Here is a 113,749-nt window from a genome sequence, read left to right as displayed (position 1 = left end):
CTGCTGCGCGCGATCCGCACGCTGTTCGGCTGGAAGGCCGGCTCGGTGCGCGACGATCTCCAGGTCGTGCTCGACGCGTCGACGCCCGACGACACCGGCTTCTCCGCGGTCGAGCGCACCATGCTGCGCAACATCCTCGGCCTGCACGAGCGCCGCATCGCCGACGTCATGGTGCATCGCGCCGACATCATCGCGGTGAAGCGCGACATCCCGCTCGGCGAGTTGATGGACCGCTTCGAGAGCGCCGGTCATTCGCGGCTCGTGGTCTACAACGAGACGCTCGACGATCCCGTCGGCATCGTCCACATCCGCGATCTGCTTGCCTTCATGACCGCGCGGGCGCGCGTGTCGGAGGCCACCAAGACCAAGCGCAAGAAGCCGCTGCCGGCCGGGCTCGATCTGAAGGCCGTGGACCTCGCGCTGCCGCTGCAGGATGCGCGCATCATCCGCAAGCTGCTCTATGTGCCGCCGTCGATGCGGGCGATCGACCTGCTCGCGCAGATGCAGGCGACGCGCATTCATCTGGCGCTGGTCGTCGACGAATATGGCGGCAGCGACGGCCTTGTTTCGCTCGAGGACATCGTCGAGCAGATCGTCGGCGAGATCGACGACGAGCATGACAGCGACGAGCCGCCGTCGATCGTGCGGCTGCCCGACAACGCCTTCATTGCCGATGCCCGTGCCAGCCTCGACGACGTCCGTACCGTGATCGGCGGGGATTTCGTCACCGGCGAAGCCGGCGAGGAAGTGGAGACGCTCGGCGGTTATCTCGTCAGCTTCGTCGGTCGCCTGCCGGTGCGCGGCGAGGTGATCTCGGGCCCCGGCCATTACGAGGTCGAGGTGCTCGATGCCGATCCGCGCCGCGTCAAGCGGCTGCGCATCTCGACGCGGAAGGAGCGGCCTGCGCCGCGCACCCAGCGCGAGAGCCGCCGCCGCGAGGCTGCGCCGGAGAGCGGTCAGCCGCCGTCGAGTGACACGCCGACCCCGCCGCCGAGCGACGGAACCGGCCCGCAGTGAGTTTGTTCCAGCGATTTAAGCAGATTGCGCTTGCCATCATCCTTACCTGGGACTGGAAGCGCGCGCTCCTCGCCATGGCGTGCGGCGCGCTGTCGGTGCTCGCGCTGGCGCCGTTCAACATCTTTCCGGTGCTGTTCATCACCCTGCCCGTGATGGTCTGGCTGATCGACGGCGCCGGCGCCGGACGCTATGGCGGCGTCCCCGCCGCGGCGCTGACCGGCTACTGCTTCGGGCTCGGCTATTTCGTCCCCGGCCTCTACTGGATCGGCTACGCCTTCTTCGTCGACGCCGATATCTTCGCCTGGCTGACACCGTTCGCCGTGCTGGGCCTGCCGGCCTATCTCTCCATCTTCACGGCAATGGGCTTTGCGCTGGCCCGCCTGCTCTGGACCAAGAACGCCACCCGCATCCTCGCGCTCGCCGCGAGCCTCACCATCGCCGAATGGCTGCGCGGTCACGCGCTGACCGGCTTTCCCTGGAACGCGTTCGGCTATGCGCTGTCCGAGCCGCTGCCGCTGGCGCAGACGGCGTCGCTGATCGGCCTATGGGGCATGACGTTCCTCAGCATTGCGATCTTCGCGAGCCCCGCCACGCTCATCGACCGCACGCCCGATCGCCGCCCGGCATGGCGCGCGCCGGCCGCCGCGGTCGCGCTCCTGATCGTCATGGCCATCTTCGGCGCGATCCGCCTGTCGCTGCATCCGACCACGATGGTCGCGGGCACCAAGCTGCGCCTGATGCAGCCGGACCTGCAGCAGGACGCCAAGTTCAACTACTCCGCGAAGACGGAGGTGATGAAGAAATACCTCGCGCTGTCGGATCGCGCCTCCGGGCCGCAATCGACCGGCGTGAGCGATGCCACCATCCTGATCTGGCCGGAATCCGCGTTTCCGTTCTTCCTCACCCGCGAAGCCGACGCGATGGCGCAGATCGCCGAGCTGCTGCCGAAGGGCACGGTGCTGATCACGGGCTCGGTCCGCGCGCCCGATCTGCCGCGGGGAACGCCGATCACGCGCGCCTATAATTCGATCTACGTGATCGATCACGACGGCAGCGTGCTCGCTGTGTACGACAAGCTGCATTTGGTCCCGTTCGGCGAATTTCTTCCGTACCAGGACCTGATGGAGAAGCTCGGCTTCGAGCAGCTGACGCGCGTGCGCGGCGGCTTCATTGCCGGAACCGTGCGGCACGCACTGACCGTGCCGGGCGCGCCAAGCGCACTGCCGCTGATCTGCTATGAGGCCATCTTTCCCGGTGAGGTTGCCGGACGCAACGAGCGTCCGGGCTGGATCGTGAACCTTACCAATGACGGCTGGTTCGGTATTTCGACAGGCCCCTACCAGCATCTCGAGCAGGCGCGGATGCGCGCGATCGAGCTCGGATTGCCGCTGGTCCGCTCCGCCAATACCGGCGTCTCCGCAGTGATCGATCCGGTGGGACGCACCGTCGCCAGCCTCGGTCTCGGGGTCGAAGGCATTTTGGACGCAAGCCTGCCCGCTGCGATCCCGCCGACTGTCTATGCGCGGGTTGGCGACGTGCCTGCAGCCATGCTCGTCGCGCTGGCCGTGTTTCTCGCGGTCCGCCGACGTGTTGCCAAACGGCATCCCTGATCACGCGGTCGCTGGCGGATTTCGGTCGCGGTGGCGGAATCCTTTGACAACCGTAGTCCCACGGTTGACAGATTGCACGCGGGTTCCTCATTCTGCACCCGCTGCGAAAGACGGTGGGCGTTGCTAAATTTCTCCGCAATGTTTCCCAATAAGAGGGTTTGATTTTTACGATGCTGGCACCTGAGGCATTCTTTCGATTGCGCTGAAGGTGGTGTTTGGAGGCTGAGGAAATGTCGAAAGCGCCCAACCCTGTTGACAAATATGTCGGCAGCCGCGTGCGCATGCGCCGCATCATGTTGGGCATGAGCCAGGAGAAGCTCGGTGAAGCTTTGGGCCTGACTTTCCAGCAGATCCAGAAATACGAGAAGGGCACCAATAGGGTCGGCGCAAGCCGCATCCAGCAGATCGCCGAGATCCTGCAGGTGCCGGTCTCGTTCCTGTTCGAGGGCGGCCCGAGCGGCGTCGCCGGGCCCGATGGCTTCGCCGAAGGCGCTTCGCCTTCTTATGTCTCGGACTTCCTCGCGACCTCCGAAGGTCTCGCTTTGACCAAGGCGTTCACGCGAATCACCGATTCGAAGATGCGCCGCTCGATCGTCGATCTCGTCGAGCAGATCGCAGCGCGCGAAGGTCCCGACAAACGCTGACGCCACCTCTCAATCCGATTTGAGACTGCGTCAAATCTGGCCTATGTCGTCATTTGCGGCTGCGTCTTGATGCGCGCCGAGTGAGATGATGCGGTTCAAAGGCATAGATGCGTCCATGGCGAACTCAAACTGGTTCGATACTCAAACTATTCTCGACGGCATCCGGCGCTGGGTGGAGATCGAGACGCCGACAGAGGCCCCTGAACAAGTCAACAAGCTGGTGTCGCTGGTCGCGGATCAGTATCGCGGCCTGCCCGTCACGCTTGAACGCATCGACGGCGTCGACGGCCGTGGCGATCATCTGCTCGTCCGCTCGACCTGGGGCCAGGAGCAGCCGGGCATCCTGGTGCTGAGCCACCTCGATACCGTTCATCCCCTCGGCTTCATCGAGCGGCTGCCGTTCAAGGTCGAAGGCGACAGCGCGTTCGGTCCCGGCATCTACGACATGAAGGGCGGCGCCTACATCGCCCATCATGCATTTCACGCGCTCTGCGCCGACGGCAATCGCTCCCCGCTCGGCATCACCCACATGTTCACCTCCGACGAGGAGATCGGCAGCCCCACTTCGCGTGCGTTGATCGAGAAGGAAGGGCGCAAGGCCAAATACGTGCTGGTGACGGAGCCGGCGCGCGACGGCGGCAAGATCGTCACCGGACGCAAAGGTGTCGGACGCTTCCAGGTGTTCATCAAGGGCGTGCCCGCGCATGCGGGCTCGCGGCCCGAAGACGGTCGCAGCGCCGTTCGCGAGCTTGCCAACGTCATCCAGGCGCTGGAGGGGATGAACGATCTGGCGCGCGGCGTCACCGTCAATGTCGGCGTGGTGCGCGGCGGCACGCGTCCCAACGTGACGCCGGAAGAAGCCTATGCCGAAATCGATCTGCGCGTGCCGAGCTTCAAGGATGCGGACGAATTCGTCGGCAAGATTCTCGGACTGAAATCGAAGACGGACGGCGTCACCGTCACGGTCACTGGCGAGCTCAACCGTCCGCCTTACGAGAAGGGCAATGCCGGCGCCTCGCTGTACGAGCACGCCAAAGCGCTCGCCTCGGAGATCGGATTCGAGCTGATCGACACCTATACCGGCGGCGGCTCCGACGGCAATTTCACTGCCCCTTATACCGGCACACTCGACGGCCTCGGCGTCGACGGCAAGGGCGCGCACACCCATTATGAGCAGCTCTATGTCTCGTCGCTCGCACCGCGCGCGCGGCTGCTCTATCGCCTGTACCAAACGCTGCGATGAGCGAGCGCAAATCAGATCCCGAACGCGATGACAGCGAGCGCGCCTTCTTCGGGCGCCGCAAGGGCCATAAGCTCAGGCAGCACCAGGGCGAGCTGATCAATCATCTGCTGCCGCATCTTGCGCTCGACATCGAGGGCGAGAAACCGACGAACGCCAACGAGATCTTCGATCCCGTAGCGGAAGATGTACGACTCGAGATCGGCTTTGGCGGCGGCGAGCATCTTGCGGCGGAAGCGCAGAACTTCGCCAGGACCGGCTTCATCGGCTGCGAGCCCTATGTCAACGGCATGGCAAAGATCCTCGCGCAGATCGAGGCCGCCAATATCGCCAACATCCGCCTGTTCGCGGGCGATGCCGCCGAGTTGCTGGCCTGGCTGCCGCCGGCCTCGCTGTCGCGGATCGACCTGATCCATCCCGATCCCTGGCCGAAGCGGCGGCACTGGAAGCGGCGCTTCGTCCAGGACAGGACGATCGCCGCGATGGCGCGCGTGCTCAAGCCGGCCGGCGAATTCCGCTTCGTCTGCGACATCGACGATTATTGCGCCTGGACGCTGTCGCATCTCGCGCGCTCGCCGGATTTCAAATGGCTCGCCGAGCGCGCCGATGATTTCCGCCAGCCATGGGACGGCTACACCATGACGCGCTACGGCCGGAAGGCCACGCGCGAAGGGCGCAAGACGACGTATCTGAGATTTCAAAGGGGCAGCTAATCGTCATTGCGAGGAGCGCAGCGACGAAGCAATCCAGAGTACTCCTGCAGAGGCAGTCTGGATTGCTTCGCGGAGCCTGTCATCGGGCCGCGCTACGCGCGGACCCGTTGGCTCGCAATGACGGAGCGCGAGTCTAGATCGTCTGGCGATTGCGCCAGAACTTCACGACACGCTCGGCCGTCGATGGCATCAGGCGCGTGAAGTTCATGCGGGCGGACTCGATGTCGGCATCGGCGGGCATGCGATGCGGCCCGTACCAGAGCAGGATCAGCGAGCGCACCGTGGGCCAGCCGAGATTCAGCATCCGCCCCACGATCAGAATCGGATCGTAACGGTCGCCCGAGACCAGGCGGTCGAGGATCGAGAGCCTGATGCCGGCCATCGCCGAGAGCGAGGCGATCGACTCCTCGTATTTGTGCGCCTTGGCAAAGCCGAGCAGCGCGCTTTCGCCGAGATGACCTTCGCGATGCAAGGTGAGCACCGTGCGCTGCGCCGCGGAGAAATCGCGCCGCGGTCCCGGCGGCAGCGTGGCTTCCTCGATCGACGCCATCGCGCGCTTGATCTCGACCTGCCGCACCGGATTTACGACGAGGGACAGGCGACGGCGGATGACGTCGAGCGTGCCGTTGAGGAGCTCTTTCAGATGATCGCCGGAGAGATCGGTGCGCTGGCCGATCTTCAGCGTGAGCACGCCGTCCTGCGCCGCGCGCTTGACCAGCTCGGAATAGCTGCCGGGTGAGAACACCGCGCCGGCATTGCCGGCGGCGCGACGCACCACGTCGCGATCGCCGCGCTCGACCAGCACATCGGTGATGACGGCCGACAAAGCGGGACGCTCCGTCATCGCCAGCAGATGGCCCTGCCCTTTCAGCCGCGCGATCTCGACGAGGGCGGCGTCATCGAGCACGGGCGAGCGGCGCAGCACCGGGCCCGCCACCATGATCTCGTTTTCGCGCGCGAGCTGGTTCACGAGATGCCGCGGCGCGTTGTTCAGGCGTGAGAAGCGTTCGGCGAGATCGACCCGCGAGGTCAGCTCGGCATGCGGGACGAGATCGATCAGGAGATCGTCGAAGAGATCGATCAGTTCGGGACGGAGTCTGGCGGGATCCTGGAAGAACAATTCGGCGATGGCGCGCGCGATCTCGCCGCGACGCCGGGGATCGCCGCGTTTGACGATATCGTCCAATCCTGGGATGAGCGACGTGGCAACGGTCATGAAAACGCAAACTCGTACAGGGCACGCCGCGGGTGCGCCCTTGGTCCAAGCCGCCCCACAATCAGCGAATTTAGGCCTCGGAGGTGAAGGAAGCGTTGCGCGGGGGGCCGCGAATCGGGCGCAAAAAGCCTGATCCGGCCTGCGATGGGTCTTGTCCGGGAGGGCGGAAAGGGCTATATCAGCGCCAATTCATCTTCTCATACGATCCGCGTAGTGAGAGTGGGCCCGAAAGGACCCGCTCTTTTTTATTACCTGAACGCGGCTTGGTGGAAGATGCGGCCCGACAAGCCGTCGGGAAAGTTCCGAAGCGGGCTTTGACGTTTTAACCAAGCCTTAACCATCGAGACCATCGAGCGCCTTGACCCCTGATATGACCGAACCGAACACTGGTTCCACCGATGCCGAGTTGCTGGCCGAGCCGAGGCTCGTGGTCGAGCCGGGCGCGGCGGCGCGAGTGTCTGCGGTCGCGGCCCCGGTGCTCGAGGGCATGGGCTACCGCCTGGTGCGAATCCGCATCTCCGGCGAGGCCGGCTGCACCGTGCAGATCATGGCCGAGCGGCCGGACGGCTCGATGCAGCTCGAGGATTGCGAGGCGATCTCGCGCGCGCTGTCGCCCGTGCTCGATGTCGCCGACCCCATCGACCGCGCCTATCGGCTGGAGATCTCCTCGCCGGGGATCGACCGTCCGCTGGTGCGCCGTTCCGATTTCGAGCGCTATTCCGGCCACCTGGTGAAGGTCGAGATGGCCGTCGCCCATGAAGGGCGCAAGCGGTTCCGCGGCACGCTCGGCGCTGTCGAAGGCGACCGCGTGCATCTGCATCGCGACGACGTCAAGGCCGGCGACGATGCCGACGTTCTCCTGACCATGGAGGATATCGGCGAGGCCCGTTTGGTGCTGACCGACGAGCTGATCGCCGAATCCATGCGCCGCGGCAAGGCCGAGGAGCGCCAGATGCGCCGCGATCTCGGCATCGCGCCGCCGCAGGCCCCGCACGCGAAAATCAGCGAAAAGACCACCAAGAACACCAAGCCGCAGAAAAAGAAGCCGGCCCCGACCAATACCAAGAAACATCGCCTTGCCGCCGAACGCGCGCGGCGCGGCGAGATCGAGCCTGACCAAGGAGACTAGCCATGGCAGTCAGCGCCAATCGACTTGAATTGCTTCAGATCGCCGATGCCGTTGCACGCGAGAAATCGATCGACCGCGGCATCGTCATCGCCGCGATGGAGGACGCCATCGCCAAGGCCGCTCGGGCCCGTTACGGCAGCGAGACTGACGTTCACGCCGAGATCGACCCCAAGAAGGGCGAACTGCGGCTGTCGCGCCACATGCTGGTCGTCGAGAAGGTCGAGAACCACTCCAACCAGATTTCGCTGGTCGATGCGCAGCGCGCCAATCCCGGTGCCCAGGTCGGTGACACCATCGCCGACACCCTGCCGCCGCTGGAATATGGCCGCATCGCCGCGCAGTCGGCCAAGCAGGTCATCGTTCAGAAGGTGCGCGAGGCCGAGCGTGACCGGCAGTATCAGGAATTCAAGGACCGCATCGGCGACATCGTCAACGGCGTCGTCAAGCGCGTCGAATATGGCAGCGTGATCGTCGATCTCGGCCGTGGTGAAGCCATCATCCGCCGTGACGAGATGCTGCCGCGCGAAGTGTTCCGCAACGGCGACCGCGTCCGCGCCTACATCTTCGACGTCCGCCGCGAGACCCGCGGCCCGCAGATCTTCCTCTCCCGCACCCATCCGCAGTTCATGGCAAAACTGTTCGCGCAGGAAGTGCCGGAAATCTATGACGGCATCGTCGAGATCAAGGCGGTGGCCCGCGATCCGGGCTCGCGCGCGAAAATCGGCGTGATTTCCCGCGATTCCTCGGTCGATCCGGTCGGCGCCTGCGTCGGTATGCGCGGCTCGCGCGTGCAGGCCGTGGTGAACGAGCTGCAGGGCGAGAAGATCGACATCATTCCGTGGTCGCCCGACATCGCGACCTTCGTGGTCAACGCGCTGGCGCCGGCGGAAGTCTCCAAGGTCGTCATCGACGAAGACCGCGAGCGCATCGAGGTCGTGGTGCCCGACACCAACAACCAGCTCTCGTTGGCGATCGGCCGCCGCGGCCAGAACGTGCGTCTGGCCTCGCAGCTCACCGGCTGGGACATCGACATCCTGACCGAGCAGGAGGAATCGGAGCGCCGCCAGGCCGACTTCGAGAATTCCACCCGCGTCTTCATGGAGTCGCTCAACGTCGACGAAGTGGTCGGCCAGCTGCTGGCGTCCGAAGGCTTCACCTCGGTCGAGGAACTCGCCATGGTGGACCTCAAGGAACTCGCCGGCATCGAAGGCTTCGACGAGGAGACCGCGCAGGAGCTGCAGAACCGTGCCCGCGAATATCTCGAGCAGCAGGAAGCCGAGATCGAGGCCCGCCGCAAGGAGCTGGGTGTCGAGGACGCCGTCAAGGACGTGCCCGGCGTCACCTCGAAGATGCTGGTGAAGTTCGGCGAGAACGACATCAAGACGGTCGACGACCTTGCCGGCTGCGCCACCGACGATCTGGTCGGCTGGACCGAGCGCAAGGAAGGCGGCGAGCAGACCAAGCATCCCGGCGCGCTCGACGGTATCGACATCTCCCGTGACGATGCAGAGGCGATGATCATGCAGGCCCGCGTCAAGGCCGGCTGGATCACCGAGGCCGATCTTGCCAAGCCTGCCGAAGAGGCTGAGGCGACTGAAGATCAGCCGGCTTAAGGACGAAGGAGAATGTCGCCCGGATGCTCGCAGATACTGTTCCCGAACTTGACCATGGACCGCGGACCGAAAGGTCCGCGACCATGCGCATGTGCGCGGTCAGTCGCGAGGTCCGGCCGATCGACGAGCTGATCCGCTTCGTCATTTCGCCCCAGGGCGACATAGTTCCCGATCTCAAACGCAAGCTGCCCGGACGCGGCATGTGGGTGACCGCCTCGCGCGAGGTGGTTGCGGAAGCCGTGCGGCGTCACCAATTTAGCAAAGCCTTCAAGCGCGAGCTGCGCATTCCCCAGACGCTTCCTGCCGACATCGAGGCGCTCCTGGTCCGGAGCGTGACGGAAGCCCTTGGGATTGCCGCCAAGGCGGGCCAGATCGTGGCCGGCTTCGGCAAGGTCGAGAGCGCCCTTCGGGAGGGCACGGTCGAGGTCCTGATCCACGCCAGCGACGGGGCCGCGGACGGAATCCGCAAATTGGACATGCTGGCGCGTCAAAATGCCGGAAATGGCGGCGCCAGGCCGCAGATTCCCGTCGTCACCGCACTTAAATCGTTAGAATTGGATTTGGCACTGACCCGGTCAAATGTGATACATGCTGCCCTGCTCGCGGGCCCGGCGAGCAAGTCATTCCTGTCACGTAGCCAGATGCTGGTCCGATACCGGATGGCGGACGTTGACAAGACTGCCGAAAAGCCCGGCCAGGATTTCTGAGAGACACGACGACCCGATAGGACGGTGCGGCAACGCACAACACTGATAAATCAGGATTAGGACTGCTGAATGGTTGATACCAAGACCCCTGACGACAAGAAGCTGAGCGTTCCGAGCAAGACGCTATCGCTCAAGCCGCGCGTCGAAACGGGCACTGTGCGCCAGAGCTTCAGCCATGGCCGCAGCAAGCAGGTCGTGGTCGAGAAGCGCGGCAAGCGCCGTATCGACGGCAGCCCTGAGCCGCAGGCACCCACGGTGGTTGCAAAGCCAGCTGCACCTGCGCCCACGCCGTCGCGCCCGTCGGCCCCGCCGCGCAACGCCGGATCCGGCGTGGTGCTGCGCACGCTGACCGAGGACGAACGTTCCGCCCGCGCCAGCGCGCTGGCCGATGCCAAGGTGCGCGAAGTCGAAGAGCGCCGCCAGGCCGAGGAAGAGGCGCAGCGCCGCGCTGTTCGCGAGGCCGCCGAGCGCGCCGAGCGCGAAGCCGCCGAATCCCGCCGCAAGGCCGAGGAAGAGCGTCACCGTCACGAGGACGAAGCCAAGCGGAAGGCCGAGACCGAAGCCAAGAAGCGTTTCGGCGAAGGCGAGCAGCCGGCAGCGGCGCGCCCTGCAGCCGCAGCGGCGGCTCCGGCCGCTCCCGCGCCGCGTCCCGGTGCGCCCGCAGCGCGTCCGGGTGCCCCCACGACCACGGCACGCCCGGGAACAACGACCGCACGCCCCGGTACGACCACGCAGCGGCCGGCCGGCGGTGGCCCGCTGGGTCGCGCTCCGGCAGTCGCAGCCGGACCGGACGAGGAGGATGGTCCGCGCCAGATCCGTCGCGGTCCCGGCGGCGCCGCGCGTCCTGTGGTGCCCCCCAAGACCACCCACAAGCCCGGCCCGCAGAAAGAGCGCGGCCGCCTGACCGTCGTCACGGCGCTGAATGCCGACGAAGTGCGTGAGCGCTCGATCGCCTCGTTCCGTCGCCGCACCCAGCGCCTGAAGGGTCATGCCTCGAACGAGCCGAAGGAAAAGCTCATCCGCGAGGTGGTCATTCCGGAAGCGATCACGATCCAGGAACTCGCCAACCGCATGTCCGAACGCGCGGTCGACGTCATCCGCATGCTGATGAAGCAGGGCGCGATGCACAAGATCACCGACGTGATCGACGCCGACACCGCGCAGCTGATCGCCGAAGAGCTCGGCCACACCGTCAAGCGCGTGGCGGCTTCCGACGTCGAGGAAGGCCTGTTCGACGTCGTCGACGATTCCACCGACACCGAGACGCGTTCGCCCGTGGTGACGGTGATGGGTCACGTCGACCACGGCAAGACCTCGCTGCTCGATGCGCTCCGTCATGCCAACGTGGTCTCCGGCGAAGCCGGCGGCATCACCCAGCATATCGGCGCCTATCAGGTGACCTCGCCCGAAACCGGCAAGAAGATCACCTTCATCGACACGCCCGGCCACGCCGCGTTCACCGCGATGCGCGCCCGCGGCGCCAAGGTCACCGACATCGTCGTGCTGGTGGTCGCGGCCGATGACGGCGTGATGCCGCAGACGGTCGAAGCCATCAATCACGCCAAGGCGGCAGGCGTGCCGATCATCGTTGCCATCAACAAGATCGACAAGCCCGATGCCAAGCCCGAGCGCGTGCGCACCGAGCTGCTCCAGCACGAGGTGCAGGTGGAATCCTTCGGCGGCGAAGTCGTCGACGTCGAGGTGTCCGCCAAGAACAAGACCAATCTCGACAGGCTGCTCGAGATGATCGCGCTGCAGGCCGAAATCCTCGACCTGAAGACCAACTCGGAACGTCCAGCCGAAGGCACCGTGATCGAAGCCAAGCTCGATCGCGGCCGTGGTCCGGTTGCCACCGTGCTGGTCCAGCGCGGCACGCTCCGTGTCGGCGACATCATCGTCGCCGGCGCCGAGATGGGCCGCGTCCGCGCGCTGATCTCGGATCAGGGCGAGACCGTGCAGGAGGCAGGTCCCTCGGTTCCGGTCGAGGTGCTCGGCTTCAACGGTCCGCCGGAAGCCGGCGATCGTCTCGCCGTGGTCGAGAACGAAGCCCGCGCCCGCCAGATCACCAGCTACCGCGCGCACCAGAAGCGCGAGAACGCGGCGGCCTCGATCTCCGGCATGCGCGGCTCGCTCGAGCAGATGATGTCGCAATTGAAGACGGCGGGCCGCAAGGAATTCCCGCTGATCGTCAAGGCCGACGTGCAGGGCTCGCTGGAAGCGATCCTCGGCTCGCTGGAAAAGCTCGGCACCGACGAAGTCGCCGCCCGCATCCTGCATGCCGGCGTCGGCGGTATCTCGGAGTCCGACGTGACGCTCGCGGAAGGCTTCAACGCCGCGATCATCGGCTTCTCGGTTCGTGCCAACAAGGAGGCCGCTGCGGCCGCCAAGCGCAACGGCATCGAGATCCGCTACTACAACATCATCTACGACCTCGTGGACGACGTGAAGAAGGCGATGAGCGGTCTGCTCGCGCCGACCTTGCGCGAAACCATGCTGGGCAATGCCGAGATCCTGGAGATCTTCAACATCTCCAAGGTCGGCAAGGTTGCCGGCTGCCGCGTCACCGACGGCACCGTGGAACGCGGTGCCAATGTGCGCCTGATCCGCGACAACGTCGTCGTGCACGAAGGCAAGCTGTCGACGCTGAAGCGCTTCAAGGACGAAGTGAAGGAAGTCCAGTCCGGTCAGGAATGCGGCATGGCCTTCGAGAACTATCACGACATGCGTGCCGGTGACGTGATCGAGTGTTACCGCGTGGAGACGATCCAGCGCTCCCTGTAAGTCCAAATCTTACCGAAGCGCCCGGATCTTTTTGAGCTGAAATTGCGAAAGTGCGATGGCCGGATTATTCCGGCCATCGCGCCGCATTCGTTTCAACAGGACAAATGACAATGCTCGTGTCCCAAACGCGGGCACGACGAGGTGATTTTCGACCATGCCACGGCATCATCAGAAGAAGAGTTCCGCGCCCGGCGGCTCGCAACGCCAGTTGCGCGTCGGCGAGCAGGTTCGCCACGCGATGGCCGAGATTCTGGCGCAAGGCAATGTGCATGATGCCGACCTTGAAGGTCACATCATCACCGTGCCGGAGGTGCGGATGTCGCCTGATTTGAAGCTCGCAACAGTTTACGTGATGCCGCTCGGTGGCCGCGACACCGAGATCGTCATTGCTGCGCTCGAGCGCAACAAGAAATTCCTGCGCGGCGAGGTCGCGCGGCGCGTTAACCTGAAATTTGCACCTGACATTCGCTTCCGCGTCGACGAACGATTCGACGAAGCGGAACGGATCGAGAAGCTTTTGCGAACACCTGCGGTGCAGAAGGACCTTGAACAGGATCCGGATTCGGATCGGGAAGAAGAGCAATGACGATGGACCCCGTACACGGCACGATCGGCGGCAACGATGTCGATCAGCGCGACGTGACGAAGAATAATTTTGCGGATCTCGGCGGCAATTCCCAGCCGCATCAGGGGCCGCGCCACGTCAACAACGATCCGCGCGCCAAGCAGCAGAAGGGCAACCAGCCGCGCCGCGACCGGCGCGACGTCCATGGCTGGGTCGTGCTCGACAAGCCGATCGGCATGACCTCGACGCAGGCCGTCGCCGTGCTCAAGCGCCTGTTCAACGCCAAGCGCGCGGGCCACGCCGGCACCCTCGATCCACTCGCGTCCGGCGGCCTGCCGATTGCGCTCGGCGAAGCGACCAAGACGGTGCCGTTCGTGATGGACGGCCGCAAGCGCTACCAGTTCACCGTGTGCTGGGGGGAGGAGCGCGACACCGACGACATCGAGGGCCGGGTCACCGCCACCTCCGACCAGCGCCCGACCCGGGAGGCCATCCTGGCCCTGCTGCCCCGCTTCACCGGGGTGATCGAGCAGATCCCGCCGCGCTATTCCGCGATCAAGGTCCAGGGTGAGCGCGCCTATGACCTCGCCCGCGACGGCGAGGTCGTGGAGCTGGCCGCCCGTCCGGTCGAGATTCACCATTTAACCCTTGTAGATCAACCAGATAACGACCGGGCCGTGTTCGAGGCCGAGTGCGGCAAGGGCACCTATGTCCGGGCGCTGGCCCGCGATATGGGCCGGATTCTCGGCACTTTCGGCCATATTTGCGCGCTCCGGCGCACCCTGGTCGGCCCATTTGGCGAAAACGACATGATTCCGCTGGATCAGTTGGAGGCTTTATGCGATAGAGCCGCGTCCGGCGAGGGTAGCCTCGCGGACGCGCTTATGCCCGTTGAGACCGCGCTGGACGACATCCCGGCACTGGCCGTCACTCGGGCTGATGCGGCAAGGCTCCATCGGGGCCAAGCCGTTTTGTTGCGCGGACGGGATGCGCCCACAAGTAGCGGCACAGTCTATGTCACGGTGGCAGGCCGTCTTTTGGCGCTTGCTGAAGTTGGCAATGGCGAAATCATCCCCAAGCGTGTGTTCAACCTGACCGGCTTGACTGCCTCAACCGGTCGCAACGAGAGATATTGACGATGTCGATTGCCGCAGAACGCAAAGCGGAAGTCATCAAGACGAATGCCAACAAGGTTGGCGACACCGGCTCGCCCGAGGTTCAGGTCGCGATCCTTTCGGAACGCATCAACAACCTGACCAACCATTTCAAGACCCACGTGAAGGACAACCATTCGCGTCGTGGCCTCTTGAAGCTGGTTTCGACCCGCCGCTCGCTCCTCGACTACCTGAAGAAGCGGGACGAGGCGCGTTACAAGGCGCTGCTCGAGAAGCACAACATTCGTCGTTAAGAGTTCCTGCGCGCGCCACTGGCGCGCGTTTTCGCGCATGGTTTCGAACGAAAGCGCTTATTTAAAGGTTTTTGATCGAGGCTGCGTGCACGTCGGATGCGGGCCGTTGACGGCGAGCATCCGGGCATGATGAGCGAAGACCGAGGTTCGGTGTTCGCGTTCGTGCCGACTGACAGTCCAGCAGCAATCCGGCGGCTGGGCACAACGGGCAAGGCGCCCGTATGACCCGAAAGGATGGACGCCATCCGAAATCCAAAAACCATGGCAGGATCGCAGGACGCTGATCATTCGCTCCGATCAGCGCCCCGCAATCTTGCGCATGGTTTTTGTTTTTCGAGCCGTCCTTCTTTCGAGAACCCATGAAAGAAGACATCTATGTTCAATAAGCATTCGGTCGAGATCGACTGGGGTGGACGTACTCTCAAGCTGGAAACCGGCAAGATCGCACGCCAGGCCGACGGCGCCGTGGTCGCCACCTATGGCGAGACCGTGGTGCTCGCCACCGTCGTCGCGGCGAAGGCGCCGCGCGAAGGCGTCGACTTCCTGCCGCTGACCGTCGACTACCAGGAGAAGACCTACGCCGCGGGCCGCATTCCCGGCGGCTATTTCAAGCGCGAGGGTCGTCCGACCGAGAAGGAGACGCTGGTCTCCCGCCTGATCGACCGCCCGATCCGTCCGCTGTTCGTCGACGGCTGGCGCAACGAGACCCAGGTGATCGCCACCGTGCTGTCGCACGACATGGAGAACGATCCCGATATCGTCGCGCTGGTGGCATCGTCGGCTGCGCTGACCCTGTCGGGCGCTCCGTTCAAGGGCCCGATCGGTGCCGCGCGCGTCGGCTTCGCCAATGACGAGTTCATCCTCAACCCGACGCTCGACGAGATGGTCGAGACCCAGCTCGATCTCGTGGTCGCCGGCACCGCCGACGCCGTGCTGATGGTGGAATCGGAAGCCAAGGAACTGAACGAAGACATCATGCTCGGCGCCGTGATGTTCGGTCACCGCCACTTCCAGCCGGTGATCAACGCGATCATCGAGCTCGCTGAGAAGGCCGCCAAGGAGCCGCGCGAAGTCACCGTCATCGACAATTCGGCGCTCGAGAAGGAAATGCTCGGCCTCGTCGAGCAGGAGCTGCGCGCCGCCTACGCCATTCCGGTCAAGCAGGATCGCTACGCCGCGGTCGGCAAGGTCAAGGAAAAGGTGATCGCCCATTACTTCCCCGAAGGGCAGGAGCCGAAATACGACAAGCTGCGCGTCGCCGGCGTGTTCAAGGAGCTCGAGGCCAAGATCGTTCGCTGGAACATCCTGGACACCGGCAAGCGCATCGACGGCCGCGACTCCAAGACGGTCCGCAACATCGTCGCCGAAGTCGGCGTGCTGCCCCGCGCCCACGGCTCGGCGCTGTTCACCCGCGGCGAGACCCAGGCGATGGTCGTGACCACGCTCGGCACCGGCGAGGACGAGCAGTACATCGACGCGCTGTCGGGAACGTACAAAGAGACGTTCCTGCTGCACTACAACTTCCCTCCCTACTCGGTCGGTGAGACCGGCCGTCTCGGCGGCACCAAGCGCCGCGAGATCGGCCACGGCAAGCTCGCCTGGCGCGCGATCCACCCGGTGCTGCCGCCGCACCACGAGTTCCCCTACACCACGCGCGTGGTGTCGGAGATCACCGAGTCGAACGGCTCGTCCTCGATGGCCTCGGTCTGCGGCGCCTCGCTCGCGCTGATGGATGCCGGCGTGCCGTTGAAGCGGCCGACCGCGGGCATCGCGATGGGCCTGATCCTCGAAGACAAGCGCTACGCGGTTCTCTCGGACATCCTCGGTGACGAAGACCATCTCGGCGACATGGACTTCAAGGTCGCGGGTACCGAGCAGGGCATCACCTCGCTCCAGATGGACATCAAGATCGAGGGCATCACCGAGGAGATCATGAAGGTCGCCCTCGGCCAGGCCAAGGATGGGCGTATCCACATCCTCGGCGAGATGTCCAAGGCGCTCACCGCTGCGCGCGCCGAGCTCGGCGAATACGCGCCGCGCATCGAGACCTTCAAGATCGCCACCGACAAGATCCGCGAAGTGATCGGCACCGGCGGCAAGGTGATCCGCGAGATCGTCGAGAAGACCGGCGCCAAGGTCAACATCGAGGACGACGGCACCGTGAAGGTCGCCTCCAGCGACGGCGAGGCGATGAAGGCTGCGATCAAGTGGATCAAGTCGATCGCGTCGGATCCGGAAGTCGGCCAGATCTACGACGGCACCGTCGTCAAGGTGATGGAGTTCGGCGCCTTCGTGAACTTCTTCGGCTCCAAGGACGGTCTCGTCCACATCAGCCAGCTCGCTTCGGCGCGCGTGCAGAAGACCACCGACGTCGTCAAGGAAGGCGACAAGGTCAAGGTCAAGCTGCTCGGCTTCGACGATCGCGGCAAGACCCGCCTGTCGATGAAGGTCGTCGACCAGACCACCGGCGAAGACCTCGAAGGCAAGGACAAGGGCGGCGAGGGCGAGAAGGCCCCGCGCGAAGCGGCCGGCGAGTAATCGCTCCGCAACCATTGCCAGAAACACGAAGGGCGGCCGAAAGGCCGCCCTTTTTGTTTGTGCCGTTTCGTTGATCAGTCCGTAGCCCGCATGAAGCGAAGCGGAATGCGGGACCGGCGTCCCGGATTACGCTACGCTCCATCCGGGCTACAGGAGGCACCTCTCCCGCAAGCAGGAGAGGTGCAACATACTCTCAAGCCGTGAGGTCGAACCGGTCGAGGTTCATCACCTTGGTCCAGGCCTTGGCGAAGTCCTTCACGAACTTCTCCTTGGAGTCCGAGGTCGCATAGACCTCGGCGAAGGCGCGGAGCTGCGAGTGCGCGCCGAAGATGAGATCGGCACGGGTGCCGGTCCACTTCACCGCATTGGTCTTGCGGTCGCGTGCCTCGTAGGTGCCGTCGGCCACCGGCGTCCACTGCGCGCTCATGTCGAGCAGGTTGACGAAGAAGTCGTTGGAGAGCGTTCCCACCTTCGCGGTGAGCACGCCGTGCTTCGACCCGTTCGCATTGGCACCGAGCACGCGCAGGCCGCCGACCAGCACGGTCAGCTCAGGTCCCGTGAGCTTCAGAAGCTGCGCGCGATCGATGAGCGCCTCCTCCTGCTGCAGGAACTGCTGCTTCTTGCTGATGTAGTTGCGGAAGCCATCGGCCCGCGGCTCCAGCGGCGCGAAGGAGGCGGCGTCGGTCTGCTCCTGCGAGGCGTCCATGCGGCCCGGCGTGAAGCCGACCTTCACGTCGACGCCGGCATCCTTCGCGGCCTTCTCGACCGCGGCAGTGCCGCCGAGCACGATCAGGTCCGCGAGCGAGACCTTCTTCGCACCGGTGTTGAACTCCTTCTGGATCGCTTCGAGCTTGCCGAGCACCTTCGAGAGCTGGGCCGGCTGGTTCACCTCCCAATCCTTCTGCGGGGCAAGACGGATGCGCGCACCGTTGGCGCCGCCGCGCTTGTCCGAGCCGCGGAACGTCGAGGCCGACGCCCAGGCGGTCGAGACCAGCTCGGAGACCGAAAGACCCGAGGCCAGGATCTTCGTCTTCAGCGCAGCGATGTCCTGGTCGCTGGCCAGCTCGTGGTTCACGGCCGGGATCGGATCCTGCCAGATCAACGTCTCCTTCGGCACCAACGGGCCGAGATAGCGCTGGATCGGGCCCATGTCGCGATGGGTGAGCTTGAACCAGGCGCGGGCAAAGGCGTCCGCGAACTGATCCGGGTTCTCCAGGAAGCGACGCGAGATCTTCTCATAGGCCGGGTCGAGGCGCAGCGAGAGGTCGGTCGTCAGCATGGTCGGCCGATGCTTCTTGGACTTGTCGAAGGCATCAGGAATGATCGCGTCGGCGCCCTTGGCCGTCCACTGGTTCGCACCGCCCGGGCTCTTCGTCAGCTCCCATTCGTACTTGAACAGGTTCTCGAAGAAGTTGTTGCTCCACTTGGTCGGCGTCGTCGTCCAGGTCACCTCGAGACCGCTGGTGATGGAATCACCGGCGAGGCCCGATGCGTGCTTGCTCTTCCAGCCGAGGCCCTGATCTTCCAGCGCGCCCGCTTCCGGCTCCGGTCCGACCAGCGACGGATCGCCCGCGCCGTGGGTCTTGCCGAAGGTGTGGCCGCCGGCGATCAGCGCGACGGTTTCCTCGTCGTTCATTGCCATGCGGAAGAAGGTCTCGCGGATGTCCTTGGCCGCCGCGATCGGATCGGGCTTGCCGTTCGGGCCTTCCGGGTTGACGTAGATGAGGCCCATCTGCACCGCGCCGAGCGGCTCGGCGAGCTGGCGCTCACCGCTGTAGCGCTCGTCACCGAGCCAGGTGCCTTCCGGACCCCAATAGAGCTCTTCCGGCTCCCAGACGTCGGCGCGGCCGCCGGCGAAACCGAAGGTCTTGAAGCCCATCGACTCCAAGGCGACGTTGCCGGCGAGCACCATCAAATCGGCCCAGGAGATCTTGCGGCCGTATTTCTGCTTGATCGGCCAGAGCAGGCGGCGTGCCTTGTCGAGATTGGCGTTGTCGGGCCAGCTGTTGAGCGGCGCGAAACGCTGCTGACCGGCGCCGGCGCCACCGCGGCCGTCCGTGATGCGATAGGTGCCCGCGCTGTGCCAGGCCATGCGGATCATGAGGCCGCCGTAGTGACCGAAATCGGCGGGCCACCACTCCTGCGAATCCGTCATCAGAGCGGTGAGATCCTTGACGACCGCGTTCAGGTCGAGCGTCTTGAATTCCTTGGCGTAGTCGAATTCCTTGCCCATCGGATCGGACAGGTCGGAATTCTTGTGCAGCATCTCGATGCTGAGCTGGGTGGGCCACCAGTCGCGGTTCACGCGCGTGGGTTTTCCGCCCGAAAACGGGCACTTCGAAGTGTCGTCCATGATTACCTCCTCTGGTGGCGTCCGACGGCGCCTTTGACCAGGTAGAGCCACTCTAAGCGCCGCGTCCTATCAGGTGAAGTTGACTTTAATGATCGCTGCGATAGGATTTTCTTATGATCAATCTGACGCTGCGCCAGCTCCGGTACTTCGATGCGCTGGCGCGCCATGGTCATTTTGGCCGCGCGGCTGAATCCTGTTCGATCTCGCAACCGGCGCTGTCGATGCAGATCAAGGAACTGGAGGGGACGCTCGGTGGCCTGCTGCTGGAACGCAGCGCGCGGCAGGTGACGCTGACCCGGTTCGGCGAGGAACTCGCCCAGCGCGTCCGCGACATCCTGCGCTCCGTCGACGAGCTCGGCGATTTCGCCCGGGCCTCGCAGGATCGCTTCGCCGGCCGCCTGCGCATCGGCATGATCCCGACGATCGCGCCATACCTGCTGCCCAAGATCACCAAGAATCTCACCCGCATGCACCCGGAGCTCGACATCCGCGTGCGCGAGACGATGACGCCACGGCTGATCCAGGAGCTGGTCGAGGGCCGGCTCGACACCGCCATCGTCGCGCTGCCGGTGTCGGAGCCCTCGCTCACCGAGGTCGCCCTGTTCGAGGAAAAATTCCTGCTGGTGCGGCCCGGCGCCGACGAGGGAACGCCGGCCCCGTCGCGGGAGATGATGCGGGAGATGCGGCTGCTGCTGCTCGAGGAGGGCCACTGCTTCCGCGATCAGGCGCTGTCGTTCTGCAACATGCAGTCGGCGCCGCCGCGCGAGATGCTGGATGCGAACTCGCTGTCGACGCTGGTGCAGATGGTCAGCGCCGGCATCGGCGTCACCTTGATCCCCGAGATGGCGGTGGCGGTGGAGACGCGATCGGCCTCGGTTTCGTTGACGCGCTTCCGCGACCCCGAGCCCTCGCGCACCATCGGCATGGTCTGGCGCAAGACCAGCCCGCTGGCACGGCAGCTGCTGCAGATTTCCGAGGTGGTGTGCCTGTCGGCCGGCAAGGTGCGCGCACGGCAGTCCGTGCGCAGCCAGCGGGCCTGACGATTCGATGCCGCAACCCATCATCCGCCTCTCCCGCCCGGACGAGTATGACGAGATCGCCCGCATCTGGATGGAGAGCTGGGTGTCGACCGGGCTTGCCGAGGCGAGCAACTTCCTGCTGGCGAATTTGCGCGCGCGTATTAGGCGCGAGATCGAGGACGGCTGGACTCTCTACGTTGCCGATGACAACGGCACCATCGCCGCCATGCTGGCGCTGCATCTGCCGAAGCGCTATCTCGACATGCTCTTCGTCGCGCCCGCCTATCAGGGGCAGTCGCTCGGCCGGCAATTGCTCGCCTTCACGCGCACGCAATTACCCGACGAGATCGAACTGCGCTGTGTGCGCGAGAACGAGAAGGCCTGGCGCTGGTACGAGCGCGAGGGTTTTGTGTTCGAGACCGAGGTGGTGAATCCGGCGACCGGCTTCATGATGAAATGCTACCGGTGGAAGCGGCAGCCGCCCTTCGGATAGACGGCGACTTTCGGGCGCAGCTTGTGGTTGTCACCATCCCCACCTAGTGTGGACCTTCGATGATCTCCTGCTTCTGATCCCCTGGAATCCATGTTTCGATCTGCTGCCTCAGTGCTCGTCCTGCTGTCTTTCCTGGCTCCAGCAGCGGCGCAAGCTCCGCCTGCAACCACGACTCCAGCGGCTCAGTCCCCACCACAGGCAAAACCGGCTGCCAAGAAACCAACGACGAAGCCGAAGACCGCAGCCAAGCCCGCGGAGCCCGCAAGCACCGGCCCATGCGGCATTGGCGTGATCGCGGCGACGCAGGACCTTTTCGTCGTCCAGAAGATCGGCCTCACTGTGTTCGGGAACGATTACGCGGAAGTGCCGGTGTCATGGGGTCTCGACGACCTCACTTTTGCGCGGGTCCGTGCGGCCGCCGGGACGACACCGGTGCGACGGATCCCCTACAGCAAGAGCGCCTTCGATTCCTATTATCACCCGACGGGCGGCCTGTTTCGCAACCAGCGCGAAGAGCTGTCGAACCTGGTCCGGGAGATCGCAGGCAATGCCGGTTGCGAACGCTATGTCGTTGTCATGCGCAGCGAAGGACAGCTGGACGGGACCAATCAGTCTCTCAACGGCGTCGGCATCTTCAGCCGGGGCGTCGGCATGATCTCTTACGCCTATGTCTTCGTCTATGTCGGCGTGATCGTGGTCGACGGCCAGACGTTCGAGATCAGGAAGGGGCCCGCCGTGACATTCGAGGGTGTCATGAAGCATCTGGCCGACAACTTCGTCGACAATGAATTCCTGCGGAAAGTGGACAAGTCCACCTTCCCGGAGACGGCGGCGGACGCTGCCAACAACACCGTCTTGCGCGATACCACCCGTGACTTTCTGACGAAACGGCTGGACAAGATTCTGCCGCCGTATTTTGCGCAATGAGACGCGTTGGCGTGCGACAATGAATATTCTCGCCGTTATCGCAATGGTCTCATATGTGCTGCTATCCCCGAGCGGCGGACATGTGCAGCCTGCGCCAAGACCGGAGGCGGTCAGACCGGCCGCGAAGAAGCCGGCTGTCGCTCCACGTGCGCCCGCAGAAGCGGGCCCTTGTCAGATCGGCGTGATTCCGATCGCAGGCGACCTGTTCACGGTCGAGAAATTCGGTCCCCTAAAGTTTCTCGACAAGTACACGCGCACTTCGGTCGCGGCGTGGGCGCTCGACGACCTTGTCGTCTCCCGCGTTCGTGCCTCTGCACCCGGCATTTCCGTACGCAGGATTCCCTACACGCTGGAGGAACTCAGGTCCGGGGGCCGACAGAAGCAGAATCCATGGTTCTATCGGGCCGAAGCCGACGTGAAGGGCTTTGTTCAATTTTCTAGCGCCAAAGATCCGCTGTGATCGCTACATCGTCGTCCACCGGCACGGCGGAACGCACCGGGAATACGGTATCGGCATCTCACAATACCCCTATGGCGGGGCCGTGCATCTCTTCGCCATGATGCTCATTCGGATCTATGACGGCCGGACTTTCGAGCTGATCAAGGAGGCGCCGGCCTTGATGACCGAGGATACCTATATCGAGCGCATGACGCACAATTTTCTCGGCGGCCCCTCGATGCAGTTGGATGCTGCGATGTTTCCCGAAAAGCCGGCGGAAGTGGTCAAAAATACGGTGCTGCGCGACGGCGTGCGAACGATGCTCATCAAGAGCCTCGACAAGACGCTTCCGGCTCTGTTGCAACGTGCGACATCGCCTTCGTCGCGTTGACCAAGATATCGCTCGCAGAACGGCCCTTCGCTCTAGGCGTGGTGCGTTGCGAACGCACCGCAAACGCGCCATGAATTGCGCGCTGTTGGCAGTCCGCCGGTGAAAGGTTCCCGCCATGATCAAGCTCTATTGGTCGCCCCGCTCGCGCTCGTTCTCGACGCTCTGGCTGATGGAGGAGAGCGGCCTGCCCTATGAGCGCGTGCTGACCGACATCTCGACCGGCGCGCAGAAGGCGCCGGACTTCTTGAAGGTCAATCCGATGGGCAAGGTGCCGGCACTCAGCGACGGCGATGCTGCGCTCGGCGAAGCCGCCGCGATCTGCGCCTATGTCGCCGACCGCTATCCCGAGACGAAGCTGGCGCCTGCCGTAACCGATCCGCGACGCGCGCGCTATCTGCAATGGCTGTTCTTCTCGCCGAGCTGTATCGAGCCCGCGATCATCCAGATCTTCACCAAGATCGAGGTGCCGAGCTCGACCGCGGCCTGGGGCAGTGCGACGCAGGTGTTCGACGTGCTGGAAGCCGCGCTCGAGAAGGGTCCGTGGATCCTCGGCGAGGAATTTTCGGCCGCCGACATCACCGTCGGCTCGGGCCTGAACTTTGCGGTGCGCCTGTTCAAGATGGTGCCGTCGCGCCCGGCCTTCGATGCCTATATCACGCGCTGCATGGCGCGGCCGGCATTCCAGCGCGCCGAGAAGATTGCGGCGGGGTGAGGCCGCTCTCGTCGGGTGGACAAAGGCGCAACGCGCCGTGCCCACCACTCGGTCGCGATTATTGAGAGATGGTGGGCACGCTCCGCTTTGCCCACCCTACGGCGCCGTCGCCTATTCCGCCTTCAGGTCGTCAGGCCTCGGCATCAGGACGATGTTGTAGCCGGAATCGACATAGTGAATCTCCCCGGTCACGCCGCCGGAGAGATCCGACAGCAGATACAGCGCCGAGCCGCCGAGCTCGTCGAGCGTGACGCCGCGGCGGAGCGGCGAATGTTTTTGCATGTAGGCGAACATCGCGCGCGCCTCGCCGATGCCGGATCCGGCGAGTGTACGGATGGGACCGGCGGAGATCGCGTTGACGCGGATGCCGCGCGGTCCGAAATCGGAGGCGAGATAGCGCACAGAGGCTTCCAGCGCCGCCTTGGCCACGCCCATCACGTTGTAGTTCGGCATCGCGCGCTCGGAGGCGCCGAAGGTCAGCGTGATCATGCTGCCGCCTTCGGTCATCAGCTCGGCGGCACGCTTGGCGACCTCCGTGAAGGAGAAGCAGGAAATCACCATGGTGCGCGAAAAATTCTCGCGGCTGGTGTCGGCGTAACGGCCCTTCAGCTCGTTCTTGTCGGCAAAGCCGATCGCGTGGATGACGAAGTCGAGCTTGCCCCATTTTTCGCGCAGGACGTCGAACGTGGCGTCGACGCTGGCAATGTCCTCGACGTCGCAAGGCAGCACCAGATCGACACCGAGCGATTCCGCCAGCGGCTTGACGCGCTTGCCGAGGGCGTCGCCCTGGAAGGTGAAGGCAAGCTCGGCACCTTGGGCATGCAGTGTCCTCGCCATGCCCCAGGCGATCGAATGATCATTGGCGATGCCCATAATCAGACCGCGCTTGCCTTTCATCAAATCCTGCATCCTACCGATCGCTTTCCGTTTTCGTCATGCCCGGGCATAGCCGTTCGAAGAACGGCGTCGCTTCGCTCGCCTACGTCCCGGGCATCCACGCCCTTCGAAACCAGAGGCCAAGACGTGGATGGCCGGGACAAGCCCGGCCATGACGAGAAATCACCTATGCGTCCGCAAAGACGTCACGCATCCAGCCGGCTGAACACCAGCGTGGCGTTGGTGCCGCCGAAGCCGAACGAGTTCGACAGCACGGTGCCGATTTTGACGTTGTCGATGCGCTTGCGCACGATCGGCATGTCGGCGAAGACAGGATCGAGCTCCTGGATGTGCGCGCTTTCGCAGATGAAGCCGTTGTTCATCATCAGCAGCGAGTAGATCGCCTCCTGCACGCCGGTCGCACCGAGCGAATGGCCGGTCAGCGCCTTGGTCGCCGAGATCGGCGGGCACTTCTCGCCGCGTCCGAACACGCGACGGAGCGCGTCGATCTCCGGCGGGTCGCCGGCCGGCGTCGAGGTCGCGTGCGGATTGATGTAGTCGACCTTGGTCTTCACCGTCGACAACGCCATGCGCATGCAGCGCTCGGCGCCTTCACCCGACGGCGCGACCATGTCGTAGCCGTCCGACGTCGCGCCGTAGCCGACGATCTCGCCGTAGATGCGCGCGCCGCGCGCCTTGGCATGCTCGAGCTCTTCCAGCACCAGCACACCGGCGCCGCCGGCAATGACGAAGCCGTCGCGGTTGACGTCGTAGGGACGCGAGGCGGTGGCGGGCGTGTCGTTGTACTTCGAGGACATCGCGCCCATCGCGTCGAACAGCACCGACAGCGACCAGTCCAGCTCCTCGCAGCCGCCGGCGAAGACGACGTCCTGCTTGCCGATCTGGATCGTCTCATAGGCGTTGCCGACGCAGTGGTTCGAGGTCGCGCAGGCCGAGGAGATCGAATAGTTCACGCCCTTGATCTTGAACCAGGTCGCGAGCGTCGCGGAGGCCGTGGAGGACATCGCCTTCGGCACCGCAAACGGTCCGACGCGCTTCGGTCCCTTGGTGCGGGTAATGTCGGCGGATTCGACGATGGTGCGCGCCGAGGGGCCGCCGGAGCCCATGATGATGCCGGTGCGGATGTTGGAAACTTCCTCAGGGCTCAGGCCGGAATCCTGGATCGCCTGCTCCATCGCGACGTGATTCCACGCGGCGCCCTGGCCGAGGAAACGCATCGCGCGGCGGTCGACGACCGTCGAGGGATCGAGCGTCGGCGCACCTTGCACCTGCGAACGGAAGCCGAGCTCGGCATATTTCTCAGCCCGCGAAATGCCCGACTTCGCCTCGTGAAGGCTCGCAAGCACCTCCTGGGTGTTGTTTCCGATGGACGAGACGATGCCCATCCCGGTGACCACAACCCGCCTCATGACAGCCTCGCCTAAATCGTTGTCATTCTTGGTGATGCGCCTTAGCCCAGGCTCGTGCCCTGCTTGAACAGGCCGACCTTCAGATCCTTCGCGCGATAAATAATCTGGTCATCGACCGAAAGCCACCCATCGGCGATGCCGAGCACGAGCTTTGAACGCATCACGCGTTTGATATCGACGTTGTACACAACCTTGCGGGCCTCGGGCAGCACCTGGCCGCTGAACTTTAATTCGTTCAAGCCGAGCGCGCGGCCGCGACCTTCGCCCCCGGTCCAGCCCAGATAAAAGCCGACCATTTGCCACAGCGCGTCGAGGCCGAGGCAGCCGGGCATCACCGGATCGTTCTTGAAGTGGCAGCCGAAGAACCAGAGGTCCGGCTTCACGTCGAGCTCGGCGCGCACCACGCCCTTGCCGAACTCGCCGCCATTGTCGCTGATTTCCGTGATGCGGTCGAACATGAGCATCGGCGGCAGCGGCAGCTGGGCATTGCCCGGACCGAACATCTCGCCGCGGGCACATGCCAGCAGATCTTCGTATTCGTAACCGTTGCGCCTGTTCAGCATGCACGTGCCTCTGTTCAAATGCCGATTGAGCGGCGTTCTTTGGCGAAAATGGGCCCCGTCCCGGTCGGAGAGCAGCGCCAATTGCCATTGTCAGGCGCAACTCCCGCAAGCCCCGGATGGACTGCAGACGAGCCTCCATGCCCGGCTGCGCCAAAATCGGCTAAGCGGAACCGCGGGCTCTCTAACACAGGCTATTTCGGTGGCAAAGCGCTCTCATGAAGGTAAAATGACGGGCTTCTCGCCCCGGTTCCAGAGCTGATTAGAACCTCTCTAGTTGCGAGAAACTTGCATCTGCATCTTTCTGTTCTTATATTGATGGGAGATATTGTTCACGCGTGCCCGAAATCTGGAAATGAGCGAGAATACCGCGCCCCATCACGACGACGACGTCCATACCGCGGCCCTTCTGTCCGGCCGCCAGCCGGCCCTGACGGGCTGCCCCTGGCACGACGTCAACGAAATGCTCCAGTCCGCCGGGCTCCGTCCGACGCGTCAGCGGATGGCGCTGGGCTGGCTCCTGTTCGGCAAGGGTGCGCGCCACCTCACGGCTGAAATGCTCTATGAGGAAGCCACGCTCGCCAAGGTTCCGGTGTCTCTGGCGACCGTCTACAACACGCTGAACCAGCTCACCGATGCCGGCCTGCTGCGTCAGGTCAGCGTCGACGGCACCAAGACCTATTTCGACACCAATGTCACCACCCACCACCACTACTACCTCGAGAACAGCCACGAGCTGGTCGACATCGAGGACCCGCATCTGGCGCTGTCCAAGATGCCGGAGGTGCCGGAGGGTTACGAGATCGCTCGCATCGACATGGTCGTGCGCCTGCGCAAGAAGCGCTGAGATCGATCCAAGCTGCTGAATTTGCCGTCATGGCCGGGCATAGCCGTCCGAAGGACGGCGTCGCTTGCGCTCGCCTATGTCCCGGCCATTGTCGTTTCAGGCCGTCAATTGACCTGCTCGTCCGAGTAGACGCCCCAGAGGCGTTCCTGCTGGATCCAGCCGTCAAAGCCGTTGCCGGTGACGCGGCACCAGTTTGCCGTGCACTTCTTGACCGTCGTGACGACACCGGCCTGGAGCCTGGCCGCAACCGCGCTGTCGGGATCGGCACGGTCGTAGATCGGCGCGAGATCGTCCTTGTGCTTCATCGTGACGACCGCAGTGCGGCGGCCCGACAGCAGCGAGTGATAGACCCAGCCTTCGGCGCCCTCGGAATCGCGCACCCGGCGCCAGTTCTCGAACTCGGCGGTGATTTCGACCGGCAGGCCGGCGCGAGTGTAGACCCAGGCCACGTCATTGTCCTTGGTGGGACCGGCGCGGACGTTGACGTGATCCGACTTGAGGCTGACGTAGCGCGGCACGGGCAAGCCGCTCGCGCTCTGGGGGGTGGTGTCCTTGGCCGAGTGCCCGGGGCTGACCGAGGCGCTCAACCAGGTGCAAACGAGCGCCATCACCGAACAAAAACGCCCCAACGCCATCAACCCGTCTCCTGTCGAGGACCCCAACCGGGTCCTCACCCCAAATTGCAAAACCCTGCCATATCGGTCCCTGACCCGCCCCACGCGGGTGTTCCGCAAGCCTGGCCCGTGGTTCTTGTCTTGGCCCTGCCTTCTGCTAGAGAGGACGAGCACGAGAACAACCAGTTTGCCCCGATTTTCCGGGTGGAAATGTCGGGGAGCTTGAAGGAAACGCCGGGGACGACACGGCACGGGCAGTGTCGAACAACCGGGTTAATGAGGCCTGAACAGCCCGCCTTTGGCGACAGAGGCGGCCTGCGACGCTTCATGAGAGCAGGACATGTCGGTGAAGAAAAAGCCCCTCGTCGTCGTGACGCGCAAGCTGCCGGATTCGATCGAGACGCGGATGCGCGAGCTGTTCGACGCGCGGATCAATCTCGAGGACACACCGATGTCGGCCGATCAGCTCGCGGAAGCCGCGCGCACCGCCGACGTGCTGGTTCCGACGGTCACCGACCACATCACCGCCGACATCGTCAATCAGCCCGAGTGCAAGCTCCGCCTGATCGCCAATTTCGGCAACGGCGTCGACAATATCGACGTCGAGGCCGCGCATGCCCGCGGCATCACCGTCACCAACACGCCGAAGGTGCTGACCGAAGACACCGCCGACATGACCATGGCACTGATCCTGGCCGTGCCGCGCCGGATGATCGAAGGCGCCTCGATCCTGACCGAAGGAAAACCCTGGCCCGGCTGGTCGCCGACCTGGATGCTCGGCCACCGCATCGGCGGCAAGCGCCTCGGCATCATCGGCATGGGCCGCATCGGTCAGGCGGTGGCGCGCCGCGCCCGCGCCTTCGGCCTGCAGATCCACTATCACAACCGCCGTCCCGTCGCGCCGAAGATCGCCGAGGAGCTTGGCGCCACCTATTGGGAAAGCCTCGACCAGATGCTGGCGCGGATGGACATCATCTCGGTGAACTGTCCGCACACGCCGGCGACCTATCATTTGCTCTCGGCGCGGCGGCTGAAGCTGATCCGCAAGGACGCCTACATCGTCAACACCGCGCGGGGCGAGGTCACTGACGAAGACACGCTGATCAAGCTGATCGAAGGCGGCGAGATCGGCGGCGCCGGCCTCGACGTCTACGAGCACGAGCCCGCGGTCAACCCGAAGCTGGTGCGGCTCGCCAAGGCCGGCAAGGTGACGCTGCTGCCGCATATGGGCTCGGCCACGATCGAAGGCCGCGTCGAGATGGGCGAGAAGGTGATCATCAACATCCGCACCTTCCTCGACGCCCACAAGCCGCCGGATCGCGTGCTGCCGAGCATGCTCTGAGGCTTACTTGCCGCGCGTTTCGCGCTTCCGCCAGTCTGCGACGAAATCGATGAAGGCGCGCAGCGCCGGCGGCGTCTGGCGCCGGCTCGGGTAATACAGGAACGGGCCCGGAAACGGCTCGCACCAATCTTCCATCAGGCTGACCAGCGCGCCGGATTTCACGGCGTCGCCGACATAGCCATCGAGCGTCGCCCAGATACCGGCGCCGTCGAGCGCAGCGCGCATGGCAAGGTTCATGTTGGTCGAGATCAGCTTTGCCGGCGGATCGACCTTCACGACCTGGCCCGCCTTCTCGAACTCGAGATCATGCATGACGCCGCTCGAGTAGCGGGGGCGGATGCAATCATGCTCGAGCAGATCCTTCGGATGGCGTGGCCTGCCGCGGCGCGCGATGTAATCGGGCGAAGCAACGACGACGTAACGCTGCGGGCCGCTCAGCGGGATCGCCACCATGTCCTGTGCGAGATGCTCGCCATAGCGCACCCCGGCATCATAGCCCCCACTCACGATGTCGACGAAGCCGCTCTCGGAGACAATGTCGAGATCGACCTGCGGATGGACGCTAAGAAACGGGCCGACCATCGGCGCCAGCACGAGATCGACCGCCGGCGGCGGCGCGTTGATGCGCAACCGGCCCGAGGCGACCTCGCGCAGGCCCCGCACCTGGTCCAGCGCGTCGCCGACATCGCGCAGCGCCGGGGCGAGCCGTGAGAGCAGCAGCTCACCCGCCTCGGTCAGCGCGACGCTGCGGGTGGTCCGGTTCATCAGGCGGACGCCGAGGCGCTCCTCCAGGTCGCGCAGGCGCTGGCTAAGGCTCGACACGGACACGCGAATTTCAATCGCCGCACGGCGAAAATTGCGGGTGCGGGCAACCGCCACGAAAACATCGAGATCGCGCAGGTCGGGCTCGGCCATTGTTCACCAATGTGAACAAGCTATTCTGGATTGTCCAGCTTATCGGGGTAATGGAGCAGGCGCATATCTGGCCTCGTCACGCGGCGCCATCAGCCGCCCATTACGAGGAAAGCCATCGTGGAACAGCGCAAACTCGGTTCAACCGGCCCCACCGTCTCCGCCCTCGGCCTCGGCTGCATGGGCATGTCCGAGGTCTACGGCCCCGCCGACCGCGGCGAGGCCATCGCCACGGTGCATGCGGCGCTCGATGCCGGCATCACGCTGCTCGACACCGGCGACTTCTACGCCATGGGCCACAACGAGTTGCTGGTGCGCGAAGCGCTGCAGAATGTCCCGCGCGAAAAGGTGCAGATCAGCGTCAAGTATGGCGCGCTGCGCGGTCCCGCCGGCGAATTCGCCGGCATGGACACCAGGCCCGCAGCGACCAAGAACTTCCTGGCTTTTTCGCTGCAGCGGCTCGGCACCGACTATGTCGACGTCTATCGCCCGGCGCGGCTCGATCCCAGCATTCCCATCGAGGAGACGATCGGCGGCATCGCCGAGTTGGTGAGGGCCGGCTACGTCAAGCATATCGGCCTGTCTGAGGTCGGCTCCGACACCATCCGTCGCGCGCACGCGGTGCATCCGATTGCCGATCTCCAGATCGAATATTCGCTGATCGAACGCGGCATCGAGCGCGACATCCTGAAGACCTGCCGCGAGCTCGGTATCGCCATCACCGCTTATGGCGTGCTGGCGCGCGGCCTGATCAGCGGCCATTGGTCGAAGGACTCAGGCAAGGCCGGCCGCGACTACCGGCTGATGACACCGCGCTTCCAGGGATCGAATCTCGACGCCAATCTCGCGCTGGTGGAGCAGCTGCGCGCGATCGCTACCGAGATCGGCGCAACGCCGGCGCAAGTCGCAATCGCCTGGGTCGCCGCGCAGGGCCAAGAGTACGGCCAAGCGATCGTGCCGCTGGTTGGAGCGCGCACCCGCACTCGTCTCACCGAAGCGCTCGGCGCGACCAAGGTGACGCTGACGCAGGTTCATCTCGCAGCGCTGGCCAAGGCGTTTCCGCCCAACGTTGCCGCCGGCACGCGCTACGCGGCCGAGCAGATGGCACATCTCGACAGCGAGAAGCCGGCGACGCGGTAACGACGGCAATCACTTGCGATGGGCGCTGAGATCGGCGGTCACAGGCCCGTCGCCATTGAGCGGATTGGCGGGATCGCGCGCGTAACGCAGCGTCTCGAAGCGCATCGCGCGCGCATCGATCATCAGGAGACGGCCGACGAGGCCGTCGCCGAACCCGACGATCTCGCGGATCGCTTCCAGCGCCATCATCGAGCCGAGCACGCCGGCGAGCGCGCCCATGACGCCGGCCTCGGCGCAGGCTGGCACCGTACCGGGCGGCGGCGCCTCCGGAAACAGGCAGCGGTAGGTCGGATTGAACTCGCCCTTCTCGTTGGTCTCGTGCGCTCGGATGGTGGTGAGCGAGCCGTCGAAGGTGCCGAGCGCCGCGGTGATCAGCGGCCGCTTCGCGAAGAAGCAGGCGTCGGAGACCAGATAGCGCGTCGAGAAATTGTCGGAGCCGTCGAGCACGAGATCGTAGTCGCCGATCAGGCTCAGCGCATTGTCGGCATTGAGCCAAGTGGCGTGCCCGACGAATCGCACATGCGGATTGAGCGCCGCGATCCGCTCCGCCGCGCTCTCGACTTTGTGCCGGCCGATGTCAGGCGTGGTGTGGATGACTTGGCGCTGCAGGTTCGACAGTGACACCACGTCGTCATCGACCACGCCGAGCGTGCCGATACCGGCGGCGGCGAGATACATCAGCGCGGGCGCGCCGAGCCCGCCGGCACCGATCACCAGCACGGAGCCCTTTTTCAGCGCAGCCTGGCCGGGACCACCGACATCGCGCAGCACGATGTGGCGGGCATAGCGTTCGAGTTCGTCCGGGCTCAGCACCTTCTCTTACTCCTGAACCACCCCAACATTGTTCGCGACCAACGAGATGTGCTTCAATGGCAGCACGTTCAATGGGCTGGCTGGATTTGTCATGAGATCGATGCTTGCGGCAACACTGATGTTGGCGTCCGCCACGGGCGCGAACGCCCAGATGACGAATTCGCAGGTCCCGGGCACCAAGCCGAAGACGGTCCAGACCGTGCCGATCCAGCCGCCTGCCCTGCAAACGGCGTCGGAAACGGCCAATGCGATGGCGCTGGCCGAGCGGCTGTCGCTCCAGTCCGACCTCGCCTGGGTCGGCGAATATAACGGCGCCATCACCGGCGACGTCAGCGAGCGCATGGTCAACGCCATCAAGGAATACCAGAAGAACAAGGGCGGCAAGCCGACCGGCGTGCTCAATCCGCAGGAGCGCGCCGCGCTCGCCGAGATCGCGCGGCGCAAGCAGGACGGCGTCGGCTGGAGGATCGTGACCGAAATGACCAGCGGCGCGCGGCTCGGCATTCCCTCAAAGCTGGTGCCGCAGCAGGTGACCGACGCCAACGGCTCGAAATGGACCTCGCCGACCGGAACCGTGCAGATATTGCTCAGCCGCCGCAAGGAGACGAACCCGACCACAGCAAAGCTCGCGGACGCCGAGAAGAAGGAGCCGGCGGGGCGCAAGGTCGACTACACCGTGGTGAAGCCCGATTTCTTCGTGCTGTCGGGATTGCAGGGCCTGAAGAAGTTTTACGTGCGCGGCACCTTTAGGGGCGACGAGGTCCGCATCATGACGATCCTCTACGACCAGGCGACCGAGAACACGGTCGAGCCGGTCGTGATCGCGATGTCGAGCGCGTTCAATGCGTTTCCAACGGGGCCGCAAGCCGGACCGCCGCCGCGCAAGACCGTCGAATACGGCACCGGCGTTGTCGTCAGCGACGATGGCGCGATCGTCACCGACCGACTCGTCACCGATAGCTGCCTCGCGATCACCATCGCAGGCCATGGCAGCGCCGACCGCCTCGCCGAAGACAAGGAGCACGATCTCGCACTGCTGCACATCTACGGCGCGCGCGGATTGAAGCCACTCAGCCTCGCCGGCGGAGCCGCGAAAGCGAGTGTCGATGTCATCGGTATCGCCGATCCGCAAAGCCAGGGCGGCGCGGCGGGCGTATCGAGCGCCAAAGGCGCGCTTGCGCCGGTCACATCAAGCGATTCCGCGCTGTCCCCTCCACCCGCCGTCGGCTTCTCCGGCAGCCCGGCCATCGATAGCGATGGCAAGTTCGCCGGCATCGCACTGTTGAAACCGACGGTGGTCGCAGGGCCCGCGACGTCGGTGCCGGCATCACAAGCGGTGATGGTTTCCGCGGGAACAGTCCGCGATTTCCTGAAGGCGAACGCCGTCACCGCGAATGGTACGTCGACCGACGCGAAGTCCGCCGTCGTGCGCGTGATCTGCGTGCGGAAATAACTCTCGTGTCCCGGACGCGCAGCAACGCACGAGCGTTGCTGCGCAGAGCCGGGACCCATGCACCCTCAGGCTCCGTGCTAGCGGCCTTCTGCGCCCCGGCTCAGCAGCGCACCATTGCGTGATGCGCTGCGTCCGGGGCACGAGACCTAGCTCAGCCTAAATCGAATCCCGCTCTTCGCAAGACCACCCGAGATCCCGACCGGCGTACCATCCGCGCGCCAGCAGGCGGCGCCAGTCATGGTGCCGTCGTCGTTGAACGCGATGCCGTTCATGCCGCCGGCGACCGTCGCAACCGGCTGCACCTTGTGGCCGAGCGCCGCGAGCTTCAGACGCACACTCTCCGGCACTTTCTGCTCGACCTCGAGCGCATTGCCTTCGGTCCAGACCCGCGGCGCCTCGACGGCCTCCTGCAGGCTCATGCCGTGGTCGATCAGATTGACCAGCGCCTGCATCGCGCTCGGGAAGATGCGCTTGCCTCCGGGCAGGCCGAGTGCGTAGCGCAGCTTGCCGTCACGCAGCGCCATCATCGGCGACATCGAGGTCGTCACACGCTTGCCCGGCGCGAGCGAGAGCGCGTGGCCGGGACGCGGATCGAACAGGTTCATGTAATTGTTGGCGATCGCGCCCAGGCCCGGGATCATGATCTTGGCGCCGAACAGATTGTTGATGGTCTGCGTGGTCGCGACCACGTTGCCGAAGCTGTCTGCCGCGGTCATGTGCGTGGTATGCGCGCTTTCGAGCTGCGTCACGCCGGCACCAAAAGCCTGCGCACGCGCCGGATCGATGGCGCGGCGGCGTTCCTCGGCATAGGCCTTCGAGGTCAGCTTCTCCACGGGCACGCCGACATAATCAGGATCGCCGCTGGCCGCGGCGCGGTCAGCGAAGGCGATTTTCAGGACTTCGGCGAGGTAGTGGATGGTCTCTGACGTACCGAAGCCGAGGCCGCCGATGTCGTAGCCCTCCAGAATGTTCAGCATCTGCGCGATGTGCACGCCGGACGCCGCAGGCGGCGGCGGGCCGAAAATGGTCCAGCCGCGATAGTCGGCGCGGATCGGCTGGCGCTCGACGGTCTTATAGCTCGTCAGATCATTACGGCGGATGAAGCCGCCGGTCTTCTCCAGGTAGTCGGCGAGGATGTCGCCGAGTGGCCCCTCGTAGAGCGCCTGTTCGCCATGATCGGCGATATAGCGCAGCGTCTCGGCATATTCGGCCTGCACCACGCGCTCGCCGACCTTCAGCGGCTCGCCGTTTGGTAAGAAGATCGCCGCGATCGGCTTGTCCTTGCGCATCTCGGCGGCGCTCTCGCTGATGCATTCGTGCAGGTAAGGCGTCGCCGCATAGCCGCGGGCGGCGTGCTTGATCGCGGGCTGCATGACGTCGGCCAGCGGCATGGTGCCGAACCGGCGCAGCGTCTCGCACCAGGCTTTCAGCGAACCCGGTGTAGCCACCGCTTTCGGACCATTGAGGTTCTCGTTGCCGACGGTGTCGAACACGTCATGGGCCGAGCCCGGCTTCGAGGTGTAGGTGGTGTCACGCACTGCCGCGGGTACGGTGCTTTGGCCGTCGATGAAGCGGTGGCTGCCGTCGGCGAGGCGGATATGCGCCATGCCACCGCCGATGATGCCGACCATCATCGGCTCGACCACCGTCAGCGTGAACAGGGTTGCGATCGCGGCGTCGATGGCGTTGCCGCCGGCGGCCAGCATCTCGGCGCCGGCGCTGGAGGCCAGCGGATGGTTGCTCACCACCATGCCGCGGCTCGAGACCGCCGGCATCTTCTGGCATTCAAAGGTGGTCGCCGTCCGGTCGCGCCAGTTGCCGCTCATGCCGCTTGCCCCTCTCATTCACGGCGGCGAGCACATCATGCGCGCGACGACCGGTCCAGTGTTGGTACGGATTGGCTGGCATTCCCGATTCTGCCATCATCGTTGCTGTTGATTCGGACATCCGCGGTCCCCTTTGGACCGGGCAGGGCACGTCCTGAGCGAGAAGAGCTCAGCATCGAGAAGCGATGCACGTTCGCGTGTGGCGTTACCCCAAAGACCCAGGCATTCCAAAGGAATCGACTTCCCATGCATACGATCGTACTGGCCACCCAAAAGGGTGGCAGTGGCAAGAGCACGCTCGCCATCGGCCTCGCGCTGGCTGCCAAGCAGGCCGGCTTCGCCGTCCGCCTGATCGAAACCGACCCGCAGGGCACCCTGTCCAACTGGCAGCGCCGCCGCAACAATGACGACCTCGTCGTCGAGCCGATCTATCAGGCCGCCAACATCGAGCCGCGCCTGAAGATGCTGGCCGACAGCGGCCTCCAGCTCGCGATCGTCGACACCGCGGCCGGCCTCAGCGCCGCCACCACCGCTGCGATCCGCCATTCCGACCTCTGCCTGATCCCGGCCCGCCCGAGCGTCGCCGACATCGAGGCGACCGTCTCGACGCTGAGCGTCGCGCGCGCCTGGAAGCGGCCCTACAGCTTCGTGCTGAACCAGACGCCGATCCGCGGCCAGCGCATCGACAATGCCGCGGTCGCCCTCGCCGAGGAAGCCGCGCTCGATCTCACTGAGGTGCTGGCACGCCCGCTGATCGTGATGCGCAACGATCACCAGGATTCGCTCGCCGCGGGCCTCGCCGTCAGCGAGTTCGCGCCGAACGGCAAATCGGCTGACGAGATCCGCGGTCTCTGGCGCTGGATCGAGACCCGCCTCGAACTCGAAGCCACCACCAATGTGCTGATCGACCAGGTCATCTCGGCTGCCGACGGCATGCTGCACATCGCCGCCGAACAGGCGGCCGACGAGACCACGATCCTGGCGTCCTGAGCGGGGCAATCGCTCCGGACGGCAGCCGGCCCTTCACCATCCGGAAGGGCCCCAGCGACGAAGCAATCCGGCCACCAGCCCGGCCGGATTGCTTCGCTGCGCTCGCAATGACGGAGTGACTCCGGCGGCAGCGCGGCTGTCACGTCGAGATTTCGCTTTCGCAGCCCGGATGGAGCGCAGCGCAATCCGGAACACCTGCATCCGTTGCGCGAAGGCCCCGGATTTCGCTGCGCTCCATCCGGGCTACGGCGCTACGTCACTTCTGACATTTCGGGCACCAGAACGTCGAGCGTCCGTTCTGGGTGAAGCGCTTGACCGTGCCGCCGCAGCCGGGCGTGTTGCAGGTCTCGCCCTCGCGGTCATAGACCTTGAACGAGTGCTGGAAATAGCCGAGCTCGCCCGAGGTCTGGCGATGATCGCGCAGTGACGATCCGCCGGCCTTGATGGCATCGTTCAGCACGGTGTGGATCGCGCTGACCAATCGTTTCGCATGATCGGTCGGCTCGCCGCCGCCAACGCCCTTGCGACCCTTGGTCGCGAGCGTCGCGGCGATCCGGCGCGGCGACAGGTGCGAGCGATGCAGCGCCTCGCAAACATAGATGTTGCCGAGGCCTGCGACCACGCGCTGGTCGAGCAGCGCCGCTTTGAGGCTCGTGGTCTTGCCTTCGCAGGACCTTGCCAGCATCGCGGCGTCGAACTCGTTACCGAGCGGCTCGGGGCCGAGGTCGCGCAGCAGCGGTTCGTCTTCGAGCGCGTTGCGTGCGATCACTTTCATGTAACCGAAGCGGCGCGGATCGTTGAAGACGATGTCGGCGCCCGAGGACATTCGAAACAGCACGTGGTCGTGCGTGGAATCCTTGCCTTTCGGATAGTGAAACTCAGCGGGCGCAGCCTCGTTGTCCGGCTTGATGACGCGGAACGAGCCCGACATGCCCAGATGCATCAGCAGCACGTCGCCGGAGGCGAGATCGGCCATGAGATATTTTGCACGGCGGCCGAGCCCGGTGACGACCTGCCCCTGGAGCCGGGCCACGAAGTCCGGCTGGAACGGAAAGCGCAGGTCCGGCCGGCGGGCCTCCGCGACCACGATTTTCGCCCCCTCCATGACGGGTTGAAGGCCGCGGCGGACGGTCTCGACTTCGGGCAATTCAGGCATGGTCAGGCATTCACCTTATGAAGGCGGTGTGATAGCGCCATTGCGGCGGGCAGGATATGGTCCGCCTCGTGGAGTAGAGTAATGGATCGGCCGGGCGAAACCACGCATTTTGGCTTCAGGGACGTCCCCCTGGGCGACAAGCAGACGCTGGTGAACGATGTGTTTCACAGCGTGGCGTCGCGCTATGATTTGATGAACGATTTGATGTCCGGTGGCCTGCACCGGGTCTGGAAGGACATCATGATCACCGCGCTCGACCCGCCCCGAAGCGACCGGCCGTTCGCGTTGCTGGACGTTGCCGGCGGCACCGGCGACATTTCGTTCCGCGCCGCCAAGGCGGCAGGCGCGGGCTTCCATGCCACCGTCTGCGACATCAATTCCGACATGCTGGCCGTGGGCCGCGAGCGCGCCGCCAAGCGCCATCTCGATACCCAGGTCGATTTCGTCGAGGGCAATGCCGAAGCGCTGGCCTTCGCCGACCGCAGCTTCGATGCATATACGATCGCGTTCGGCATTCGCAACGTGCCGCAGATCGACAAGGCGCTGCGCGAGGCCTATCGCGTGCTCAGGCCCGGCAGCCGTTTCCTGTGCCTGGAATTCTCGACCGTCGAGATGCCCGGCCTCGACAAGATCTACGACCTGTTCTCGTTCAAGGTGATCCCGCCGCTCGGCCGCATGGTCACGGGCGATGCCGAGTCCTACCGGTATCTCGTCGAATCGATCCGCAAGTTTCCGAAACCCAATGCCTTCGCCGACATGATCCGCGACGCCGGCTTTTCCCGCGTCAGCTGGCAGACCTTGTCGGGCGGCATCGTCGCACTGCATTCGGGCTGGCGTTTGTGATTTCTGCCTTCACCCACATTGCGCGCCTGATCCGCGCCGCGTTCGTCTTTGCGCGCGAGGGCGTGTTCGGCTCGGTCGATCCGAGCCTGGTGCCGCCGCCCGGCCAGCTCGCGCTGAAGCTTGCCCGCCTCATCGAACGGCGCGGCCCTAAATACGGCCCGCGGCTGTCGCGTGCGCTGACCCGGATGGGCCCGGCCTATCTCAAGCTCGGACAGTTCCTCGCCACGCGCCCCGACGTGGTCGGCGTCGTCATGGCGCGCGACCTCGAAAGCCTGCAGGATCGCCTGCCGCCGTTCTCGCAGGCCGAAGCGGAAGCCGCGATCGCGACCTCGCTGGAACGGCCCCTGAAAGACGTGTTCGTCAGCTTCAGCGCACCGGTCGCCGCCGCCTCGATCGCGCAGGTCCATCGCGGCGAGGTGCTGCGCGACGGCATCCGGAAGCCGGTCGCGATCAAGGTGCTCAGGCCTAACGTCTCCGCGCGCTTCCGCCGGGATCTCTCCGATTTCTTCTTCGTCGCGCACAAGGCCGAAGCCTATTCGGCCGAGGCGCGCCGCCTGCGGCTCGTCGAAGTCATCAACACCATGTCGCGCTCGGTCGCGATGGAGATGGACCTGCGGCTGGAAGCGGCCGCGCTGTCGGAGATGGCGGAGAACACGCAGGACGATCCTGATTTCCGCGTGCCGACCGTGGACTGGGACCGCACCACGCACAACGTGCTGACAATGGAGTGGATCGACGGCATCGCGCTGAACGACCACAAGCGCCTGGCAGAGGCGCGGGTCGATCTGCCCGATCTCGGCCGCAAGGTGATCCAGAGCTTTTTGCGCCACGCGCTGCGCGACGGCTTCTTCCACGCCGACATGCATCCGGGCAATCTGTTCCTCGACGACGCCGGCCGCCTCGTCGCGGTCGATTTCGGCATCATGGGCCGGCTCGGCATGAAGGAGCGGCGCTTCCTCGCCGAGATCCTGCTCGGCTTCATCACCCGCGACTATCGCCGGGTCGCCGAGGTGCATTTCGAGGCGGGCTACGTGCCCGCGCATCACTCGGTCGAGAATTTCGCGCAGGCCATCCGCGCCATCGGCGAGCCGATCCACAACCGCACCGCCGAGGAGATCTCGATGGCGCGGCTGCTGACGCTGCTGCTCGAGGTCACCGGCCTGTTCGACATGACGACGCGGCCCGAATTGATCCTGCTGCAGAAGACCATGGTCGTGGTCGAGGGCGTGGCGCGCGGCTTCGATCCCAAGCTCGACATCTGGAAGGTCGCCGATCCCGTGGTGCGCGAATGGATCGAGCGCAATCTCGGCCCGATCGGCCGGGTGCAGGGCGCGCTCGCCGGTGGCGGCGAGATCGCCCGCGTGCTGATGCGCCTGCCCGACATCGTGCAGCGCTCGGTCACGGTGCTCGAGCAGCTCGAGGCCATGACGCGGAACGGCATCCAGCTGTCGCCGGAGAGCATCGCCGCGATGGGGCGCAGCGAGGGCCGCAAGAACCGCTGGCGCACCGTGGCGCTCTGGATCATCGCCGCCACCTTCATCGGAATCCTTATCGCCGTCCGGAATCTATGATTGCACTGCAATCACACGGGTGATAGCATCGCTATCATTCCGTGCTGGAGGGGCGTCATGGCAAGCCTGACCATCCGCAAGCTCGACGACGCCGTCAAAGACTATCTGCGGCTGCGCTCGGCCAAAAACCACAGGTCGGTCGAGGAAGAGGTCCGGGTCATCCTGCGGGACCTGATCGAGGGCCGCGAGGAGCCGCTGACGCCGTTTTCGGCGCCACCAAGCCCATCCACTGCCCCCACACATCACCGCACCGGCGCTGTCCCCGAGGCCAGCGTCACCCTGATCATCGGCGGCGGGATCGCGGCCTACAAGTCGCTCGACCTGATCCGCAGGCTGAAGGAGCGGCGCATCGAGGTCCGCTGCGTGCTGACCAAGGCGGCGCAGCAATTCGTCACGCCGCTGGCGGTGAGCGCGCTGTCGCATGAGCGCGTCCACACCGATCTGTTCGACCCCCAGAGCGAGTTCGACGCCGGTCACATCCGTCTCGCCCGCGAGTGCGATCTGATCGTGGTGGCGCCCGCGACCGCCGACCTGATGGCGAAGATGGCCAACGGCCACGCTGATGATCTCGCCAGCGCCATTCTGCTCGCGACCAATCGCAGGATCCTGCTGGCACCGGCGATGAACCCGCTGATGTGGAACAACGCCGCGACCCGCCGCAACGTCACGCAGCTCCAGCGCGACGGCGTGGTGCTGGTCGGACCCAATTCCGGCGAGATGGCGGAGGCGGGTGAAGCCGGCGTCGGCCGCATGTCGGAGGCGATCGAGATCGCCACCGCCGCCGAACGGCTGCTGCGGCCGCCGGTGCCGCGCCCGCTCGCCGGCAAGCGCGTGCTGATCACCGCGGGTCCCACGCATGAGCCGATCGATCCGGTGCGCTATATCGCCAACCGCTCCTCCGGCAAGCAGGGCTTTGCCATCGCTGCCGCAGCACAAGCTGCCGGCGCCGAGGTGATCCTGGTGAGCGGCCCGGTCGATCTCCACGATCCCGCCGGCGTCACCGTCCAGCACGTCGAATCGGCGCGGCAGATGCTGGAGCAGGTGCAGGCCGCGCTTCCCGCTGACATCGCGATCTTTGCCGCCGCGGTGGCCGACTGGCGTGTCGCCAATGAAGGCGAGCAGAAGCTGAAGAAGACCTCGGCCGGTATGCCGCCGCTTCAGCTGGTCGAAAACCCCGACATCCTCGCGACGATCTCGAAGCTGACCGTCAAGCGCCCGCCGCTGGTGATCGGCTTTGCCGCCGAGACCGAGCATCTCATCGACAACGCCAAGTCGAAGCTCGCCCGCAAGGGCTGCGACTGGATTGTCGCCAACGACGTCTCGCCCGCCACCGGCGTGATGGGTGGCGACCGCAACACAGTGCACCTCATCAGCAAGAATGCTGAGAACAACGGCGAGATCACAGTTGATTCCTGGCCGGTGATGACCAAGGAACAGGTCGCCATCGAACTGGTCGCGCATGTCGCAAAAAGCGTGACCGGCAAATCCCTGGAGTCCGCATCTTGAGCACGAAGGTCACCGTCGAACTGCAGCGCCTCGCCCATGCCGAAGGCCTGCCGCTGCCGGCCTATCAGACCGCGGAAGCCGCCGGTCTCGATTTGATGGCGGCGGTGGCGGACAGCGAGCCGATGACGCTCGCACCCGGTCAATATGCGCTGGTGCCGACCGGCCTTGCGATCGCATTGCCGCCAGCCTTTGAAGCGCAGGTGCGGCCGCGCTCGGGGCTTGCGGCCAAGCACGGCGTCACCGTGCTGAACTCGCCGGGCACGATCGACGCCGACTACCGCGGCGAGATCAAGGTGATCCTGATCAACCACGGCGCAGCGCCCTTCGTGATCAAGCGCGGCGAGCGCATCGCGCAGATGGTGATCGCGCCCGTGGTGCAGGCCGCGCTGGTTCCCGTAGCAACATTGTCCGCGACCGATCGCGGCGCCGGCGGCTTCGGCTCAACCGGGCGCTAACACACGGCAATCCCAGCCGAATCATCCCTGAGAACGACGTGGACGGGAACCCGGCGCCCGGCATTTTTGTGGGGCCGCCTTTGCGTTCACGGTCTGGACTCTTACCGCTGGAGTCACGGTGAGGGTATTGTCGTTTGATTCGCGCACGACGGGGGTCGGAGCGCGTACATTCGTGCGGTCTTGGGGCAACTATGTCAGGCGTGATCGTGTCGATGCGTCGGACGCTGCTGTCGTGCACATCGCTCGTGCGCAACGGCCTTTTCGGGAGCGCCCTCGCGGCGCTGCTGCCGGCTGCGCCGGCTGAGGCGGCCGACCTCGTCGACACACTCTCGATAATGCTGGACTTCAACCGGCAGGAACTCGCGGTGCTCGCCACCGCGCTGGCTTTGCTCGGCTTCTCGGTCGTGGCCGCGATCCTGCTGATGCGCACCCGCGTGCGTACGGCGAACAGCGAGGCGCGGCTGCGCGCGCGAATCGGGGAACTCCAGCTCCAGGCCGACCGCTTCGGTGCGCTGCTGTTCGCCGAGCCGCAGATCCTGATCTCCTGGCCGGCCGGCGACAATCGCGCGCAGATCTCCGGCGATATCTCGATGGTCCTGCCGCGCGACTCCTCGCCGCAGCGCGTATTGGCGTTCGGAACCTGGCTGCCGCCGGAACCGGCGCTGCAGATGGACCACGCCGTCGATGCATTGCGCGACCGCGGCGACGGCTTCCAGCTCACGCTGACCACCGCCCACGGTCATACGCTGGAGGCGATCGGCCGCGCCATCGGCGGCCAAGCCATTGTCAGGATTCGCGAACTCTCTGGTTTGCGCCGCGACCTGGCCGAGACCAATCTGCGCTACAAGGCGCTCTCCGACGAGACCGAGATGCTGCGCGGCTTTGCCGCCGCCGCCCCCTGGCCGATCTGGGCCAAGGCCGCGAACGGTGCGCTCACTTTCGCCAATCCGGCCTATGTGCGCGCGACCGAGGCGAGCAGCGCCGCCGACGCCCAGGAGCGCAAGCTCGAGCTGCTCGACAGCGCCGACCGCACCGCGATGGAGCGGGGCCTGAAGGACGCCGCCAATTTCACCTCGCGGCTGCCGATCGTGATCGGCGGCGAACGGCGCATGTATGACGTGCGCGCGGTCAATGTCGGCAGCAGCAGTGTCGGCGTCGCGATCGACGCCAGCGAGGCGGACGCACTGAGCTCGGCGCTGGTGCGGATGGCGGAGGCGCATCGCCGCACCCTCGACCAGCTCTCCTCCGGTGTCGCCGTGTTCGACAGCCATCGGCGGCTTGCCTTCTACAACGATTCCTACCGCCGGCTGTGGGACCTCGACCGCACCTTCCTCGATGCGCTTCCCGACGATTCCAGCGTGCTCGACCAGCTCCGCGCCGCGCGCAAGCTGCCGGAGCAGCCGGATTTCCGCGCCTGGAAAGCCAAGCTGCACGAGGCCTATCGCGCGGTCGAGCCCGCGAAAGATACCTGGTACCTGCCCGACGGCCGCGCGCTCTCCGTCGTCACCACGCCGAACCCGGAAGGCGGCGTCACCTATCTGTTCGACGACGTCACCGAGAGCCTCGAGCTTGCCCGGCGCTTCGACGGCATGATCCGGGTCCAGCGCGAGACGCTGGACAGCCTCGCCGAGGGCGTCGCGGTGTTCGGCAGCAACGGCAAGGCGCAGCTCTTCAACCCGGCTTTCGTCCGGATGTGGAAGCTGTCGAGCGATGCCATGCGCGACGAGCCGCATATCCAGACCGTCGAAGGCTGGTGCCACCAGCTGTTCGACGATCCGCAAGTCTGGCGGCAGATCCGCGAGGCCATCACCTCGATCGAGAACCGCGCCGACGTGCCGCTGAAGCTGGAGCGCAAGGACGGCAGCGTGCTCGACGGCATGATGCGGCCGCTGCCTGACGGCGCCACCATGCTGACATTCCAGGACATCACCGACACCGAGAATGTTGAGCGCGCGCTGCGCGAGCGCAACGAGGCGCTGGAGGCCGCCGACCAGATGAAGGTGGATTTCGTCCACCACGTCTCCTACGAGCTGCGCTCGCCGCTGACCACCATCATCGGCTTCGCACATTTCCTCAGCGATCCCTCGACCGGGCCGCTGACGCCGAAGCAGGCCGAATATCTCGACTACGTCACCAAATCGACCAACGCGCTGCTGGCGCTGACCAACAACATTCTCGATCTCGCCACCATCGACGCCGGCGCGATGAAGCTGGAACTCGGCCCGGTCGACGTCAGCAAAACCATCGAGCTCGCCGCCGAGGGTATCCAGGACCGCCTCGCCACCGACCGCATCCGCCTCAAGGTCGAGATCGCACCCGATGTCGGCAGCTTCGTCGGCGACGAGAAGCGCGTGGTGCAGGTGCTCTATAACCTCCTCGCCAATGCCGTCGGGTTTTCTCCACAGGATTCCACCGTCGGCATCAGCGCGCGGCGCACCGAGCGCAGCGTGGTCTTCACTGTGACAGATTCCGGGCCTGGAATACCTGCCGACATGAAGGACAAGGTGTTCAACTGGTTCGAAAGCCGCTCGCAGGGGTCGCGTCACCGCGGCGCCGGGCTCGGCCTGTCGTTGGTGCGCTCCTTCGTCGAGCTGCATGGCGGCAAGGTGCGGGTGGATTCGATCGTCGGCCGCGGCACGGTCGTAATCTGCGATTTCCCGACCGACCAGGCGGCGCATCGCGACGCCGCCGAATGACAGACCCCGCCAAACTCTCCGTCGCGCTTCACAACGAGACGGCGACTGCGCAATTGATGGCCGATCTCGCTTTGCTGGTCGGTCCTGGTGACGTCATCACCCTCACCGGCGATCTCGGCGCCGGCAAGACTGCGGCTGCGCGCGCGATGATCCGCTACCTCGCCGGCGACGACGAGCTGGAGGTGCCGAGCCCGACCTTCACGCTGGTGCAGGGTTACGAGCTGCCGGCCTTCCCGGTGATGCATGCCGACCTCTACCGCGTCGAGGACGAGAACGAGCTAGAGGAGATCGGGCTGTCGCCGCTGCCCGATGCCACGCTGGTGCTGATCGAATGGCCGGAGCGCGCACCGTCCGCAATGCCCGAGGACCGCATCGACATCGCGCTGACGCATCGTCCCGCACTGGGCTCGAATGCGCGCGCCGCCGACATCACCGGTCACGGCAAGGCTGCCGCCGCGATTGCGCGGCTGAAGGCGCTGCGCGAATTCCTGGACGCATTCGGCTACATGGATGCAACGCGCAAGCGCATGCCCGGCGATGCCTCGACACGCTCCTATGCGCGGCTGCTGCGCGACGACGGCGTCGTCATCCTCATGAATTCGCCGCAGCGTCCTGACGGTGCGGCCCTCTACAACGGAAAGTCCTACAGCGCCGCGGTGCATCTCGCCGAGAACATCAAACCCTTCGTCGCCATTGACGAAGCGCTGCGTGTGCAAGGCCTCTCTGCGCCAAAAATCCATCATTCCGATCTTGACCACGGTTTTCTGATCAGCGAGGACTTCGGCAGCGAAGGCGTGATCGAGGGCGATCCGCCGCGCCCGATTGTCGAGCGCTATGAGGCCGCGACCGACGCGCTGGCCGTGCTGCACGGCAAGATACTGCCGGAGACGCTGCCGCTGGCGGACCGGACCTACGCCATTCCGGTGTTCGACATCGAGGCGATGCTGATCGAGATCGGGCTGATGCCGGAATGGTATCTGCCCGACCGCGATGCGCCGCTGAGCGACGAGAAGCGCGCGGAATTCTTCGCGATGTGGCGCGACCTGCTGAAGAAGCCGCTGGCCGCGCCGAAGACCTGGATGATCCGCGACTATCATTCGCCCAACCTGATCTGGCTAGCCGATCGAGCCGGCATCGAACGCGTCGGCGTGATCGACTTCCAGGACACGGTGCTTGGCCCGCAATCCTACGACGTCGTCTCGCTGCTGCAGGACGCCCGCATCGACGTGCCCGAGAACATCGAACTCTTGCTGCTGTCGCGCTACATCAAGTCGCGGCGCGCGAGCGATTCGAGCTTCGACGCGGCAGGCTTCGCCGAGCTCTACGCCATCATGTCGGCGCAGCGGAACACGCGCCTGCTCGGCACCTTCGCCCGCCTCAACCGCCGCGACGGCAAGCCGCATTATCTGCGTCACCAGCCGCGGATCTGGACCTATTTGCAGCGCTCCCTGGCGCATCCGGCGCTTGGCGCCTTGCGCGACTGGTATCTCGCCAACGTGCCGCCGCCCAAAACCTGATCCGGAACCGGTTTACCGGCTGTTAGCCATCCCATCGGTATCATGGCCCGCAGGCAGCCGGACAAAGACGGGCTGGAGCAAGGGCAGATGGCGGTCAAGACGGACCAGCGTGGCAACAGCCGGGTTGTTTTCGAGCGCGGGATACCGGCCCAGATGATGGGAATCGACGGCACCTGGCGGCGCGAATGCACCATGGAGGACGTCTCCGAGAGTGGCGCCAAGCTGACGATCGACGGCTCCGTTGAAGGCCTGCATCTGAAGGAATTTTTTCTCCTGCTGTCGTCGACCGGACTTGCGTACCGGCGCTGCGAACTGGCCTGGGTCAATGGCGACCAGATCGGCGTCAATTTCCTCAAGATTGGCGACAAGAAGAAAAAGGCGCGTTCCACAGCCGTTGGGGCGTGAGTGCAACACTCGTCGCACAACCGTCACGGCGGGTGATTAAGGCGGTCTGGATGCGGTGCGGCTGGCCTCGTCCCGTGGTAGGATTGCTGCAAACACGAAATCGATTGGTCCGAGACAGCATAGAGTCTGAGAAAGCGAAGGATGTCCGTCAAGCCAACCAAAGCCATGGTGCTCGCCGCAGGGTTCGGCCTGCGCATGCGTCCGCTGACGGATAAGATGCCGAAGCCGATGGTGCCGGTGGCCGGCCAGCCGCTGCTCGACCACGTGCTCGACAAGCTCGCCCAGGCCGGCGTCACCGAGGCAGTGGTCAACGTGCACTATCTGCCGGACCAGATCATCAATCACACCGCAACGCGCCAGCATCCGCACGTCACCATCTCGGACGAGCGCGACCAGGTGCTCGGCACTGGCGGCGGCGTGGTCAAGGCGCTGCCGCTGCTCGGTGACGCGCCGTTCTTCCACGTCAATTCCGATACGCTGTGGATCGACGGCGTGCGCTCGAACCTGACGCGGCTTGCCGAAAACTTCGACCCCGCGCGCATGGACATCCTGTTGCTGATGGCGCCGACCGCCACCAGCATCGGCTATAGCGGCCGCGGCGATTACGGCATGCTGCCCGACGGCGCCCTGCGCAAGCGCAAGGAAAAAGAGATCGTTCCGTTCGTCTATGCCGGCGCCGCGATCCTCTCGCCGACGATCTTCGAAGGCGCGCCGCAGGGCGAGTTCTCGCTGACCAAAATGTTCGACCGCGCCAACGAGCAGGAGCGCCTGTTCGGCCTCCGCCTCGACGGCGTCTGGATGCATGTCGGCACGCCCGATGCGGTGCACGCCGCGGAAGAGGCGTTTCTGGAGAGCGTGGCGTAGGGGCCCCCAAACACGGTGCCGTAGGGTGGGCAAAGGCGCCCTTGCGCCGTGCCCACCATCTCTCTCGATCGCAAAAATGCGTGGGCACGCCTCGCTTTGCCCACCCTACGAGACTGTCCCCCGTCTGAAGCCGTAGCCCGGATGGAGCGCAGCGTAATCCGGGGCCGCTATCGCTTGTGGCATGAATCCCGGATTGCGCTGCGCTCCATCCGGGCTACGAGGCCACGAACAGCGGGGACGACTCCCTCCAGGCCCATGACCATTTGAATCCGCCTCCCTATATTGCCTTGATCCCCGAATCAGGCAGCCCATGCGCGTCTTCAGCGTTCCCCTCTCAGTCCCGTTCCTGCGCACGATCGTCTCGGCCCTGCTGGACGGCCGGCTGGTGGAGGGATTCGAGGCGCGCAAGGAACCGGCGCGGCTGGCGGACGCCACGCTGTACCTGCCGACCCGCCGCGCCATGCGCGTCGTCCGCGAGATCTTTCTCGACGAGATGAAGACGGACGCCGTCGTGCTGCCGCGCATCGTCGCGCTCGGCGATATCGACGAGGACGAGCTCGCTTTCGCCGACGAGGGCGAGCAGTTTTCCGGCGCAACGCCGCTCGACATTCCGCCGCGGCTCGGCGAGCTCGAACGACGGTTGACGCTGGCGCAGCTCGTCGCGGCCTGGGCCAAGGGCCCGGTGCTGTCGCCGCTGGTGGTCGGCGGCCCCGCCTCCACACTGGCGCTTGCCGGCGATCTCGCGCGCCTGATCGACGACATGGTGACGCGCGGCGTCGACTGGAGCGCGCTCGACGGCCTTGTGCCTGATAACCTCGATCGCTACTGGCAGCATTCGCTCGAATTTTTGCGCATCGCCCGTATCGCCTGGCCCGGCCATCTCGCCGAGATCAACCGGATCGAGCCCGCGGCGCGCCGCGACCTGCTGATTGCCGCGGAAGCAAAGCGACTGACCGCGCATCCCCATGGCCCCGTGATCGCAGCCGGCTCGACCGGCTCGATGCCGGCGACCGCAAAATTCCTGCATGCGGTCGCCGCGCTGCCGCATGGCGCCGTGGTGCTGCCGGGTCTCGACACCGATCTCGACGACGGCGCCTGGCGCACCATCGGCGGCGTGCGCGATTCGCTCGGCAAATTCGTGGAGCATCCGGCCTCGAACCATCCGCAATATGCCATGCACGCGCTGCTGGAACGCTTCGGCATCAAGCGCAGCGACGTCGAGATCCTGCAGCCGCCGGCCGATGGCGGACGCGATCTGCTCGCATCCGAATCGATGCGGCCGTCGTCTCAGACCGAAGTCTGGCACGACCGGTTGAAGCAGCCGGATGTCGCCGCGAAGATCACCGGCGGCATGCAAAACCTCGCGATCGTCGAGGCGCCCAATCCGGAGATGGAGGCGCTCGCCATCGCCATTGCGATGCGCGAAGCCCGGCATCTCGACAAATCGGCGGCATTGGTGACACCGGATCGCGCATTGGCGCGGCGGGTGATGGCTGCGCTCACCCGGTGGGATCTCGCCTTCGACGATTCCGGCGGCGACGTGCTGATCGAGACCTCGGCCGGTGTCTTCGCCCGGCTCACGGCGGAGGCAGCGACCAAGGGTCTGGAGCCGCCGACACTGCTGGCGATGCTGAAGCATCCGTTGTGCCGGCTCGGCCGCGCACCCGGTGCATGGAAAACGGCGATCGAGGGCCTTGAGCTAGCAGTGCTGCGCGGCACGCGCCCACCGGCGGGCACCGGCGGTCTGTTGCGCGAATTCAACCGCTTTCGCGACGAGCTGACAAAGCTATGGCGCAGCGAGGTCTCGGCGCTCCACAAGACCGAGCCGCGCGCCCGCCTCAAGGCCGAGGATCTCGATCGCATCCAGGTGCTGATCGACACCTTGCAGCGCGCGTTGGCACCGATCGAGAGCCTCGCGTCATCAAAGCCGTTCGACTTTGCCGAACTCGCACACCGCCATCGCGAGATCATGATCGAGCTGTCGCGCGACGAGCAGGGCGTCTCGCTGGCTTTCGAGGAACGCGAGGGCCTCGCACTCGCCGGCGCCTTCGACGATCTCCTGCGTGGCGGCACCACCAGCGGGTTGATGGTGACGCTGCCTGACTATGCCGAATTGTTCCAGACCGCGTTCAGCGACCGCGCCGTGCGGCGGCGCGACAAGCCCGGCGCGCGCCTGCAAATCTACGGCCCGCTGGAATCGCGCCTGATGCAGGCCGACCGCATCATCGTCGGCGGCCTGATCGAAGGCGTCTGGCCGCCGGCCCCGCGCATCGACCCCTGGCTCAGCCGGCCGATGCGGCACGAGCTTGGCCTCGATCTGCCGGAACGCCGTATCGGCCTCTCCGCCCACGATTTTGCACAACTGCTCGGCGGCGACGAAGTGATCCTCACCCATTCCGCCAAGGCTGGTGGCGCACCCGCCGTCGCCTCGCGCTTCCTGCATCGGCTGGAGGCGGTTGCGGGCGATGATCTCTGGAAAGCGGCGATTCGCGCCGGCGAAAAATACGTGCAGTTCGCAGGCGCGCTCGACCAGCCCGCCGAGGTCACACCGATCAAGCAACCCGAGCCGCGCCCACCGCGCGCGACGCGGCCGACAAGCATGTCGGTCACCGCGATCGAGGACTGGCTGCGCGATCCCTACACGATCTACGCAAAGTTCATCTTGCGGCTCGCTGCGCTCGATCCCGTCGACATGCCGCTGTCGGCCGCCGACCGCGGCTCGGCGATCCATGATGCGCTCGGTGAGTTCACCGAGACCTACGCTGCCCATCTCCCCCCCGATCCCGCCCGCGTGCTGCGCGCGATCGGTGAAAAACATTTTGCGCCGCTGATGGAGCGCCCGGAAGCGCGCGCGCTGTGGTGGCCGCGTTTCCAGCGCATCGCGCGCTGGTTCGGCGAATGGGAGACCGCGCGGCGCGATGCGATCGAAGGGATCACGGCGGAGACGCGCGGCGAGATCTCGATCAGGCTCGACAATGAGCGCAGCTTCTCTCTCTCCGCGCGTGCCGACCGCATCGAGCGGCGGCAGGGCGGAGGTTACGCCATTCTCGACTACAAGACGGGCCAGCCGCCGACCGGCAAGCAGGTTCGCATGGGCCTGTCGCCGCAGCTCACACTGGAGGCCGCTATCCTGCGCGAGGGCGGTTTCCCTGACATCGACGCCGGCGCGTCCGTCAGCCAGCTCATCTATGTCCGCCTGAGCGGCAACAATCCCGCCGGCGAGGAGCGCATCCTCGAGCTCAAATACAAGCCGGGCGACGAGCCGCAGCCGCCTGATACGGCGGCCGCCGAAGCGCGCGCCAAGCTGGAGGCATTGATCCGCGCTTTCGAGGACGAGAACCAGCCCTACACCTCCCTGAACCTGCCGATGTGGACCAACCGCTACGGCGCCTATGACGATCTCGCCCGGATCAAGGAATGGTCCGCGGCCGGCGGCCTGGGGATCGAGGAATGGTGAAGCTGCCACGTCCGATCCCCGACGAGGTGCGTGCGCGGCAGGCGCGTGCGTCCGATCCGACCGCGTCGGCCTTCGTGTCGGCCAATGCCGGCTCGGGCAAGACGCATGTGCTGGTGCAGCGCGTGATCCGATTGCTGCTGTCGGGCGTGCCGCCGGAAAAGATCCTCTGCATCACCTTCACCAAGGCTGCCGCCGCCAACATGGCCGAGCGCGTGTTCACCACGCTTGGCCATTGGGTGACGCTCGACGATACCGGGCTCGACGCCGCGATCCGCGCGGTCGGAATCCCCCATCCTGATCGAAAATTGCGCCGCGAAGCGCGAAAGCTGTTCGCCTGCGCGCTGGAGACGCCGGGGGGCTTGAAGGTACAGACCATCCACGCGCTCTGCACCCGCCTGCTCCAGCAATTTCCGTTCGAAGCCAACGTGCCGGCGCGCTTTTCCGTCATCGACGAGCGCGACCAGAACGACATGATGGAGCGCGCCAATCTGAAGGTGCTGCTGGAGGCCGCGCGCGATCCGGAGACCGTCACCGGCCGCGCCCTGCTGACCGCGATGGCGAGCGCCGCCGACGTCACCTTCAAGGAGGTCGTGCGCGAAGCCTGCCTCAGCCGCGACCATTTCATGGCCTGGACCGACGAAGCCGGCAACCCAGGAGCGGCGGCCGACCAGATGGCGGCCGTGCTGGGCGTTGGCGCGAACGACCGCATCGAGGACGTCGAGGCGGAGATTCTCGACGGCCCGTACTTGCCACGCTCGCGCTGGGACGACATCGCCTTTGCGCTCGAAGACGGCAGCAAGTCCGACAACGACCAGGCGAGCCGGCTCCGCGAGGCAAAGGTCTTTTCCGGCGCGGCGCAGGTCGATGCCTATCTGTCCGTCTTCCTCACCGACGAAAAACTGCCGCGCAAGGCGGTGCTGACCAAGAAGTTCGGCGAGCACAATCCGTCCGTCGCCCGCCTATTCGAGAACGAGGCGCAGCGTATCGGCGGATTGGTCGAGAAGCGACGCGCGGTCACCATGCGCGACCGCACCGCGGCTCTCCTGCACATCGCGACGGCCGCCGCTGCAAACTACCGCCGCGAGAAGCAGGAACGCGGCCTGCTCGACTACGACGACCTCATCGACAAGACGCTGGCGATGCTCAACCGCGTCTCCTCGGGCTGGGTGCATTACAAGCTCGACCGCGGCGTCGATCACGTGCTGATCGACGAAGCCCAGGACACCAGCCCGCGGCAATGGGACATCGTCGCGCACATCATCTCGGAATTCACGGCCGGCGAAGGTGCGCGCGAGGGGCTGAACCGCACGGTCTTCGCCGTCGGCGACGAGAAGCAGTCGATCTTCTCGTTCCAGGGCGCAGCGCCCCATGAGTTCGACGCGCGCCGGCGCGAGCTGCACCGCAAGTTCACCGCCGCCGGGCTGAAATTCGATCCGGTCGCTTTCACCTATTCATTCCGCTCGGGCGCCGCGATCCTGCACTCGGTGGACCACGTCTTCCGCGATCCCCAGATCTACAAGAGCATCCATTCGGTCGAGATCGGCCATCCCCTGCACAATGCGCTCGCCGATGCGGGGCCGAGCGTGATCGAGCTCTGGGATCTCGCCGAGGCCGATGACCGCCAGGAGATCGAGGGCTGGCGCGCGCCGTTCGACGGCGTTGCCGCCACCAGTCCCGAAGTCAAACTGGCGCGCCGCATCCAGACCGAGATCAAGCGGCTGGTCGAGAGCGGGACGCTGACGGGGCACGAGGGCGAACGGCGGCCGCTGCGTTACGGCGACATGCTGATCCTGGTGCGCCGGCGCGGCAATGCGTTCGACGCCGTGATCCAGGCGCTGAAGCACGCCAACGTTCCCGTCGCCGGCGCCGACCGGCTCAAGCTCACCGAGCACATCGGCATCATCGATCTGATGAACCTTGCGGACGCGCTGCTGCTGCCGCAGGACGATCTCGCGCTCGCGGTGGCGCTGAAGAGCCCGCTGTTCGGGCTCGACGACGACGATCTGTTCCAGCTCGCCCATGGCCGCAAGGGATCGCTGCGCCGCGCGCTCGGCGAGCATGCGGCTGGAAGCGAGAAATTCACGACCGTGCTGCGACGCCTGGAAGCCTGCGAGATGCGCGCGCGCGAGGAGACGCCGTTCGCGTTCTACGCCTGGCTGCTCGGTGGCGACGGCGGCCGCGCGCGTATCCTGCGCCGCCTCGGCTTTGAAGCCAACGACGCGCTCGACGAATTCCTGGAACTGGCGCTGAACTACGAGCGCAAGGCGCCAGCCTCGCTGCAGGGCTTCATGGCCTGGCTGCGCTCGGCCGACACCGAGGTGAAGCGCGACATGGAGATCTCGCGCGACGAGGTGCGGGTGATGACCGTGCACGGCGCCAAGGGCCTGGAGGCTTCCGTCGTGTTCATGGTGGACACCACGTCGTCGCCCGCGGATTCGCAGCGGGTCCGGCTGATCCACGTGCCGCGCGGCAATGGCGGTGAGGTCGTGGTCTGGGCCGGGCGCAAGGCCGACGATCCCAAACCCGTCGCCGACGCGCGCAAGGCGATGCTGGAGGAGACCGAGGACGAATATCGCCGCCTGCTCTATGTCGCGATGACGCGCGCGGCCGACCGGCTGATCGTCGGCGGCTGCATGCCCGGCAACATGCGAACGGTCCGCAAGCTGAGCTGGTACGACCTCATCGACACCGGCCTCACCGGCTCGGGCCTGGACAAAGAGACGATCGAGACCCCGCTCGGCAAGGTGACGCGATTCGCGCGGCCCCAGGATGTCGCGGCGCTGGGCACGCCTGCGACGTCCGCGGACCAATCGGTCGCGTTGCCGGACTGGCTGCGGACGGCGGCGCCACGCGAAATGATCGAGGACGATCCGGTGCGCCCGTCCGGCCAGTCCGCCGAGGACGGCCGTCCGGTACGATCGGGCGAATCGGTGCAGTCGCGGACGCTGGCCTTGCAGCGCGGCACGCTGGTGCACCGGCTGCTGCAGTCCCTGCCCGACATCGCCGCTGAGCGCCGGCGCGAGGCCGCGCTCGGCTTCATGACCCGCAATGCCTCGGACTGGACCGAGGCCGATCGCATCGCGCTGGCCGACAAGGTGCTCGCTTTGATCGCCGAGCCGCGCTTTGCGGCCGTGTTTGCCGCCGGCAGCCGGGCGGAAGTCGCCATCGTCGGCAAGCTCGACCGGCCCGGGCGCACCCCGGCGCTGGTGTCGGGCCAGATCGACCGCCTGGTCGTGCGTCCGGATGAGGTCTTGATCGTCGATTTCAAGACCAACCAGGCCGCGCCCAAAAGCGCAGCGGAGGCGCCTGCCGCCTATGTCCGGCAGCTTGCGCTGTACCGGGCGGTGCTGTCGCGGCTTTATCCCCAAAAGCCCATCCGGGCCGTCCTGCTCTGGACCGAGGCCCTTGAATATATGGAGATTTCAGCCCCCGCGCTGGACGCGGCGCTGGCATCCCTTCATGTCGGCGTGAGCATCCTTGACCCGGCAAGGGGCCGTTCATAGGTTGAGGCCATGATCCCGAGCGCGATTCCACGTCGCGCCGATTCTCTTTCAACCGAGTGAGGTACTCCAATGGCCGTTGGCAAGGTTTCCGATACCGATTTCGAAGCCGAAGTGCTCAAGGCGAACGGCCCGGTCGTCGTCGATTTCTGGGCCGAATGGTGCGGCCCCTGCCGCATGATCGCACCCGCCCTCGACGAGATCGCCGGCGCGATGGGCGACAAGGTCAAGATCGTGAAGCTCAACGTCGACGAGAGCCCGAAGACCGCGTCGAAGTACGGCGTGATGTCGATCCCGACCCTGATGATCTTCAAGGGCGGCGAGATGGCCTCCCGCCAGGTCGGCGCTGCGCCGAAGGCGAAGCTCCAGCAGTGGATCACGTCGGCGGTCTGATCCGCGTTACCAGAGATTTGTGCAACGGCCGGCGTCACGCCGGCCGTTTTGTTTTGACTGTGCGTGGCCGGTAGCCCGGATGGAGCGCAGCGTAATCCGGGGCCGCTATCGCCTGGGGCAAGATCCCGGATTGCGCTGCGCTCCATCCGGGCTACGAAGTGACCGCTACTTGATCCACCCCGTCGCCAGCGCGTTCGCGAGCTCCGGCTGATTGTTGCGGCGGGCGAGCGCGGCCATCGTCGCGTGATCGTAGGCGATGTTGCGGAACGTCACCTGCCAGGCGTCGCCTGTCAGTTCGAGGATCGCATAGCGCGCGTGCGGCGTGCCGGCTTCGACCAGATGCGGGAATGGATGCACGTCGCGATAGCCGGGGCTGCCGACGCTGCCGGGATTGACGATCAGCCGGCCGTCGCGCAAGCGCACTGCACGCGCAAGATGGGTGTGGGCGCAGAGGATCAGCGACTGCGTGATTCCTTGCGCGAATTGCTCGATGCGATCCAGCGGCGACAGCGCGACCGTGCCGTCAGGATGCACGGTGTCGAGCCAGTAGACCTCGTCATTGTCAGGCGTCGCATGGCAGAGGAAAACCTGATCGCAAAACACCCGCGTCATCGGCTGGGCGCGCAGCCAGTCGAGCTGCGCGGCATCGAGCGCGTCGTAGGCGGGCCGGTCCCACGAGCCCATCTTCTCCGGCGGACGGTCGAGCAGATAGCGGTCGTGATTGCCGAGCACGTGCACGGCGTCGAGATTCATCAGGATCTCGGCGGTACGCCGCGCATCGAGCGGGCCGCTCAGCATGTCGCCGAGATTGACGATGTCGATGATCCCTAGCGAGCGGATGTCGGCGAGCACCGCCTCCAGCGCGAGATAGTTTCCGTGGACGTCGGCAATCGCGGCAAAACGCATTGGGATTCCTGTAGCCCGGATGGAGCGAAGCGTAATCCGGGGCCTTGATCGCTTGTGGCGAAATCCCGGATTGCGCTTCGCTCCATCCGGGCTACGCGATCATCTATGCAGGAGGCGTGCCGTTGAGGCCGAGCACGTGGCCGGCGAGATAGAGCGAGCCTGATATCAGGATGCGCGGCGGCACCTCGTAGGCGAGCCGCGACAAGGCGCGCAGCGCGGCTTCGATGCCGGGGGCGGTCTCGACGCGCATGCCGAGGCTACGTGCGGCATCGGCCAGGCGATCCACCGGCATCGCGTTCTCGGTGTCGGGGATCGGCACCACGATGATGTGGCGGGTCAGGCCGGCGAAATTGGCGAGGAACGCTTGGGCGTCCTTGTTGGCCATCATGCCGGCAATAACCACCAACGGTCGCGACACCCGCTCTTCGAGATCGCCGAGCGCAGCCGCCGCAACGCGGCCGCCTTCCGCATTGTGCCCGCCATCGAGCCAGATCTCCGAGCCCTGCGGGCCCCAGGCGAGCAGCTCGCCCGAGGTGAGACGCTGCATCCGCGCCGGCCATTCGGCACCGACGATGCCGGCCTCGAACGCGGCGTGATTGATCTTGAAGGTCTGGATCGCGCGCAGCGTCGCGATCGCGAGGCCGGCATTGTCGAACTGGTGGCGGCCGAACAGACGCGGCGCAGTCAGATCCATCAGGCCGTGCTCGTCGGAATAGACCAGGCGCCCGTGCTCGACATTGACGTGCCAGCTTTCATTCGCGGCAAACAACGGCGCGCGCATGCGTTTGGCCTGCGCCTCGATCACGGTCATCGCCTCGCCGGTTTGCTCGGCGCAGATCACGGGCACGCCACGCTTGATGATCGCGGCTTTCTCGCCGGCGATCGACGTCAGCGTCGGCCCGAGGAAATCGGTGTGGTCCATGCTGATGGGCGTGATCACACAGGCCGCCGGCGTATCGACGACATTGGTCGAATCGAGCCGGCCGCCGAGGCCGACTTCGAGCAATACGGCATCAGCCGGATTCTGCGCGAACAGATGGAAGGCCGCTGCAGACTTCAGCTCGAACACCGTCGCGGCTTCGCCGGCATTGACGCGCTCGACCTCTTCCAGCGCCGCGCGCAATTCATCGTCGCCAACGAGCACGCCGCCGCCGACGCGGCCGAGCCGGAAGCATTCGTTGATGCGGACGAGATAGGGCGAGGTGTAGGCGTGGACGCGCAGGCCCGCCGCCTCCAGCGTCGCCCGCAGATAGGCCACCGTCGAGCCCTTGCCGTTGGTGCCGGCGACGTGGATCACCGGCGGCAGCTTGCGTTCGGGGTGGCCGAGCCGCTCGAGCAGGCGGTGCATCCGCTCGAGCCCGAGATCGATGCGCTTCTGATGCAGGGCCGACAGCCGCCCGATCAGTTCATCGAGCGGCTTCTTTGCGCTGTCAGGGGATGCGTTCACGCGTGGGGCGCGGCCGGCGCCGTCTCGGCGGCCGAGACGATCTGCGCCGGGCTGAGGACCGGCTGCACCGATTTCGATGCACTCTCCTGCGCCGGCGCCTTGGTCAGCAGGCGGCACAGCCGCGCCAGGGTCGGGCGCAGCTCGTGGCGATGCACGACCATGTCGACCATGCCGTGCTCTTTCAGATATTCGGCGCGCTGGAAGCCTTCGGGGAGCTTCTCGCGGATGGTCTGCTCGATCACGCGGGCGCCGGCGAAACCAATGAGCGCGCCGGGCTCGGCGATCTGCACGTCGCCGAGCATCGCATAGGATGCGGTGACGCCGCCGGTGGTCGGGTTGGTCAGCACGACGATATAGGGCTGCTTGGCTTCACGCAGCATCTGCACTGCGACGGTGGTGCGCGGCATCTGCATCAGCGACAGGATGCCTTCCTGCATGCGCGCGCCGCCGCTGGCTGCGAACACGATGAACGGCGACTTCTTCTCGACGGCGAGCTCCAGCCCGCGCACGATGGCCTCGCCCGCGGCCATGCCGAGCGAGCCGCCCATGAAATCGAAATCCTGCACGGCGACGACGACGGCGGCGCCTTCGAGCTTGCCGTAGCCGACCTTGATCGCGTCGTTCAGATTGGTGCGTGCGCGCGCATCCTTGATGCGATCGACGTACTTCTTCTCGTCGCGGAACTTGAGCGGATCGGGCGTCACGTCAGGCAGCGCGACATCGAACCAGGTTTCGTTGTCGAAGATCGACTTCAACCGCGCCACTGCGCCCATGCGCATGTGATAGTTCGAGCCGGGAATGACGAACTGGTTGGCCTCGACGTCCTTGTAGAACACGAGCTGTCCGGAATCCGGGCACTTGATCCAGAGATTCTCCGGCGTCTCCCGCCGCAGCATGTTGCGGATCTTCGGCCGGACCACATTGGTAAGCCAGTTCATGGTTTGCTCCGATGTGCGAACCCGCATAGGGCCGCCTGAAAGGATATATGGCGGCCGGGCCCCTGCCCGGCAAGCCGCTGTGTCGTCCGCCTCAGAGCATGATCCGGAAAAGTGTGAAGCGGTTTTCCGACAAGATCATGCTCAAACTAAAGAGCTAAAGCGGAATTATGGCCTATTCGGCCGCTTGTTTCGCGCCCTTGACGCCCTGGGCCAAGGCGGCCGTGAGCTCAGCCACGGCGTTAACGGTTTTGGCGGTGGCCCGGCCCTCGGCATCGAGGCTGTTCTTGAGCGCATCGACCAGCGCGGTGCCGACCACCGAACCATCGGCCTTTTCGGCAATGGCGCGCGCCGCCTCCGGCGTACGGATGCCAAAACCAACGCAGATCGGCAGCTTGGTGTGCCGCTTGATGCGCGCGACGGCGTCACCGACGGCATTCGCGTCCGCTGCCGCGGCGCCGGTGATGCCGGCGATAGAGACGTAATAGACAAAGCCTGACGTGTTCGCGAGCACCGCAGGCAGGCGCTTGTCGTCGGTGGTCGGGGTCGCGAGGCGAATGAAGTTCAGTCCCGCCCTCAGCGCGGGAATGCAGAGCTCGTCGTCTTCCTCTGGCGGCAAATCGACGATGATGAGGCCGTCGACGCCTGATGTCTTGGCATCAGCCAAAAACTTGTCGACGCCGTAGATGTAGATCGGATTGTAATAGCCCATCAACACCAGCGGCGTGACGTTGTCGTCCTTGCGAAAGTCACGCACGAGATCGAGCGTCTTCTTCAAGGTCATACCAACCTTGAGCGCGCGCAGACCTGCCGCCTGAATCGAGGGACCGTCCGCCATCGGATCGGTGAAGGGAATGCCGAGTTCGATGACGTCGGCGCCTGATTTCGAGAGCGCCTTGACGATCTCGAGCGACGTCGCCGGATCGGGATCGCCGGCCATCACATAGGTGACGAAGGCCGCACGGCCCTGCTTCTTCAGCTCGGCGAAACGGGTGTCGATACGCGTGGTCACTTGCTCTTGCCCCTCAGGATGTCGCCGACCTGCGGGACGTCCTTGTCGCCGCGGCCGGAGAGATTGACGACCATCAGGTGATCCCTAGGCCGCTTCGGCGCGAGCTCCATCACCTTGGCGATGGCGTGCGCGGGCTCGAGCGCGGGAATGATGCCTTCGAGACGCGACAGCAGCTGGAACGCAGCGAGCGCCTCGTCATCGGTCGCGGAGAGATAGTTCACCCGGCCGATCTCGTGCAGCCAGGAATGCTCGGGGCCGATGCCGGGATAGTCGAGGCCGGCCGAGATCGAATGCGCGTCCTGGATCTGGCCGTCGGCATCCATCAGGAGATAAGTGCGGTTGCCGTGCAGCACGCCGGGACGGCCGCCCGCGATCGACGCCGCATGCAGCTGCGTCAGCCCATGGCCGGCAGCCTCGACGCCAAAGATTTCGACGCTGGGATCATCGAGGAAGGGATGAAACAGGCCCATCGCGTTCGAGCCGCCGCCGATGCAGGCGACCAGCGAATCCGGCAAGCGGCCTTCGACCTCCTGCATCTGAGTCTTGGTCTCGTTGCCGATGATCGACTGGAAGTCGCGCACCAGTGTCGGATAGGGATGCGGACCCGCCACCGTGCCGATGCAGTAGAAGGTGTTGTGCACGTTGGTGACCCAGTCGCGCAGCGCCTCGTTCATCGCGTCCTTCAGCGTGCGCGTGCCCGACTGCACCGGGACCACCGTTGCGCCCAGCATCTCCATGCGGATCACGTTGGGCTGCTGTCGCTCGACGTCGACGGCGCCCATATAGACCACGCATTCGAGGCCAAAGCGCGCGCACAGCGTCGCGGTGGCGACACCGTGCTGGCCGGCGCCGGTCTCGGCGATGATGCGCTTCTTGCCCATGCGCCGCGCCAGCATGATCTGGCCGAGCACGTTGTTCACCTTGTGCGAGCCGGTGTGGTTGAGCTCTTCGCGCTTCAGATAAATCTTGGCGCCGCCGAGATGCTCGGTGAGACGCTCGGCGAAATACAGCGGCGAGGGCCGGCCGACATAGTCCTTGAGATAGCCGTTCATCTCGGCCTGGAAGGCCGGATCGGCCTTGGCCGCGGTGTAGGCCTTCTCCAGATCGAGGATCAGCGGCATCAGGGTTTCGGCGACGAAGCGTCCGCCGAAGATGCCGAAATGGCCGCGCTCGTCGGGGCCGCTGCGGTAGGAGTTTGGTTTGGCGATGTTCATCGAACGCTCAACTCTTGAGTGGCGCGCGCGGCGCGAATGAAGGCCTTGATCAGCTCCGGATCTTTCACGCCGGGGGCGCTTTCGATTCCGGAGGAGACGTCGACGCCACCGGCACCGGTGACGCGGAGGGCTTCGGCGACGTTGTCGGCGTGAAGCCCGCCCGAGACCATGTAGGGCAATTTCAGATCGAGATTTTCCAGCAGGTGCCAGTCGAACGGCTCCCCCAAGCCGCCGGGACGGGTCGCATCCTTGGGCGCGCGCGCATCGAACAGGATGCGGTCGGCGACCGCGGCATAGCCGGGCAACACGGCGAGATCGGCTGTTGTTGCGACCGGCACGGCCTTCATCACCGGGCGGCCGAACTTCTGCTTGATGTCCCGCAGCCGCGCCACGCTCTCCTTGCCGTGGAGCTGGAAGATGTCCGGCGACAGCGCGTCCATGATGTTGTCGAGCGTAGCGTCGTCGGCATCGACCGTGAGCGCCACCTTGAGCGCGCGCCGCTTCACCTGACCGCCGAGGTCACGGCCCGTTTCCAGCGAGACATGCCGTGGCGACGGCGGGAAGAACACGAACCCCACCATGTCGGCGCCCGCGTCGAGCGCCGTTTCGAGCGTCTCGCGCGTGGACAGGCCGCAGATCTTGACGAGCAGGGACATGGTCTCAAAGCGGGTGGCGGCCGCAAGCGGCGGCCGGGAAACGGGTTTTTCCGGTCGGGGCCGCTTCTACAACGTCGCGCGCTGCTTGTCTCGCCCGACGGGCCCGTAAAGGCCGACCCCGGAGGGGACGGGGAGACGCTGGGAATCGGGCTTCGCCGCGGTGGCCTGGGCCCGCAGCTCGGCCAGCTCACCCCTGGCGGCGCGGGCCTCCGCGTCATTACGGCGCGCCGCCCGCCGCCAGCGCCGCTGACCGAACCAGACGGCCAAGCCGCCCGCGAAGACCCCGAGGGCCGCCACCACGATCAGCAGCAGGAACAACGGCATCGTGACCGAGAACGAGGGGTCGCTGGACACGAAGGGATCGAAGGAGACCGTCACGAAATGGCGATTGGCGACGGCAAAGATCACCAGGATCAGGCCCAGCGGAATCACGATCAGCGCGGTCAGGAACTTTCGCATCGCGATCGCTCGTCTTGAATCAAGCTTGCTGCCGCATCATGCGGCCGTTCGGTTAAGCCCGGACGACAACCAGTCTTAATCGGGCGCGCCCGGATCCGGATGGTCGCGGTTCAGCCGCTCGCGCATTTCCTTGCCGGTCTTGAAGAACGGAACGCTCTTCTGATCGACAGGCACATGGGCGCCGGTGCGCGGATTACGCCCGGCGCGTGCAGGGCGATGCTTGACCGAGAAGGCACCGAAGCCGCGCAGCTCGACGCGGTCACCGCGTGCGAGGGCCGCTACGATCTCTTCGAGAATCGCATTCACAATGTTCTCGACATCCCGCTGGTACAGATGCGGGTTGTGCTCGGCGATACGCTGAACAAGTTCGGATTTGATCATCGAGAGATAGGACCCGGAAGCGTGCGGATGACCATTTCCGTGAAAATACCGTGATCTGTCAAGACGCTAAATCAAGGTTGAGCGTCGGGAAAATGCGTGACAAATGCCGAAAAAGCGGGCTGCCCCTCTACCCGTCAGACGGGAAAATCCTCTGAGGCTCGCCCGGTTCCACTAGTTTGACGCGGCCGGCTGCCACAAGGCCAGCATTCCATCCATTCCGAGCCGATCGACCGCCTGCGCGACGCCGGTTTGGCCGATTTGATGCGCAATCGAGCCTAAACCAAGCGCTTCCAGCGTCACGACAGCCGCCGTCTTGAGGAACGGCAGATCGCCAAAGCGGGGCTGGAGCTTGTAATCGCGGACCGGAAGACCCTTCTTGACGCCCTTCTGCTCGACCAGCCAGGTCACGGCCGCCTTCTCGTCGCCGAGCTGGTCGATCAGCTTGAGATCGATCGCCTGACGGCCGGTGAAGACGCGGCCATCGGCCACTTTCTCGAGCTGCGTGTCATCCATGCCACGCCTTTCCTTCACCAATCCCCTGAACCAGGCATAGGAATCCTTCACCAGCGCGTCGAGCGCGGCGCGTGCTTCCGGGCTGGTCGGCTCAAAGCCGTTGGGCGCGGCCTTCAGCGGCGAGGACTTCACCTCCTCGACCTTGACGCCGACGGTCTTCAGCAGCTCCGAGACATTGGGAAACTGGAACAGCACGCCGATCGAGCCGACCAGCGAGCTCTGCTGGGCGATGATGTGGTCGCTCGCGATCGCGGTGATGTAGCCGCCGGAGGCCGCGAGACCCTCGACCACGACGACGAGCGGCTTCTTGGCCTTGAGCCGCGTCAGCGAGTCATAGAGCTGCTCGGAGCCGGCCGTGGTGCCGCCCGGCGAGTTGATGTGAACGATGACGGCGGCGGCCTGCGAATTCTCCAGCCGCTCCAGCGCCTGCGTGCGCTCGGAATCGCTGCGGATCAGGCCTTCGATCTGGACCCGCGCGATCGAGCCGGCGGTTGCGAACGTGCCGCGCGCGCCGGGCGTTGCGACCAGCGCGAAGCCCGCGATCGCCGCGATCGCGATCAGCGCAGCCAGCACGCGCCAGAACGTCAGCTTGCGGCGGATCCTGCGGCGATCGACGATGATGTCCGAATCGAGCGACATCGGAATATCTCCAAATGAAAGGTGGTGCGCGTTGTGCCGTCACAACGTGACCAATGGCTTGTCTGGATACATCAATTGCGGCGCAATTTGAAGAAAACAAGGCTGTGAGCGCGTAGCCCGGATGGAGCGCAAGCGCAATTCGGGACTGCTTTCGATTGCGGCAAGAAGGCCCCGGATTTCGCTGCGCTCCATCCGGGCTACGAGAGCGACAACAAAACAAAAAGCCCCGGCTTTCGCCGGGGCTCCGATGTCAGCAAAACTTGCGTTTCGCTTACTTGTTGTCGCGGTTCTTGAGCGCGGTGCCCAGGATGTCGCCGAGCGTCGCACCCGAATCGGAGGAGCCGTACTGCGCGATGGCTTCCTTCTCTTCGGCGACTTCGAGCGCCTTGATCGACACCTGGACCTTGCGGGCCTTCTTGTCGAACTGGATCACGCGGGCATCGACCTTCTCGCCGACGGCAAAGCGTTCGGCGCGCTGGTCGTTGCGGTCACGCGCGAGCTCGGAGCGCTTGATGAAGGTCGAGAAGTCGGTACCGGTGATCTTCACCTCGATGCCGCTCTCCTTCACTTCGAGCACTTCGCAGGTCACGACCGCGCCCTTCTTGACATCGCCCGGCTCGGCGAAGGGGTCGCCTTCGAGCTGCTTGATGCCGAGCGAGATACGCTCCTTCTCGACGTCCACATCGAGCACCACGGCCTTCACCATGTCGCCCTTCTTGTAGTTGTCGATCACCTGCTCGCCCGGAAGCTTCCAGTCGAGGTCGGAGAGATGGACCATGCCGTCGACGTCGCCCTCGAGGCCCAGGAACAGACCAAACTCGGTCTTGTTCTTGACTTCGCCCTCGACCACCGAACCGGTCGGGTGACCTTCGACGAAGACCTCCCAGGGGTTGCGCATGGTCTGCTTGAGGCCGAGCGAGATGCGGCGCTTGACGGAATCGACTTCCAGCACCTGCACGTCGACTTCCTGCGAGGTCGACACGATCTTGCCGGGGTGCATGTTCTTCTTGGTCCACGACATCTCGGAGACGTGGATCAGGCCTTCGATGCCCGGCTCGAGCTCGACGAACGCACCGTAGTCGGTGATGTTGGTGACACGGCCGGTGAAGCGGGCACCCAGCGGGTACTTGGCTTCGATGCCCTGCCACGGATCGTCCAGCAGCTGCTTCATGCCCAGCGAGATGCGGTGCGTCTCGTGGTTGATCTTGATGATCTTGACCTTCACGGTCTGGCCGATCGAGAGCACCTCGGTCGGATGGTTGACGCGGCGCCACGCGATGTCGGTGACGTGCAGCAGGCCGTCGATGCCGCCGAGATCAACGAACGCACCGTAATCGGTGATGTTCTTGACCACGCCGTCGATGACCTGACCCTCTTCGAGGTTCTGCACCAGCTCCTGACGCTGCTCGGCGCGGGTCTCTTCGAGAACCGTACGACGCGAGACCACGATGTTGCCGCGGCGGCGGTCCATCTTGAGGATCTGGAACGGCTGCGAGTTGTTCATCAGCGGCGCAACGTCGCGGATCGGACGGATGTCGACCTGCGAGCGCGGCAGGAACGCCACGGCGCCGTCGAGGTCGACGGTGAAGCCGCCCTTGACCTGATTGAAGATGACGCCGTTGACCTTCTCGTTGTTCTGGAAGGCCTTCTCGAGCTTGCCCCAGCTCTCTTCGCGGCGCGCCTTGTCGCGCGACAGCACGGCTTCGCCGAGGGCGTTCTCGATACGATCGAGGAACACTTCCACCTCGTCGCCAACTTTGAGCTCGCTGTCACGGCCGGGGCCGGAAAATTCACGAAGGGCAACGCGGCCCTCGGTCTTCAGGCCGACGTCGATGACGGCCATGTCCTTTTCAATTGCAACCACCTTGCCCTTGACGACCGAGCTCTCCTGCAGGTTGCCACCTGCGAAGGACTCGTCGAGCATCGCGGCGAAATCGTCACGCGACGGGCTATAGGTATCAGCAGAAATCGAAGCCATTTGTTCTCCAGTTGCGGATGTCTTGCCAGCCGTTGGGTTCATGGGCGCATCGCACACGCAGTGTCGGAAGGTCCGCAAAACCTTCGAGCGACCGCTCGTTGCTCCGGCCGAACGACCGGAACAGCGGAGGCGGGCCGGCAGGGCCCGCGCGTTCGATACGTGGAAATTCTTGTGTCCGGAGCCTGGATCGCGCCGGCCCCAAACAGGGACCGAGAGTATCGACCTCAAAGAGCGGGAGCGGGCGCTTCCTCCAATGACGGCTGCGGCTTAACCCCGCGACCGGCCCGCTCGGACGGCCTCGATAATGTCGATGGCGGCCCGGACGCCGCCTTCTATATCCAGTTGGGAGTTATCTAGCAAGTAAGCATCCGAGGCCGGTTTCAAAGGCGCAATCGGCCGGTTCTTGTCGCGTTCGTCGCGCCGGATGATGTCGGCGAGCACCGCCGCCTCGTCCGCATCCTCGCCACGCGCCTTGGCCTCCATGGTGCGGCGGCGGGCGCGGACCTTGGGGTCGGCCACGACGAAGATCTTCACGTCGGCGTGCGGGCAGATCACGGTTCCAATATCGCGGCCGTCGAGCACCGCGCCGGGCGGATCGGCGGCGAATTGCCGCTGGAAATTGACCAGGACCTCACGAACCCTCGGGATCGCGGACACGATGGAGGCGCCCTCGCCGGCCTCCTGGGTCTTCAGGGCGGGATTGCCGAACTTTTCGGGATCGAGTTCCAGCGCCGCTGCGACCGCCGCGGCCTCGTCCCTGAGATCATGGCCGGACTGCATCAGAGAATAAGCCACCGCGCGATAGATCACGCCGGTATCGAGGTGACGATAGCCGTAATGATGGGCGAGGCGCTTGCCGAGCGTCCCCTTGCCCGAGGCCGCGGGCCCGTCGATGGCGATGATCATGTCACTCAAACCTTGGCTGTCTGCGGCCCGCGCGCACGTCGCAATGGCCGCTCTTCGGTAAAGATGTTGCGAGACGCAAACTCCGCGGGGCTCGCAAAAGTGAGATATTCGCGCATTGCATCGGACGGGGACGATGCGGTGAACCATGGCTCGGCAAGGCGCCGGGCCGGATCGCAGACCCAGGCCGGCACCCGACCAAGACGGCGTTGTTTTGCCAGATATTCGGCGATCGCACCGACCAAGGCGTCGAGCCGTTCATTCCGCGTCAACGCCGGCTCATCCTCGATCGTCTCGTATTGAGCAAGGCTCGTCCCGGCGAGATCGAACGTGTCTATGAATTCGGCCAGCGTCGCATCCTGCGGCGCGCCGGCGCGAATGCGGTCGACGGCTTCAGCGAGGGTAGTTGGGCGCATCCGCTCCTCCCCCGAGATCCATGTTTTTCAGCAGGAAGCGTTGCTTCTCCGCGGAGGCCGCGCTCACCGGAAAATATCTACCCAGCAGAGCGATGGCTTCCTCGACGGTCGAGATTCCAACGACTTTCATCAAGTTCAAGATATCCAGCCGCTCCGTCTCCCCGCGAACGGGATCGGCGATGCGGAACGCCTTCAATTTCAATGCCAGAAGATATGCAGCGGAGGGTACCGACACCTCAAGCCCTGGGGGCGTGTCGTCACGCGGGAAAGTGCCGAATTCGAGATGATCCGCGGCGCGATCAGCCGGACTGAGGTGAAATGCGACGTGATCTTTGAACCTCAGCCAATCCGGCAGGGGATGCTCGAGCTTCGACACGTCGACGTCTTCCGTCGCAAAGCGGAAATTACTAGCGAGCATGAGGGCCGAGCCACCATAGACCGCGATCTGAAGCTTGGTTCCGGCGTCGGCCGCGGCACGGCCGATTGAATCGAAAGCGTCCAGCAAGGCATCGCGGTCGAGGGCTGCGCTCATGGCCGCGGCCTCATGAAAACTCGGCCCCCAGCGAACGCATCATCGGAATGAAATCCGGGAAACTGGTGGCGATGAAAGCGGTGTCGTCGACGGTCACGGGCCGGTCGGAGGCGCAGCCCATCACCAGCGCGGACATCGCGATGCGATGGTCCATGTGGGTGGCGACAGTGCCGCCGCCGGGGACATGGCCACGGCCTTCGACGATCAGATCGTCACCGGAGACCGTGACCTTCACGCCGTTGACGCGCAGCATGTCGGCGGTGGCCTCGAGGCGGTCGGACTCTTTGACGCGCAGCTCCTGCAGGCCGCGCATGATGGTGGTGCCTTCGGCGAAGGACGCCGCGACCGCCAGCACCAGATATTCGTCGATCATCGACGGCGCGCGCTCCGGCGGCACCTCGACGCCGCGCAGCTTTGAGGCACGCACGCGCAGTTGCGCCATCGGCTCGCCGGCATCGCCGCGAACTTCGCTTTCCTCGATCGAGGCGCCCATTTCGCGCAGCGTCGTGAACAGGCCGGTGCGCAGCGGATTGGTCATGACATCGGACAGCACGACATCCGAACCCTCGACGATCAGCGCTGCGACAACCGGAAAGGCCGCCGAAGAAGGATCGGCGGGCACCACGACGTTGGAACCATGCAACTCAGGTTGACCCACCAGTGTGATGCGGCGGCCATGCTGACCTTCCGACACCGAGGTGATGTCGGCGCCGAAATGCTTGAGCATCAACTCGGTGTGGTCGCGGCTGGCCTCGCTCTCGATCACAGTGGTCGTGCCCGGCGCAGACAGGCCCGCCAGCAGCACCGCCGACTTGATCTGGGCCGAAGCAACGGGCGTCTTGTAGGTGATCGGCAGCGGATCGCGCGCGCCCTGGACGGTCAGCGGCAGCCGGCCGCCCTCGCCGCCGGAGACGACCTTGGCACCCATCTTTTCGAGCGGATCGAGGATCCGGCGCATCGGGCGGCTGCGCAGCGAGGCGTCACCATCGAACACTGCCGAGATCGGGCAGCCGGCGACGGCGCCCATGACCAGCCGGCAGCCGGTGCCGGAATTGCCAAAATCCAGCGCCGCCTTCGGCTGGGCGAAGCCGCCGACCCCCACGCCGTTGACCTTCCAGGCGAAATCGCCGGTGCGTTCGACCCTGGCGCCGAGCGCCTGCATGGATTTGGCGGTGTTGAGGACGTCTTCGCCCTCCAGCAGGCCCGAAATCCGGGTCTCGCCGACCGCGAGCGCACCCAGGATGAGGGCGCGGTGGGAGATCGACTTGTCCCCGGGCACCCGTACTTTCCCGGTCAGGGGACCACTGGCACGAGACTGGAGCGGCCTCGGTTGGTCGGAATGGGTCACGATTATGTCCTTGGATGCACCCTTAAGGGCTGAGGCGCAGGTACCACATGGCCTGCGTCCCGTCACGGGCATGTCGTTCTCCCGTAATGCGCTATTGACAGCGGACCGCCAACTAGCCAAGTGAAACACCGCTTTTCAGACATTCCCAGGATTCCTGCCGTGGCCAAGTCCGAACTCGGAACCAAACGTATTTGCCCGACCACGGGCAAGAAGTTCTACGACCTCAACAAGAATCCGGTGATCTCGCCCTATACCGGCGAAGTGGTGCCGATCGCCCCGGTGGCGCCCGCTCGCGCCCCCCGCGGCGCCGAAGCCCGGCACGCCGCGACAGCGGATACCGCGCCGGAGCCGGCGGAGGTCGAAGAGGTCTCGCTCGAGGAGGCCGATGCCGAGGAGAACACCGGCAAGGTCAAGGCCGTCGTGCCCGAATCGGAGGACGATATCGAGGTCGACGAGACCCTCGACGACGATGATGACGATGATTCGACCTTCATTGCCGATGAAGAAGAGGGCGATGAGGACGTCACCGACATCATTGGTGATGTCGGAGGTGATGAAGAGACTTGAGATCAGTCCTGATCTGTGAAAAAGGGTGCACCGCGCGAGTCGCCTAGAGCGCTCGCCGGCCGGGACGGATCCCCCAGGATCCTCCCATCTGGACTTAGGGGCCATAGCTCAGCTGGGAGAGCGCTTGCATGGCATGCAAGAGGTCGGCGGTTCGATCCCGCCTGGCTCCACCAACCTTCGCTGGCTTCGCCAGCTACGGCTCGGCAAGCCTGGGGAAGTCCCTCGTAGCGGAGTGAGCGAAGGCTGTCCCGCCATAGCCCGAAGGGCGACGGCGGACTCTAGCGACGACGCTATTCCCCGATCACCGCATTCAGCCGATCCCGTAACGCGACGATCTCGTCTTTCATCGCGACCAGCTCCGACACCGAACAATCCGACGCCGCCAGGATCGATTGCGGCACGCTGCGCGCCTTCTCCTTCAGTGCATGGCCCTGTGGAGTCAGAGCGATCAGCACCTGACGCTCGTCCTCGCTTGAGCGCGTGCGCCTGACGAGATGGGCGGCCTCAAGCCGCTTCAAGAGTGGCGTCAGCGTGCCCGAATCCAGGAACAGTTTCTCGCCGATATCCTTCACCGGCACGTCGTCGCGCTCCCACAGCACCAGCATGACCAGATATTGCGGATAGGTCAGGCCGAGGCGATCGAGCAGCGGCTTGTAGACGCGGTTGAAGGCATGCGCGGCCGAATAGACCGCGAAGCAGATCTGGTTGTCGAGGCGTTGCGGATCGAGGGTCGATAATTTCCGGGCCATAGAGAATCTCGTGCGTTTCTCCCATTCTGGGGCCGGCGGCCGGCACATTCAATTGCGAACAATTAAATGTGAGGCATGCAAATTTCAATTGCACACAATCTAATTGTCTGCGATATGAATTCCACTCCAACCCGAAGACCCCTGAGGAGACGAAAATGTCAGTGAACGTCCTCTACAAGACCAGCGCAAAAGCCACCGGCGGCCGCGACGGCCATGCTGCGACCCTCGACGGCGCGCTCGACGTCAAGCTCACCACGCCGAAGGAGCTCGGCGGCGGCGGCGGCGCCGGCAACAATCCCGAGCAGCTGTTCGCGGCCGGCTATGCCGCCTGCTTCATCGGCGCGATGAAGTTCGTGGCCTCGCAGGGCGGCCCCAAGGTTCCGGCTGATGCCTCCGTCACCTCGACCGTCGGCATCGGCCCGCGCTCGGAAGGCGGCTTCGGTCTCGACATCGACCTCGCCGTCTCGCTGCCGGGACTTGCCCGCGCCGAGGCCGAAGCGCTGGTCGCGAAGGCCCACCAGGTGTGCCCCTACTCCAATGCCACGCGCGGCAATGTCGACGTTCGCCTGACGGTCGTCTGATCCAGGGCGAATTGGCTGGCCCGAGATCCCCCTCGGGCCGGCCGCTTCTGTTTGATTTCCCATACCGCGGTATGACGCCGCGACGCATACGCCTCCACGCGACAAGCCATTGCTGGCGCGTCCGAACCTCGCTAGGCCTGTGGTCAAATATCGACACAGGGGAAGCGACGGAATGACTGAAGCCGTTTTGGGCGCAATGAGCGGGCTGCGCGTCATCGATCTCACGCGCGTGCTCGGCGGTCCCTACTGCACCCAGATCCTTGCCGACCACGGCGCCGACGTGATCAAGGTCGAGCCGCCTGCCGGCGACGAGGTGCGCGACTGGGGCCCTCCCTTCCACGACGACGACGCCGCCTATTTCATCGGCATCAACCGCAACAAGCGCTCGATCGGCCTCGACCTCGCCTCCGAGGGCGGCCGCGTCGTGCTGCTGAAGATGCTGGAGACGGCCGACGTCCTGATCGAGAACTTCAAGCCGGGCACGCTGGAGAAATGGGGCATCGGCAACGACGTCCTCAGCAAGAAATTCCCGCGGCTCGTGCATTGCCGGATCTGCGGCTTCGGCGCCGACGGCCCGCGCGGCGGCAATCCCGGCTATGACGCCATCATCCAGGCCATGACCGGCATGATCGCGGCGACCGGCTCGCCTGAGAGCGGCCCGATGCGGATCGGTGTGCCCTTGGTTGACATCACCACCGGGCTCTACGCCGCGATCGGCATTCTGATGGCGCTGTCGGAGCGGCAGCGTTCGGGCAAAGGCCAGTTCCTGGAGACGACGCTGTACGAGACCGGCCTCGCCATCATGCATCCGCACACCGCGAATTATTTCATGCATGGCAAGCCACCCGGCCTCACCGGCAACGAGCATCCGAACCTCGTGCCCTACGCGATCTTTCCGACCAAGACCGACAACATCTTCATCGGCGTCGGCAATGACGGCACCTTCCGCAAGCTCGCCAAGGAGATCGGCAAGTCCGAGCTCGGCACCGACCCGCGCTTTGCGCGCAACAAGGACCGCATCGCCAATCGCGAGGCGCTGCGCGCCGAACTTGCCGCCGTGTTCAGCCAGCACGAGGCCGAGCCGCTGTGCAATCGCCTGCTCGCGGCAGGACTGCCCGCGGGGCCCGTGCAGAAGATCGACCAGGCGCTGACCAACCCGCACACCATCGCCCGCGGCGATGTCATCGAGAAGGACTGGTACAAAGGCGTCGCCTCGCCGATCCGGCTCGATCGCAGCAAGCCGAGCCTGCGCCGGCTACCGCCGAAGTTCAGCCAGCACGCGCAGGAGGTGCTGGGCGAGTTCGGGTACTCCAAGGCCGAGATCGACGCGATGGTCGAGAAAGGCACGGTCTGCGGCCCCGAGCGCAAGCGCTAGAGGCCCTCGCCTCCTCCGATATCCAATGCCGCAGTGCGGCGTGGGCACGCAGGTGCACCACGAACGGAGGAGGCTGCCCGCGCCGCATTCGCCTATTTGACGGCTTCCCTTTGAGCAGCGCTTGCTGCTTTCGTTTCTCCCGCTTACACAGTCATGTGAACGTCATATGGCGCTGCTAGCGCAAGCGCTTCTTTTTGACGGCCAAGGGAGGTTTACTTGATGGCTCTTCGACATTTTGGAGCGGCTGCTGCATTCGCAATCACGGTCGGCATGGGCGCTTCGCCGGCCCTGGCCGTGACTGAAATCCAGTGGTGGCACGCGATGACCGGCGCCAACAACGACGTCATCGTCAAGCTCGCCAACGACTTCAACGCGTCGCAGACCGACTACAAGGTCATCCCGACCTACAAGGGCAACTACCCCGACACGATGAACGCCGGCATCGCGGCGTTCCGCGCCGGCAACGCCCCGCACATCATGCAGGTGTTCGAGGTCGGCACCGCGACCATGATGGCCGCGACCGGCGCCGTGAAGCCGGTCTACAAGCTGATGGCCGAGGCCGGCGAGAAGTTCGATCCCAAGATCTATCTGCCCGCGATCACCGGCTACTACTCGACCTCGAAGGGCGAGATGCTGTCGTTCCCCTTCAACTCGTCGTCGACCGTCATGTGGGTCAATCTCGACGAGCTGAAGAAGGCGAATGTCGAGATTCCCAAGACCTGGCCCGAAGTGTTCGAGGCCGGCAAGAAGCTGAAGGCTGCCGGTCACGACACCTGCGGCTTCTCCGGCTCCTGGGTCACCTGGGTCAATCTCGAGCAGCTCTCGGCCTGGCACAACGTGCCGCTCGCCAGCAAGGCCAACGGCCTCGACGGCTTCGACACCGTGCTCGAGTTCAACGGACCGCTCCAGGTCAAGCACCTCGAAACCCTGGTCGAGCTGCAGAAGACCAAGGTCTACGACTATGCCGGCCGCACCAACACCGGCGAAGGCCGCTTCACCTCGGGCGAGTGCGCGATCTACCTGACCTCGTCGGCCTTCTTCGGCAACGTCAAGGCGCAGGCCAAGTTCAACTTCAACGCCGTGCCAATGCCGTACTATCCGGACGTCAAGGGCGCGCCGCAGAACTCGATCATCGGCGGCGCTTCGCTCTGGGTCATGGGCGGCAAGTCGGCCGACGAATATAAGGGCGTCGCGAAATTCCTGACCTTCCTCTCGGACACCGATCGCCAGGTCTACATCCACAAGGCTTCGGGCTATCTGCCGATCACCAAGGCGGCCTACGCCAAGGCGAAGGAAGAAGGCTTCTACAAGGACCAGCCCTATCTCGAGACCCCGCTGCTCGAGCTGACCAACAAGGAGCCGACCGAGAACTCCCGCGGTCTGCGCCTCGGCAACATGGTTCAGCTGCGTGACGTCTGGTCGGAAGAGATCGAGCAGGCGCTGGCCGGCAAGAAGACCGCCAAGCAGGCGCTCGATGCCGCCGTCGAACGCGGCAACACGATGCTGCGCCAGTTCGAAAAGACCGCCGTCAAGTGAGGCGATGAGCGGCGGGGCGGCAACCCGGCCTGCCGCTCACCCGGCATCATGCAAAAGCAAGCCATTTTCCAGTCAAAGCTGTTGCCCTACGCGCTGGTTGCCCCGCAACTCGCAATCGTCCTGATTTTCTTCTACTGGCCGGCCTTGCAGGCGGTGATCCAGTCCTTCCTGCTCCAGGACGCCTTCGGCCTGTCGACCACCTTCGTCTGGTTCGACAATTACATCGAGCTGCTCAAGGACCCCGCCTATTTCGAAGCGGTCGTCCGGACGTTCGTCTTCTCGTTCGCGATCGCAATCCTGTCGCTGTCGTTCGCGCTGCTGCTCGCCGTCATGGCTGACAAGCCGCTGCGTGGCTCGATGCTGTATCGCACGCTGCTGATCTGGCCCTATGCGGTGGCGCCGCCCGTGGTCGGCGTGCTCTGGATCTTCATGCTGCATCCCTCGCTCGGCGTGCTCGCGCGCTATCTGCGCGCGCTGGGCGTTGACTGGAATCCGCTGCTCGACGGCAACCAGGCCGCTGGGCTGATCATCCTCGCCGCTGCGTGGAAGCAGATCTCCTACAATTTCCTGTTCTTCCTCGCCGGCCTGCAGGCGATCCCGAAAAGCGTGTTCGAGGCCGCCGCGATCGACGGCGCGCGCCCGATGCGCCGGTTCTGGACCGTGACCTTCCCGCTGCTGTCGCCGACCATCTTCTTCCTGCTGGTCGTCAACATCGTCTACGCCTTCTTCGACACCTTCGGCATCATCGACACCATGACCCGCGGCGGTCCGGGAACGTCGACCGTCACGCTGGTCTACAAGGTCTATTCGGATGGCCTGCTCGGCGGCAATCTCGGCAGCTCGGCGGCGCAATCGGTGATCCTGATGATCCTCGTCATCGTGCTGACCGGAATCCAGTTCCGCTTCGTCGAGCGCAAGGTGACCTACTGATGGTCGAGGAAGAGGGCTTCCGGCGCTACGTCGCCCATTTCATCCTCTGGATCGGGATCGCGATCGTCGCCTTCCCCGTCTACATCGCCATCGTCGCCTCGACCCAGGACAACGCGCTGATCGCCAACGGTCAGATGTCGCTGCTGCCGGGCGGACACTTCTTCGAAGTCTACTACCAGACCATCTTCGTCGGCACGAGCGGCTCGACCCGCGAGCCGGTCGGCAACATGATGCTGAACTCGCTGGTGATGGCGCTGGCGATCGCGATCGGCAAGATCGCGATCTCGATCATCTCGGCCTATGCGATCGTCTATTTCCGCTTTCCGTTCCGGATGTCGATCTTCTGGATCATCTTCATCACGCTGATGCTGCCGGTCGAGGTGCGCATCTATCCGACCTACAAGATCGTCGCCGACCTGCACATGCTCGACAGCTATGCCGGCCTTTCGCTGCCGCTGATCGCCTCGGCCACCGCCACGCTGCTGTTCCGCCAGTTCTTCATGACCGTGCCGGACGAGCTGCTCGAGGCGTCACGCATCGACGGCGCGGGCCCCTTGCGCTTCTTCTGGGACACGCTGCTGCCGCTGTCGCGGACCAACATGGCGGCGCTGTTCGTGATCCTCTTCATCCTCGGCTGGAATCAATATCTCTGGCCGCTGCTGATCACCACGCGCGACGATATGCAGACCATCCAGGTCGGCATCCGCAAGATGATCACCACCACCGACGCGCTGACCGAATGGCCGATCGTGATGGCGACCGCCGTGCTGGCGATGCTGCCGCCGGTGTTCGTCGTCGTCGTGATGCAGAAATTGTTCGTGCGCGGTCTGGTCGAGACGGAAAAGTAAGGGGCGAATAGTGAGTAGCGAATGGCGAATGGACAACATCGTGAATGGCTTCGCGCGGCCCTTTCCTCCATTCGCTACTCGCGATTCGCTATTCGCCGGTGAAAGCAATGGCTAACGTCACCCTGCGCAACGTCCGCAAGACCTATACGGGCGGCTTCGAAGCGATCAAAGGCGTCAACGTCGACGTTGCCGACGGCCAGTTCTGCGTGCTGGTCGGCCCCTCCGGCTGCGGCAAGTCCACGCTGCTGCGCATGGTCGCAGGCCTGGAGACCGTCACCGGCGGCGAGATCGACATCGGCGGCCGGGTCGTCAACCAGATCGAGCCCGCCGATCGCGACATCGCAATGGTGTTCCAGAACTACGCGCTCTATCCGCATATGAGCGTCTTCAACAACATGGCCTACGGCCTGCGCAACCGCGGCATGGCGGAGGCCGAGGTCAAGACCCGCGTCGCGGAAGCCGCGCGCGTGCTCGAGCTCACGCCGATGCTGGAGCGCAAGCCGCGCCAGCTCTCCGGCGGCCAGCGCCAGCGCGTCGCGATGGGCCGCGCCATCGTGCGCCAGCCAAAGGTGTTTCTGTTCGACGAGCCGCTCTCCAACCTCGACGCAAAGCTGCGCATCGCGATGCGCGTCGAGATCCGCAAACTGCAGCGCCGGCTCAACACGACGTCGATCTACGTCACGCACGACCAGCTCGAGGCGATGACGCTCGCCGACATTCTCGTGGTGATGAACGGCGGCCAGGTCGAGCAGGTCGGCAATCCGCTCGCGATCTACGAGAAGCCGGCGACGACCTTCGTCGCCTCCTTCATCGGCGCACCGCCGATGAATTTGATGTCGACGCGCGCCGATGAAATCAAATCGCAGCTGGGCGGCAGCGCGGCCGAAGCCGGCATTCTCGGCATCCGACCGGAAGATTTCGTCATCACCGACCAGACGCCCGCCGGCGGCGTTGCACTGTCGCTCACCGTCGAAGCCATCGAGCGCGTCGGCGCCGAAACCTTCGTCTACGGCTCACGCGCCCAGGACGAGCAACGCGTCGCCGCCACCCCGGGCGAACTGCCGCCGGGCGAGATCATCGTCCGCATTCCCGGAACCGAAGCCCCGGCCATCGGCCAGAAGATCCGCGTCGCAGCGGTGCGCCAAAAGCTGCACCTTTTCAGCGGCGACGGGCGGACGCGAATCGAGGCCTGAGCCGCTCCGGAAGGGGCGGGCTAAACAAAAACTGCGAAAACAACCCCATGCACAGTAGGCGGGGCTCTGTTTTCATTGGGAAAATTCGCCGCGCAAAATCGTCCTGCCGAGGCCTGTCGTCGCAGCACTCGTGACGGCCGTTCGGAGACATAACCGGCGCATTCACCATGGCAGAATGAGTGGCCGCGCCCCACGCATGCCCCATCCACAGGCCCCTGCTACGTGCTTGAACCTACACAGGGATATGACCATATTGTTGACCAAGGGGCGCCGCTTCCGGGCCCTGAAACGTCAAAGTCGCTTCGAAAGGACTTTGTAAACTATGTCTCGTGTTCCCACGTTATCCAGTCCGTTCCTTCTGGGCTTCGACGAGATTGAGCGCGTGCTCGACCGCGTCGTCAAAGGCGCCGACGGCTACCCTCCCTACAATATCGAGAGGTGCGGGGGAGCGGACGGCCAGCCCGAGCGTTTGCGCATCACGCTGGCGGTCGCCGGATTCACCCGCGACCAACTCGATGTAACCATTGAGGAAAACCAGCTCGTGATCCGCGGGCGACAGCAGGACGACAAGACCCGGCAATACATCCATCGCGGCATCGCCGCGCGCCACTTCCAGCGCACCTTCGTGCTGGCGGAGGGGATGCTGGTGCTGGGTGCGGATCTGAAGAACGGGTTGTTGTCGATCGACCTGGCCCGGCCAGAACCGGAGAGGATCGTTAAGACAATCGCTATCAATGAGCACGAATAATGGAACGAGTAGCGGACTCGACCGCTTAGTGTTCCAGAGGAGTCGAGACCATGAGTGAAGGTCACGTTGCGTTCGAATACGAAGCCAAGAACGTCTCTCCCGAGACGCTGGCAACCCTCGGCGAAGGTCACATCGCCTATGTGAAGCAGATCCGTTCCGAAGACGTGCCGGGCCTGTTTCCCGAAGCCCCGAAAATCGCGCCGGGTCTCAAGCTCTTCGCGCTCCACGCCGCCGACGGCACGCCGATCATGCTGACCGACAGCCGCGAAGCCGCGATCGCCAACGCCTGGAGCAACGAGCTGCAAGCCGTCAGCGTGCACTGAGCGCACGCGCGTCGCACGAATAGAGTTTCTGGCGGGCATGCCTTCACGCGAAGGCGTGCCCGTTTCATTTGTGCGCGATGATGTTTCCGCATCGTCATTGCGAGGAGCACTTGCGACGAAGCAATCCAGAATCCTTCCGCGGAGAGATTCTGGATTGCTTCGCTTCGCTCGCAATGACGGAGTGTGAGGCGACATCGAGTTCAACTCTCGTTCTCTCGCAGGTCGCCGGTTTTGCTTTGTGCCTCGCGGCTGGTAGATCGTCGCCATGAACATGATCGCACCCGTCCCGATCACCAGGCTCGAGGTTTCGCCCGGCACACCGCTTTGTGACGCCCTGCTTGCGCTCAACAACAGCCACGCAGAGGAATTGTCATGGCTTGAGCGCGAGCGGCTGCAAGACCTCGTCGCCCAAGCCTTCTACGCGCGCAGGATCGGCAATCTCGATGCTTTCATGATCGCACTGGATCAGGACGGGCAATACGACAGTCCGAACTTCCTGTGGTTTCGATCCCGCTACGCACGCTTTGTCTATGTCGACCGGATCGTGGTCGCCGCTTCCGCACGAGGCATGGGATGCGCGCGCTGGCTTTATGCCGACCTGTTCGATCGCGCGGCCGAGGCGGGGCACGACCGCATCGTTTGCGAAGTTAACCAGCAGCCGCCGAATCCGGCGTCGGATGCGTTTCACGCAGCGTTGGGATTTGCCGAGGTCGGCAGCGCCAGCATCCACAATGACAGCAAGACGGTGCGCTATCTGTCGCGCACCCTCTAGGCTTACTCAAGGAAAGCAGAGTGGGCGGCCTTACGCCGCGGTCGCCGGCGGCAGCGCCAGCACCGAATAGATCGCCTGGGCATCGCGCGAGGCGCGGAGTTTCTTGGCGATGTCCTGATCGCGCAGGAGGCGGGCGATGCGGGCGAGGGCCTTGAGGTGATCGGCACCGGCGCCTTCGGGGGCGAGCAGCAGGAAGACCAGATCGACCGGCTGGCCGTCCATCGACTCGAAATCGATCGGGCGGTCGAGCCGTGCGAACAGGCCGAAGATCTTCTCGAGCTTGGGCAGCTTGCCGTGGGGAATGGCGACGCCGTAGCCGACCGCAGTGGTGCCGAGTTTCTCACGCTGCAGCAACACCTCGAACACCGAGCGCTCGTTCTGCCCGGTCAGCTGGGCGGCCTTGGCCGCAAGCTCCTGCAAAGCCTGCTTCTTGCTGTTGACCTTCAATGCAGGGAGAATCGCCTCGGGCGCGACCAGATCGGTAATCGGCATGAACGTCTTCCGAGGTGAATTAAACCGTCAGGTTCCGAATTGGCCTGCTCAGTCGAACCGAGCCAGGCCGGCGTCAAGAAGGTGAAGCAGGAGGGGGACTTAGCCCAAGTCTCGCTAAGCCCTGATGTGGGGCGCTTCTACTCCAACGCAATCCCGGTGCCAACTCCTGCGTGCGGCTTTGCCCCGGTCATTGTTAAGAGCTGCGGGTCGTACGGGGGCCGGTTCCGGCCCTAACCACCCGCCTTGCCGTCCGGTTTCGCGCCTGGCGGGTCGATCCAGCCGACATTGCCGTCGGCCCGGCGGTAGATGATGTTCACCCGGCCGCTGGAGCCATGCTGGAATACCAGGCAGGGTGCCCCGCTGAGGTCGAGTTCCATGACCGCCTCGCTGACCGAGAGCTGCTTCAGGGATGTCGTGGCCTCGGCAATGATGACAGGGTTGTAGCCGGTGACCTCGTCCTCGTCCTCACCCTCGCCCGGCGCCTCCAGCACATAAGCGGTGGCGTCGAGCGCGGCCAGCGCAGCGGACGCGACATGGGCCTTGCGGGCCGAGCGGTCCTTGAGCCGGCTCTTGTAACGCTTGAGGCGCCTCTCGATCATGATCAGCGCCTGGTCGGCGCTGGCATAGGCGTCCGGCGCGTTCGAATCGGCCTCCAGCGTAATTCCCGAATCGAGATGCAGCGCGCAATCGGTCCGGAATCCGAAGCCGTCCTTGGACAGCGTGATGTGGCCGGAATAATTGCCGTCGAAATATTTGCGCAGGACCTCTTCAGTCCGGTCGGTCACGCGGCCACGCAGGGCCTCGCCGACGCTGACGCTCTTGCCCGAAATCCGAAGAGTCATGTGATGCCTCGCTTGGTTGCCCAGCTTGGATCGGTCGCGATGGGGGGATGAGAGTAGCGCGATTTCGCGCCAGCGCAATCAGGCCGGTTCGGTGTTGCGGGAGCGATCCGACAGTGCGGTAGAAAGGACGTTACCAAGAGCGCTCTGCTTATCGCGGCGGCGTTGCACCGAGGACGGAATGCGCATGGCTTCGCGGTACTTCGCGACCGTGCGGCGGGCAATATCAATGCCCGAAGCGCGTAAGCGTTCCACGATGGTGTCATCCGACAGGATTGCCGACGGCGCCTCCGAATCGATCAGCTGCTTGATGTGGTGGCGCACGGCTTCGGCCGAATGCGCCTCGCCGCCGTCGGCCGAGGCGATCGAGGCGGTGAAGAAATATTTCAATTCGAATGTGCCGCGATTTGTCGCCATGTATTTATTGGCGGTGACGCGCGACACCGTGGATTCATGCATCTGGATGGCGTCGGCGACGGCCTTCAGATTCAGCGGCCGCAGATGCGCAACGCCATGCGTGAAGAAGCCGTCCTGCTGGCGAACGATCTCGGTTGCAACTTTCAGGATGGTGCGGGCGCGCTGGTCGAGCGCGCGCACCAGCCAGGTCGCGTTCTGCAATGCGTCGGTGAAGTAGGACTTGTCGCCGTCCTTGCCGATCTTCTTCGACAGCTCGGAATAGTAGGTCTGGTTGACCAGCACGCGCGGCAAGGTGTCGCTGTTGAGCTCGACATGCCAGCCGCCGTCCGGACCCGGGCGGACATAGACGTCCGGCACCATGGTCTGCAAACGGGCCGAGCCGAACTTCATGCCGGGCTTGGGATTGAGCCGGCGGATCTCGCCGATCATGTCGGCGATGTCCTCGTCGTCGACACCGCAGAGCTTGCGCAAGGCAGCGATGTCACGCTTGGCGAGAAGATCGAGATGCTCGACCAGCGCCTGCATCGCGGGATCGTAGCGGTCGAGCTCGCGGAGCTGGATCGCCAGGCACTCACTCAGATTGCGCGCGCAGACGCCGGGCGGATCGAATTTTTGCAGCACGGCAAGGACGTCCTCGACGTCGGCCTGCGTTGCGCCAAGACGCTCGGCAGCCTGGCCGAGATCGGGCGGCAGATAGCCGGCCTCGTCGACGAGATCGATCAGGTACTGACCGATCATGCGCTGCGCCGCGCCGGTGAAGGCGACCGAGAGCTGCTCGGCGAGATGGTCCGACAACGTCGTCTCAGCCGCGACAAAAGCTTCGAGATTGTAGTCTTCGTCACCCGAGGCGCCGCCGCCCCATTCGGTATAGGTGGTCGGCGCGGCATCCTGGGCGTTGCGCGCGGCGGCCTCGGCGGGCTCCTCGGAGAAGACGTTGTCCAGGCCCGTATCCAGGGTCTGCTCGATCTCGGCGCGGGTGCCGAGATCCTTGCTCATCCATTCTTCCTGGCCCGGCTCGAAGGCGTCACCGCTGCCGCCAAAGCCGTCGTCGCCTTGACCCTCACCATGGCTGCCGGAATCGTCGCCACCGCCGAACTGGCCGGCCTCGGCCGGAGCCTCGCCGCCGGGGGCCTCGTCATTGGCCCGCTCCAGCAGGGGGTTCCGCTCGAGTTCCTCTTCCACGAAGGTCGTGAGATCGAGATTGGACAATTGCAGCAGCTTGATCGCCTGCATCAGCTGCGGCGTCATGACCAGCGACTGCGATTGCCGGAACTCTAATCTCTGCGTAAGCGCCATGAAGCAAGAACCGATCCAAAAAGTTGGTCCGATTTTTGCTTATCCTAGTCCGCGCCCGATGTACACGGCTTGACGAAATCGAAAAACGGGCTAGAGGCGGAATTCCTCGCCAAGGTAAAGCCGGCGAACGTCTGGATCAGCCACGATCTCGTCCGGGCTGCCTTCCGTCAAGATCTCGCCAGCATAGACGATATAGGCACGGTCGGTGAGGCCGAGCGTTTCGCGGACATTGTGGTCGGTGATCAGCACGCCGATGCCGCGGTTGGTGAGATGGCGGACCAGATCCTGAATGTCGCCGACCGCGATCGGATCGATGCCCGCAAAGGGCTCGTCGAGCAGCATGTAGTTCGGACGCGTCGCCAGCGCGCGCGCGATCTCGACGCGGCGGCGCTCACCGCCCGACAGCGCGATCGACGGCGATTTCCGCAGGCGCGTGATGTTGAATTCGTCGAGCAAGGAGTCGAGCTGCTGCTCGCGCTTCTTGCGCGACGGCTCGACCACTTCGAGCACGGCGCGAATGTTCTGCTCGACAGTGAGGCCGCGGAAGATCGAGGCTTCCTGCGGCAGATAGCCGATGCCGAGCCGCGCACGCTGATACATCGGCAGCTTGGTGACGTCGTGGCCGTCGAGCTCGATCGCGCCGCGATCGGCCTTGATCAGGCCGGTGATCATGTAGAACACGGTGGTCTTGCCGGCGCCGTTCGGGCCGAGCAGGCCGACCGCTTCGCCGCGCCGCACATAGATGCTGACGCCGCGCACGACCTGGCGGCTGCCGAAACTCTTTTCCACGCTATGCACAGCCAGGAAGCCCGGCCGCTTCAGAAGCTGCGGTCCGCCTGAGCCATTCGGCCTGGCGCCAGCCCTGACCGGGTGGACCGCCTGGGCGCGCGGCGGCTCAGCCTGGTAGTTGGCCTGATAGTCGTCCTGATAGGGGTCGGGCGCATGGATCGGCTGGTCGCGCGCGATCGGCGGCGCATCACGCACCGGGCTTGGCACCGGACTCGGCACCAGCCCGCCGACGCTGTCGCCGAGCGCGGTGATGTCACGGGCAAATCCTGGCCGGCCGCGTTTGGCGGGGCGCCGACGGAACATGCTGAAAAGATCGACCATCCCCGCCTTCTAGCCTTCTACGGTGATCCCGCGCGGTGCTCGCGCGATCTGGCGCGCCGGCCTCTCGATTGGCCGACGCAGCATGAATGAAGGGATGTCTCATGCCCAGTGAAACACGCCCGAAAAGCGGCGGACCCTGCTTCGAAAGCCCTGCGCGGTAAATACAGTCTCGTCGGGCAAGCTTCAACCTCGGATCGCGTGAATCCTGTCCAAGCCATTGAAATCGTGATCTGAATTTACTTTTTGCCGGTCCCGGGCAGTTGCAGCGGCGGGGCCGCGGGCTTGCCCGGGCCACCCGATCCGCAGTCATTGCTACCGCCCTGCGGCAACAGGGCCTGCACCCGGCCGCTGTCGGATTCGACGCGCGAGACGCCGGTGGTCATGTCGACCGCGAGACGGTCGCCGCGCAGCACGTTCTTGCACTGCGTCAGGACGACGCCGCCGAGCATGGTGATGAGATTGGTCTTTGTGTCGAACACGGCGGTCTCGCCTGTCACCACCTGATCCTTCTGGGTGACCACGACATTGCCGCGCGCCTCCAGCCGCTTGATCGAGGAGCTGCCGCCGGGGCCGGGCGTTGACGACTGCATCGGCGCGCCCTTGGTCGCCTTCGCTGCGGGCGCGGCCGGTTGCGGCGCGGCCGGCTTGTCGCCGCCGCCGGAGTCGTAAAACACCACCAGCGTCTTCGAGGTCATGGTGGTGTCGCCCTGGATGACCTTCACATTGCCGGAGAAGGTCGCCTCCTTCTTCTTGTCGCGCATCTCGAGCGAGGCGGCTTCGATCTGGATCGGCTGGTCGCGGTTCTGCGAAAAGCCCTGCATCGCGTTCGGCACGCCTTGCATCGTGCTCTGTGCGAATGCGGCGCCGGTTGCAGCAAGCGCGACAGTGGCGGCGAGCGCGGCCACCCCAAGGACGGTGTTGCGCGTGTTATTGCGCGGAAAAGACCTGATCATGAAAATCACTTTGAATTGGCCGATTTGTTCTTTGACTTGGCCGGCGGTGGCGCCGGCGCCGGCTCGACCGGCGCAGGTTGTGCGGCGGGATCGTCCAGCTTGTCCAGATGCATCACCACATTGCCTTCGAAGCGGATGACGTCGCCGCCTTCGGTAATGCGCAGCCGATCGGCGGTCAGCGTGCCGTTGGTGAGCTTGACGTCGACGCGCTCATCCGAGCTGACCGTGCCCTTGCCCATGTCGACGAAGGCCGAGTTCAGCCGCGCCTCGTAGCCGGTCGAGGTGCGCAGGAAGATATCCTTGTGCAGATCGAGCTGCTGCTGCTTGTTGTCGAAGCGGCCGGTGCGGGCATCGAGGAACAGGGTCGACTGATCCTCCATCAGCACCTTGGCGCGCAGGTCGTTGAGATCGACATGGTCGGGGTCGGTGATGTCCTGCGTCGCGGTCTTGGCCCAGAGCTCGTAGGGCCGCTGGTCCGGGGTGAAGCCGGACAGATGCGGCGATTCCATCGTGATCTTGGTGCCTGTCACCACGAGATTTCCGGAGTCGAGCTTCACCGGGATCTGGAACGGATTGAGGAAGGTCGAGACGATAACGATCGCCGCCATGGATGCGGCCACCGTCAGCGGCACCGCGACGCGCAGAATCCGGACCAGACGGCTGTGACGCGCCGCGCTGGCAAACTTCGCCGCAAGCGCGGCGTCGTAAGTTGGATTCTGGGCCGAATTCACCTGAGCTCCCGAGCTGTCGCTCGCCTGGTCCGGTTAGCAGGCGCGCCATTGTACCCGGCGCCACCACAATATGCAGCCCGCGACAGGCCGCACGAAAGTGTCCGAAACGGGGCGATCGCCCAAACCTGGCGCCCAAGCCTGACGTCTAAGCCTAGCCGCCGGATGACGGCTCAGGAATGCGCGAAAATGTCCTCTTCCTCCCAGCCCTGGAGGTCGAGCAGGGCGCGGGTCGGCAGGAAGTCGAAACAGGCCTTGGCCAACGCGGTGCGGCCCTCCCGGACCAGCATGGCATCGAGCCGCTCGCGCAGGGCATGCAGATGCAGCACGTCGGAGGCGGCGTAAGCGAGCTGCGGCTCGGTCAGGCTGTCGGAGCCCCAGTCGCTGGACTGCTGCTGCTTGGAGAGATCGACATTGAGCACCTCGCGGACGAGGTCCTTGAGGCCGTGGCGATCGGTGTAGGTGCGGGTCAGGCGCGAGGCAATCTTGGTGCAATAAATCGGCCCGGTCATGACGCCGAAGGTCTGGTACAGCACCGCGACGTCGAACCGTGCGAAATGGAAAATCTTGGTGATGGCGGGATTGGCCAACAGCGCCTTCAGGTTCGGCGCATCGGTGTGACCCTTGGGGATCTGCACCACGTCTGCGCTGCCGTCGCCGGGCGAGAGCTGCACCACACAGAGCCGGTCACGGTGCGGGTTCAGCCCCATGGTCTCGGTGTCGATCGCCACCGCTCCGGAGTAGCGGGACAGGTCGGGCAGGTCGCCGCGATGCAGGCGTACGGTCATGGCGTGTCAAAACCTCAATCGAATTTGTCTGTCGGCATCATAAGCTAATCAGATGGACCGCGATGTAGCCACTGGCGGCGGGGCGCGCAAGCCGTTGGCTCAGATCGCCGCCAGCATGATGCAGATCATCGCCGCCACGGTGGTGCGGCTGGGGCCGTCGCGGAACGCGTAGAGGATGGGATCGTCGGGCATCTCGCGGCGATGCGCCATCATCAGGGCCCGGCCGAACCAGTACAGCAGCAGCGGATTGAGCAGCCACAGCATCCAGGGGCGGCTGTAGAGCGGCGTCACCGCCGTCGACGAGACGTAGAGCGAGAACACGGTCACCGCGTTCATCGCGCTCGCGGCCGCCATCGCGGCAATGATCTGCAGGTCGGTGATCCTGTAGTCGCGGTTGGAGGGATCGGCGAGGCCGGCGCTCTCGCGCATGCTGAGCTCGCTGAAGCGCTTGATCAGCGCCAGCGAGGTGAACACGAACAGCGAGAAGATCAGCAGCCATTCCGACAGCACCACGCCGACACCGACGGCGCCGGCGATGATACGCAGCGTATAAAGACCGGCGAGCGTGACGACGTCGACCAGCATCTTGCGCTTGAGCACGAGCGAATAGGCGATCGTGGTGGCGAGATAGGCGCCGAGCACGCCGAGGAACAGCGGCGAGATGCAAAGGCTGGCGACGAGTGCGAACAGCCACAGCGCCGGGATCGCAAACAGCGCCGAGGAGATCGGCAAGTCGCCGGCCGCGAGCGCGCGATGACGCTTGGTCGGATGCTGCCGGTCCGCGGCGAGGTCGAGCAGATCATTCATCAGATAGGCGCCCGACGCACAGGCCGAGAACGCCATGAACGCCAGCAGCGCATAGCCGAGCGTCGGCAGATTCATCTGATGCGCGGTGATCGCCGGCACGAACACCAGCGTGTTCTTGGCGTATTGATAGACCCGCAGCGCCTTCGCCCAGATCTTGAAGCCGGCGCGGCCACGGCTTCGGCCATCGATGCGTTCGATCGACGTACGATCGAACGGCAGCCTGTCACCCGCGGCGAGATCAGCCGGCGTCACGACGCCATCGAAGCCGAGATGCGCGGCGATGCCGGCGGCATGAGCGGCGAAGCGGCCGGCGACCAGATAGATCTTCTCGCCCCGCGCCCGCGCCGCCAGCGCCTGGTTCAGCACGTCGGAGTCGTAGGGCAGATGGGCGTAGTCGAGCTCGGCCTGCGCCAGGATATCGGTGAGCGCCGCCATGCCCGGACGTCCGCCCGCGCCGAAGCGGGCCAGCATGAGGGCGGGCCTGGAGAACAGCGCTTCCATCAGCAGCTCGGACCGCAGCAGGGCTCCTTCGAGATCGATCACGAGCGCGCGCGCAGCCGCCGCCGGTGCCAATGGCTCCGTCGCGCCAGAATCGTAACTCCAGGCAGGCTGCTCCATCCGAAAACGCTCTGTTGACCGCAAACTGACCGGCTCTCAGGGCCGGGGAGCAGGGAAATGGACGGAAGCGAGCCTAGGGGGCATTCGCTAAGGGCGGCTTAATCTGGCCCGAAAGGGCGGCGGCCCCTGGAATACCAGGACCAACCGATCCATCAGCTGTTGCAAGGATCCCACAACCGGCGGGAGCTTCGTGTTCCCGCATGGCTTTTGGCGTGCGCCCCGTGGACATCATTCCGGTCCACCCTATCTGCCAGTCTCTCCCTCCCGCTCGCCAGAACCAGGTGCCATGACCGAACAGACGCTCGCCGCGCCTCTCGACAACCAGCAGGAACGCCAGCGCGGCTTCTCGCGCTACCAGGCGCTCCTCATCGCGCTGCTCGCGTTCACGCAGTTCACGATCATCCTCGATTTCATCATCATGTCGCCGCTCGGCGCCATCCTGATGCCCGCGCTCGACATCACCGCCACTCAATTCGGCGTCGCCGTGTCCGCCTACGCGTTCAGCGCGGGACTCTCTGGCATTCTGGCCGCCGGCTTTGCCGATCGCTTCGATCGCAAGCGGCTGCTGCTGTTCTTCTATGTCGGCTTCACGCTCGGAACCCTGCTCTGCGCCGCCGCGCAGAACTACCATGTGCTGCTGCTCGGCCGGATCGTGACCGGATTGTTCGGCGGCGTGATCGGCTCGGTCGTGCTCGCCATCATCACCGATCTGTTCCCGCTGCATCTGCGCGGCCGGGTGATGGGGTTCGTGCAGACGGCGTTCGCCGCGAGCCAGGTGCTCGGCATTCCCGCGGGGCTGTTTCTCGCCAATCACTGGAACTGGCACATCTGCTTCGTTGCGATCGTCGGCCTGTCGATCGTCACGATCGCCATCATCGCCTTCGCGATGGAGCCGGTCGACGCGCATCTGAAGCTGAAGCAGGACAGGAATCCGTTCCACCATCTGGTCGCGACGGTCTGCGAGCCGCGCTACACGCTGGCCTTCGCGGTCACGACATTGCTCGCGACCGGCGGCTACATGCTGATGCCGTTCTCCAGCGCCTTCACCGTGCACAATCTCGGCATCGACATGCTGCACCTGCCGACGATCTATCTGGTCTCCGGCCTGTTCAGCATCGTCACGGGACCGCTTGTGGGCAGGGCGAGCGATGCGTTCGGCAAATACCCGACCTTCGTGTTCGGCAGCGTGGTGTCGGTGATCATGGTGCTGATCTACACCCATCTCGGCCACGTTACGCTTTGGACCGCGATCCTCGTCAACGTGCTGATGTTCGTCGGCATCTTCTCGCGGATGATCCCGTCGCAGGCGCTAATGTCGGCGATCCCCGACCAGACCCAGCGCGGCTCCTTCAGCGCGATCAGCGCCTCGCTGCAGCAGCTCTCCGGCGGCCTCGGCTCGGTGCTCGCCGGCGCCATTATCGCGCAAGCCCCTGACGGCTCGCTGCTCCATTTCGACCGGATCGGCTACGTCGTCGTCGCCTCGGCCATGGTCGCGCTGGTGGCGATGTATTTTGTGCAGAAGGCGGTGGCGGAGCGGGCGGGGAAGCGGGTGGTGTGAGGGGCCGTCCCCTCATCAGGCGACCGCAGCCGCAGCGATGCGGCAATCGCCGCCCTGCCACCTTTACCGATCGGAGGTAGGTCTATTTCGGGTCCAAACCCCGCAAAATGGTGCCCAGGAAAGGACTCGAACCTTCACGGCCGTTAAGCCACTGGCACCTGAAGCCAGCGCGTCTACCAATTCCACCACCTGGGCATGCCGTTTGGGGCACGGAGGCGGTTACTACGGTTCGGTGACGCCGTTGTCAATTCATGCTTGCCCGGTTTTAGCGATGCGGATTGCGCATCGCAAACCGGACCGATACAAGCCTGATAACACGCACTCTTCCGCAGGAATGGACCTCCATGGCATCGAATCTGGAAACTCTCGTCACGGTTTTCGGCGGATCGGGGTTTTTGGGCCGGAATGTCGTCCGGGCGCTGTGCCGGCGGGATTACCGGGTCCGTGTTGCGGTGCGGCGGCCGGAACTGGCCGGTTACCTCCAGCCCTCCGGCAAGGTCGGCCAGGTCCACGTGGTGCAGGCCAATCTGCGCTATCCGGCCTCGGTCGAGGCGGCGGTGCGTGATTCGGACGTCGTGATCAACCTGGTCGGCATCCTCGCCGAGGGCGGCGCGCAGAGCTTCGACGCCGTCCAGGCCAAGGGCGCCGAGACCGTCGCCAAGGCGGCCGCGGCGGCCGGAGCCCGGCTGATCCACGTCTCCGCGATCGGCGCCGATGCCGAATCGCCCTCGCGCTACGCCAAGGCCAAGGCGGTCGGCGAGGCGGCGGTGCTCGCCGCGGTGCCGTCGGCCACGATCTTCCGTCCCTCCGTGATATTCGGCCCCGAGGACCAGTTCACCAATCGCTTTGCGGCGCTGGCGCGGATGTCGCCGGTGCTGCCGCTGATCGGCGGCGAGACCAGGATGCAGCCGGTCTATGTCGGCGATGTCGCCACCGCGATCGCGGACGCCGTCGACGGAAAGGCCAAGGCGGGCGCGACCTACGAGCTCGGCGGGCCGGAAGTGCTGACCATGCGCGAGATCATCGAGGCCATCGTCAGGATTGCCGATCGCAAGCCGACGCTGCTGCCGATGCCGTTCGGCCTCGCCCGCTTCGAGGCCGCCTTCCTGCAATTTGCGCCCGGCGCGTTCAAGCTGACGCCGGACCAGGTCACGCTGCTCGAGCGCGACAATATCGTGTCGGATGCGGCGAAGGCTGCGGGCCTGACGCTGGAAGGGCTCGGCATCACCGCCGATTCGCTGGAAGCGGTTGCCCCGCAGTACCTCTGGCGCTTCCGCCCGCAGGGGCAGTTCCAGCGCAAGAGCGCGTAAGGACGCTAGTTTCCGCCGCAGCGGCGGTGCGCTCCCTCGCCCCGTTCTTACGGGGAGAGGGTTGGGGTGAGGGGCCTCTCTCCACGCGTGAGATGGTCGAGAGACCTGTACCCCCTCACCCGGATTGCTTCGCAATCCGACCTCTCCCCGCAAGCGGGGCGAGGTAAAGCGGCGCGGTCCGCGACTTTCAAAACTTCAGCTTCTTGAACACCGCTTCCGGCAGCGTCTTGATGATCAGCATCACGAGACGCCATTTGCCGCTGACATAGACGACATCGGCCTTCTTCTCGACCGCGTTCAGGATCGCATCACCCACGACGGGCGCTTCGACGGTGAGCGGACCGATCAGCTTCATGCCTTCCGTCATCCTGGTGCGGACGAAGCCGGGTTTCACGGTGACGACGTGCACGCCGCCGCGGCTCGCACGTGCGCGCAGGCCGGACAGGAAGGCGGAGAAGCCGGCTTTGGCCGAGCCGTAGACATAGTTCGAGGCGCGGCCACGGTCGCCGGCCACCGACGACACACCGACGATCGTGCCATTGCCGCGCGCCAGGAATTTTTCGGCGAACAGGCCGAGGATCAGCGACGGTCCCTCGTAGTTCGAACGCATGATCGTGGTCGCGTGCGCGAGATCGCTCTCGGCGTTTTGCTGCACGCCGAGCAGACCGATGATCGAGACGACGACGTCGGGCAGGGCGGGAAGGCCGGCGATGAAGCCATCGAACGAGGCGGTATCGAGCACATCGAATGTCAACGTGCGCGCTTCGACATTGTAGCGCGCGCGCAGATCCGCAGCGTCGGGCTCCAGCGCGGCGGTGTCGCGGCCTGCGAGGCTGACATCGTAACCTGCCTTGGCAAAGGCGCGCGCAGCGGCACGGCCGATATCGGAGGAGCCACCGAGCACAATTGCGGACTTGCGTGATGTCACGGCTTAGACCTCATCGAACAGGCGTTGTGACAACTTTGAGCGGATGTTGCCCTTGGGATCGAGCGATTTGCGGATCGCATTGAAGCGCGATAGAGCGGGATAGCCGGCCTCGAACGTCGCGCGCGACTGGCGCGCGTCCTTGGCGAGATAAAGACGGCCACCGGCGGCGACGACGAGACGATCGATCTCGTCGAGGAAATTCAGGATGTCTCCCTTCAGCGGAAAATCCAGCGCCAGCGTGTAGCCGGGCAGCGGGAACGACAAAATGCCGTCGCCATGGCCGAGCTTCTTGAGCACCGCGAGGAAGGACGCATCGCCGCGCCGCGTGATACGATCGAGAATGTCGGCGAGCACGTCGCGCGCGCCGGCTTCCGGGATCACGCATTGATGCTGCAGGAAACCGCGCCTTCCATAGATGCGATTCCAGTCGGCGATGCTGTCGAGCGGGAAGAAATAGGGATAGAGCGAGACGATATGACTGCCGCCGGCGCGGCGCGCGCCCATGCGGTAATAGAGCTCGTTGAAGGCGCGGACGCTGTAGCGATTGAGCGTCATCGACGGCAGGTCGACAGGCACGGCGAGCCCGGGATTCTTGCCGACGGGAAAGGTAGCGGCGGCCTCAGTGAGCTCGTCTTTGCCGGCGTGCTCACCAAGATAGATCAGCGAACGGCCGAGATCGGGCCCTCGCGCCGCGCAATCGATCCATGCCACTGAATAGGTCGCGGCATCGCCGGCATCGAGCGCGCGCATCGCGGCATCGAGATCGGACGTGGCGATCACGCGTTCGCGGATCCAGCCGGTCTCGACGGGCCGCAGCCGCATCGTCGCCTCGAGAATTACGCCGGTGAGGCCCATGCCGCCGACGGTCGCAAAGAAGGCATCGGAATTTTGTTCGCGCGAGGCTTCGATGACAACGCCCTGGCCGGTGCGAAGCAGGATGCTGTCGACATAGCGGCCGAAGCCGCCCTCGCAATGATGGTTCTTGCCGTGCACGTCGGCGGCGATGGCGCCGCCGATCGAGACGAAGCGCGTGCCGGGCACGACGAAGGGCAGGAAGCCGCGCGGACCAAAGGTGTCGATCAGATCCGCGAGCTGCACGCCGGCTTCGAGACGGATGCGCCCGGTCGCGGGATCGAACGACCTGACCCGGTCGAACCCGGTCATCCCGATCGTCCTGACCGCGCCGATCGCGGCATCGCCATAGGCGCGGCCATTGCCGCGGGCCACGGAACCGGCCACCACGGCGTCGCCCACGGCCTCGAACGACCGCGGCCGCAGCACGTCGCTATCGACGACCGGGAAACGCCCCCAGCCGCTGACGAGGGTCATGGCTCAGCTCCTGTGCCGGGCGCGCGCCGCCCGGCTCTGGAAACTGCCTACCGATCAAAAGCTGATATTGCGTTGAGCTGCGTCAGTGAGTTGTCGAGAAGTTAATGGCCGAGCGCCAGCGCGATCAGGCCGAGCGTGCCGACGATCACGCGCCACCAGGCGAACACCGTGAAACCGTGCCGGGTGACGTAGCCGAGGAACGCCTTCACCACGATGATCGCGGTGATGAACGACACGATGAAGCCGATCGCGACGATGCCCATGTGGTCCATCGTCATCTCGGAGCGATTCTTGTAAAAATCGTAGGCGAACGCGCCGATCATGGTGGGGATGGCGAGGAAGAACGAGAACTCCGCCGCCGCCCGCTTGTCGGCGCCCAGGAACATCGCGGCGACGATGCTGGCGCCGGAGCGCGACACGCCGGGGATCATCGCCACGCACTGCGCAATGCCGATATAGAGATACATCAGCAGCGGGAACCGCGTCGCGTCATGCTCGCGCGGCTTGAGATCGAGCTTGTCGACCCAGAGCAGGATGGCGCCGCCGACGATCAGCGTGAAGCAGACGACCCACGGATTGAACAGCACGCTCTTGATGTATTTGCCGGCGACGAGGCCGACGATCACGGCGGGCAGGAAGGCGATGAGCACGCCGATCACGAAACGGCGCGCATAGGCATCGCCCGTGAACATGCCGATCGCGACATCCCACAGCTTTTTGAAGTAGAGGCCTACGATCGCGAGGATCGCACCGAGCTGGATCAGAACGGTAAACGAATCCCAGAATGCACCCTCGCCGAGATGGAAGAAGCGCTCCGCAAGCAGCAAATGGCCGGTCGAGGAAACGGGAAGGAACTCGGTCACACCCTCGATGATGCCGAGGATCACTGCCCGTAGTACATCTGACATATTTACGGTCCATTTCCGCAGGAAAAGCGGGGCTCTTCTCGCCTATTCCCCCCAATGCTGCAATCGCAAAATGCGGCATCTCGCTCTTGCGTCGCGGTTTTGAGGAACTAGTGTGGCGCCGCACAAACATTGATGGATTCTTAAGCACCATCAAATAGTCAAAGGCTTCATGTTTACGCTGTTTCATCATCCGTTCTGTCCGCATTCGCGCTTCATCCGTCTGATCGCGGGCGAATACGGGCTCGACCTGAAGTTGGTCGAAGAGCGCAGCTGGGAACGGCGCGAGGCATTTCTGCTGCTCAATGCGGCCGGCACGACACCGGTCCTTTTGGACGACGAGCAGCCCCCAATTCCGGGCGCGGCCATCATCGCCGAATATGTCGACGAGGCCTATGGCGCCGAGATGGGACCCAAGCGCCTGATGCCGCAGACGGTCCCCGAGCGCGTCGAGGTGCGCCGGCTGATGGCCTGGTTCAACGAAAAGTTCTTCGAGGAGGTCTCGCACCCGCTCGTCACCGAGCGCATCTACAAGCGCTTCATGAGCGAGGAGAATGGCGGCGGCCCGCCCTCGGCCGATGTGATGCGCGCGGCGAAGGCCAACGTGCGCTATCATCTGGCCTATATCGGCTGGCTGGCGCAGACGCGTAACTTCCTCGCCGGCGACCGGCTCACTTACGCGGATCTCGCCGCCGCGGCGCATCTCTCGGCGATCGACTATCTGGGCGACGTGCCATGGAGCGAGGACGACGCAGCAAAGGCGTGGTACGCGCGGGTGAAATCCCGCCCGTCGTTCCGTCCGCTGCTGAGCGAATGGCTGGCGGGCGTGCCGGCGTCGCGCACCTACGTGGACCTGGATTTCTGAACTCCGATCCGACTGAACTGAAGACGGCGCTTGCGCGCGAGGCGCGCGCGCTCGGCTTCGACTGCATCGGCGTGACCGCGCCCGGCACGATCGAGAACGCCGGAAAGCATTTTCTCGAATTCATCGCCTCGGGCGGCCATGGCGACATGGACTGGCTCGCGAGCCAGCCGGAGCGCCGCGTCGATCCGTGCGGGCTGTGGGCCGACGTGCGCAGCGTCATCATGCTCGGCGTCAATTACGGCCCCGACCAGGATCCGCTCGCGATCCTGAAAGAACGCGCGCGCGCGGCGATCTCGGTCTATGCGCAGGGTGACGATTATCACGACCTCATCAAGAAGCGCCTGAAAGCGCTGGCGCGCTGGCTGGTCGCGACTGCGCCGTCGGAAGTGAAGGTGTTCGTCGACACCGCGGCGGTGATGGAGAAGCCCCTGGCGCAGGCGGCGCATCTCGGCTGGCAGGGCAAGCACACCAATCTGGTCTCGCGCGAATTCGGTTCGTGGCTGTTTCTCGGCGCGATCTACACCACGCTGGAGCTGCCGCGCGATGATGCCGAGATCGATCATTGCGGCTCGTGCCAGGCCTGTCTCGACATCTGTCCGACCTCGGCATTCCCGGCACCCTACAAGCTCGATGCGCGGCGCTGCATCTCGTATCTCACCATCGAGAACAAGGGACCGATTCCGCAGGAGTTTCGCAAAGCCATCGGCAACCGCATCTATGGCTGCGACGATTGCCTCGCGGCGTGCCCATGGAACAAGTTCGCGCAGGAGGGACGCGAGGCCAAGCTTGCCGCGCGCGATGAATTGCGTGCGCCTGGCCTTGCGGAGTTGTCGCGACTCGACGATGCCGCGTTTCGCGCGCTGTTCACGAAGTCGCCGGTGAAACGGATCGGCCGCGATCGCTTCTTGCGGAATGTGCTGATTGCGATTGGCAACTCCGGGGATGTGGCACTGGCGGATGAGGCGCGGCGATTGCTGGATGATGCGAGTCCGCTGGTGCGTGGGGCTGCGGTGTGGGCGTTGGGGCAGTTGGTGGGACGGGATGAGTTTGACGCGATGAAGCTGGAGAAACTCATGCACGAGTCCAACGATGCTGTGCGTGAGGAGTGGAAGCTCGCCTCCTAAAACTCGGTGTCATTCCCCGCGAAGGCGGGGAATCCAGTACGCCGCGGCTTCTCGGCTCTATCACTGCTGCCTCGGAGTACTGGATCGCCCGATCAAGTCGGGCGATGACAGCGGAGTGTGAGGCGCGCCCCCTGACCACGCGAACGCTCACCCTTGATTTCCCCACCCGTTCCCGCAAAGTCGCGCATCATGACAACAAACATGCCTTTCTTCACGCGCGACGGCGACACATTCCATCCGACGGAAGTCGCCAACGGTCCCTGGGATCCGAAATCGCTGCACGGTCGCGTCATCATCGGACTGCTCGGCTTCGCCATCGAGGAGCGCCATTCAGGTCCCGACTACGTGCCGGCGCGGCTCACGGTCGACATGTTTCGGCTGCCGACCATCGACAAACCGATCGAGGTGGCGTCGCGGCTGGTGCGCGATGGCCTGCGCATCCGCGTGGTCGAGGCCGAATTCTTTTCCGGCGGCGTCAGCATGGCGCGTGCCTCCTGCCAATTGCTGCGACGGACGCAGAATCCGGACGGCAATGTCTGGTCGCCGCCGAACTGGGACGCGCCGAAGCCCGCCGACATTCCCAAGCCGACCGATCCCAGGCTCGGCATGAACGGCAAATGGACGACGCGGCCCATCGTCGGCCATATGGGCTCGCTCGGCCCGCGCCGATTGTGGATGAGCGAGGTGCGCGAGCTCGTTGCTGGCGTCCCGATGACGCCGTTCGTCCATGTCGCCACGGGCGCGGATTTCGCCAGCCCGTTCGCCAACGCCGGCGACAAGGGGCTCGGCTACATCAACAGCGACGTGACGATATATCTGCACCGTCTGCCGGTGACGAACTGGATCGGTTTTGACGTGGTGAATCACCAGGCCACCGACGGCGTCGCGATCGGCGAATGCTGGCTCTATGACGAGCAGGGCCCGATCGGCACCGCAACCGTCGCCGCGTTGGCGCAGCGCAAGCCGATGGCGAAGCCACCGCCGCGGTAATTGGTGCCGACTCTCTCCACGCTGTCATTCCGGGGCGCGCCACTTGGCGCGAGCCCGGAATCCATACTCCCGATCGTGGTTATGGATTCCGGGCTCGCGACTTCGTCGCGCCCCGGAATGACGATGCGCAGAGAGGCGCGGCTACGCCAAATGCCGCCTCATCTCCGCCCGCGCCTTCAACTCCGCGCCCTGCTTGCCGACGATCTTCGCGATCCTTTCCGGCGCAAATTTCAGATCGACGAACGCCGGCGCTGTGTTGGCGACCTCGTGATAGCTCGCGATGCTTCCGTCACGCAGCGTCATGATCGCGACGCCCTCGAACATCGCGCGCGCACCACCTGCTTCCGGCAGTGTCGAACGATAGCTGAAAGTGTAGCGCGCATAGAGCGTGGTGCCGTCGGTGACGGGATCATGCATGTCCCAGCGGAAATCGGTCGCCGTGCGATAAAACCAGTCGTCGACCATCGCCGCGATCTTCTCGCGGCCTGCGAAGGCACCGTAGAACACGTCGTGATAGACGCCGTCCTCGGTGAAGAGCTCGGCGAAGGCACGGCCGTTGCGCTGCTCGACCGCATCGCAGAAGGCGCGGAGCTTGGCGGTGGTGGTTGTCATTGAATTGCCTCCCAGTGTTCTTCTTTGCCTCTCCCCTTGTGGGAGAGGGTGGATCAATCGCGCTTCGCGCGATTGAGACGGGTGAGGGGTCTGTCTCCGCGGAGAGAACCCCTCATCCGGCTTCGCTTCGCGAAGCCACCTTCTCCCACAAGGGAGAAGGAAGAAGGACAACTTCACCCGATCTCGGCCACGGCGGCAAGAATGCGCGTGATGTCCTGCGGGCGGGAGAGGCGGTGGTCGCCGTCCTGGATCAAGGTCAGCACGACATCGTCGGCCGGCAGGCGATGCGTCAGCGCGAAGGCGTGCTGCCACGGCACGTCGGGGTCCTGCGCGCCCTGCAGGATGCGGACGGGGCAACCGAGATCGATGGCGCTGCCGAGCACGAGATGATTGCGGCCCTCCTCGATCAATTTGCGCGTGATCGGATAGGGCGTGCCGTCGCCATATTCTGACGGCCGCAGCCAGAAGCCCTTGGTCTCGATCTCCTTCTTCACCTCGGGCGAGAACTTCTTCCACATCAGCTCTTCGGTGAAGTCGGGCGCCGGCGCGATCAGCACGAGACCCGCTAACGATCCTTTGCCGGAACGCTTCCTGATCTCGCGCGCGAGCAGCAGCGCCATCCAGCCGCCCATGGAGGAGCCGATCAGGACCTGCGGGCCGTCGCAGAACCGCTCGAACACCGCGACGCTGTCCTCGAGCCAGCTTCCGATGGTTCCATCAGCAAATTCGCCGCCGGATTCGCCGTGACCGGAATAATCGAACCGGACCACGGCGCGACCGCGGTCCCCGGCCCAGGTATCCAGCGCGACGGCCTTGCCGCCCTGCATGTCCGATTTGAATCCGCCGAGCCACACCAGCCCGGGTCCACCGCCGGCGCGATGGCGCACCGCGATCCTGCGTGCAGCCTTGCCCTCGCCTACATCGATGAAGTCGAGCGCCGCATCAGGAATTATATCGGTCATGGAACGTTTACTCTGGCTGTGCGGTTTGAGCTGTTCGGGCCTGTTCCGCTGCCCGGCATCGGGTATTGCCCTTTGGGACGCTTGCGGAACAGAAGCAAGGTGTCTATGTCGGTCAGCGTGCCCGGGCGTGACTAAAATGCCTCGCATTTGAGGGTTTTTCGAGCGCAGCACGAGCGAATTGCTTGCCGCCACACGCATCTTCCTTCAAAATAGCCGCTTCCTTCACAACTTTGGAGAACCACCCATTCGCCGTCCTAATAAAGCTCCGCCCGCTGCCAGCAAAGACGGGCCGCGCATCAATGATGATATCCGCAATGCGCAGATCCAGCTGATCGACCAGACCGGTGACAACAAAGGCACGGTCGAGACGGTCGTCGCCATCCGGATGGCCCAGGAAGCTGGCATGGATCTGGTCGAGATTTCGCCGAACGTCAGTCCTCCCGTCTGCAAGATCATGGACTACGGGAAGTATAAATATTCAGCCCAGAAGAAGGCCGCTGAAGCCCGCAAGCGCCAGAAGACCGTCGAGATCAAGGAGATCAAGCTCCGCCCGATGATCGACGATCACGATTACGACGTGAAGATGCGCGCGATGCAGCGGTTCTTCGAAGAGGGCGACAAGGTCAAGATCACGCTGCGCTATCGCGGCCGCGAAATGGCGCACCAGGAGATCGGCACCAAGCTGCTGGACAAGATCAAGACCGACGTCGCGGAGCTCGCCAAGGTCGAGCAGGACGCACGGTTCGAAGGTCGCCAGGTCGTCATGGTACTGGCGCCGCGCTGATAAAGCTCGTTCGGACTTGAGAGTTCAACGGCCCGTCCGGATGTCCGGCGGGCCGTTTGTGTTTCAGCTCCTGGTCGCCTGCCAGGTGCCGCTGCACTGGTCGCCGGAGATGACGCCGCGCCACGAGCCGGCGCCGTACACCCCGGCGAGCCGGCCACCGCCGCTGGCGTGGGACGCGCCGACCGAAACGTGGACGGCGACCGAGCCGGCGCGGCTGACAGTGCCCGAGACCCGGCCGCCGCCGGCGGAGGAGACACGGCCGCCCGTGACAGTGAAGGGGACGCTGTAGCCTGAGCTGCAATTGCCGCGGGTGGTGGCGAAGGTGACGTTCCAGATGCCGTCATAGCGGACGATGCGGGCGTCGGCAGTTGAGGGCAGCGCGGCCGCAGCGAGCACGGCAAGCAGCGCCAGATGGCGCGGGCGGGCGAAATCAGTCAGACGGGAAAGAAATTGCGGGAAATGGGGCATTTTGGTCCTGCTCTGGGCGACGAGGCTTGGACATGAGTGTACCAGCTCCGGATAGTCGATCGGTAGGTTCCAACGGTTCATCGTTGCCAATTCGCCCGTTCTCTGTCATAAGCCCGGCCTTCATCGCCCGGCTGATTAAGGGCTGCCGTGGCGGTGTTTCGTGCGGGTTTCGCGCTTGTTCGCAAAATCTGAGCACAATCAACGCTCTAACGAGCATTTTTGACGGCCAGGCCGCCTTCGCGGGCGGATTTCGCTGGCCATTAGGAGAGCCAAATGCCCAAGCTGAAGACCAAATCGGGCGCTAAAAAGCGCTTCAAGGTGACTGCCACCGGCAAAGTGATGTTCGCCCATCGCGGCAAGCGTCACGGCATGATCAAGCGGACGAAGAAGCAGATCCGTCAGCTGCGCGGCACCAGCGTGCTGTTCAAGACCGACGGCGACAACGTCAAGAAGTACTTCTTGCCGAACGCCTGATCGCGTCCAAGATCGTCGAAGATCATTGCCAGCTCCGCCGCGTCTTGCGCGGCGATCCGTAAAACAAGTCATCTCTGAAGGATATTCGTCATGGCTCGCGTCAAACGCGGTGTGACCGCCCACGCCAAGCACAAGAAAGTCTACAAGGCCGCCAAGGGTTTCTACGGCCGCCGCAAGAACACCATCCGCGCCGCCAAGCCGGCCGTGGAGAAGGCCCAGCAGTACGCCTTCCGCGACCGCAAGCGTAAGAAGCGGACGTTCCGCGCGCTCTGGATCCAGCGCATCAACGCTGCGGTCCGTCCGTTCGGCCTGACCTACAGCCGATTTATCGACGGCATGGCCAAGTCCGGGATCACCGTGGACCGCAAGGTGCTGTCGGATCTCGCGATCAGCGAGCCCGCCGCGTTCCAGGCGATCGCCGAGAAGGCCAAAGCCGCGCTGGCAGCCTGAGGCTTGCGCTAGCGAGCCTTCTGGCCCGCAGCCTTCAGCGCGCGCTGCGAGTAACGCTGGGCGACCTCCGCCCGGCAAAAAGCTCCGAACGACAAATACATGGTACCGGATTTATTCCGGTACTTGAGGTCGCATGCGCGCATCTCGCGCTTGTAGGACTGTTTTTTCAGGGTGCTGAGGCCGGGCATGAAATCCGCCTCGCATTTCTTTTCGACGGCGGCGCCGAGCTGGACATCGCCGCTCGCGGTCAGTTGGCAATCCTGCGCCAGCTTCATCGCACTTTCGCAGCTCTTCTGGTCGCCGATGGCGGCCACGACCTCATCCAGCGTCATGGACTTGTCCATGCAGACCATGGCGTGCGCCGGCGTGAAGGCGGCCGACAGAACGACGGCCAAGGCGGCAAAAAGTGCGGCCTGACTGGATTTCGAGAGCATCGCAAAAGTCTCCTTGTATCCCCGTTGGTGCCGGCCCCCCGCGCGAGGTTCAACCCAGCCGTTCAGAGCCCGAAATGACCGGCTTTTTGCTTGACGTTACGCCCTTCTCGCGGCGACAACCCAGCCGAATTTAGCAGCAAGGATTTGACTGTGTCCGACCTCGCAACGCTCGAAACATCCATCCTCGACCAGATCGCCCGCGCCGGCGACGAAGCCGCGCTCGAAGCGGTGCGCGTCGCAGCGCTCGGCAAGAAGGGCTCGATCTCGGCGCTGCTCGCCACGCTCGGCAAGATGTCGCCCGACGAGCGCAAGACGCAAGGCGCCGCGATCAACCAGGCCAAGGACAAGGTCACCGAGGCGCTCGCCGCACGGCGCGACGTGCTGAAGTCGGCGGCGCTCGATGCGCGGCTCGCCTCCGAGACCGTCGACGTCACCCTGCCGTTGCGCGATGCGCAGGCCGAAGCCGGCCGCATCCATCCGCTGAGCCAGGTCTGGGACGAGCTGACCACGATCTTCGCCGACATGGGATTCTCGGTCGCCGAAGGCCCCGACATCGAGACCGACGACTACAACTTCACCAAGCTCAATTTCCCGGAAGGCCATCCGGCGCGCGAGATGCACGACACGTTCTTCTTCCATCCGAAGGAGGACGGCTCGCGCATGCTGCTGCGGACCCACACCTCACCGGTGCAGGTGCGCACCATGCTGACCCAGAAGCCGCCGATCCGCGTGATCTGCCCGGGCCGCACCTACCGCATCGATTCGGACGCGACCCACACGCCGCAATTCCACCAGGTCGAAGGCCTCGTCATCGACAAGAGCTCGCATCTCGGCCACCTCAAATGGATCCTGCACGAGTTCTGCAAGGCGTTCTTCGAGGTCGACCACATCAACATGCGGTTCCGCCCGTCGTTCTTCCCGTTCACCGAGCCGTCGCTGGAAGTCGACATCCAGTGCCGTCGCGACAAGGGCGAGATCCGCTTCGGCGAGGGCGAGGACTGGCTCGAGATTCTCGGCTGCGGCATGGTGCATCCGAACGTGCTGCGCGCCTGCGGCATCGATCCCGACGAGTACCAGGGCTTCGCCTGGGGCATGGGCATCGACCGCATCGCCATGCTCAAATACGGCATCGCCGATCTGCGCCAGCTGTTCGACAGCGACGTCCGCTGGCTGTCCCATTACGGCTTCAAGCCGCTGGAAGTGCCGACGCTGGCCGGAGGGCTGAGCTCGTGATGGCCTGCCGGGATACGACCGCTCCAGCGGCGAGGACGCTCGGACTCGCGTCGGCGAAGACTCTCTCCGTTCCCTCCCCCCTTGTGGGGGAGGGTCAGGGAGGGGGGTAGCCGCGGATGCCGCACGCAGTTGTCAGCGAACGTCAGCGCAGCCGGGCGAAGCAACTTCGCCGGACGATGACGCGCGCTGAGACGCTGCTGTGGCGATATTTGAAGGCGAACCGTCTGGACGGTGTTGGCATCCGCCGCCGAACGCCAATCGGAAACTACGTCGCCGACTTCGTATGCTTCTCCTCGAAGCTCATCATCGAGCTCGATGGAGAGTCGCACGAATTTGAAGAGCGGCAAAAAGCAGATCAGCGTCGCGATGCATTCTTCGCGGCCGAGGGTTTTCACGTTCTGCGCTTCACCAATGAGCAGGTGATGCCGAATCTCGAGGGGGTTGTTGAGGCGATCCGCCAGGCAGCTTCCGCTGGAGCTCGCGGCTCACCCCCCTCCCTGACCCTCCCCCACAAGGGGGGAGGGAACACGAACACCGACCAAAGCAATTCAACCGACAAGAGCCGAGGCACACAGCCATGAAATTCACCCTCTCCTGGCTGAAGGATCATCTCGACACCGACGAGCCGTTGGAAAAGCTCGCCGACAAGCTCACCATGATCGGGCTCGAGGTCGAAAACATCGAGGACAAGGCGAAGGCGCTGAAGCCGTTCACCATCGCGAAGGTGATCTCGGCCGAGCAGCATCCGAACGCGGATCGCTTACGCGTCTGCATGGTCGACACCGGTGACGGTGGCGCGCCGGTGCAGGTCGTATGCGGCGCGCCGAACGCGCGCGCCGGGCTCGTCAGCGTGTTCTCGCCGCCCGGCACCTATATTCCCGGCAAGGACATCACGCTGGGCGTCGGCACCATCCGCGGCGTCGAGAGCCGCGGCATGCTGTGCTCGGCGGCGGAGCTGCAGATCTCCAACGACCATGACGGCATCATGGAATTGCCGGCGGACGCGCCGATCGGCGCCGGCTACGCCGAATGGGCCGCGCTCGGCGATCCCGTGATCGAGATCAACCTGACGCCGAACCGGCAGGACTGCACCGGCGTGCACGGCATCGCGCGCGATCTTGCCGCCGCCGACATGGGCAAGTTCAAGGACCCCACGATCAAGCCGATCAAGGGCGAATTCCCCTGTCCCGTGAAGGTCACGGTCGAGGACGCAACGCTGTGCCCGGGCTTTGCGCTGCGCCTCGTGCGCGGGGTCAAGAACGGCCCCTCGCCGGAATGGCTGCAGAAGCGGCTGACCGCGATCGGCCTCCGTCCGATCAACGCGCTGGTCGACATCACCAACTTCATGACCTACGACCGCGCGCGCCCGCTGCACGTGTTCGACGCCAAGAAGGTGACGGGCAATCTCGTCGTGCGCCACGCCCGCGAGGGCGAGACGCTGCTGGCGCTCGACGGCCGCACCTACAATCTCGATCCCGCGATCTGCGTGATCGCCGACGAGCACGGCGTCGAATCGCTCGCCGGCATCATGGGTGGCGAAGCCTCGGGCTGCGACGAGAACACCACCGACGTGCTGATCGAGTCGGCGCTGTGGAACGAGATCAACATCGCGCAGACCGGCCGCAAGCTCGGCATCAACTCCGATGCGCGCTACCGTTTCGAGCGCGGCGTCGACCCGGCCTTCATGGTGCCGGGGCTCGAGCTCGCGACCAAGCTGGTCATAGAGATGTGCGGCGGCACGCCGTCCGAGAACGTCGTGGTCGGCAAGGCTTTTGGCGACGACCGCGTGATCGATTTCCCGGTCACCGAGGTGAAGCGTCTGTCCGGCATCGAGGTGCCGCAGCCCGAGATGAAGCGCATCCTGACCCATCTCGGCTTCATGATGGCGGGCCCCGGCCCGGTCGTGAAGGTCGCGGTGCCGTCCTGGCGCTCCGACGTGCACGGCAAGGCCGACATCGTCGAGGAGGTCGTCCGCATCTTCGGCGTCGACAAGGTGCCGATGACACCGTTCGAACGCGGCGACGATGCGCGCAAATCCGTGCTGACGCCGCTGCAGCTTCGCACCCGCCGCGCACGTCGCGCGCTGGCGAGCCGCGGCATCATCGAAGCGGTGACCTGGTCGTTCATCACCAAGACCGCGGCAAAGCTGTTCGGCGGCGGCCAGCGCGAGCTCGAGGTCGCCAACCCGATCGCATCTGATCTCTCCGACATGCGTCCGACGCTGCACGCGGGTCTGATCGCGGCGGCGCAAGCAAACGCCAATCGCGGTGCGAGCGATGTCGCGCTGTTCGAGGTCGGCCAGATCTTTAGGGGCGATCGCCCGCAGGATCAGTTCATGGCAGCGAGCGGCGTGCGCCGCGGCTTTGCGTCTTCGGAAGGCCTCGGCCGGCACTGGACGGGATCGGCGCAGGCCGATGTGTTCGATGCCAAGGCCGATGCGCTGGCGGTGCTGGCTGCGGCCGGCGCGCCGATGCAGGCGCTGCAGATCGTGGCCGGCGGACCGGCATGGCTGCATCCGGGCCGCTCGGGCACGATCCAGATCGGCCCGCAGAACGTGCTCGGCACTTTCGGCGAGGTGCATCCGCGCGCGCTCGAAGCACTCGGCGCCGACGGCCCGCTGGTCGTGTTCGAGGTGATCCTCGACCGCATCCCCGAGGCCAAGAAGAAGCCGACCCGCGCCAAGCCGCTGATCGAGCTGTCGGCATTCCAGCCGGTGTCGCGCGACTTCGCCTTCATCGTCGATCGCGGCGTGAAGGCCGGCGACATCGTCCGCGCCGCGCAGGGCGTCGACAAGAAGCTGATCACCGGCGTCAACGTCTTCGACGTCTATGAAGGCAAGGGCATCGACGACGGCAAGAAGTCGATCGCGGTCGCGGTCACACTCCAGCCGCGCGAGAAGACCCTGACCGATCAGGAGATCGACGCCGTCGCGGCGACGATCGTCGCGGAAGTCACGAAGAAAACCGGCGGCACGCTGAGGGCGTGATGCTCTGGAATAGCAGAGCATGAGTGTCACCGACTTCCTGCCGAAGGACGTCGGCCTCACCATTGCGATGGCGCTTTGCGCCGTCGCTTTCGTTTCAGGTACCGCCCGCGGTTTCTCCGGTTTCGGCTCCGCGCTGATCTTCATGCCGCTGGCGAGCAGCATCGCCGCGCCGCGACTCGTTGCCGCGCTGCTGCTCGTGATCGATTTCATCGCGGCGGCGCCGCTGCTGCCCGACGCGTGGCGGAAGGCCGACCGCAAGGCGACCGCCGTGATCGTGTTCGGCGCGCTGATCGGCGTGCCCATCGGCACCTATTTCCTCAGCGTGCTCGAGCCCGTTACCACACGCTGGATCATCTCCTGCTTCGTCGCGGCGCTCTTGCTCCTGCTGCTGTCGGGCTGGCGCTATCGCGGCAAGGACCACGTCTGGCTTTCGGTCGGCATCGGCGGCCTCTCCGGCTTCTGCAGCGGCCTTGCGCAGACCGGTGGGCCGCCGATCGTCGGCTACTGGCTCGGCCGCCCCATCGCGCCGATCGTCGCGCGCGCCAACATTCTGCTGTTCTTCGGCGCGTCCGATTTCTTCTCGATGGTCAGCTATGCCACGACCGGCCTGATCAGCCGCGAATCGCTGCTGCTCTCGCTGATCGTCGGCCCGGTCTATGCGATCGGCGTCGCCTTCGGCGCCTCGCTGTTCGGCCGCGCCAGCGAGAAGGTGTTTCGCGGCATCTGCTACGCGCTGATCGCGATGGCGGTTGTGTTCGGGCTCCCGGCGCTGGACGGAGTGTTGCGCTAGGGGCCGATTGGGATGAGACTCACCTAGCGCCCCGACAAAGGTGCGTTCCCTCCCCCCTTGTGGGGGAGGGCTAGGGAGAGGGGTAACCCAGCAAAGAGTGCTCGTTGGTGATACTGCACCGAGCGCGGTCGCGCGACGGAGAGAATCCCCGTGTGGTACCCCCCTCCCTGCCCCTCCCCCACAAGGGGGGAGGGAACGGAGGGAGACTTGCTGTTGGCCGAAGCGAAATTTGTTGCGGCTCAATTCAGCTATTGCCGTGGCGTCCGCCGCTTCTTCGTCGACTGCGTCGGCACCTCGGCCGGCTCGTCCTTGAGCGCGCCGATCTTGCGCAGGGCTGCATCCGCGGCGCGCTCGCCGCTTTCCCAGGCGCCGTCGACGGTGCCCCACAGCGTCTCATGGGTGGCTTCGCCAGCGAGGAACACGCTGCCGATCGGCTCGGTCAGGATCTTTCGCGAGAGCTGACCGCCGGGCGACGACGCCGACATCGCGCCCATCACGAACGGCGAGGCATTCCAGCGGGTCGCGCTGGTCTTCTGCACCGCGGCCGCGGCCTCGCTGCCGAATAGCTTTGTGATCCATTCCTTCGCGAAGGCGCCCATCGCCGCTTCGCCCTGCTCGGACAGATCGCGGCCGAACGAGCCGCCGACGTCGATCGCGCACAGCGAGGAGCCGCCGATATTGGCGTACATCAGCGCGGTGCGGGTCGAGTTGCTCTGCTCGATGAGAATGTCGTCGCGCGACAGCCCGAGCGGATTGCCAGGCAGCTGCAGCACGATGTGGTCGTAGCTGCCGAGGCTGAGCTTCGATGCGGCGTCCAGCGTGCGCTTGGGGATATCAGGGGCGAACTTGATCGCGCCCGATGTCAGTACATTGGTCGAGACCGTGATGATGGCGGCGCGCGCGGCGATCTTGCCGGACGGCGTCTCCACGCTGACGTCGCGATTGCTCCAGACGATCCGGCTCGCCGGCATCGACAGTGCGACCGGCGCCTGCTCGCCGAGCTTGCTGATCAGGGTGCCCAGGCCCTGGCGGCAGGCGATCGCGGCATTGCGGTCCTGCGCACGGGCCTTGTCGATCGCCGACAGCTCCTTCAGGTCCTTACCGGCAAAGCTCGCGCCGAGCATGAACTCGGTCGCGCCGGCCCAGTCGCCGAGATCCTTCGGCAGCACGGAGGCGCAGGACGTATCGAGCTTGCCGCGCGCGGCATCGTCGATGGCACGGTTGGCGCGCACCAGCGCCGCCAGAAACTCCTCGGTCTCGCCGGCGCGCGCGTTGCGGCGGCCGATGCGCATCTTCTGGCCCGACGGCGCCGGCACCACGTCGAGCCCGGCGTTTCGCGCCAGCCGGATCATCGGATTGGTCTCGGGATTGTGCAGCCAGCGAGCGCCGCGGTCGAACGGCGTGTTGAACGTCGTCGTATCGGTGATGCAGCGCCCGCCGATCTGCGCGGCCGCCTCGACCACCACGACCTTGCGATTGGCCGCCAGGATGCGTCGTGCCGCCGCTATTCCGGCCGCCCCGGCGCCGATCACGACGATGTCGGCGTCGCGCGGCAGGGGTGCGGCAGTCGCGCGCAGGACCGGCATCGCGGCAAGGCCCGCCGAGGCCGAAAGGAAACCGCGGCGCGTGATTGTCATGTCATGGTTTCCGGAGACTTGCGGCGAACGGGAACAGCCCGCGAACCTTGCCGCATCTGATGTTGCACGGCAACCATCATGGTGAATCAATCGTGCTTGATCTCACAGACTGATGAACCGAATGGCAACACGTTTCGACCATGATAGAGAAGGAAAAAAAGTGGCCAGAAAGGCCTGGGGGAGTTCGATATGGGGACGGTCTTGGATTCAGTCGGCAAGTTGATTGCCGCGTACCTCTCGAAGGAGGTGCCGGGCTATGAGCCGTTCACGCCGAGCGACCCGGAACATCTGCGCGGCGTCATCGAGCCCGGCGACGTGCTGCTGGTCGAAGGCAACAACCGCATCTCCGGCATCATCAAATATCTGACGCAGTCGACCTGGTCGCACGCCGCGCTCTATGTCGGGCCAATCGAAGGCGCCGTGGAGCCCGACGGCGAGCCGCATGTGCTGATCGAAGCCAATATCGGTGAAGGCGTCACGTCGGCGCCGCTGTCGAAATATTTCCCGTATCACACCCGCGTCTGCCGCCCGGTCGGGCTGTCCTACGAGGACCGCACCACGGTCTGCCGCTATGCGATCAACCGCATCGGCTTCGGCTACGACACCAAGAACATCATCGACCTGATGCGCTTCCTGTTTCCGCTGCCGATCCCGCAGCGCTGGCGGCGGCGCATGATCGCGATCGGCTCGGGCGACCCGACCAAGATCATCTGCTCGGCGCTGATCGCGCAGGCGTTCGACGCCGTGCGCTATCCGATCCTGCCGAAGATCACCAAGGCCGGGAGCCGCGCCGCACGGCGCGAGATCCTGCACATCCGCGATTCCTCGCTCTACATGCCCCGCGACTTCGACATCTCGCCCTATTTCGAGGTCGTCAAACCCACCATCGTGCACGGTTTCGACTACACCGCGCTGCATTGGGCCGACAAGCAGAAGCCGCTCGAGGAGGTAGCGGGCACGTTCAGTGTGTTTCCAGAAACGCTCCGTGCGCCGCCGCTCGTTCCTGAAGCGATTGACGAAGAAGCGCCGGCTGAGGTTGCGACTGAGCAAATGACGGATGCCGCGCAGCCGGCCGAGATGGTCGAGAGCGCCACCGTCGCCAGGCATTTCCCGCTGCTGAGGAAGCTGGCGATGTACCGCCCGCGGCGACGTGGTCACGCGAGAGAGATTGCGGCGTAGCCCCGATACCGCGGAGAGATATCGCGCCTCTCTCCTCGTCATTGCGAGGAGCGCAGCGACGAAGCAACCCAGACTGCCTCTACGGAAACAGTCTGGATTGCTTCGCTGCGCTCGCAATGACGGGCGATTACTAAGCTACCGCTCCGCCCGTCCGATCACCGCCATCAGTTCCGCGATCTTCTCGCGCTGATCCGCCTTGTCGCCACTGGCGATGGCGTGCTCGACGCAATGGGCGACGTGATCCTTCAGGACTTCCTCCTCGACCCGGCGCAGCGCGGCGCGCACCGCCGAGATCTGCGTCACGATGTCGATGCAGTAGCGGTCTTCCTCTACCATTTTCGACAAGCCACGAACCTGGCCCTCGATCCGGCCGAGACGTTTTCCGACAGATGCCTTGGTGTCTTTGCGCATGCGCTCTATATACCCCTACCGGGTATAGGTTGCAAGACCGATCGCAAGACCGACCGTAAAGACCGGAGCATGGGAATGACCGACGCGGACCACGAGCATCATCACAACGGGGATAAGCATTCCGGATGCGGCTGTTCCTCCGCCAAAGCCGCTCCGCCCGTCGCCAAGCCAGCGGCCTCCGCATGCTGCGGCGGACATGACAATCATGCCGGCCATTCCCATCATCACGGCCACGACCATGGCACCGCGACAGAGGTTCTTGATCCCGTCTGCGGTATGACGGTCGATCCCGCGACCTCGAAGCACCGTTTCGAGCATCACGGTGAGTCCTTCCATTTCTGCTCGGCCGGCTGCCGCACCAAGTTCGCGGCTGATCCCGCAAAATATCTCGCCAAAGACAAAGCCCCCGAGCCGGAGATGCCTGAAGGCACGATCTACACCTGCCCGATGCATCCCGAGATCCGCCAGGTCGGACCTGGAAGCTGCCCGATCTGCGGCATGGCGCTGGAGCCGGAGGTGGCGAGCCTCGAGACCGGCCCCAATCCGGAGCTCGCCGACATGACGCGCCGGTTCTGGATCGGCGGCGCGCTGGCGCTGCCGGCCGTGGTGCTGGAGATGGGCGGTCATCTCGCCGGTCCACACAACTGGATCGACCAGACGCTCTCGAATTGGATCCAGCTCGTTTTCGCTACGCCCGTGGTGGTGTGGGCCGGCTGGCCGTTCTTCGTCCGTGGCTGGCAGTCGCTGCTGACGCGCAATCTCAACATGTTCACGCTGATCGCGATGGGCACCGGCGTTGCCTATGTCTACAGCCTGATCGGCACCATCGCGCCGCAGATCTTTCCTGAAACCTTCCGCGGCCATGGCGGTGCGGTCGCCGTCTATTTCGAGGCGGCCGCGGTGATCACGGTGCTGGTGCTGCTCGGTCAGGTGCTGGAGCTGCGCGCGCGCGATGCGACCTCCGGCGCGATCAAGGCGCTGCTCCAGCTCGCGCCCAAGACCGCGCGCCGCGTCGATGATTCCGGCAGCGAGCATGAGGTCGAGATCGACACGCTGCATGCCGGCGACCGCCTGCGCGTTCGCCCCGGCGAGAAGGTGCCGGTCGACGGCATCATCCTGGAGGGGCGCTCTTCGCTCGACGAGTCGCTGGTGACGGGCGAATCCATGCCGGTCACCAAGGAGACCGGCGCCAAGGTCATCGCGGGAACGCTGAACCAGTCGGGCAGCTTCATTATGCGCGCCGACAAGGTCGGGCGCGACACGCTGCTGTCGCAGATCGTGCAGATGGTCGCCGACGCGCAGCGCTCACGCGCGCCGATCCAGCGGCTGGCCGACCAGGTCGCCGGCTGGTTCGTGCCCACCGTCATCGTCGTCGCCATCGCCGCCTTTGCGGCCTGGGCCTGGTTCGGGCCGGAGCCGCGGCTGGCGTTCGGCCTCGTCGCCGCCGTCAGCGTGCTGATCATCGCCTGCCCCTGTGCGCTGGGCCTGGCGACCCCGATGTCGATCATGGTCGGCGTCGGCCGCGGCGCACAGGCGGGCGTTCTGATCAAGAACGCCGAGGCGCTGGAGCGGATGGAGAAGATCAACACGCTGGTGGTCGACAAGACAGGCACGCTGACCGAGGGCAAGCCCAAGGTGGTCACGATCGTGTCCCCGTCCGGCTTCGCGGACGACGACATCCTGCGCTTGGCAGCCAGCGTCGAGCGCGCCAGCGAGCATCCGCTGGCGGATGCCATCGTGCGCGCGGCCAAGGAGAAGCAGCTCGCTCTCGGCCAGGTCGACGCGTTCGACTCGCCGACGGGCAAGGGCGCAACCGGCAAGGTCGAGGGCAAGAGCATCGTGCTCGGCAACGCAAAGTACATGTCGTCGATCGGCATCGACACCAAGGCGCTCGATGCCGAGGCGGAACGGTTGCGCCAGGACGGCGCGACCGTGATCAACATGGCTGTCGACGGCAAGCTGGTCGGCCTGTTCGCGATCGCCGATCCGGTCAAGGCTTCGACCCCGGAGGCGCTGAAGGCGCTGGCGGCCGAGGGCATCAAGGTGATCATGCTGACCGGCGACAACCGCACGACGGCGGAAGCCGTGGCGCGCCGGCTCGGCATCGCCGATGTCGAGGCCGAGGTGCTGCCGGACCAGAAGAGCGCGGTGGTCACAAAACTGCAAAAGGCCGGCCGCAGCGTCGCGATGGCCGGTGACGGCGTCAACGACGCGCCGGCGCTGGCGGCGGCCGAGGTCGGCATCGCCATGGGCACCGGCACTGATGTGGCGATGGAGAGTGCCGGCGTGACGCTGCTCAAGGGCGACCTCACCGGCATCGTGCGGGCGCGAAAGCTGTCGCAGGCCACCATGAGCAACATCCGGCAAAATCTGTTCTTCGCCTTCATCTACAACGCCGCCGGGATTCCGATCGCCGCCGGCATCCTCTATCCCGCCTTCGGCGTGCTGCTGTCGCCGATCATCGCGGCCGCCGCGATGGCGCTGTCCTCGGTGAGCGTGGTCGGCAATGCGCTGCGGCTGCGCGCGACGCGGCTGTGAGGACGACTGCTCTCCCTCTCCCCGTTCTTACGGGGACAGGGTCGGGGTGAGGGGCTCTCTCCACGAATTCGATACGAGCGAGACTCGCGGAGAGTCCCCCTCACCCGGAATTCAAGCTAGGCTTGAATTCCGACCTCTCCCCGCAAGCGGGGCGAGGTAAGAAAGAGCGGCACGCACGAAGAGGACCTGATGCAGCGGATTACGATCACGATCGAGGACGATTTGCTGGCGGAGATCGATGCCGCAGCCGAGGCGCGCGGCTACCAGAACCGCAGCGAGATCATTCGCGATCTCGCCCGCGCCGGGCTGCAGCAATCGAGCGAGGACACGGCCCAGACCGGCCCTTGCGTCGCAGGCCTCGTCTATGTCTACGACCACGCCGCACGCGATCTCTCAAAACGCCTGGTGCAGGAATTCCACGGCCATCACGACCTCGCGCTGGCGACGCTGCACGTCCATCTCGACGACAACAATTGCATGGAGATGACGGCTCTGCGCGGCGATGCCGGTGAGGTCAAGCACTTTGCCGATCACATCATCGCGGAGCGTGGCGTGCGCTATGGCCGCGTGGTGATGATTCCGACAGGCGAGGGGAAGCCGGGCAAGGTGCGGAAGCACGGACATCGGCATCGGCATGATTAGATCTTCTCCCTCTCCCCGCTTGCGGGGAGAGGGTTGGGGTGAGGGGGAGTCTCCGCGAACTCGGTGACAGCTGGACCCGCGGAGAGTCCCCCTCACCCGGATCGCATCTATCGATGCGATCCGGCCTCTCCCCGCACGCGGGGAGAGGCGAAGAAACCTCTACGCCGCCTTCGCGGCACTTCCGCCCGGCAAGCCTGCTCGCGCGAGGCCGCCGTAGAGCTGCTCGTTCGGCATCTCGCTCTTCAGAATCGATCGAACCGCGATCAGTCTGTCGAGGTCAATGCCCGTCGCAAAGCCCTTGCTCTCGCAGAGGAACACCAGGTCCTCGAACACGACGTTGCCGGTCGCGCCGGGGGCGAAGGGGCAGCCGCCGAGGCCGCCGAGCGAGCCATCGAGGATGCGCACGCCCTCGTCGAGCGCTGCGGCGGCATTGGCGATGCCCATGCCGCGAGTGTCGTGGAGATGGATGCAGATCGGCTTGTTCCCTGCGAGCTTCACCGCAGCCCGCGACAAGTCACCCACCTGCTTCGGGCCGGCATAGCCGACGGTGTCGGCAATCGCGACGAAATCGACGCCGACCTCCAAGCATTTATCGACCAGGCGCAGCACCTCCTTGGGGTCGACCGCGCCTGTTATCGAGCAGCCCAGCGCCATCGAGATCGCGGCGTTCACCAGCGGCTTGTGGGCACTGGCGTCGCGCATCTCGCAGAGCCGCTTCACATTGGCGATCGCGGAATCGCGCGAGCGATGGGCGTTGGCCTGGCTATGCTCCTCCGTGGCCGAGACAACCGAGGCGATCTCGCCGACGCCGGATTCGAGCGCCTCGTTGACGCCGCGCTCATTGAGCGCCAGCGCGATGCCGTGGGCACCGGGCAGGCCCGCCACCGTTCCGATGACGTCGCGCACGTCGACGAATTGCGGAAAGGTCTTTGCCGGCAGGAACGAGCCGACCTCGAAATGCCTGACGCCGGCGGCGTATTCCTCGCGCACCCAGCGCTGCTTGGCCTCGGTCGACGGAAACTTCTTCACGAGCTGGAGCCCGTCGCGCAGGCCGACCTCGCGCAGGCTGACGCGGTCAGTGGGGTAAATCGTCTCGATCCGGCTCATGCGCGCCTCCCAGCGGCTTTTGACGTGACGTCGTTGTCATCGTCGATCTCGGCACGAACCGCCGATGTGTCGGCGCCGAGCGGCGCGACCTTCAGGCCTTCGCCAAAATGGCTGCCATTCCACTCGAGCGGCAGCGTCGGCACGTGGAACGGCTTGCCGTCGGCGTTGACGTTGGTGACGAGGCCGCCGGGCCGCCGCACATGCGGGTCGGTCAGGAGATCCTCAGGACGGTTGATCGGCGAGAAGCAGATGTTGAGCGCGTCGAGCTTCTGCGAGAGGTCCGCGACGTTCCATTGCCGGATGATCTCGGCCACACGCGGAAGAATCCGCGGCCGCGCCAGGATGCGGTCGGTAGTGCTGCGCAAGGCGGGATCGTCGAGAAGATCGGTAAGCCCGAACTCGTGGCAAAAGCTCTGCCAATGGCCCTCTGTCACGACGCCGATAAAGATGCGGCCGTCACCTGCGGCGTCAAAGATGTCGTAGATCGGCCAGGCGTGCTCGCGCTCCGGCATCGAGCGCGGCTTGTTGCCGGTCATCTCGTACTCGACCATATGCTGGGCCACCAGGAACAGGCAGTTCTCGAACAGGCCGATGCGGATGTCGGCGCCGTCGCATTTTCCCCCGCGCTTCTGGTAGAGCGCGGCCAGGATCGCGATCACGCCGAACATGCCGCCCATGATGTCATTGGCGGAGGAGCCGACGCGCTGTGGCTTCTCCTTGGTGCCGGTCATGGCAGCGAGCCCCGACATCATCTGCACGACCTCGTCGAGCGCGGGGCGATGCTCGTACGGGCCGGACAGAAAACCCTTGTGACCGGCGATAATCAGATGCGGATGAAGGCGCCGCAGTTCCTCGGCACCCAATCCCTGCTTGTCGAGCTGACCATCGCGAAAGTTTTCGAGGAACACGTCGGCCGTTTCGAGCAGCCGGTGCATGGTGTCGCGATCCCCAGGCTTTTCGAAATCCAGCACGACGCTTCGTTTGCCGCGGTTAAACAGCGGAAAGAACGCCGTGCCCATGCCGCCCAGGCTCCGCGTCTTGTCGCCTGAGGGCGGCTCGACCTTGATCACCTCGGCCCCTAACTGCGCGAGAATCATGCCGCAGGTCGGGCCCATGACCATGTGAGTCATCTCGACGACCCGCACGCCTTCGAGGGGCAATCCGGATTCAGTCATGCGGGCACTCCCTGTTCGTTCGCCTGGGAAGACTAGGCCTTCACAAGCCATCGTAAAAATATAATCTGTCGAAGCATACCTTCGCAGTTCTAGAACGCTAGACCGACATGGATTCACGCCAGCTCCGCTATTTCATCGCCGTCTACGAGCAGCGGAACCTGTCGCGTGCGGCCGACCAGGTCAATGTCGCGCAATCCGCGCTCAGCCATCATATCTCGAATCTGGAAGCCGAGTTCGCAACGCCTTTGTTCGAGCGCAAATCGCGCGGCATGGACCCGACGGCGGCCGGCGAGCGGCTCTACGAGCACGCCCGCATCATCCTGCGCGCGATGGCGGAGGCGGAGACCGAGGTGCGCGAGGGCGCCCGCGTCATTGCCGGCGAGATCTCGATCGGCATGGCGAATTCCGGCGTCAAGGCGATCGGCGTCGAGCTGATGCGCACGGTGCTGACCAAATATCCAAAGCTCAAACTGTCGCTCACCGAGAGCCTGTCCGGCGCGACGCTGATGCACCTGATGGTGTCCAACGTCGACCTCGCGCTGGTCTACAACCCGCCGTCGGAGAAGGAGCTGATCACGGAGCCAGTACTCGAGGAAGAGATGTTCCTTGTCGGCATTCCGAAGCTGGTCGGCAAGGGCAAGGCGCCGATCCGCTTCGAGGAGCTGAACCGCCTGCCGCTGATCCTGCTGCGCTACGGTCTCGGCCTGTCCTCGCGCGCGCTGCTGGACGATCCGGTCCTGCTCAAGCGACTGGAGGGTGGCGCCATCCTGCACGCCAACTCGATCACCGGCATGACCGGCGCGCTGGTGGAGGGACTGGGCTGTACCATCGCGACAAAACTGTTCGCGCGGGAGGAGCTCGCCGCCGGCCGCCTCGTCGCACGCAAGGTGATCGCGCCGAGGCTGACCCGCACGCTCTATCTCTGCCGCCTGCGCAACCGTCCGATGACCTACGCCATGGAGGAGATGCGCCGCCTGATACTGGCGCTGATCGCCGAGCAGGTGCGCAGCGGCGGCTGGCAGGCAGAGTTAGTGAAGTGAGCCGTCATTGCGAGCGCAGCGAAGATTCCATGGGGAGTGGATAGCGACCGGGTCTGAGGCCAGACTGAGGTTGCTGAAGCACTCAACCTGGAGACAACGATGTTGTTCGATCATCTTTCCGACGGACC

Annotated in this window: 105 protein-coding genes and 2 tRNA genes (1 of these 107 cut by a window edge); 62 read left to right on the top strand and 45 right to left on the bottom strand. The window is 65.0% G+C overall.

The window, feature by feature from the left end; translation table 11 throughout:
- From RAD16_RS33275 to trmB, 5 genes are all read left to right on the top strand, one after another.
- A protein-coding gene (locus RAD16_RS33275) for a hemolysin family protein (protein ID WP_458162067.1) crosses the window boundary here: on the top strand, positions 1–1,017 show its 3' portion. It extends 102 nt beyond the left edge of the window; only the last 1,017 of its 1,119 coding nucleotides appear in the window; the start codon falls outside the window, past its left edge; its stop codon occupies positions 1,015–1,017.
- Positions 1,014–2,627: an apolipoprotein N-acyltransferase gene (gene lnt / locus RAD16_RS33270; protein WP_458162066.1), complete on the top strand. Its 1,614-nt coding sequence runs from the start codon at positions 1,014–1,016 to the stop codon at positions 2,625–2,627. The genes RAD16_RS33275 and lnt overlap by 4 nt, the downstream gene beginning before the upstream one ends.
- Before the next feature lie 230 nt (positions 2,628–2,857).
- Entirely contained in the window at positions 2,858–3,271 is a 414-nt protein-coding gene (locus RAD16_RS33265; protein ID WP_008131807.1) for a helix-turn-helix domain-containing protein, read from the top strand.
- Between the two features lie 85 nt (positions 3,272–3,356).
- Positions 3,357–4,514, top strand: a complete 1,158-nt coding sequence (locus tag RAD16_RS33260; protein ID WP_458162065.1) for a M20 family metallopeptidase — start codon at positions 3,357–3,359, stop codon at positions 4,512–4,514.
- On the top strand, positions 4,511–5,224 hold the full coding sequence (gene trmB, locus RAD16_RS33255; RefSeq protein WP_458162064.1) for a tRNA (guanosine(46)-N7)-methyltransferase TrmB: 714 nt from the start codon (positions 4,511–4,513) through the stop codon (positions 5,222–5,224). The genes RAD16_RS33260 and trmB overlap by 4 nt, the downstream gene beginning before the upstream one ends.
- Before the next feature lie 133 nt (positions 5,225–5,357).
- Here the strand turns inward: trmB and RAD16_RS33250 are convergent, their stop codons facing one another.
- Positions 5,358–6,440: a DUF2336 domain-containing protein gene (locus RAD16_RS33250; RefSeq protein WP_458162063.1), complete on the bottom strand. Its 1,083-nt coding sequence runs from the start codon at positions 6,438–6,440 to the stop codon at positions 5,358–5,360.
- 370 nt (positions 6,441–6,810) lie between these two features.
- Between RAD16_RS33250 and rimP the strand changes: the two genes are divergently transcribed.
- The 8 genes from rimP to pnp all read left to right on the top strand — a co-directional run bounded on the left by rimP (position 6,811) and on the right by pnp (position 17,181).
- Positions 6,811–7,569 (top strand): ribosome maturation factor RimP, encoded by a 759-nt coding sequence (rimP, locus tag RAD16_RS33245; protein WP_458162062.1) that lies wholly within the window; start codon positions 6,811–6,813, stop codon positions 7,567–7,569.
- Between the two features lie 2 nt (positions 7,570–7,571).
- Entirely contained in the window at positions 7,572–9,182 is a 1,611-nt protein-coding gene (gene nusA, locus RAD16_RS33240; protein WP_326903681.1) for a transcription termination factor NusA, read from the top strand.
- Between the two features lie 23 nt (positions 9,183–9,205).
- The gene (locus RAD16_RS33235; RefSeq protein WP_458162061.1) at positions 9,206–9,889 is read left to right on the top strand and encodes an RNA-binding protein; all 684 of its coding nucleotides are present in this window, start codon (positions 9,206–9,208) and stop codon (positions 9,887–9,889) included.
- 69 nt (positions 9,890–9,958) lie between these two features.
- Positions 9,959–12,670, top strand: coding sequence for a translation initiation factor IF-2 (gene infB, locus RAD16_RS33230; protein WP_458162060.1), 2,712 nt, complete (start codon positions 9,959–9,961; stop codon positions 12,668–12,670).
- A 154-nt stretch (positions 12,671–12,824) separates the two neighbouring features.
- Positions 12,825–13,256, top strand: a complete 432-nt coding sequence (rbfA, locus tag RAD16_RS33225) for a 30S ribosome-binding factor RbfA (RefSeq protein WP_025032909.1) — start codon at positions 12,825–12,827, stop codon at positions 13,254–13,256.
- Positions 13,253–14,371 carry a tRNA pseudouridine(55) synthase TruB gene (truB, locus tag RAD16_RS33220; RefSeq protein WP_458162059.1) on the top strand — a complete coding sequence of 373 codons (1,119 nt, stop codon included), beginning with the start codon at positions 13,253–13,255 and terminating at the stop codon, positions 14,369–14,371. Before rbfA ends, truB begins: the two co-directional genes overlap by 4 nt.
- Before the next feature lie 2 nt (positions 14,372–14,373).
- Positions 14,374–14,643 (top strand): 30S ribosomal protein S15, encoded by a 270-nt coding sequence (gene rpsO / locus RAD16_RS33215; protein WP_027531556.1) that lies wholly within the window; start codon positions 14,374–14,376, stop codon positions 14,641–14,643.
- Between the two features lie 375 nt (positions 14,644–15,018).
- Entirely contained in the window at positions 15,019–17,181 is a 2,163-nt protein-coding gene (pnp, locus tag RAD16_RS33210; protein WP_458162058.1) for a polyribonucleotide nucleotidyltransferase, read from the top strand.
- A 193-nt stretch (positions 17,182–17,374) separates the two neighbouring features.
- On the opposite strand, the gene katG is transcribed toward pnp, so the two are convergent.
- Positions 17,375–19,534: a catalase/peroxidase HPI gene (gene katG, locus RAD16_RS33205; RefSeq protein ID WP_458162057.1), complete on the bottom strand. Its 2,160-nt coding sequence runs from the start codon at positions 19,532–19,534 to the stop codon at positions 17,375–17,377.
- Positions 19,535–19,647: 113 nt separating this feature from the next.
- Here katG and RAD16_RS33200 point away from each other — a divergent pair, with 113 nt between their 5' ends.
- The 6 genes from RAD16_RS33200 (at position 19,648) to RAD16_RS33175 (ending at position 23,515) form a co-directional block, all read left to right on the top strand.
- On the top strand, positions 19,648–20,574 hold the full coding sequence (locus RAD16_RS33200) for a LysR substrate-binding domain-containing protein (RefSeq protein ID WP_458162056.1): 927 nt from the start codon (positions 19,648–19,650) through the stop codon (positions 20,572–20,574).
- A gap of 7 nt (positions 20,575–20,581) precedes the next feature.
- A complete protein-coding gene (locus tag RAD16_RS33195; RefSeq protein ID WP_458162055.1) occupies positions 20,582–21,046 on the top strand; it encodes an N-acetyltransferase family protein in 465 nt (154 codons plus the stop codon).
- Between the two features lie 288 nt (positions 21,047–21,334).
- On the top strand, positions 21,335–21,973 hold the full coding sequence (locus RAD16_RS33190; RefSeq protein ID WP_458162054.1) for a hypothetical protein: 639 nt from the start codon (positions 21,335–21,337) through the stop codon (positions 21,971–21,973).
- Between the two features lie 19 nt (positions 21,974–21,992).
- Positions 21,993–22,433: a hypothetical protein gene (locus tag RAD16_RS33185; RefSeq protein WP_458162052.1), complete on the top strand. Its 441-nt coding sequence runs from the start codon at positions 21,993–21,995 to the stop codon at positions 22,431–22,433.
- 160 nt (positions 22,434–22,593) lie between these two features.
- Entirely contained in the window at positions 22,594–22,803 is a 210-nt protein-coding gene (locus tag RAD16_RS33180) for a hypothetical protein (protein WP_458162051.1), read from the top strand.
- 115 nt (positions 22,804–22,918) lie between these two features.
- Positions 22,919–23,515 (top strand): glutathione S-transferase family protein, encoded by a 597-nt coding sequence (locus tag RAD16_RS33175; protein WP_458162050.1) that lies wholly within the window; start codon positions 22,919–22,921, stop codon positions 23,513–23,515.
- Positions 23,516–23,626: 111 nt separating this feature from the next.
- Here RAD16_RS33175 and fabI read toward each other — a convergent pair whose 3' ends face one another.
- From fabI to fabA, 3 genes are all read right to left on the bottom strand, one after another.
- Complete coding sequence (gene fabI / locus RAD16_RS33170; protein ID WP_458162049.1) at positions 23,627–24,424, bottom strand: enoyl-ACP reductase FabI; 798 nt, start codon at positions 24,422–24,424, stop codon at positions 23,627–23,629.
- Positions 24,425–24,597: 173 nt separating this feature from the next.
- Complete coding sequence (gene fabB, locus RAD16_RS33165) at positions 24,598–25,821, bottom strand: beta-ketoacyl-ACP synthase I (protein ID WP_458162047.1); 1,224 nt, start codon at positions 25,819–25,821, stop codon at positions 24,598–24,600.
- A gap of 41 nt (positions 25,822–25,862) precedes the next feature.
- Positions 25,863–26,384: a bifunctional 3-hydroxydecanoyl-ACP dehydratase/trans-2-decenoyl-ACP isomerase gene (fabA, locus tag RAD16_RS33160; protein WP_458162046.1), complete on the bottom strand. Its 522-nt coding sequence runs from the start codon at positions 26,382–26,384 to the stop codon at positions 25,863–25,865.
- Positions 26,385–26,736: 352 nt separating this feature from the next.
- Here fabA and irrA point away from each other — a divergent pair, with 352 nt between their 5' ends.
- Entirely contained in the window at positions 26,737–27,228 is a 492-nt protein-coding gene (gene irrA / locus RAD16_RS33155; RefSeq protein ID WP_438740614.1) for an iron response transcriptional regulator IrrA, read from the top strand.
- Positions 27,229–27,332: 104 nt separating this feature from the next.
- On the opposite strand, the gene RAD16_RS33150 is transcribed toward irrA, so the two are convergent.
- Entirely contained in the window at positions 27,333–27,863 is a 531-nt protein-coding gene (locus RAD16_RS33150; RefSeq protein ID WP_458162045.1) for an SH3 domain-containing protein, read from the bottom strand.
- Positions 27,864–28,182: 319 nt separating this feature from the next.
- Here RAD16_RS33150 and RAD16_RS33145 point away from each other — a divergent pair, with 319 nt between their 5' ends.
- On the top strand, positions 28,183–29,184 hold the full coding sequence (locus RAD16_RS33145; protein ID WP_326903667.1) for a 2-hydroxyacid dehydrogenase: 1,002 nt from the start codon (positions 28,183–28,185) through the stop codon (positions 29,182–29,184).
- A gap of 3 nt (positions 29,185–29,187) precedes the next feature.
- Here the strand turns inward: RAD16_RS33145 and RAD16_RS33140 are convergent, their stop codons facing one another.
- Positions 29,188–30,099, bottom strand: a complete 912-nt coding sequence (locus RAD16_RS33140) for a LysR family transcriptional regulator (RefSeq protein ID WP_458162044.1) — start codon at positions 30,097–30,099, stop codon at positions 29,188–29,190.
- A gap of 117 nt (positions 30,100–30,216) precedes the next feature.
- Here RAD16_RS33140 and RAD16_RS33135 point away from each other — a divergent pair, with 117 nt between their 5' ends.
- Positions 30,217–31,236 (top strand): aldo/keto reductase, encoded by a 1,020-nt coding sequence (locus RAD16_RS33135; protein ID WP_458162043.1) that lies wholly within the window; start codon positions 30,217–30,219, stop codon positions 31,234–31,236.
- A gap of 9 nt (positions 31,237–31,245) precedes the next feature.
- Here RAD16_RS33135 and RAD16_RS33130 read toward each other — a convergent pair whose 3' ends face one another.
- Entirely contained in the window at positions 31,246–32,049 is an 804-nt protein-coding gene (locus tag RAD16_RS33130) for a HesA/MoeB/ThiF family protein (RefSeq protein WP_458162042.1), read from the bottom strand.
- A 91-nt stretch (positions 32,050–32,140) separates the two neighbouring features.
- On the opposite strand from RAD16_RS33130, the gene RAD16_RS33125 reads away from it, so the two are divergent.
- The gene (locus RAD16_RS33125; protein ID WP_458162041.1) at positions 32,141–33,502 is read left to right on the top strand and encodes a serine protease; all 1,362 of its coding nucleotides are present in this window, start codon (positions 32,141–32,143) and stop codon (positions 33,500–33,502) included.
- A gap of 146 nt (positions 33,503–33,648) precedes the next feature.
- Here RAD16_RS33125 and ggt read toward each other — a convergent pair whose 3' ends face one another.
- Entirely contained in the window at positions 33,649–35,328 is a 1,680-nt protein-coding gene (ggt, locus tag RAD16_RS33120; protein ID WP_458162040.1) for a gamma-glutamyltransferase, read from the bottom strand.
- 246 nt (positions 35,329–35,574) lie between these two features.
- Between ggt and RAD16_RS33115 the strand changes: the two genes are divergently transcribed.
- The gene (locus tag RAD16_RS33115; protein WP_458162039.1) at positions 35,575–36,318 is read left to right on the top strand and encodes a nucleotide-binding protein; all 744 of its coding nucleotides are present in this window, start codon (positions 35,575–35,577) and stop codon (positions 36,316–36,318) included.
- 256 nt (positions 36,319–36,574) lie between these two features.
- Here the strand turns inward: RAD16_RS33115 and mutM are convergent, their stop codons facing one another.
- Positions 36,575–37,474 carry a bifunctional DNA-formamidopyrimidine glycosylase/DNA-(apurinic or apyrimidinic site) lyase gene (mutM, locus tag RAD16_RS33110; protein WP_458162038.1) on the bottom strand — a complete coding sequence of 300 codons (900 nt, stop codon included), beginning with the start codon at positions 37,472–37,474 and terminating at the stop codon, positions 36,575–36,577.
- 81 nt (positions 37,475–37,555) lie between these two features.
- Here mutM and ubiE point away from each other — a divergent pair, with 81 nt between their 5' ends.
- The 11 genes from ubiE to trxA all read left to right on the top strand — a co-directional run bounded on the left by ubiE (position 37,556) and on the right by trxA (position 54,681).
- A complete protein-coding gene (gene ubiE / locus RAD16_RS33105) occupies positions 37,556–38,317 on the top strand; it encodes a bifunctional demethylmenaquinone methyltransferase/2-methoxy-6-polyprenyl-1,4-benzoquinol methylase UbiE (protein WP_458162037.1) in 762 nt (253 codons plus the stop codon).
- A complete protein-coding gene (gene ubiB / locus RAD16_RS33100) occupies positions 38,314–39,888 on the top strand; it encodes a 2-polyprenylphenol 6-hydroxylase (RefSeq protein WP_458162036.1) in 1,575 nt (524 codons plus the stop codon). Before ubiE ends, ubiB begins: the two co-directional genes overlap by 4 nt.
- 57 nt (positions 39,889–39,945) lie before the next feature.
- Positions 39,946–41,394, top strand: a complete 1,449-nt coding sequence (coaBC, locus tag RAD16_RS33095; protein WP_458162035.1) for a bifunctional phosphopantothenoylcysteine decarboxylase/phosphopantothenate--cysteine ligase CoaBC — start codon at positions 39,946–39,948, stop codon at positions 41,392–41,394.
- A complete protein-coding gene (gene dut / locus RAD16_RS33090; protein WP_458162034.1) occupies positions 41,391–41,849 on the top strand; it encodes a dUTP diphosphatase in 459 nt (152 codons plus the stop codon). Before coaBC ends, dut begins: the two co-directional genes overlap by 4 nt.
- A gap of 191 nt (positions 41,850–42,040) precedes the next feature.
- Entirely contained in the window at positions 42,041–44,545 is a 2,505-nt protein-coding gene (locus RAD16_RS33085; protein WP_458162033.1) for a PAS-domain containing protein, read from the top strand.
- Positions 44,542–46,062: a tRNA (adenosine(37)-N6)-threonylcarbamoyltransferase complex ATPase subunit type 1 TsaE gene (tsaE, locus tag RAD16_RS33080; RefSeq protein WP_458162032.1), complete on the top strand. Its 1,521-nt coding sequence runs from the start codon at positions 44,542–44,544 to the stop codon at positions 46,060–46,062. Before RAD16_RS33085 ends, tsaE begins: the two co-directional genes overlap by 4 nt.
- Positions 46,063–46,149: 87 nt before the next feature.
- Entirely contained in the window at positions 46,150–46,467 is a 318-nt protein-coding gene (locus tag RAD16_RS33075; RefSeq protein ID WP_458162098.1) for a PilZ domain-containing protein, read from the top strand.
- Between the two features lie 141 nt (positions 46,468–46,608).
- The gene (locus RAD16_RS33070) at positions 46,609–47,331 is read left to right on the top strand and encodes a nucleotidyltransferase family protein (protein WP_458162031.1); all 723 of its coding nucleotides are present in this window, start codon (positions 46,609–46,611) and stop codon (positions 47,329–47,331) included.
- A gap of 310 nt (positions 47,332–47,641) precedes the next feature.
- On the top strand, positions 47,642–50,788 hold the full coding sequence (gene addB / locus RAD16_RS33065; protein ID WP_458162030.1) for a double-strand break repair protein AddB: 3,147 nt from the start codon (positions 47,642–47,644) through the stop codon (positions 50,786–50,788).
- Positions 50,782–54,291 carry a double-strand break repair helicase AddA gene (gene addA, locus RAD16_RS33060; RefSeq protein ID WP_458162029.1) on the top strand — a complete coding sequence of 1,170 codons (3,510 nt, stop codon included), beginning with the start codon at positions 50,782–50,784 and terminating at the stop codon, positions 54,289–54,291. The genes addB and addA overlap by 7 nt, the downstream gene beginning before the upstream one ends.
- A gap of 69 nt (positions 54,292–54,360) precedes the next feature.
- A complete protein-coding gene (trxA, locus tag RAD16_RS33055; protein WP_007598398.1) occupies positions 54,361–54,681 on the top strand; it encodes a thioredoxin in 321 nt (106 codons plus the stop codon).
- A 165-nt stretch (positions 54,682–54,846) separates the two neighbouring features.
- Here trxA and RAD16_RS33050 read toward each other — a convergent pair whose 3' ends face one another.
- The 14 genes from RAD16_RS33050 to aroA all read right to left on the bottom strand — a co-directional run bounded on the left by RAD16_RS33050 (position 54,847) and on the right by aroA (position 68,020).
- The gene (locus RAD16_RS33050; RefSeq protein WP_458162028.1) at positions 54,847–55,587 is read right to left on the bottom strand and encodes a metallophosphoesterase family protein; all 741 of its coding nucleotides are present in this window, start codon (positions 55,585–55,587) and stop codon (positions 54,847–54,849) included.
- A gap of 103 nt (positions 55,588–55,690) precedes the next feature.
- Positions 55,691–57,034, bottom strand: coding sequence for a bifunctional folylpolyglutamate synthase/dihydrofolate synthase (locus tag RAD16_RS33045; protein ID WP_458162027.1), 1,344 nt, complete (start codon positions 57,032–57,034; stop codon positions 55,691–55,693).
- Positions 57,031–57,972, bottom strand: a complete 942-nt coding sequence (gene accD, locus RAD16_RS33040) for an acetyl-CoA carboxylase, carboxyltransferase subunit beta (RefSeq protein ID WP_458162026.1) — start codon at positions 57,970–57,972, stop codon at positions 57,031–57,033. Before accD ends, RAD16_RS33045 begins: the two co-directional genes overlap by 4 nt.
- Before the next feature lie 172 nt (positions 57,973–58,144).
- Complete coding sequence (gene trpA, locus RAD16_RS33035) at positions 58,145–58,981, bottom strand: tryptophan synthase subunit alpha (RefSeq protein ID WP_458162025.1); 837 nt, start codon at positions 58,979–58,981, stop codon at positions 58,145–58,147.
- Positions 58,978–60,195 carry a tryptophan synthase subunit beta gene (gene trpB, locus RAD16_RS33030; protein ID WP_458162024.1) on the bottom strand — a complete coding sequence of 406 codons (1,218 nt, stop codon included), beginning with the start codon at positions 60,193–60,195 and terminating at the stop codon, positions 58,978–58,980. Before trpB ends, trpA begins: the two co-directional genes overlap by 4 nt.
- Positions 60,192–60,851, bottom strand: coding sequence for a phosphoribosylanthranilate isomerase (locus tag RAD16_RS33025; RefSeq protein WP_458162023.1), 660 nt, complete (start codon positions 60,849–60,851; stop codon positions 60,192–60,194). Before RAD16_RS33025 ends, trpB begins: the two co-directional genes overlap by 4 nt.
- A 66-nt stretch (positions 60,852–60,917) precedes the next feature.
- On the bottom strand, positions 60,918–61,310 hold the full coding sequence (locus RAD16_RS33020) for a lipopolysaccharide assembly protein LapA domain-containing protein (RefSeq protein ID WP_458162022.1): 393 nt from the start codon (positions 61,308–61,310) through the stop codon (positions 60,918–60,920).
- 75 nt (positions 61,311–61,385) lie between these two features.
- Positions 61,386–61,691, bottom strand: coding sequence for an integration host factor subunit beta (locus RAD16_RS33015; RefSeq protein ID WP_007598410.1), 306 nt, complete (start codon positions 61,689–61,691; stop codon positions 61,386–61,388).
- Between the two features lie 171 nt (positions 61,692–61,862).
- Positions 61,863–62,843, bottom strand: coding sequence for a signal peptide peptidase SppA (gene sppA / locus RAD16_RS33010; protein WP_458162020.1), 981 nt, complete (start codon positions 62,841–62,843; stop codon positions 61,863–61,865).
- Positions 62,844–63,114: 271 nt separating this feature from the next.
- Positions 63,115–64,821, bottom strand: coding sequence for a 30S ribosomal protein S1 (gene rpsA / locus RAD16_RS33005; protein ID WP_458162019.1), 1,707 nt, complete (start codon positions 64,819–64,821; stop codon positions 63,115–63,117).
- A 267-nt stretch (positions 64,822–65,088) separates the two neighbouring features.
- Positions 65,089–65,727 carry a (d)CMP kinase gene (cmk, locus tag RAD16_RS33000; protein WP_458162018.1) on the bottom strand — a complete coding sequence of 213 codons (639 nt, stop codon included), beginning with the start codon at positions 65,725–65,727 and terminating at the stop codon, positions 65,089–65,091.
- 5 nt (positions 65,728–65,732) lie between these two features.
- Positions 65,733–66,140, bottom strand: coding sequence for a hypothetical protein (locus RAD16_RS32995; protein ID WP_458162017.1), 408 nt, complete (start codon positions 66,138–66,140; stop codon positions 65,733–65,735).
- Entirely contained in the window at positions 66,118–66,672 is a 555-nt protein-coding gene (locus RAD16_RS32990; RefSeq protein ID WP_458162015.1) for a hypothetical protein, read from the bottom strand. Before RAD16_RS32990 ends, RAD16_RS32995 begins: the two co-directional genes overlap by 23 nt.
- A 10-nt stretch (positions 66,673–66,682) precedes the next feature.
- Entirely contained in the window at positions 66,683–68,020 is a 1,338-nt protein-coding gene (gene aroA, locus RAD16_RS32985; protein ID WP_458162014.1) for a 3-phosphoshikimate 1-carboxyvinyltransferase, read from the bottom strand.
- Positions 68,021–68,179: 159 nt separating this feature from the next.
- Between aroA and RAD16_RS32980 the strand changes: the two genes are divergently transcribed.
- On the top strand, positions 68,180–68,587 hold the full coding sequence (locus RAD16_RS32980) for a TIGR02300 family protein (RefSeq protein ID WP_458162013.1): 408 nt from the start codon (positions 68,180–68,182) through the stop codon (positions 68,585–68,587).
- A 97-nt stretch (positions 68,588–68,684) separates the two neighbouring features.
- A tRNA-Ala gene (locus RAD16_RS32975) sits at positions 68,685–68,760 on the top strand.
- A gap of 117 nt (positions 68,761–68,877) precedes the next feature.
- Here the strand turns inward: RAD16_RS32975 and RAD16_RS32970 are convergent.
- On the bottom strand, positions 68,878–69,336 hold the full coding sequence (locus tag RAD16_RS32970; RefSeq protein ID WP_326903634.1) for a MarR family winged helix-turn-helix transcriptional regulator: 459 nt from the start codon (positions 69,334–69,336) through the stop codon (positions 68,878–68,880).
- Positions 69,337–69,491: 155 nt separating this feature from the next.
- Between RAD16_RS32970 and RAD16_RS32965 the strand changes: the two genes are divergently transcribed.
- The 9 genes from RAD16_RS32965 (at position 69,492) to RAD16_RS32925 (ending at position 77,642) form a co-directional block, all read left to right on the top strand.
- Positions 69,492–69,917: an organic hydroperoxide resistance protein gene (locus RAD16_RS32965; RefSeq protein ID WP_018645071.1), complete on the top strand. Its 426-nt coding sequence runs from the start codon at positions 69,492–69,494 to the stop codon at positions 69,915–69,917.
- Positions 69,918–70,089: 172 nt separating this feature from the next.
- Positions 70,090–71,292, top strand: coding sequence for a CaiB/BaiF CoA transferase family protein (locus RAD16_RS32960; RefSeq protein WP_458162012.1), 1,203 nt, complete (start codon positions 70,090–70,092; stop codon positions 71,290–71,292).
- A 219-nt stretch (positions 71,293–71,511) separates the two neighbouring features.
- The gene (gene ugpB / locus RAD16_RS32955) at positions 71,512–72,828 is read left to right on the top strand and encodes a sn-glycerol-3-phosphate ABC transporter substrate-binding protein UgpB (RefSeq protein WP_458162011.1); all 1,317 of its coding nucleotides are present in this window, start codon (positions 71,512–71,514) and stop codon (positions 72,826–72,828) included.
- Positions 72,829–72,876: 48 nt separating this feature from the next.
- Positions 72,877–73,758, top strand: a complete 882-nt coding sequence (ugpA, locus tag RAD16_RS32950) for a sn-glycerol-3-phosphate ABC transporter permease UgpA (protein ID WP_458162010.1) — start codon at positions 72,877–72,879, stop codon at positions 73,756–73,758.
- A complete protein-coding gene (ugpE, locus tag RAD16_RS32945) occupies positions 73,758–74,606 on the top strand; it encodes a sn-glycerol-3-phosphate ABC transporter permease UgpE (protein ID WP_458162009.1) in 849 nt (282 codons plus the stop codon). The genes ugpA and ugpE overlap by 1 nt, the downstream gene beginning before the upstream one ends.
- A 107-nt stretch (positions 74,607–74,713) precedes the next feature.
- The gene (locus RAD16_RS32940) at positions 74,714–75,799 is read left to right on the top strand and encodes a sn-glycerol-3-phosphate import ATP-binding protein UgpC (protein ID WP_458162008.1); all 1,086 of its coding nucleotides are present in this window, start codon (positions 74,714–74,716) and stop codon (positions 75,797–75,799) included.
- Positions 75,800–76,121: 322 nt separating this feature from the next.
- A complete protein-coding gene (locus RAD16_RS32935) occupies positions 76,122–76,547 on the top strand; it encodes an Hsp20 family protein (protein WP_028139463.1) in 426 nt (141 codons plus the stop codon).
- A 50-nt stretch (positions 76,548–76,597) separates the two neighbouring features.
- Entirely contained in the window at positions 76,598–76,870 is a 273-nt protein-coding gene (locus tag RAD16_RS32930) for a BQ00720 family protein (protein WP_007598581.1), read from the top strand.
- A gap of 265 nt (positions 76,871–77,135) precedes the next feature.
- Positions 77,136–77,642 (top strand): GNAT family N-acetyltransferase, encoded by a 507-nt coding sequence (locus RAD16_RS32925; protein ID WP_458162007.1) that lies wholly within the window; start codon positions 77,136–77,138, stop codon positions 77,640–77,642.
- Positions 77,643–77,672: 30 nt separating this feature from the next.
- Here RAD16_RS32925 and ptsN read toward each other — a convergent pair whose 3' ends face one another.
- The 8 genes from ptsN to RAD16_RS32885 form a co-directional block, all read right to left on the bottom strand.
- A complete protein-coding gene (ptsN, locus tag RAD16_RS32920) occupies positions 77,673–78,134 on the bottom strand; it encodes a PTS IIA-like nitrogen regulatory protein PtsN (RefSeq protein ID WP_458162006.1) in 462 nt (153 codons plus the stop codon).
- Positions 78,135–78,364: 230 nt separating this feature from the next.
- On the bottom strand, positions 78,365–78,976 hold the full coding sequence (hpf, locus tag RAD16_RS32915) for a ribosome hibernation-promoting factor, HPF/YfiA family (RefSeq protein ID WP_458162005.1): 612 nt from the start codon (positions 78,974–78,976) through the stop codon (positions 78,365–78,367).
- Between the two features lie 78 nt (positions 78,977–79,054).
- Entirely contained in the window at positions 79,055–80,686 is a 1,632-nt protein-coding gene (gene rpoN / locus RAD16_RS32910; protein ID WP_458162004.1) for an RNA polymerase factor sigma-54, read from the bottom strand.
- Positions 80,687–80,776: 90 nt separating this feature from the next.
- Complete coding sequence (gene lptB / locus RAD16_RS32905) at positions 80,777–81,796, bottom strand: LPS export ABC transporter ATP-binding protein (protein WP_458162003.1); 1,020 nt, start codon at positions 81,794–81,796, stop codon at positions 80,777–80,779.
- A 236-nt stretch (positions 81,797–82,032) separates the two neighbouring features.
- Entirely contained in the window at positions 82,033–82,749 is a 717-nt protein-coding gene (locus tag RAD16_RS32900; RefSeq protein ID WP_458162002.1) for an LptA/OstA family protein, read from the bottom strand.
- A 5-nt stretch (positions 82,750–82,754) separates the two neighbouring features.
- A complete protein-coding gene (lptC, locus tag RAD16_RS32895; protein ID WP_458162001.1) occupies positions 82,755–83,480 on the bottom strand; it encodes an LPS export ABC transporter periplasmic protein LptC in 726 nt (241 codons plus the stop codon).
- Positions 83,481–83,650: 170 nt separating this feature from the next.
- Positions 83,651–84,265 (bottom strand): ribonuclease D, encoded by a 615-nt coding sequence (locus RAD16_RS32890; RefSeq protein WP_458161999.1) that lies wholly within the window; start codon positions 84,263–84,265, stop codon positions 83,651–83,653.
- Between the two features lie 99 nt (positions 84,266–84,364).
- On the bottom strand, positions 84,365–85,690 hold the full coding sequence (locus RAD16_RS32885; RefSeq protein WP_458161998.1) for a UbiA family prenyltransferase: 1,326 nt from the start codon (positions 85,688–85,690) through the stop codon (positions 84,365–84,367).
- 286 nt (positions 85,691–85,976) lie between these two features.
- Here RAD16_RS32885 and RAD16_RS32880 point away from each other — a divergent pair, with 286 nt between their 5' ends.
- The gene (locus RAD16_RS32880) at positions 85,977–87,248 is read left to right on the top strand and encodes an MFS transporter (protein ID WP_458161997.1); all 1,272 of its coding nucleotides are present in this window, start codon (positions 85,977–85,979) and stop codon (positions 87,246–87,248) included.
- A gap of 108 nt (positions 87,249–87,356) precedes the next feature.
- Here RAD16_RS32880 and RAD16_RS32875 read toward each other — a convergent pair.
- Positions 87,357–87,443 (bottom strand) — tRNA-Leu (locus tag RAD16_RS32875).
- 149 nt (positions 87,444–87,592) lie between these two features.
- Between RAD16_RS32875 and RAD16_RS32870 the strand changes: the two genes are divergently transcribed.
- A complete protein-coding gene (locus RAD16_RS32870; RefSeq protein ID WP_458161996.1) occupies positions 87,593–88,558 on the top strand; it encodes a complex I NDUFA9 subunit family protein in 966 nt (321 codons plus the stop codon).
- 187 nt (positions 88,559–88,745) lie between these two features.
- Here RAD16_RS32870 and RAD16_RS32865 read toward each other — a convergent pair whose 3' ends face one another.
- From RAD16_RS32865 to RAD16_RS32855, 3 genes are all read right to left on the bottom strand, one after another.
- Entirely contained in the window at positions 88,746–89,486 is a 741-nt protein-coding gene (locus RAD16_RS32865; RefSeq protein WP_458161995.1) for an SDR family oxidoreductase, read from the bottom strand.
- Positions 89,487–89,489: 3 nt separating this feature from the next.
- The gene (locus tag RAD16_RS32860; RefSeq protein WP_458161994.1) at positions 89,490–90,815 is read right to left on the bottom strand and encodes an FAD-binding oxidoreductase; all 1,326 of its coding nucleotides are present in this window, start codon (positions 90,813–90,815) and stop codon (positions 89,490–89,492) included.
- A gap of 101 nt (positions 90,816–90,916) precedes the next feature.
- Positions 90,917–91,723 carry an undecaprenyl-diphosphate phosphatase gene (locus tag RAD16_RS32855; protein WP_458161993.1) on the bottom strand — a complete coding sequence of 269 codons (807 nt, stop codon included), beginning with the start codon at positions 91,721–91,723 and terminating at the stop codon, positions 90,917–90,919.
- Between the two features lie 169 nt (positions 91,724–91,892).
- Here RAD16_RS32855 and RAD16_RS32850 point away from each other — a divergent pair, with 169 nt between their 5' ends.
- The 3 genes from RAD16_RS32850 to RAD16_RS32840 all read left to right on the top strand — a co-directional run bounded on the left by RAD16_RS32850 (position 91,893) and on the right by RAD16_RS32840 (position 94,699).
- On the top strand, positions 91,893–92,585 hold the full coding sequence (locus tag RAD16_RS32850; RefSeq protein WP_458161992.1) for a glutathione S-transferase family protein: 693 nt from the start codon (positions 91,893–91,895) through the stop codon (positions 92,583–92,585).
- Positions 92,534–93,709, top strand: coding sequence for a tRNA epoxyqueuosine(34) reductase QueG (gene queG / locus RAD16_RS32845; RefSeq protein WP_458161991.1), 1,176 nt, complete (start codon positions 92,534–92,536; stop codon positions 93,707–93,709). Before RAD16_RS32850 ends, queG begins: the two co-directional genes overlap by 52 nt.
- Positions 93,710–93,910: 201 nt before the next feature.
- Entirely contained in the window at positions 93,911–94,699 is a 789-nt protein-coding gene (locus RAD16_RS32840) for an acyl-CoA thioesterase domain-containing protein (RefSeq protein WP_458161990.1), read from the top strand.
- A gap of 141 nt (positions 94,700–94,840) precedes the next feature.
- Here the strand turns inward: RAD16_RS32840 and RAD16_RS32835 are convergent, their stop codons facing one another.
- Both RAD16_RS32835 and RAD16_RS32830 read right to left on the bottom strand, forming a co-directional pair.
- Complete coding sequence (locus RAD16_RS32835; protein ID WP_458161989.1) at positions 94,841–95,311, bottom strand: nuclear transport factor 2 family protein; 471 nt, start codon at positions 95,309–95,311, stop codon at positions 94,841–94,843.
- Positions 95,312–95,484: 173 nt separating this feature from the next.
- Positions 95,485–96,273, bottom strand: coding sequence for an alpha/beta hydrolase (locus RAD16_RS32830; RefSeq protein WP_458161987.1), 789 nt, complete (start codon positions 96,271–96,273; stop codon positions 95,485–95,487).
- A 244-nt stretch (positions 96,274–96,517) separates the two neighbouring features.
- On the opposite strand from RAD16_RS32830, the gene infC reads away from it, so the two are divergent.
- Positions 96,518–97,057, top strand: coding sequence for a translation initiation factor IF-3 (infC, locus tag RAD16_RS32825; RefSeq protein ID WP_082847910.1), 540 nt, complete (start codon positions 96,518–96,520; stop codon positions 97,055–97,057).
- A gap of 63 nt (positions 97,058–97,120) precedes the next feature.
- Here infC and RAD16_RS32820 read toward each other — a convergent pair whose 3' ends face one another.
- The gene (locus RAD16_RS32820; protein ID WP_458161986.1) at positions 97,121–97,525 is read right to left on the bottom strand and encodes a hypothetical protein; all 405 of its coding nucleotides are present in this window, start codon (positions 97,523–97,525) and stop codon (positions 97,121–97,123) included.
- A gap of 273 nt (positions 97,526–97,798) precedes the next feature.
- Here RAD16_RS32820 and rpmI point away from each other — a divergent pair, with 273 nt between their 5' ends.
- Entirely contained in the window at positions 97,799–97,999 is a 201-nt protein-coding gene (gene rpmI / locus RAD16_RS32815) for a 50S ribosomal protein L35 (RefSeq protein ID WP_027535561.1), read from the top strand.
- A gap of 90 nt (positions 98,000–98,089) precedes the next feature.
- The gene (rplT, locus tag RAD16_RS32810; protein ID WP_220012688.1) at positions 98,090–98,449 is read left to right on the top strand and encodes a 50S ribosomal protein L20; all 360 of its coding nucleotides are present in this window, start codon (positions 98,090–98,092) and stop codon (positions 98,447–98,449) included.
- Between the two features lie 8 nt (positions 98,450–98,457).
- Here the strand turns inward: rplT and RAD16_RS32805 are convergent, their stop codons facing one another.
- Positions 98,458–98,883, bottom strand: coding sequence for a hypothetical protein (locus RAD16_RS32805; protein WP_458161983.1), 426 nt, complete (start codon positions 98,881–98,883; stop codon positions 98,458–98,460).
- A gap of 150 nt (positions 98,884–99,033) precedes the next feature.
- Between RAD16_RS32805 and pheS the strand changes: the two genes are divergently transcribed.
- The 4 genes from pheS (at position 99,034) to RAD16_RS32785 (ending at position 103,892) form a co-directional block, all read left to right on the top strand.
- A complete protein-coding gene (pheS, locus tag RAD16_RS32800; RefSeq protein ID WP_458161982.1) occupies positions 99,034–100,116 on the top strand; it encodes a phenylalanine--tRNA ligase subunit alpha in 1,083 nt (360 codons plus the stop codon).
- A 116-nt stretch (positions 100,117–100,232) separates the two neighbouring features.
- A complete protein-coding gene (locus tag RAD16_RS32795; RefSeq protein ID WP_458161981.1) occupies positions 100,233–100,697 on the top strand; it encodes an endonuclease domain-containing protein in 465 nt (154 codons plus the stop codon).
- Positions 100,694–103,102, top strand: a complete 2,409-nt coding sequence (gene pheT / locus RAD16_RS32790) for a phenylalanine--tRNA ligase subunit beta (protein WP_458161980.1) — start codon at positions 100,694–100,696, stop codon at positions 103,100–103,102. Before RAD16_RS32795 ends, pheT begins: the two co-directional genes overlap by 4 nt.
- 19 nt (positions 103,103–103,121) lie before the next feature.
- Positions 103,122–103,892 carry a sulfite exporter TauE/SafE family protein gene (locus tag RAD16_RS32785; RefSeq protein ID WP_458161978.1) on the top strand — a complete coding sequence of 257 codons (771 nt, stop codon included), beginning with the start codon at positions 103,122–103,124 and terminating at the stop codon, positions 103,890–103,892.
- Positions 103,893–104,140: 248 nt separating this feature from the next.
- Here the strand turns inward: RAD16_RS32785 and RAD16_RS32780 are convergent, their stop codons facing one another.
- Positions 104,141–105,529, bottom strand: coding sequence for a flavin monoamine oxidase family protein (locus RAD16_RS32780; protein ID WP_458161977.1), 1,389 nt, complete (start codon positions 105,527–105,529; stop codon positions 104,141–104,143).
- A 189-nt stretch (positions 105,530–105,718) separates the two neighbouring features.
- Between RAD16_RS32780 and RAD16_RS32775 the strand changes: the two genes are divergently transcribed.
- Positions 105,719–106,708, top strand: a complete 990-nt coding sequence (locus RAD16_RS32775) for a YiiX/YebB-like N1pC/P60 family cysteine hydrolase (RefSeq protein ID WP_458161976.1) — start codon at positions 105,719–105,721, stop codon at positions 106,706–106,708.
- A 135-nt stretch (positions 106,709–106,843) separates the two neighbouring features.
- On the opposite strand, the gene RAD16_RS32770 is transcribed toward RAD16_RS32775, so the two are convergent.
- A complete protein-coding gene (locus tag RAD16_RS32770) occupies positions 106,844–107,119 on the bottom strand; it encodes a metal-sensitive transcriptional regulator (RefSeq protein WP_458161975.1) in 276 nt (91 codons plus the stop codon).
- Positions 107,120–107,194: 75 nt separating this feature from the next.
- Between RAD16_RS32770 and RAD16_RS32765 the strand changes: the two genes are divergently transcribed.
- Positions 107,195–109,657 carry a heavy metal translocating P-type ATPase gene (locus RAD16_RS32765; RefSeq protein WP_458161974.1) on the top strand — a complete coding sequence of 821 codons (2,463 nt, stop codon included), beginning with the start codon at positions 107,195–107,197 and terminating at the stop codon, positions 109,655–109,657.
- 189 nt (positions 109,658–109,846) lie between these two features.
- Complete coding sequence (gene nikR / locus RAD16_RS32760; RefSeq protein ID WP_458161973.1) at positions 109,847–110,299, top strand: nickel-responsive transcriptional regulator NikR; 453 nt, start codon at positions 109,847–109,849, stop codon at positions 110,297–110,299.
- 159 nt (positions 110,300–110,458) lie between these two features.
- Here nikR and RAD16_RS32755 read toward each other — a convergent pair whose 3' ends face one another.
- Both RAD16_RS32755 and RAD16_RS32750 read right to left on the bottom strand, forming a co-directional pair.
- The gene (locus RAD16_RS32755; protein ID WP_458161972.1) at positions 110,459–111,406 is read right to left on the bottom strand and encodes a hydroxymethylglutaryl-CoA lyase; all 948 of its coding nucleotides are present in this window, start codon (positions 111,404–111,406) and stop codon (positions 110,459–110,461) included.
- A complete protein-coding gene (locus RAD16_RS32750; protein ID WP_458161971.1) occupies positions 111,403–112,581 on the bottom strand; it encodes a CoA transferase in 1,179 nt (392 codons plus the stop codon). The genes RAD16_RS32755 and RAD16_RS32750 overlap by 4 nt, the downstream gene beginning before the upstream one ends.
- Positions 112,582–112,688: 107 nt before the next feature.
- Between RAD16_RS32750 and RAD16_RS32745 the strand changes: the two genes are divergently transcribed.
- Positions 112,689–113,621, top strand: a complete 933-nt coding sequence (locus tag RAD16_RS32745; protein ID WP_458161970.1) for a LysR family transcriptional regulator — start codon at positions 112,689–112,691, stop codon at positions 113,619–113,621.
- The last annotated feature ends 128 nt before the right edge of the window (positions 113,622–113,749 follow it).

This window comes from Bradyrhizobium sp. 18BD, from assembly GCF_054185225.1.
Note: the sequence above shows the minus strand (reverse complement) of the source record. Positions and strands in the feature narration are given on the sequence as shown.

Coding starts and splice junctions, on each gene's coding strand:
- infB (WP_458162060.1), top strand. CDS start 9,959: ATGGTTGATACCAAGACCCCTGACGACAAGAAGCTGAGCGTTCCGAGC.
- ggt (WP_458162040.1), bottom strand. CDS start 35,328: ATGAGCGGCAACTGGCGCGACCGGACGGCGACCACCTTTGAATGCCAG.
- trmB (WP_458162064.1), top strand. CDS start 4,511: ATGAGCGAGCGCAAATCAGATCCCGAACGCGATGACAGCGAGCGCGCC.
- RAD16_RS32965 (WP_018645071.1), top strand. CDS start 69,492: ATGTCAGTGAACGTCCTCTACAAGACCAGCGCAAAAGCCACCGGCGGC.
- nikR (WP_458161973.1), top strand. CDS start 109,847: ATGCAGCGGATTACGATCACGATCGAGGACGATTTGCTGGCGGAGATC.
- RAD16_RS33185 (WP_458162052.1), top strand. CDS start 21,993: ATGAATATTCTCGCCGTTATCGCAATGGTCTCATATGTGCTGCTATCC.
- trpB (WP_458162024.1), bottom strand. CDS start 60,195: ATGAACATCGCCAAACCAAACTCCTACCGCAGCGGCCCCGACGAGCGC.
- RAD16_RS32795 (WP_458161981.1), top strand. CDS start 100,233: ATGCCGCACGCAGTTGTCAGCGAACGTCAGCGCAGCCGGGCGAAGCAA.
- fabB (WP_458162047.1), bottom strand. CDS start 25,821: ATGAGGCGGGTTGTGGTCACCGGGATGGGCATCGTCTCGTCCATCGGA.
- RAD16_RS32930 (WP_007598581.1), top strand. CDS start 76,598: ATGAGTGAAGGTCACGTTGCGTTCGAATACGAAGCCAAGAACGTCTCT.
- ptsN (WP_458162006.1), bottom strand. CDS start 78,134: ATGCCGATTACCGATCTGGTCGCGCCCGAGGCGATTCTCCCTGCATTG.
- RAD16_RS32890 (WP_458161999.1), bottom strand. CDS start 84,265: ATGACCGTACGCCTGCATCGCGGCGACCTGCCCGACCTGTCCCGCTAC.
- RAD16_RS32780 (WP_458161977.1), bottom strand. CDS start 105,529: ATGACAATCACGCGCCGCGGTTTCCTTTCGGCCTCGGCGGGCCTTGCC.
- RAD16_RS32940 (WP_458162008.1), top strand. CDS start 74,714: ATGGCTAACGTCACCCTGCGCAACGTCCGCAAGACCTATACGGGCGGC.
- tsaE (WP_458162032.1), top strand. CDS start 44,542: ATGACAGACCCCGCCAAACTCTCCGTCGCGCTTCACAACGAGACGGCG.
- RAD16_RS32840 (WP_458161990.1), top strand. CDS start 93,911: ATGCCTTTCTTCACGCGCGACGGCGACACATTCCATCCGACGGAAGTC.
- pnp (WP_458162058.1), top strand. CDS start 15,019: ATGTTCAATAAGCATTCGGTCGAGATCGACTGGGGTGGACGTACTCTC.
- RAD16_RS32755 (WP_458161972.1), bottom strand. CDS start 111,406: ATGAGCCGGATCGAGACGATTTACCCCACTGACCGCGTCAGCCTGCGC.
- RAD16_RS32935 (WP_028139463.1), top strand. CDS start 76,122: ATGTCTCGTGTTCCCACGTTATCCAGTCCGTTCCTTCTGGGCTTCGAC.
- RAD16_RS33195 (WP_458162055.1), top strand. CDS start 20,582: ATGCCGCAACCCATCATCCGCCTCTCCCGCCCGGACGAGTATGACGAG.
- RAD16_RS32925 (WP_458162007.1), top strand. CDS start 77,136: ATGAACATGATCGCACCCGTCCCGATCACCAGGCTCGAGGTTTCGCCC.
- rplT (WP_220012688.1), top strand. CDS start 98,090: ATGGCTCGCGTCAAACGCGGTGTGACCGCCCACGCCAAGCACAAGAAA.
- RAD16_RS32960 (WP_458162012.1), top strand. CDS start 70,090: ATGACTGAAGCCGTTTTGGGCGCAATGAGCGGGCTGCGCGTCATCGAT.
- RAD16_RS33020 (WP_458162022.1), bottom strand. CDS start 61,310: ATGCGAAAGTTCCTGACCGCGCTGATCGTGATTCCGCTGGGCCTGATC.
- truB (WP_458162059.1), top strand. CDS start 13,253: ATGACGATGGACCCCGTACACGGCACGATCGGCGGCAACGATGTCGAT.
- ugpA (WP_458162010.1), top strand. CDS start 72,877: ATGCAAAAGCAAGCCATTTTCCAGTCAAAGCTGTTGCCCTACGCGCTG.
- rpoN (WP_458162004.1), bottom strand. CDS start 80,686: ATGGCGCTTACGCAGAGATTAGAGTTCCGGCAATCGCAGTCGCTGGTC.
- RAD16_RS32750 (WP_458161971.1), bottom strand. CDS start 112,581: ATGACTGAATCCGGATTGCCCCTCGAAGGCGTGCGGGTCGTCGAGATG.
- RAD16_RS33175 (WP_458162050.1), top strand. CDS start 22,919: ATGATCAAGCTCTATTGGTCGCCCCGCTCGCGCTCGTTCTCGACGCTC.
- mutM (WP_458162038.1), bottom strand. CDS start 37,474: ATGCCTGAATTGCCCGAAGTCGAGACCGTCCGCCGCGGCCTTCAACCC.
- ugpB (WP_458162011.1), top strand. CDS start 71,512: ATGGCTCTTCGACATTTTGGAGCGGCTGCTGCATTCGCAATCACGGTC.
- RAD16_RS32805 (WP_458161983.1), bottom strand. CDS start 98,883: ATGCTCTCGAAATCCAGTCAGGCCGCACTTTTTGCCGCCTTGGCCGTC.
- RAD16_RS33265 (WP_008131807.1), top strand. CDS start 2,858: ATGTCGAAAGCGCCCAACCCTGTTGACAAATATGTCGGCAGCCGCGTG.
- RAD16_RS33125 (WP_458162041.1), top strand. CDS start 32,141: ATGAGATCGATGCTTGCGGCAACACTGATGTTGGCGTCCGCCACGGGC.
- RAD16_RS33115 (WP_458162039.1), top strand. CDS start 35,575: ATGCATACGATCGTACTGGCCACCCAAAAGGGTGGCAGTGGCAAGAGC.
- RAD16_RS32765 (WP_458161974.1), top strand. CDS start 107,195: ATGACCGACGCGGACCACGAGCATCATCACAACGGGGATAAGCATTCC.
- irrA (WP_438740614.1), top strand. CDS start 26,737: ATGAGCGAGAATACCGCGCCCCATCACGACGACGACGTCCATACCGCG.
- nusA (WP_326903681.1), top strand. CDS start 7,572: ATGGCAGTCAGCGCCAATCGACTTGAATTGCTTCAGATCGCCGATGCC.
- RAD16_RS33235 (WP_458162061.1), top strand. CDS start 9,206: ATGCTCGCAGATACTGTTCCCGAACTTGACCATGGACCGCGGACCGAA.
- RAD16_RS32995 (WP_458162017.1), bottom strand. CDS start 66,140: ATGCGCCCAACTACCCTCGCTGAAGCCGTCGACCGCATTCGCGCCGGC.
- RAD16_RS32855 (WP_458161993.1), bottom strand. CDS start 91,723: ATGTCAGATGTACTACGGGCAGTGATCCTCGGCATCATCGAGGGTGTG.
- sppA (WP_458162020.1), bottom strand. CDS start 62,843: ATGTCGCTCGATTCGGACATCATCGTCGATCGCCGCAGGATCCGCCGC.
- RAD16_RS33050 (WP_458162028.1), bottom strand. CDS start 55,587: ATGCGTTTTGCCGCGATTGCCGACGTCCACGGAAACTATCTCGCGCTG.
- RAD16_RS33260 (WP_458162065.1), top strand. CDS start 3,357: ATGATGCGGTTCAAAGGCATAGATGCGTCCATGGCGAACTCAAACTGG.
- RAD16_RS33200 (WP_458162056.1), top strand. CDS start 19,648: ATGATCAATCTGACGCTGCGCCAGCTCCGGTACTTCGATGCGCTGGCG.
- ugpE (WP_458162009.1), top strand. CDS start 73,758: ATGGTCGAGGAAGAGGGCTTCCGGCGCTACGTCGCCCATTTCATCCTC.
- RAD16_RS32775 (WP_458161976.1), top strand. CDS start 105,719: ATGGGGACGGTCTTGGATTCAGTCGGCAAGTTGATTGCCGCGTACCTC.
- RAD16_RS33070 (WP_458162031.1), top strand. CDS start 46,609: ATGTCCGTCAAGCCAACCAAAGCCATGGTGCTCGCCGCAGGGTTCGGC.
- RAD16_RS32870 (WP_458161996.1), top strand. CDS start 87,593: ATGGCATCGAATCTGGAAACTCTCGTCACGGTTTTCGGCGGATCGGGG.
- rimP (WP_458162062.1), top strand. CDS start 6,811: ATGACCGAACCGAACACTGGTTCCACCGATGCCGAGTTGCTGGCCGAG.
- RAD16_RS33025 (WP_458162023.1), bottom strand. CDS start 60,851: ATGTCCCTGCTCGTCAAGATCTGCGGCCTGTCCACGCGCGAGACGCTC.
- RAD16_RS32770 (WP_458161975.1), bottom strand. CDS start 107,119: ATGCGCAAAGACACCAAGGCATCTGTCGGAAAACGTCTCGGCCGGATC.
- RAD16_RS32900 (WP_458162002.1), bottom strand. CDS start 82,749: ATGATCAGGTCTTTTCCGCGCAATAACACGCGCAACACCGTCCTTGGG.
- RAD16_RS33140 (WP_458162044.1), bottom strand. CDS start 30,099: ATGGCCGAGCCCGACCTGCGCGATCTCGATGTTTTCGTGGCGGTTGCC.
- cmk (WP_458162018.1), bottom strand. CDS start 65,727: ATGATCATCGCCATCGACGGGCCCGCGGCCTCGGGCAAGGGGACGCTC.
- rpsO (WP_027531556.1), top strand. CDS start 14,374: ATGTCGATTGCCGCAGAACGCAAAGCGGAAGTCATCAAGACGAATGCC.
- fabI (WP_458162049.1), bottom strand. CDS start 24,424: ATGCAGGATTTGATGAAAGGCAAGCGCGGTCTGATTATGGGCATCGCC.
- RAD16_RS33015 (WP_007598410.1), bottom strand. CDS start 61,691: ATGATCAAATCCGAACTTGTTCAGCGTATCGCCGAGCACAACCCGCAT.
- coaBC (WP_458162035.1), top strand. CDS start 39,946: ATGGCAAGCCTGACCATCCGCAAGCTCGACGACGCCGTCAAAGACTAT.
- rbfA (WP_025032909.1), top strand. CDS start 12,825: ATGCCACGGCATCATCAGAAGAAGAGTTCCGCGCCCGGCGGCTCGCAA.
- katG (WP_458162057.1), bottom strand. CDS start 19,534: ATGGACGACACTTCGAAGTGCCCGTTTTCGGGCGGAAAACCCACGCGC.
- RAD16_RS32850 (WP_458161992.1), top strand. CDS start 91,893: ATGTTTACGCTGTTTCATCATCCGTTCTGTCCGCATTCGCGCTTCATC.
- RAD16_RS33180 (WP_458162051.1), top strand. CDS start 22,594: ATGACCGAGGATACCTATATCGAGCGCATGACGCACAATTTTCTCGGC.
- fabA (WP_458162046.1), bottom strand. CDS start 26,384: ATGCTGAACAGGCGCAACGGTTACGAATACGAAGATCTGCTGGCATGT.
- RAD16_RS32830 (WP_458161987.1), bottom strand. CDS start 96,273: ATGACCGATATAATTCCTGATGCGGCGCTCGACTTCATCGATGTAGGC.
- addB (WP_458162030.1), top strand. CDS start 47,642: ATGCGCGTCTTCAGCGTTCCCCTCTCAGTCCCGTTCCTGCGCACGATC.
- RAD16_RS33150 (WP_458162045.1), bottom strand. CDS start 27,863: ATGGCGTTGGGGCGTTTTTGTTCGGTGATGGCGCTCGTTTGCACCTGG.
- RAD16_RS33250 (WP_458162063.1), bottom strand. CDS start 6,440: ATGACCGTTGCCACGTCGCTCATCCCAGGATTGGACGATATCGTCAAA.
- RAD16_RS32785 (WP_458161978.1), top strand. CDS start 103,122: ATGAGTGTCACCGACTTCCTGCCGAAGGACGTCGGCCTCACCATTGCG.
- RAD16_RS33085 (WP_458162033.1), top strand. CDS start 42,041: ATGTCAGGCGTGATCGTGTCGATGCGTCGGACGCTGCTGTCGTGCACA.
- RAD16_RS32885 (WP_458161998.1), bottom strand. CDS start 85,690: ATGGAGCAGCCTGCCTGGAGTTACGATTCTGGCGCGACGGAGCCATTG.
- lptB (WP_458162003.1), bottom strand. CDS start 81,796: ATGGTCGATCTTTTCAGCATGTTCCGTCGGCGCCCCGCCAAACGCGGC.
- RAD16_RS32835 (WP_458161989.1), bottom strand. CDS start 95,311: ATGACAACCACCACCGCCAAGCTCCGCGCCTTCTGCGATGCGGTCGAG.
- accD (WP_458162026.1), bottom strand. CDS start 57,972: ATGAACTGGCTTACCAATGTGGTCCGGCCGAAGATCCGCAACATGCTG.
- RAD16_RS33075 (WP_458162098.1), top strand. CDS start 46,150: ATGGCGGTCAAGACGGACCAGCGTGGCAACAGCCGGGTTGTTTTCGAG.
- pheT (WP_458161980.1), top strand. CDS start 100,694: ATGAAATTCACCCTCTCCTGGCTGAAGGATCATCTCGACACCGACGAG.
- RAD16_RS32860 (WP_458161994.1), bottom strand. CDS start 90,815: ATGACCCTCGTCAGCGGCTGGGGGCGTTTCCCGGTCGTCGATAGCGAC.
- addA (WP_458162029.1), top strand. CDS start 50,782: ATGGTGAAGCTGCCACGTCCGATCCCCGACGAGGTGCGTGCGCGGCAG.
- RAD16_RS32880 (WP_458161997.1), top strand. CDS start 85,977: ATGACCGAACAGACGCTCGCCGCGCCTCTCGACAACCAGCAGGAACGC.
- rpmI (WP_027535561.1), top strand. CDS start 97,799: ATGCCCAAGCTGAAGACCAAATCGGGCGCTAAAAAGCGCTTCAAGGTG.
- RAD16_RS33145 (WP_326903667.1), top strand. CDS start 28,183: ATGTCGGTGAAGAAAAAGCCCCTCGTCGTCGTGACGCGCAAGCTGCCG.
- RAD16_RS32745 (WP_458161970.1), top strand. CDS start 112,689: ATGGATTCACGCCAGCTCCGCTATTTCATCGCCGTCTACGAGCAGCGG.
- rpsA (WP_458162019.1), bottom strand. CDS start 64,821: ATGGCTTCGATTTCTGCTGATACCTATAGCCCGTCGCGTGACGATTTC.
- trxA (WP_007598398.1), top strand. CDS start 54,361: ATGGCCGTTGGCAAGGTTTCCGATACCGATTTCGAAGCCGAAGTGCTC.
- RAD16_RS32990 (WP_458162015.1), bottom strand. CDS start 66,672: ATGAGCGCAGCCCTCGACCGCGATGCCTTGCTGGACGCTTTCGATTCA.
- queG (WP_458161991.1), top strand. CDS start 92,534: ATGGCTGGCGGGCGTGCCGGCGTCGCGCACCTACGTGGACCTGGATTT.
- RAD16_RS32970 (WP_326903634.1), bottom strand. CDS start 69,336: ATGGCCCGGAAATTATCGACCCTCGATCCGCAACGCCTCGACAACCAG.
- hpf (WP_458162005.1), bottom strand. CDS start 78,976: ATGACTCTTCGGATTTCGGGCAAGAGCGTCAGCGTCGGCGAGGCCCTG.
- ubiE (WP_458162037.1), top strand. CDS start 37,556: ATGGATCGGCCGGGCGAAACCACGCATTTTGGCTTCAGGGACGTCCCC.
- RAD16_RS32820 (WP_458161986.1), bottom strand. CDS start 97,525: ATGCCCCATTTCCCGCAATTTCTTTCCCGTCTGACTGATTTCGCCCGC.